Annotated in this window: 104 protein-coding genes and 2 riboswitches (2 of these 106 only partly in view); of the genes, 40 read left to right on the top strand and 64 right to left on the bottom strand. The window is 51.5% G+C overall.

What is annotated here, in order from left to right; all coding sequences use genetic code 11:
* Together BM200_RS26160 and BM200_RS26155 are read right to left on the bottom strand one after the other, a co-directional pair.
* On the bottom strand, positions 1-34 hold the start of the coding sequence (locus BM200_RS26160) for an extracellular solute-binding protein (protein ID WP_091189738.1). The gene continues 1,331 nt to the left of window position 1, outside the view; 34 of the gene's 1,365 nt are visible here — the first part of the coding sequence; its start codon is at positions 32-34; its stop codon lies off the left edge, out of view.
* Positions 35-369: 335 nt separating this feature from the next.
* Positions 370-1,587 (bottom strand): polysaccharide deacetylase family protein, encoded by a 1,218-nt coding sequence (locus BM200_RS26155; protein WP_091189736.1) that lies wholly within the window; start codon positions 1,585-1,587, stop codon positions 370-372.
* 173 nt (positions 1,588-1,760) lie between these two features.
* Here BM200_RS26155 and BM200_RS26150 point away from each other — a divergent pair, with 173 nt between their 5' ends.
* Complete coding sequence (locus BM200_RS26150) at positions 1,761-2,390, top strand: NAD(P)-dependent oxidoreductase (RefSeq protein WP_091189734.1); 630 nt, start codon at positions 1,761-1,763, stop codon at positions 2,388-2,390.
* 64 nt (positions 2,391-2,454) lie between these two features.
* On the opposite strand, the gene BM200_RS26145 is transcribed toward BM200_RS26150, so the two are convergent.
* Positions 2,455-2,937: a glutathione peroxidase gene (locus BM200_RS26145; protein ID WP_091189733.1), complete on the bottom strand. Its 483-nt coding sequence runs from the start codon at positions 2,935-2,937 to the stop codon at positions 2,455-2,457.
* Positions 2,938-3,137: 200 nt separating this feature from the next.
* Here BM200_RS26145 and BM200_RS26140 point away from each other — a divergent pair, with 200 nt between their 5' ends.
* From BM200_RS26140 to pepT, 6 genes are all read left to right on the top strand, one after another.
* Entirely contained in the window at positions 3,138-3,560 is a 423-nt protein-coding gene (locus tag BM200_RS26140) for a MarR family winged helix-turn-helix transcriptional regulator (RefSeq protein WP_217649591.1), read from the top strand.
* A 153-nt stretch (positions 3,561-3,713) separates the two neighbouring features.
* Positions 3,714-4,082: a GntR family transcriptional regulator gene (locus tag BM200_RS26135; protein ID WP_091189730.1), complete on the top strand. Its 369-nt coding sequence runs from the start codon at positions 3,714-3,716 to the stop codon at positions 4,080-4,082.
* Entirely contained in the window at positions 4,079-4,978 is a 900-nt protein-coding gene (locus BM200_RS26130) for an ABC transporter ATP-binding protein (RefSeq protein ID WP_091189728.1), read from the top strand. The genes BM200_RS26135 and BM200_RS26130 overlap by 4 nt, the downstream gene beginning before the upstream one ends.
* Positions 4,975-5,655: a hypothetical protein gene (locus tag BM200_RS26125; protein ID WP_091189727.1), complete on the top strand. Its 681-nt coding sequence runs from the start codon at positions 4,975-4,977 to the stop codon at positions 5,653-5,655. Before BM200_RS26130 ends, BM200_RS26125 begins: the two co-directional genes overlap by 4 nt.
* A gap of 116 nt (positions 5,656-5,771) precedes the next feature.
* A complete protein-coding gene (locus BM200_RS26120; RefSeq protein WP_091189726.1) occupies positions 5,772-6,812 on the top strand; it encodes a Glu/Leu/Phe/Val family dehydrogenase in 1,041 nt (346 codons plus the stop codon).
* Between the two features lie 152 nt (positions 6,813-6,964).
* Complete coding sequence (gene pepT, locus BM200_RS26115) at positions 6,965-8,197, top strand: peptidase T (protein ID WP_091189725.1); 1,233 nt, start codon at positions 6,965-6,967, stop codon at positions 8,195-8,197.
* On the opposite strand, the gene BM200_RS26110 is transcribed toward pepT, so the two are convergent.
* The 5 genes from BM200_RS26110 to BM200_RS26090 form a co-directional block, all read right to left on the bottom strand.
* A complete protein-coding gene (locus tag BM200_RS26110) occupies positions 8,198-8,812 on the bottom strand; it encodes a flavin reductase family protein (RefSeq protein ID WP_091189723.1) in 615 nt (204 codons plus the stop codon).
* 22 nt (positions 8,813-8,834) lie between these two features.
* The gene (locus BM200_RS26105; RefSeq protein WP_175533029.1) at positions 8,835-9,440 is read right to left on the bottom strand and encodes an alpha/beta hydrolase; all 606 of its coding nucleotides are present in this window, start codon (positions 9,438-9,440) and stop codon (positions 8,835-8,837) included.
* Between the two features lie 159 nt (positions 9,441-9,599).
* Positions 9,600-10,553, bottom strand: coding sequence for a VOC family protein (locus BM200_RS26100; RefSeq protein ID WP_091189719.1), 954 nt, complete (start codon positions 10,551-10,553; stop codon positions 9,600-9,602).
* 95 nt (positions 10,554-10,648) lie between these two features.
* Complete coding sequence (locus BM200_RS26095) at positions 10,649-11,092, bottom strand: MarR family winged helix-turn-helix transcriptional regulator (RefSeq protein ID WP_091189718.1); 444 nt, start codon at positions 11,090-11,092, stop codon at positions 10,649-10,651.
* Positions 11,093-11,233: 141 nt separating this feature from the next.
* Positions 11,234-12,160, bottom strand: coding sequence for a peptidoglycan-binding domain-containing protein (locus BM200_RS26090; protein WP_091189717.1), 927 nt, complete (start codon positions 12,158-12,160; stop codon positions 11,234-11,236).
* 209 nt (positions 12,161-12,369) lie between these two features.
* Between BM200_RS26090 and BM200_RS26085 the strand changes: the two genes are divergently transcribed.
* A complete protein-coding gene (locus BM200_RS26085) occupies positions 12,370-15,216 on the top strand; it encodes a glycosyl hydrolase 115 family protein (RefSeq protein WP_091189715.1) in 2,847 nt (948 codons plus the stop codon).
* A gap of 53 nt (positions 15,217-15,269) precedes the next feature.
* Here BM200_RS26085 and BM200_RS26080 read toward each other — a convergent pair whose 3' ends face one another.
* The 3 genes from BM200_RS26080 to BM200_RS30515 all read right to left on the bottom strand — a co-directional run bounded on the left by BM200_RS26080 (position 15,270) and on the right by BM200_RS30515 (position 17,311).
* Positions 15,270-16,088 carry a GNAT family N-acetyltransferase gene (locus BM200_RS26080; RefSeq protein WP_091189713.1) on the bottom strand — a complete coding sequence of 273 codons (819 nt, stop codon included), beginning with the start codon at positions 16,086-16,088 and terminating at the stop codon, positions 15,270-15,272.
* Between the two features lie 120 nt (positions 16,089-16,208).
* Complete coding sequence (locus BM200_RS26075; protein WP_091189711.1) at positions 16,209-16,727, bottom strand: DUF3231 family protein; 519 nt, start codon at positions 16,725-16,727, stop codon at positions 16,209-16,211.
* A 116-nt stretch (positions 16,728-16,843) separates the two neighbouring features.
* Positions 16,844-17,311: a WGxxGxxG family protein gene (locus BM200_RS30515; RefSeq protein WP_091189710.1), complete on the bottom strand. Its 468-nt coding sequence runs from the start codon at positions 17,309-17,311 to the stop codon at positions 16,844-16,846.
* A gap of 171 nt (positions 17,312-17,482) precedes the next feature.
* Here BM200_RS30515 and BM200_RS26065 point away from each other — a divergent pair, with 171 nt between their 5' ends.
* Both BM200_RS26065 and BM200_RS26060 read left to right on the top strand, forming a co-directional pair.
* Positions 17,483-18,190 (top strand): glycosyltransferase, encoded by a 708-nt coding sequence (locus BM200_RS26065; protein ID WP_175533028.1) that lies wholly within the window; start codon positions 17,483-17,485, stop codon positions 18,188-18,190.
* Between the two features lie 75 nt (positions 18,191-18,265).
* Positions 18,266-18,550, top strand: coding sequence for an alpha/beta-type small acid-soluble spore protein (locus BM200_RS26060; protein ID WP_091189707.1), 285 nt, complete (start codon positions 18,266-18,268; stop codon positions 18,548-18,550).
* 14 nt (positions 18,551-18,564) lie between these two features.
* Here the strand turns inward: BM200_RS26060 and BM200_RS26055 are convergent, their stop codons facing one another.
* From BM200_RS26055 to BM200_RS25995, 13 genes are all read right to left on the bottom strand, one after another.
* Complete coding sequence (locus BM200_RS26055; protein WP_091189705.1) at positions 18,565-18,987, bottom strand: DUF1284 domain-containing protein; 423 nt, start codon at positions 18,985-18,987, stop codon at positions 18,565-18,567.
* A 66-nt stretch (positions 18,988-19,053) separates the two neighbouring features.
* Positions 19,054-19,380, bottom strand: coding sequence for an MGMT family protein (locus BM200_RS26050; protein ID WP_091189703.1), 327 nt, complete (start codon positions 19,378-19,380; stop codon positions 19,054-19,056).
* Between the two features lie 160 nt (positions 19,381-19,540).
* On the bottom strand, positions 19,541-21,151 hold the full coding sequence (locus BM200_RS26045) for a beta-galactosidase (protein ID WP_091189701.1): 1,611 nt from the start codon (positions 21,149-21,151) through the stop codon (positions 19,541-19,543).
* Positions 21,148-23,568: an alpha-L-rhamnosidase-related protein gene (locus tag BM200_RS26040; RefSeq protein WP_091189700.1), complete on the bottom strand. Its 2,421-nt coding sequence runs from the start codon at positions 23,566-23,568 to the stop codon at positions 21,148-21,150. Before BM200_RS26040 ends, BM200_RS26045 begins: the two co-directional genes overlap by 4 nt.
* 20 nt (positions 23,569-23,588) lie before the next feature.
* Positions 23,589-25,157 carry a response regulator transcription factor gene (locus tag BM200_RS26035; protein WP_091189698.1) on the bottom strand — a complete coding sequence of 523 codons (1,569 nt, stop codon included), beginning with the start codon at positions 25,155-25,157 and terminating at the stop codon, positions 23,589-23,591.
* Positions 25,132-26,928, bottom strand: coding sequence for a cache domain-containing sensor histidine kinase (locus BM200_RS26030; RefSeq protein ID WP_091189697.1), 1,797 nt, complete (start codon positions 26,926-26,928; stop codon positions 25,132-25,134). Before BM200_RS26030 ends, BM200_RS26035 begins: the two co-directional genes overlap by 26 nt.
* 110 nt (positions 26,929-27,038) lie before the next feature.
* Complete coding sequence (locus tag BM200_RS26025) at positions 27,039-28,772, bottom strand: extracellular solute-binding protein (protein WP_091189695.1); 1,734 nt, start codon at positions 28,770-28,772, stop codon at positions 27,039-27,041.
* A 71-nt stretch (positions 28,773-28,843) separates the two neighbouring features.
* A complete protein-coding gene (locus tag BM200_RS26020; RefSeq protein ID WP_091189694.1) occupies positions 28,844-29,734 on the bottom strand; it encodes a carbohydrate ABC transporter permease in 891 nt (296 codons plus the stop codon).
* 30 nt (positions 29,735-29,764) lie between these two features.
* Positions 29,765-30,733 (bottom strand): ABC transporter permease, encoded by a 969-nt coding sequence (locus tag BM200_RS26015; protein WP_245773161.1) that lies wholly within the window; start codon positions 30,731-30,733, stop codon positions 29,765-29,767.
* A gap of 44 nt (positions 30,734-30,777) precedes the next feature.
* Positions 30,778-32,766, bottom strand: coding sequence for a beta-galactosidase (locus BM200_RS26010; protein WP_175533027.1), 1,989 nt, complete (start codon positions 32,764-32,766; stop codon positions 30,778-30,780).
* A gap of 198 nt (positions 32,767-32,964) precedes the next feature.
* Entirely contained in the window at positions 32,965-33,657 is a 693-nt protein-coding gene (locus tag BM200_RS26005) for a glycosyltransferase (RefSeq protein ID WP_245773160.1), read from the bottom strand.
* Between the two features lie 130 nt (positions 33,658-33,787).
* Positions 33,788-35,338 carry an MDR family MFS transporter gene (locus tag BM200_RS26000; RefSeq protein ID WP_091189691.1) on the bottom strand — a complete coding sequence of 517 codons (1,551 nt, stop codon included), beginning with the start codon at positions 35,336-35,338 and terminating at the stop codon, positions 33,788-33,790.
* Between the two features lie 171 nt (positions 35,339-35,509).
* Positions 35,510-36,877, bottom strand: coding sequence for an aldehyde dehydrogenase (locus tag BM200_RS25995; protein ID WP_091189689.1), 1,368 nt, complete (start codon positions 36,875-36,877; stop codon positions 35,510-35,512).
* A gap of 100 nt (positions 36,878-36,977) precedes the next feature.
* Here BM200_RS25995 and BM200_RS25990 point away from each other — a divergent pair, with 100 nt between their 5' ends.
* Positions 36,978-37,664, top strand: coding sequence for a lysoplasmalogenase (locus BM200_RS25990; protein ID WP_245773171.1), 687 nt, complete (start codon positions 36,978-36,980; stop codon positions 37,662-37,664).
* 83 nt (positions 37,665-37,747) lie between these two features.
* Here the strand turns inward: BM200_RS25990 and rlmN are convergent, their stop codons facing one another.
* Positions 37,748-38,818 (bottom strand): dual-specificity RNA methyltransferase RlmN, encoded by a 1,071-nt coding sequence (gene rlmN / locus BM200_RS25985; protein ID WP_091189686.1) that lies wholly within the window; start codon positions 38,816-38,818, stop codon positions 37,748-37,750.
* 518 nt (positions 38,819-39,336) lie between these two features.
* Positions 39,337-39,534, top strand: a riboswitch (cyclic di-AMP (ydaO/yuaA leader).
* A 116-nt stretch (positions 39,535-39,650) separates the two neighbouring features.
* Positions 39,651-39,832, top strand: a riboswitch (cyclic di-AMP (ydaO/yuaA leader).
* Between the two features lie 116 nt (positions 39,833-39,948).
* Between rlmN and BM200_RS25980 the strand changes: the two genes are divergently transcribed.
* From BM200_RS25980 to BM200_RS25955, 6 genes are all read left to right on the top strand, one after another.
* The gene (locus BM200_RS25980) at positions 39,949-40,368 is read left to right on the top strand and encodes a hypothetical protein (protein ID WP_091189684.1); all 420 of its coding nucleotides are present in this window, start codon (positions 39,949-39,951) and stop codon (positions 40,366-40,368) included.
* A 130-nt stretch (positions 40,369-40,498) separates the two neighbouring features.
* Complete coding sequence (kdpF, locus tag BM200_RS30845) at positions 40,499-40,576, top strand: K(+)-transporting ATPase subunit F (RefSeq protein ID WP_425434628.1); 78 nt, start codon at positions 40,499-40,501, stop codon at positions 40,574-40,576.
* A gap of 27 nt (positions 40,577-40,603) precedes the next feature.
* On the top strand, positions 40,604-42,283 hold the full coding sequence (gene kdpA, locus BM200_RS25970) for a potassium-transporting ATPase subunit KdpA (RefSeq protein ID WP_091189681.1): 1,680 nt from the start codon (positions 40,604-40,606) through the stop codon (positions 42,281-42,283).
* A 30-nt stretch (positions 42,284-42,313) separates the two neighbouring features.
* On the top strand, positions 42,314-44,344 hold the full coding sequence (kdpB, locus tag BM200_RS25965) for a potassium-transporting ATPase subunit KdpB (protein ID WP_281248437.1): 2,031 nt from the start codon (positions 42,314-42,316) through the stop codon (positions 44,342-44,344).
* Positions 44,345-44,375: 31 nt separating this feature from the next.
* A complete protein-coding gene (gene kdpC / locus BM200_RS25960) occupies positions 44,376-44,981 on the top strand; it encodes a potassium-transporting ATPase subunit KdpC (protein WP_091189680.1) in 606 nt (201 codons plus the stop codon).
* Positions 44,982-45,051: 70 nt separating this feature from the next.
* A complete protein-coding gene (locus BM200_RS25955; protein ID WP_091189678.1) occupies positions 45,052-47,373 on the top strand; it encodes a histidine kinase in 2,322 nt (773 codons plus the stop codon).
* On the opposite strand, the gene BM200_RS25950 is transcribed toward BM200_RS25955, so the two are convergent.
* Positions 47,345-48,034 (bottom strand): NAD-dependent epimerase/dehydratase family protein, encoded by a 690-nt coding sequence (locus BM200_RS25950; RefSeq protein WP_091189677.1) that lies wholly within the window; start codon positions 48,032-48,034, stop codon positions 47,345-47,347. The two genes, BM200_RS25955 and BM200_RS25950, sit on opposite strands and share 29 nt — an antisense overlap.
* Before the next feature lie 130 nt (positions 48,035-48,164).
* Positions 48,165-49,217: an NAD(P)/FAD-dependent oxidoreductase gene (locus BM200_RS25945; protein ID WP_091189675.1), complete on the bottom strand. Its 1,053-nt coding sequence runs from the start codon at positions 49,215-49,217 to the stop codon at positions 48,165-48,167.
* 231 nt (positions 49,218-49,448) lie between these two features.
* On the opposite strand from BM200_RS25945, the gene BM200_RS25940 reads away from it, so the two are divergent.
* The 3 genes from BM200_RS25940 to BM200_RS25930 are packed head-to-tail and all read left to right on the top strand — an operon-like array spanning position 49,449 to position 52,451.
* Positions 49,449-50,426 carry an iron-hydroxamate ABC transporter substrate-binding protein gene (locus tag BM200_RS25940; protein ID WP_091189674.1) on the top strand — a complete coding sequence of 326 codons (978 nt, stop codon included), beginning with the start codon at positions 49,449-49,451 and terminating at the stop codon, positions 50,424-50,426.
* A 4-nt stretch (positions 50,427-50,430) separates the two neighbouring features.
* A complete protein-coding gene (locus BM200_RS25935; RefSeq protein WP_425434623.1) occupies positions 50,431-51,447 on the top strand; it encodes a FecCD family ABC transporter permease in 1,017 nt (338 codons plus the stop codon).
* Complete coding sequence (locus BM200_RS25930; RefSeq protein ID WP_091189672.1) at positions 51,444-52,451, top strand: FecCD family ABC transporter permease; 1,008 nt, start codon at positions 51,444-51,446, stop codon at positions 52,449-52,451. The genes BM200_RS25935 and BM200_RS25930 overlap by 4 nt, the downstream gene beginning before the upstream one ends.
* A gap of 141 nt (positions 52,452-52,592) precedes the next feature.
* Here the strand turns inward: BM200_RS25930 and BM200_RS25925 are convergent, their stop codons facing one another.
* The 10 genes from BM200_RS25925 to BM200_RS25880 form a co-directional block, all read right to left on the bottom strand.
* Positions 52,593-54,458: an LTA synthase family protein gene (locus BM200_RS25925; protein WP_245773159.1), complete on the bottom strand. Its 1,866-nt coding sequence runs from the start codon at positions 54,456-54,458 to the stop codon at positions 52,593-52,595.
* A 50-nt stretch (positions 54,459-54,508) separates the two neighbouring features.
* Positions 54,509-55,126: a TetR/AcrR family transcriptional regulator gene (locus tag BM200_RS25920; RefSeq protein WP_091189669.1), complete on the bottom strand. Its 618-nt coding sequence runs from the start codon at positions 55,124-55,126 to the stop codon at positions 54,509-54,511.
* Positions 55,127-55,239: 113 nt separating this feature from the next.
* Positions 55,240-55,974: a hypothetical protein gene (locus BM200_RS25915; protein WP_091189667.1), complete on the bottom strand. Its 735-nt coding sequence runs from the start codon at positions 55,972-55,974 to the stop codon at positions 55,240-55,242.
* Between the two features lie 18 nt (positions 55,975-55,992).
* A complete protein-coding gene (locus tag BM200_RS25910; protein ID WP_091189665.1) occupies positions 55,993-56,664 on the bottom strand; it encodes a polymer-forming cytoskeletal protein in 672 nt (223 codons plus the stop codon).
* A gap of 15 nt (positions 56,665-56,679) precedes the next feature.
* On the bottom strand, positions 56,680-57,309 hold the full coding sequence (locus tag BM200_RS25905) for a YhbD family protein (protein ID WP_091189663.1): 630 nt from the start codon (positions 57,307-57,309) through the stop codon (positions 56,680-56,682).
* Between the two features lie 167 nt (positions 57,310-57,476).
* Positions 57,477-58,361, bottom strand: a complete 885-nt coding sequence (locus BM200_RS25900; RefSeq protein ID WP_091189661.1) for a glucuronyl esterase domain-containing protein — start codon at positions 58,359-58,361, stop codon at positions 57,477-57,479.
* A 43-nt stretch (positions 58,362-58,404) separates the two neighbouring features.
* Positions 58,405-59,646, bottom strand: coding sequence for an MFS transporter (locus BM200_RS25895; protein ID WP_091189659.1), 1,242 nt, complete (start codon positions 59,644-59,646; stop codon positions 58,405-58,407).
* Positions 59,647-59,648: 2 nt separating this feature from the next.
* A complete protein-coding gene (locus BM200_RS25890; RefSeq protein WP_091190114.1) occupies positions 59,649-60,080 on the bottom strand; it encodes a MerR family transcriptional regulator in 432 nt (143 codons plus the stop codon).
* 200 nt (positions 60,081-60,280) lie between these two features.
* The gene (locus BM200_RS25885; RefSeq protein WP_091190111.1) at positions 60,281-61,249 is read right to left on the bottom strand and encodes a quinone oxidoreductase family protein; all 969 of its coding nucleotides are present in this window, start codon (positions 61,247-61,249) and stop codon (positions 60,281-60,283) included.
* Positions 61,250-61,305: 56 nt separating this feature from the next.
* A complete protein-coding gene (locus BM200_RS25880) occupies positions 61,306-61,950 on the bottom strand; it encodes a GntR family transcriptional regulator (RefSeq protein WP_175533025.1) in 645 nt (214 codons plus the stop codon).
* Positions 61,951-62,123: 173 nt separating this feature from the next.
* On the opposite strand from BM200_RS25880, the gene BM200_RS25875 reads away from it, so the two are divergent.
* Genes BM200_RS25875 through BM200_RS25855 form a run of 5 tightly spaced genes read left to right on the top strand, consistent with a single transcriptional unit; the run spans position 62,124 to position 66,250 of the window.
* Positions 62,124-63,023, top strand: a complete 900-nt coding sequence (locus tag BM200_RS25875) for a phosphate/phosphite/phosphonate ABC transporter substrate-binding protein (protein ID WP_091189655.1) — start codon at positions 62,124-62,126, stop codon at positions 63,021-63,023.
* A 33-nt stretch (positions 63,024-63,056) separates the two neighbouring features.
* Positions 63,057-63,839, top strand: coding sequence for a phosphonate ABC transporter, permease protein PhnE (gene phnE, locus BM200_RS25870; protein ID WP_091189653.1), 783 nt, complete (start codon positions 63,057-63,059; stop codon positions 63,837-63,839).
* Positions 63,836-64,633 carry a PhnE/PtxC family ABC transporter permease gene (locus tag BM200_RS25865; protein ID WP_091189652.1) on the top strand — a complete coding sequence of 266 codons (798 nt, stop codon included), beginning with the start codon at positions 63,836-63,838 and terminating at the stop codon, positions 64,631-64,633. Before phnE ends, BM200_RS25865 begins: the two co-directional genes overlap by 4 nt.
* Positions 64,634-64,654: 21 nt before the next feature.
* The gene (gene phnC / locus BM200_RS25860) at positions 64,655-65,446 is read left to right on the top strand and encodes a phosphonate ABC transporter ATP-binding protein (protein WP_091189650.1); all 792 of its coding nucleotides are present in this window, start codon (positions 64,655-64,657) and stop codon (positions 65,444-65,446) included.
* A gap of 30 nt (positions 65,447-65,476) precedes the next feature.
* Positions 65,477-66,250, top strand: a complete 774-nt coding sequence (locus BM200_RS25855) for a tyrosine-protein phosphatase (RefSeq protein ID WP_091189649.1) — start codon at positions 65,477-65,479, stop codon at positions 66,248-66,250.
* 40 nt (positions 66,251-66,290) lie between these two features.
* Here BM200_RS25855 and BM200_RS25850 read toward each other — a convergent pair whose 3' ends face one another.
* Complete coding sequence (locus BM200_RS25850; RefSeq protein WP_139230841.1) at positions 66,291-66,974, bottom strand: hypothetical protein; 684 nt, start codon at positions 66,972-66,974, stop codon at positions 66,291-66,293.
* An 8-nt stretch (positions 66,975-66,982) separates the two neighbouring features.
* Positions 66,983-67,762 carry an RNA ligase family protein gene (locus tag BM200_RS25845; protein WP_091189646.1) on the bottom strand — a complete coding sequence of 260 codons (780 nt, stop codon included), beginning with the start codon at positions 67,760-67,762 and terminating at the stop codon, positions 66,983-66,985.
* A gap of 178 nt (positions 67,763-67,940) precedes the next feature.
* On the opposite strand from BM200_RS25845, the gene BM200_RS25840 reads away from it, so the two are divergent.
* Complete coding sequence (locus tag BM200_RS25840) at positions 67,941-68,798, top strand: pentapeptide repeat-containing protein (protein WP_091189644.1); 858 nt, start codon at positions 67,941-67,943, stop codon at positions 68,796-68,798.
* A gap of 33 nt (positions 68,799-68,831) precedes the next feature.
* Here the strand turns inward: BM200_RS25840 and BM200_RS25835 are convergent, their stop codons facing one another.
* The 6 genes from BM200_RS25835 to BM200_RS25810 form a co-directional block, all read right to left on the bottom strand.
* Positions 68,832-69,650 (bottom strand): SDR family oxidoreductase, encoded by an 819-nt coding sequence (locus BM200_RS25835; protein WP_091189643.1) that lies wholly within the window; start codon positions 69,648-69,650, stop codon positions 68,832-68,834.
* A 112-nt stretch (positions 69,651-69,762) separates the two neighbouring features.
* Positions 69,763-70,344, bottom strand: a complete 582-nt coding sequence (locus BM200_RS25830) for a TetR/AcrR family transcriptional regulator (protein ID WP_091189642.1) — start codon at positions 70,342-70,344, stop codon at positions 69,763-69,765.
* 156 nt (positions 70,345-70,500) lie between these two features.
* Positions 70,501-71,361, bottom strand: a complete 861-nt coding sequence (locus tag BM200_RS25825) for a M15 family metallopeptidase (RefSeq protein ID WP_091189640.1) — start codon at positions 71,359-71,361, stop codon at positions 70,501-70,503.
* Positions 71,362-71,444: 83 nt separating this feature from the next.
* Positions 71,445-72,542 (bottom strand): sensor histidine kinase, encoded by a 1,098-nt coding sequence (locus tag BM200_RS25820; protein WP_091189639.1) that lies wholly within the window; start codon positions 72,540-72,542, stop codon positions 71,445-71,447.
* Positions 72,526-73,230 (bottom strand): response regulator transcription factor, encoded by a 705-nt coding sequence (locus BM200_RS25815; protein ID WP_091190108.1) that lies wholly within the window; start codon positions 73,228-73,230, stop codon positions 72,526-72,528. Before BM200_RS25815 ends, BM200_RS25820 begins: the two co-directional genes overlap by 17 nt.
* A 109-nt stretch (positions 73,231-73,339) precedes the next feature.
* A complete protein-coding gene (locus BM200_RS25810; RefSeq protein WP_091189637.1) occupies positions 73,340-74,512 on the bottom strand; it encodes a YhgE/Pip domain-containing protein in 1,173 nt (390 codons plus the stop codon).
* A gap of 177 nt (positions 74,513-74,689) precedes the next feature.
* Between BM200_RS25810 and BM200_RS25805 the strand changes: the two genes are divergently transcribed.
* Positions 74,690-75,301, top strand: a complete 612-nt coding sequence (locus tag BM200_RS25805) for a TetR/AcrR family transcriptional regulator (RefSeq protein ID WP_091189636.1) — start codon at positions 74,690-74,692, stop codon at positions 75,299-75,301.
* A 55-nt stretch (positions 75,302-75,356) separates the two neighbouring features.
* Here the strand turns inward: BM200_RS25805 and BM200_RS30510 are convergent, their stop codons facing one another.
* A complete protein-coding gene (locus tag BM200_RS30510) occupies positions 75,357-76,808 on the bottom strand; it encodes an aminoglycoside phosphotransferase family protein (RefSeq protein WP_245773158.1) in 1,452 nt (483 codons plus the stop codon).
* A gap of 214 nt (positions 76,809-77,022) precedes the next feature.
* Between BM200_RS30510 and BM200_RS25795 the strand changes: the two genes are divergently transcribed.
* The gene (locus tag BM200_RS25795; RefSeq protein ID WP_091189634.1) at positions 77,023-78,087 is read left to right on the top strand and encodes an LLM class flavin-dependent oxidoreductase; all 1,065 of its coding nucleotides are present in this window, start codon (positions 77,023-77,025) and stop codon (positions 78,085-78,087) included.
* Positions 78,088-78,177: 90 nt separating this feature from the next.
* Here the strand turns inward: BM200_RS25795 and BM200_RS25790 are convergent, their stop codons facing one another.
* Together BM200_RS25790 and BM200_RS30140 are read right to left on the bottom strand one after the other, a co-directional pair.
* Positions 78,178-81,240, bottom strand: a complete 3,063-nt coding sequence (locus BM200_RS25790) for an S-layer homology domain-containing protein (protein ID WP_091189633.1) — start codon at positions 81,238-81,240, stop codon at positions 78,178-78,180.
* A gap of 38 nt (positions 81,241-81,278) precedes the next feature.
* Complete coding sequence (locus BM200_RS30140; RefSeq protein ID WP_175533024.1) at positions 81,279-82,052, bottom strand: hypothetical protein; 774 nt, start codon at positions 82,050-82,052, stop codon at positions 81,279-81,281.
* 334 nt (positions 82,053-82,386) lie between these two features.
* Between BM200_RS30140 and BM200_RS25780 the strand changes: the two genes are divergently transcribed.
* A complete protein-coding gene (locus tag BM200_RS25780) occupies positions 82,387-83,754 on the top strand; it encodes a dicarboxylate/amino acid:cation symporter (RefSeq protein ID WP_175533023.1) in 1,368 nt (455 codons plus the stop codon).
* Between the two features lie 54 nt (positions 83,755-83,808).
* On the opposite strand, the gene BM200_RS25775 is transcribed toward BM200_RS25780, so the two are convergent.
* Positions 83,809-84,603 (bottom strand): phosphotransferase family protein, encoded by a 795-nt coding sequence (locus BM200_RS25775; RefSeq protein ID WP_091189630.1) that lies wholly within the window; start codon positions 84,601-84,603, stop codon positions 83,809-83,811.
* 22 nt (positions 84,604-84,625) lie between these two features.
* The gene (locus BM200_RS25770) at positions 84,626-85,204 is read right to left on the bottom strand and encodes a sterol desaturase family protein (RefSeq protein WP_091190102.1); all 579 of its coding nucleotides are present in this window, start codon (positions 85,202-85,204) and stop codon (positions 84,626-84,628) included.
* Positions 85,205-85,415: 211 nt separating this feature from the next.
* Between BM200_RS25770 and BM200_RS25765 the strand changes: the two genes are divergently transcribed.
* Positions 85,416-86,624, top strand: coding sequence for an MFS transporter (locus tag BM200_RS25765; protein ID WP_091189628.1), 1,209 nt, complete (start codon positions 85,416-85,418; stop codon positions 86,622-86,624).
* 499 nt (positions 86,625-87,123) lie between these two features.
* Here BM200_RS25765 and BM200_RS25760 read toward each other — a convergent pair whose 3' ends face one another.
* Positions 87,124-88,740, bottom strand: coding sequence for a histidine kinase N-terminal 7TM domain-containing diguanylate cyclase (locus BM200_RS25760; protein WP_091189627.1), 1,617 nt, complete (start codon positions 88,738-88,740; stop codon positions 87,124-87,126).
* Positions 88,741-88,827: 87 nt separating this feature from the next.
* Complete coding sequence (locus tag BM200_RS25755) at positions 88,828-89,559, bottom strand: class I SAM-dependent methyltransferase (RefSeq protein WP_091189625.1); 732 nt, start codon at positions 89,557-89,559, stop codon at positions 88,828-88,830.
* Between the two features lie 160 nt (positions 89,560-89,719).
* Here BM200_RS25755 and BM200_RS25750 point away from each other — a divergent pair, with 160 nt between their 5' ends.
* Both BM200_RS25750 and BM200_RS25745 read left to right on the top strand, forming a co-directional pair.
* Positions 89,720-90,391, top strand: a complete 672-nt coding sequence (locus tag BM200_RS25750; RefSeq protein WP_091189623.1) for a response regulator transcription factor — start codon at positions 89,720-89,722, stop codon at positions 90,389-90,391.
* On the top strand, positions 90,388-91,380 hold the full coding sequence (locus BM200_RS25745) for a sensor histidine kinase (protein ID WP_091189621.1): 993 nt from the start codon (positions 90,388-90,390) through the stop codon (positions 91,378-91,380). Before BM200_RS25750 ends, BM200_RS25745 begins: the two co-directional genes overlap by 4 nt.
* Positions 91,381-91,468: 88 nt before the next feature.
* Here BM200_RS25745 and BM200_RS25740 read toward each other — a convergent pair whose 3' ends face one another.
* The 11 genes from BM200_RS25740 to BM200_RS25690 form a co-directional block, all read right to left on the bottom strand.
* Positions 91,469-93,436, bottom strand: a complete 1,968-nt coding sequence (locus BM200_RS25740) for an ABC transporter permease (protein ID WP_091189620.1) — start codon at positions 93,434-93,436, stop codon at positions 91,469-91,471.
* Positions 93,433-94,179: an ABC transporter ATP-binding protein gene (locus BM200_RS25735; RefSeq protein WP_091189619.1), complete on the bottom strand. Its 747-nt coding sequence runs from the start codon at positions 94,177-94,179 to the stop codon at positions 93,433-93,435. The genes BM200_RS25740 and BM200_RS25735 overlap by 4 nt, the downstream gene beginning before the upstream one ends.
* 86 nt (positions 94,180-94,265) lie before the next feature.
* The gene (locus BM200_RS25730) at positions 94,266-94,913 is read right to left on the bottom strand and encodes an SGNH/GDSL hydrolase family protein (protein WP_091189617.1); all 648 of its coding nucleotides are present in this window, start codon (positions 94,911-94,913) and stop codon (positions 94,266-94,268) included.
* Between the two features lie 81 nt (positions 94,914-94,994).
* A complete protein-coding gene (locus BM200_RS25725; RefSeq protein ID WP_091189616.1) occupies positions 94,995-96,701 on the bottom strand; it encodes a type 2 periplasmic-binding domain-containing protein in 1,707 nt (568 codons plus the stop codon).
* An 86-nt stretch (positions 96,702-96,787) separates the two neighbouring features.
* Complete coding sequence (locus BM200_RS25720; protein ID WP_091189614.1) at positions 96,788-97,666, bottom strand: carbohydrate ABC transporter permease; 879 nt, start codon at positions 97,664-97,666, stop codon at positions 96,788-96,790.
* A gap of 13 nt (positions 97,667-97,679) precedes the next feature.
* Positions 97,680-98,645 (bottom strand): ABC transporter permease, encoded by a 966-nt coding sequence (locus tag BM200_RS25715; protein WP_091189613.1) that lies wholly within the window; start codon positions 98,643-98,645, stop codon positions 97,680-97,682.
* A 154-nt stretch (positions 98,646-98,799) separates the two neighbouring features.
* Positions 98,800-100,398 (bottom strand): response regulator, encoded by a 1,599-nt coding sequence (locus tag BM200_RS25710; RefSeq protein ID WP_175533022.1) that lies wholly within the window; start codon positions 100,396-100,398, stop codon positions 98,800-98,802.
* Positions 100,391-102,187, bottom strand: coding sequence for a cache domain-containing sensor histidine kinase (locus BM200_RS25705; RefSeq protein WP_091189610.1), 1,797 nt, complete (start codon positions 102,185-102,187; stop codon positions 100,391-100,393). The genes BM200_RS25710 and BM200_RS25705 overlap by 8 nt, the downstream gene beginning before the upstream one ends.
* 79 nt (positions 102,188-102,266) lie before the next feature.
* A complete protein-coding gene (locus BM200_RS25700; RefSeq protein WP_245773157.1) occupies positions 102,267-103,001 on the bottom strand; it encodes a GDSL-type esterase/lipase family protein in 735 nt (244 codons plus the stop codon).
* 122 nt (positions 103,002-103,123) lie between these two features.
* Entirely contained in the window at positions 103,124-103,981 is an 858-nt protein-coding gene (locus tag BM200_RS25695) for a class II fructose-bisphosphate aldolase (protein ID WP_091189609.1), read from the bottom strand.
* Between the two features lie 398 nt (positions 103,982-104,379).
* Positions 104,380-106,563, bottom strand: a complete 2,184-nt coding sequence (locus BM200_RS25690; protein ID WP_245773156.1) for a YhgE/Pip domain-containing protein — start codon at positions 106,561-106,563, stop codon at positions 104,380-104,382.
* A 136-nt stretch (positions 106,564-106,699) separates the two neighbouring features.
* Here BM200_RS25690 and BM200_RS25685 point away from each other — a divergent pair, with 136 nt between their 5' ends.
* The 8 genes from BM200_RS25685 (at position 106,700) to BM200_RS25650 (ending at position 114,567) form a co-directional block, all read left to right on the top strand.
* Positions 106,700-107,818, top strand: coding sequence for an S-layer homology domain-containing protein (locus BM200_RS25685; protein WP_175533021.1), 1,119 nt, complete (start codon positions 106,700-106,702; stop codon positions 107,816-107,818).
* 60 nt (positions 107,819-107,878) lie between these two features.
* The gene (locus BM200_RS25680; RefSeq protein WP_245773155.1) at positions 107,879-108,532 is read left to right on the top strand and encodes a GntR family transcriptional regulator; all 654 of its coding nucleotides are present in this window, start codon (positions 107,879-107,881) and stop codon (positions 108,530-108,532) included.
* A gap of 147 nt (positions 108,533-108,679) precedes the next feature.
* On the top strand, positions 108,680-109,657 hold the full coding sequence (locus BM200_RS25675; RefSeq protein ID WP_091189605.1) for a metallophosphoesterase family protein: 978 nt from the start codon (positions 108,680-108,682) through the stop codon (positions 109,655-109,657).
* A gap of 39 nt (positions 109,658-109,696) precedes the next feature.
* Complete coding sequence (locus tag BM200_RS25670) at positions 109,697-110,521, top strand: metallophosphoesterase family protein (protein ID WP_091189603.1); 825 nt, start codon at positions 109,697-109,699, stop codon at positions 110,519-110,521.
* 20 nt (positions 110,522-110,541) lie between these two features.
* Positions 110,542-111,327 carry a tyrosine-protein phosphatase gene (locus tag BM200_RS25665; RefSeq protein ID WP_091189602.1) on the top strand — a complete coding sequence of 262 codons (786 nt, stop codon included), beginning with the start codon at positions 110,542-110,544 and terminating at the stop codon, positions 111,325-111,327.
* A gap of 30 nt (positions 111,328-111,357) precedes the next feature.
* Positions 111,358-112,710 (top strand): ABC transporter substrate-binding protein, encoded by a 1,353-nt coding sequence (locus tag BM200_RS25660; RefSeq protein WP_091189600.1) that lies wholly within the window; start codon positions 111,358-111,360, stop codon positions 112,708-112,710.
* A 104-nt stretch (positions 112,711-112,814) separates the two neighbouring features.
* A complete protein-coding gene (locus BM200_RS25655) occupies positions 112,815-113,729 on the top strand; it encodes a carbohydrate ABC transporter permease (protein ID WP_245773154.1) in 915 nt (304 codons plus the stop codon).
* A 19-nt stretch (positions 113,730-113,748) separates the two neighbouring features.
* A complete protein-coding gene (locus BM200_RS25650; RefSeq protein WP_091189597.1) occupies positions 113,749-114,567 on the top strand; it encodes a carbohydrate ABC transporter permease in 819 nt (272 codons plus the stop codon).
* Positions 114,568-114,820: 253 nt separating this feature from the next.
* On the opposite strand, the gene BM200_RS30670 is transcribed toward BM200_RS25650, so the two are convergent.
* A protein-coding gene (locus BM200_RS30670) for a DUF4358 domain-containing protein (RefSeq protein WP_091189596.1) crosses the window boundary here: on the bottom strand, positions 114,821-115,343 show its 3' portion. The gene runs 305 nt beyond the window's last position; 523 of the gene's 828 nt are visible here — the last part of the coding sequence; its start codon lies beyond the right edge, outside the window; its stop codon occupies positions 114,821-114,823.

Raw genomic sequence — 115,343 nt, 5'->3', positions numbered from 1 at the left:
GACCAAGAATGCTCTTCATATTCATTTTAGCCATTTGTTTATCCCCCTTGTTTGTTATGCTCTTATTATCTTGAAATCTGCAAACCCTTACAATGTGTGAACTTAGGATATGAGGTAGGTTTTCTTTAGGTCTTGAGATTCCCCCTTTAAAATCCCCCACTCGAATGCTGTCGAACTATATTTGACTATGCGGTTATTATTTGTTGCTCCAAGAAGCGAATATCCCGGCAGAAAAGGATTCCCAGTGAATCCCGGAGCATTCCAAGCCCTATTTATGAAACAACAATGATAATGCTTAGAAATAAAAAAAGCCGCATCCCTGGACCTAACTGGACCGGGAATACAGCTAATATGTTTATGAGTTCATTATTAAGCCGTGATTTTGTATTGCTTCTTCCACTTGCTAACGTGCAGCTTCATGCCTTTCATCTTGCAGTATTCCTTCAGCGGGATCATGACGCCGTTTGGCCCTTTGTACGGCTGTTCCTTGAATGCCGCTTCCTTGCCGTCCACATGAACCGTAACCGCCGCTTCATTCAGATCCAGCGCCTTCAGCTTCTCGAGCAGCTGCTTCGCGGATTCGCCTGCCCTCGCACCGTTCAAGCGGAAGCCGTTCGTCTGCCCTCGGCCGTTAATCCCTTCTTTCACGGTGAAGGAGATGGAGATGCCCACTTCCTTCAGAATATCCAGCACCTCGGCATTATATGCCCCGTAAGGGAAAGCGATAACGCCTCTTGTGTTGCCCAGCTCTTCTTTGAGACGCTGCTCGGCTTTCTCCAGATCCGTCTTCACGCGGGCATGGTACTCCTCGTCCGTCTCGACGCGCTTCTCTTTCTTCAAATATTGATGACGCGTCAGCACGGGCTTCGTTAAGCCATCGGCACGCATCACGCCGTATTTGTGACTGTCGTATGTATGATTATAGAAAGACATGCCCGACTTCTGCATTTCCCGCATCTGGTCCCACGTCATCTTTGGACGGGCCTTTTGCTTTGGATTGGCCGCATTATCCGCGCCCGAGCCGATAACGAAATTAACGGCAGGGTAACCATGCTCCTTCAGAACCGGAAAAGCTTCCGTATAAAAGCTTTCATAACCGTCGTCAAACGTGAGCAATACCGCATTGTCCGGAACATTGCCTTTATTTTCGATAAAATCAGCATATTGATCGATTGTGATTATATGGAATCCATCTGCCTTAAGCAGCTCCATCTGTTCCTTGAATACATCCATCGGAATGGCGGATTCTGCCTCCGCGCCTTTTATCATTGTTTTCTTTACGGATGTTCCAATTAAATCATGGTACATCAGAACGGCAACTTTATCGGAATAATAAACCCCGCTGCTCCCCGGATCCTTCAGCGTCCATTCCAGCTTCGACTGAAAGGTCGTTTCCAGGAAGGAGGCCGGCACCATCGGTTCCCCGTCGACCATATCCACGGCCGGCGGCTTCTTAACCTTTTCCCCATTGACGTAAAAGCTGACCGGTGTATTGCCTTTCGGAACGGAACATGAAACTGCAATGAGCATTAGACATAAAATGAGTAGAATAAAGTTCGTCCATAGTGTTAAACGGACCTTAAACATGCCTTACTTCCCCCTAAATATCAATCTATTTCATTGTTTTACAAATACTGGACAGCAAACGAAAAAAAAAAGCTGCTGCCTAGTACTCCTACTAAACGCAGTTTATAGCTGGAATGTTGCTCCATTATGATAAAATTTTAATGTAAACTCTATTATATAGGGACGGTGAAGAAATGAACATTGCTATTTTTGGAGCGACAGGAAGGGTCGGACACTTGATTTGCGCCCATTCCCTGGAGGATGGACATACCGTTACAGCTCTTGCGAGAACACCGGAAAAGTTAAAAAACTTGGCCGAAAGGAATGCCTCGTTAAAGATTGTGGAAGGGAATGCGGTTCAGGTGGAGGCCATTCGCAAAACTTTGCAGGGAGCGGATGCCGTCATCAGCGCATTAAGCACTGACGGCGGATCTGTTCTGTCTGACAGCTTGCCTCTAATTCTGGCTTCGATGAAGCAGCTCGGGATCAAACGAATTGTGGCCATTGGCACTGCGGGGGTACTGGACAGCCGGGTTGAACCGGGGCTGCTCCGCTATCAATCCAGCGAATCGAGGCGAACTCTCACGCGGGCTGCCGAGGAGCATCATGCGGCATTTCGTTTATTGGAAGAATCGGGGCTCGATTGGACACTGGTCTGCCCGACTTATCTACCTGACGGCCCGGCTGAAGGAGGCTACCGGGTAGAGCATAACTATTTGCCGGAGAACGGCGCGAGGATAACAACCGGCGATACCGCTGCATTTGCCTATGCCCAGCTGTTCAGCGAGCAATATTCGCGAGCCCGGGCAGGTATAGCCTATTAAAGAGAAAAACAGCCGGGCTGGCGCTTCATGCGCGAGCCTCGGCTTGTTTGATGAAAAGGATGCTTTACGATTCAAGCAGGGCCTGAATCTCTTCGTTGATTTTCTCCGGGGTAATATTAGGACCAAACCGCTTCACGACTTTACCTTCCTTGTTGATCAGGAATTTGGTGAAGTTCCACTTGATCCGCTTCGAGCCAAGCAGCCCGCGCGCATCTCTGGTGAGCTTCTGGAACAGCGGATGCGCCGTGCTGCCGTTTACGTCAACCTTCTCGTAAAGCGGGAAATTCACGCCGAAATTCAGTTCACAGGACTGCGCAATCGCCGCATTATCCTCGAGCTCCTGGTTCATGAACTGACCGCTGGGGAAGCCTAATACGGCAAAGCCCTTCTCTTTATACGTGTCATGGAGATTCTGCAAGCCCTTGAATTGCGGGGCAAACCCGCATTTGGTTGCCGTATTTACGATGAGCAGCACTTGGCCCTTGTATGGAGCCAGCGTTTGTTTCTCGCCTTTGATCGTTTTTACCTCGATATCATATAGGGACATTGTGAATGCATCTCCTTCTAAATAAATTGTTATTAATTAAATTGTATAAAATATATTGTCGGTTGTCAAAGGCTGTTTGTTCCTTTTGACACGTTTTAGAGGCAGTGCTACAATACAATCACCCAATTAATTGCATACAATTTATATAGAGACGGATATCGAACAAGGGGGTTACGACAGCTGTGAACAACGATGAACTGATGAAGCTGGATAACCAGCTATGCTTTGCCTTTTATGCATGCTCCAGAGAGATCACGAAGCTCTACCGTCCTTTACTGGCCGAGCTTGGACTTACGTACACCCAGTATATTACGCTGCTTGCCCTATGGGAGCAGGATAATGTATCGGTGAAGGAGCTGGGCGCCAAGCTGTTGCTGGATTCGGGCACACTGACCCCGCTTCTGAAGAAGCTGGAGTCCATGGGGCTGCTGACAAGAGCACGGGATAAATCCGATGAACGGCACCTCGTGGTCCGCTTGACCATGAAAGGTGAACAGCTTCGGGAGAAGGCCTCCTGTGTACCTGTACGGTTGTTTGAGGGAACAGACGTAGAGCCAGAGGAGCTGTTTGCGCTTCGCAAGCAGGTGCAGACCCTCATGAGTAAAATGAGCGAAGCTACTTAAGTTATAGCATTAGCCAAATAGCAGGCTGTCTGTCTTGTACAGACGGCCTGCTATTTTTTGTGTCCCAGCCTATTGACTCCGTACCACCCCTCCTATATAGTTGGTTACACGAGTAATCAACCACTTAGGTGACCAAGAGGTGATAAATACGATATGACACTAATCATCGATGACAGCCGTCCCATCTTCGTGCAGATTGCCGAACGAATAGAAGACGACATTATTCAAGGACGGCTTCCGGAGGAATCGCAGGTGCCTTCGAAGAACGAGTTCGCCTCCTTTTATCAGATTAACCCCGCAACCGCCGCGAAGGGCGTCAACCTGCTGGTAGACGAAGGAATCTTGTATAAGAAAAGAGGGATTGGAATGTTCGTGGCCACAGGAGCACGTGCTGTGCTGGTAGAGAAACGCAAGGAGCAGTTTTTCGAGCAGTACGTCGTTACCATGCTGAGAGAAGCAGAGAAGCTGGGCATTTCGGCTGATCAATTATCGGATATGATTCGGAGAGGGGATGCAAAATGACAAGCAGCGTTGTAGAAGTAAAAAATCTAACCAAATCGTACGGGAAGGTTACGGCCGTGAATGACGTTACCTTCTCGCTTGAGCCGAATAAAATTTACGGACTGCTTGGACGCAATGGCGCCGGGAAAACAACGATCATGCATATGATTACGGCCCAGCTGTTCGCGACAAGCGGGGAGCTCAAAGTATTCGGAGAAGAGCCTTATGAGAACGAGAGGGTGCTCAGCCAGGTCTGCTTCATTAAAGAGAGCCTGAAATACCCGGATAATTACATGGTCAAGGATGTGCTTGAGCTGTCCGCCTCCCTCTTTCCCAATTGGGATAAGGAATATGCGGACTCTCTGGTGCTCGACTTTCAGCTGCCGCTGAAGCGAAGAATGAAAAAGCTGTCCCGCGGCATGCACTCCTCCGTCGGCATTATCGTCGGGCTTGCCAGCCGCGCTCCGTTAACGATTTTTGACGAGCCATACCTAGGCTTGGACGCTGTTGCGAGAGCCATGTTCTACGACCGGCTCATTGAGGACTACTCCGAATATCCGCGGACCATCGTATTGTCCACTCATCTCATTGATGAAGTAAGCCGTATGCTGGAGCATATTATCGTCATCGACGGCGGTAAGATTCTTATTAACGAAGATGCCGAGGAGCTGCGCGGCTCAGCCTATTCGATTGCCGGTACAGCAAGTGCCGTTGAAAGCTTCATCGCAGGGAAAAAGGTCATTTCGCGCGAGCCGTTTGGCGGATTGCTGACAGCGGGCGTGTTCGAAAGGCTGACGGAAACCGACCGGAAACGGGCGGAATCGCTGGGATTGCAAACAGCCGCTATCTCCCTGCAGCAGCTGATCGTTCAATTAACCAATAAAAAACTTGAAACCAAAGGAGGCTCCCGTCCATGAATCGAATCGCGAACGTGATCAAGCTTCTGAATCGCGACAAGCATACCTGGATGACCGTCCCTGCAGGCATTCTCGGATCCAGCTTTATCGTGAATGTGATTATCGGCTTCGGAAGCGGAATTGCGATCTATACCGGCGGCTTGTCATCCATCTTCATCTATATGCTTGTCCTTGGCATTATCGTGCTGCCGCAAACCTTTCCGTTTGCCATCAGCTTCAGCATCCGGAGAACCGATTATTTTATCGGCACCGTCTTAAATGCCATTCTGTCGAGCGCACTTGTGACCCTGATTCTCATGATCCTGGCAGCTATAGAGGATGCCACTAACGGCTGGGGAGTACAGCTGCACTTCTTCAACCTTCCGTTCCTGACAGACGGTAATTTGGCCCAGGAGTTTCTGACAGAGTTCATCCTGCTGCTGACCATGTTCTTGTTGGGCTTTGCGATCGGAAGTGTTTTCCGAAAATTCAGAGCAATCGGACTATTTGTCACAAGCTTGGCCGCAATGATCGTAACGACTCTCCTTGTCGTTCTAGCAACGCTTAATAACTGGTGGGAGCCGATCTGGAACTGGCTGCAGGAGATCACCGCGTTCGAGCTGTCGCTGTGGCTGCTGCCGATTGCCTTATGCTTCGCCATCCTTTCCTTCCTGCTGATCCGCAGATCCACCGTATAGATTCTTTATCGTAAAATAATCGTCCCCCTTGTCAGACATCCAGTGTCATCGGTTGCTGCTGTTGAATACAACGGTAATACCAATGCTGCTGGACTGCCAGACAAGGGGGATTTTATATGGATTTGCGGAGCTTGATGAACCTTGAGGATTATGAACGGCTGGAGGTTATTCAGGATGTGAAGAGCGGATTAACCGCTGTCATTGCAATCCATAATACGAAGCTTGGCCCTGCTCTTGGGGGCTGCAGAATGTGGAAATACCTGTCCGTCGAGGATGCGATAATAGATGCGTTCAGACTGGCACGTGGGATGACTTATAAATCGGCAATGGCGGAGCTGCCCCTCGGCGGCGGCAAAGCGGTCATTATCGGAGACCCCGGCAAGGATAAAAGCGAGCCCTTGTTCCGTGCTCTCGGACGGTTTATCAACCGGCTGCATGGTGAATATATTACCGGAATGGATGTTGGAACAACCTCGGCGGATATGGACTGGGTATATAAAGAGACGCCGTATGTCACAGACATCACCGGATCGCTTGGCGCTTCCGGCACGTTTACTGCGGATATGACTGCCTATGGCGTGTATCTGGGAATGAAAGCTTCCCTCAAGAAACTTGACGGGTCGGATAGCTTGTCCGGCAAAGTGGTTGCCGTTCAAGGGCTCGGGAAGGTCGGGATGTTCCTCTGCCGCTACCTGGCTCTTGCCGGAGCCAAGCTCATTGTGGCGGACTTGAATGAGGAGCTTGTGCAGAAGGCGGTAATGCATTACGGGGCTAAGGCAACTCCGGTGAAGGATATAGCGCAAGAACTATGTGACATCTACTCTCCTTGCGCGCTTGGGGGCATCATCAACGATACGTCCATCCCGCAGCTTCAATGCCGGATTATTGCCGGGGCCGCCAATAATCAGCTGGCAGAGGAGCGGCATGGCGACGTACTGCATTCGCGGGGCATCCTGTATGCTCCTGACTATGTGGTGAACGCAGGCGGGATCATTGTGACCGCAGCCGAGCTCAACGGCAACTCGCCCTCCTACGCCAGAAGCCGCGTCGAGCGGATCTATGGTACGCTCATGAACGTGTTTGCCTGGTCTGACAAGTTCGGGATATCCGCTGCCAGAGCCGCTAACCAGCTCACCGAGAAGCTGCTTAGCGAGTGAGTCCATAGATAGAACCAACCAAGGGCTGCTCCTGACGGTCATGATGACCGCCGGGAGCAGCCCTCGTTCACTGATCCGTTTATTCGATTTCTGCTTTCCGCTCCTTTATAATGAGGACATAGGCAAGTTACCCGTGAAAGGAGCCGGAATAAATGAAAGAAGAGATTATTAAACGACTGACCTCGTATGTCATCGTAGATACCCAATCCAATGAGGAGAGCGAGACCTGCCCCTCCACTCCCGGCCAGCTTACTCTTGCGAACCAGCTGGTTGAGGAACTGAAAGCAATCGGGATGGATGAGGTAACGATTGATTCGAACGGTTATGTAATGGCCACTCTGCCCGCTAACTCCGATAAACAGGTGCCGATTATCGGCTTTCTGGCACACGTAGACACAGCAACCGATTTTACCGGAAAAAATGTAAAGCCGCAGCTCGTCGAATACGAAGGCGGCGACATTACGCTAAACGAAGGGCTTGGCGTCGTGCTGTCGACAAAAGATTTCCCTGAACTCAGCCAATATAAAGGCCATACGCTGATGACAACAGACGGCACAACACTGCTTGGCGCCGACAATAAAGCCGGCATCGCCGAGATTATGACCGCGATGGCCTATCTGATCGCGAATCCGGACATCAAGCATGGCAAGATCCGCGTCGCTTTCACGCCGGATGAAGAGATTGGCCGCGGGCCTCACCGCTTTGACGTGGCTGCTTTTGGCGCCAAATATGCTTACACCGTTGACGGCGGTCCGCTTGGCGAGCTGGAATACGAGAGCTTTAACGCGGCGTCTGCCAAGATCACCGTTAATGGCACCAACGTCCATCCCGGCACTGCCAAAGGCAAGATGATCAACTCGATGAAAATCGCCATGGACCTTCACAGCCGTCTTCCCGCAGGCGAAGCGCCTGAGTTTACCGAAGGCTATGAAGGCTTCTACCATCTGAACACGCTGCAGGGCGATGTCGAACAGACGAAGATGTCCTACATCATCCGCGACCATAACCGCGAGAAATTCGAAGCCAAGAAAGCGAATATCTCCCGAATCGTCGAGGAATTGAAAGCCGTCCACGGTCCAAACAGTATCGTTCTTGAACTGAAAGACCAGTACTATAACATGCGCGACAAAATCGAGCCGGTTATCCGGATCGTTGAGATCGCCCGCGATGCGATGGAGAGTCTTGATATTAAGCCGATCATCAAGCCGATCCGCGGCGGTACTGACGGTTCGCAGCTGTCCTATATGGGACTGCCGACTCCGAATATTTTCACCGGGGGCGAGAATTATCACGGCAAATTCGAGTATGTTTCCGTTGATAACATGGTCAAATCGGTCCAGGTGATTGTCGAGATTATTAAACGGTTCGAAGCAAGCGGCGAATAATTAGGATGGCCGCTCGACTTCAAACTGCTCTCCTAGCTTCGCATACGATGAACCCGCCAGCCGGCTGACCGGTTGAAGCGCCGCCGCATCAACATGTCTCCGCTCGTCAACTACAGCTTCATCCAAATGATAGCGGACAACGCGGCCAATAAGCAGATCGGCAGCAGGCGCTTCGGCTGTTCCGCCCAGCGGGATCGCTTGCTCGAGCACACATTCCAGCCTAACCTTGGCTTCGGCAATGCCGGGAACGGAAATGTGCTCGCTAGGAACAGCCGTCAGTCCGGCCAGCGCAACCTCGCTCTCCTCCGGCGGCAGGTTGGCTGCCGTCACATTAAGCTTTTCTACATACGCTTCATCCGCAATGTGGACAACAAACTCTCCTCTAGCGATGGCATGACGAGAGGTATCCTTCGGGATACCTTTTTTGCGCTGCACGGAAACGGAGATCAGCGGCGGATCAGCTGTAACGATATTGAAATAACTGAACGGCGCCGCATTCAGCACGCCATCCTCGGAAAGAGTTGTTACCAAGGCAATCGGCCTTGGAATAATGGTGCCCGTCAGCAGCTTGTAATTCTCGCGTTCACTTATTTCTTCCGGATCAATACGAATCATGGTCCTGCCGCCTCCTCTTTTATTAAAATTGTTCGTTGTACCAAGCTGCGGCAGCTGCAACTTCCGAGCGCGTAAGCTGATGGCCGAACCGTTCCCAATGAACGGCTACCGCTGCGCCGGCTCCGCCAAGCAGCTCTTCCAGCTCCTTCGTCTCGTCTGCCGAGCAGATCGGATCATTCACGCCGGCCCCGATAAATACCGGCACCCCGGACAGATCCGGCAGTTCAAGCCCGCGGATTGGAACCATCGGATGATGCAGGATCGCCCCGCGAAGCGAGTCCTTGTAGTGAAACAGCAGGCTTCCGGCGATATTCGCCCCGTTGGAGTAACCGATGGCTACCAAGTTGCGACGGTCGAAGCCATACTCTTCTGCCGCTTGATCAAGAAAGTCATTCAGCTCCTTCGTCCGGAATACCAGATCCTCCAGATCAAATACACCTTCCGCAATACGGCGGAAGTAACGCGCCATCCCGTTCTCCGATACATTACCCCGGATACTCAGTACCGAAGATTCCGGCGACAGACCTGCCGCGAGCGGCAGCAAATCATGCTCCGTCCCGCCTGTGCCATGGAAGAGGACGAGGACTGGCGCCGCCGGGTTTGTTCCCTGTTTGAATATATGTTTCATATTGATTCCTCCTAAACTGAATTGTCACCTTAGTGGCCAAGTTTTGGCCAGTTATGATGATTCATGCTTCATAGCATGCGCTAATGAATTATTACCCTAATGGCCCTACTCCGGGCCATTGTGATGATCCATACTTCGTAAGCATGAGTTAATGAATTATTAACGGTCCAGTTCCATTACGCGTACGTCAAACGGTGTGAGCAGCTGCTCGATTGTCGCGCGGTGTTGTTCATACCATGCAGGGAGCATCAATTGCTCACCCAGATGTTCGGGCTCTTCGTCACGTGCAAAGCCTGGAGGATCTGTAGCGATCTCGAAGAGTATGCCGCCTTGCTCACGGAAGTAGAGTGCATTGAAGTACTGGCGGTCCACAATAGGCGTTGGCTGGAAGCCGTTAGCGGCCACATGCTGCTGCCAAGTGAGATGCTCGGCATCGTCTTTTGCGCGCCATGCGATATGGTGAACGGTACCGTGACCGCCATGACCAGCCGCCATCGGTTCTGTGTTCACGTCGATGATGTTGCCCAGTTCACCAAACGATTGGTAACGGGCCAATCCGTTCTGCTCATCGACTTTCGACAGACCCATCACATGCTCCAGCAATTGTGCAGTAGCTGCCGGATTCGTGCTGTACAGAATCGCGCCGCCAAAGCCTTTGATGGCATGCTCAGCCGATACGCCGCCAAACGACCATGTGCTTCTTGGACCGTCTTCGCGTGCCACCAGCTCAACCAGCAAGCCGTCCGGATCGGCGAATTGCAGATACTGCTCGCCAAACCGCGTTGTTTCTTGGAACTCGATCGAGAATTTCGCCAGGCGCTCTCTCCAGAAGCCCAGTGTGCCTTCGGGTACAACATAAGTGGTGTAACCAACTTGGCCGCCGCCTACAACCCCTTTACGGGAGTTTTCCCAAGGGAAGAAGGTTATAATTGTGCCCGGGCTGCCCGCCTCATCGCCGAAGTACAGATGGTATACTTCCGGTGCGTCGAAGTTGATTGTTTTTTTCACGAGCCGAAGACCAAGCACCCCTGCATAAAAGTCTGTTGTCACCTGAGGATTTTTCACAAATGCTGTAATATGGTGAATCCCTGCTGTACGTTGGTTGGTTGTCATAATTTCCACTCTCCTATTGGGTTTATTTAGAATTTTAAAGAATCTTTAAATTAAGATATATGGTCTGACTTGATGTTTGATCGTTACGACCATCTTTATTTGAAGGTCGTCTGTGCGAACTTGCCTAATTTCTTGAGCAGTGCACTTGCCGTTTGCTTCTCTTCTGCCGTCAGTCCTCCGACCGCCTCATCAATAACGAGTGTATGCTGCGGGAACACTTCTTCAATAAACTGTGTGCCGGCATCGGTAACCTCGGCGTAAATTAACCTCCGGTCCTCGGTAGAAGCTCTGCGGCATACAAAGCCTTTCTTCTCCAGCTTATCGATGACGTAAGTGATATTACCGCTGCTCATTAGTACCTTCTCGCCGATTTGCTGCAGAGGTTGTGGACCCTTATGGTACAGAAGCTCAAGTACCCCGAATTCGGTCCGGTTAAGGCCATGCTTGCGGATATCCCGGTCGGCATGAGCGTTCACCCATTGGCTGGCTCTGGCAAGCGCGATGTAAAGATCAAGTGAATTATCCTTTTCTTTTTCCATTTGCTCGCCTCGCTTTCGTTTATCTTGATTTAAAGATACTTTATTTAGAGGTAATTGTAAAGGGGTTTTTGAAAAAAAGTTTGAAGAGGCTGTCCAACTGATGGACAACCTCCTTGATTACTGCTTGCCTTATGCCGATTCTTAGCGAACGTTAGGCGCAGAGTTCTCGCTTGGCGCTTTGTTTGGCGCCGGATTTGGTGCAGCATTTGGCGCTTGGTTGTTAGGCGCCATGTTGTTGCCTCCGCCAGTGCCGCCACCGCCGATGCCTTTGCCGCCTTTGCCGCCCTCTTGCATTTGGCCGCCACCGCCGCCAAAGCCTTTGCCGCCTTTGCCGCCCTCCTGCATTTGGCCGCCACCGCCGCCAAAGCCTTTGCCGCCTTTACCGCCTTCTTGCATTTGGCCGCCGCCGCCGAAGCCTTTGCCGCCGCCGCCTGTTCCGCCGCCACCGCCAGCTCCTGCGCCGCCTGCTCCGCCGCCGCCACCGATTCCTGCGCCGCCGCCTGCTCCGCCGCCGCCAATTCCTGCACCGCCGCCTGCTCCGCCGCCGCCAATTCCTGCGCCGCCGCCAGCTCCTGCGCCGCCACCTGCTCCTGCGCCACCGCCGCCGCCAGCTCCTGCGCCGCCGCCTGCTCCGCCGCCACCGATTCCTGCGCCGCCACCTGCTCCGCCGCCGTTGCCTACGCCGAGGCCTCTCGCTTTACCAGCGCCTTTGGCGCTTACTTTCTTACCGTATTTAACGGCGTTGTACGAGTAAGTAATCGACTGGAATGTCTTCGCATCAACCGAGCCAGTCACCTTAAGGCCATGCGTTTTTTGATAATGCTTGACTCCTCTTACCGTTGTATTGTCATAGTAACCGTTGATTTTTCCGGAGTAGCTGCCGATTCCCTTCAACATCCCTTGAATAACATAGATGTCCGGGCCTTTAGCTCCTTTGCCAACTGCAAGACTTGTACCAGCCCCGCTAAACATCAAAGCAGCAGACAGAACAACCGCACCAATGATTTTTCCTGCTTTGCTCGGTTTCCCTGTGCTCTCACGGGAAGACAGCATCCAATCCCATTTCATTTCCTAAGACACCTTCCTGTTCATGTTGAAATTGTTTTTCCACGCCTTACTATTCCCCAATTTGGAATTTCATACGGCTCCAATTTCGATTAAAAAATTAAAGAGTTTATCGTGAAAATTAAACATGTTACGCCGATCCCGATTATTCACTAAGACCCGTGTTATATAATAATTCCGCTTTCATTCCATTATTGAACGGGGGTCTCGACATGCTGAACGACAAGTATATCGAATTCAGTTATCACGAAGGCCAATTCCCGCTTTCCTATGACGGGAAAGCGGCAGATATTTACGTCTCTCAAGAGGACTACGCAGGTGTTATACGGGCAGTATCCGATTTGAAGCAGGATATTTACAAAGTCTCTCAGACCGATCCGCGGATTATTCATCTGGCAGAGGAACTCAAGAGCAGCAGTATCATCATCGGTACGGTCGGGAAAAGCCCCCTTGTCGATAAACTGATTGCGGAAGGAAAACTCGCAGCCTCTGAACTGACAGGCAAATGGGAGGCTTTTGTGCTGCAGACCGTGGCCAATCCGCTGCCTGGCGTTGACGAAGCACTCGTTATCGCAGGAAGCGACAAGCGCGGCACCATCTACGGCATTTATGATTTATGCGAGCAGATGGGCATATCACCCTGGTACTACTGGGCGGATGTTCCCGTACGTCAACGTACAGCCATAATGTTCCGTAACGGGACTTACAAGCAAGGCGAACCGTCCGTCAAATATAGAGGTATTTTTCTAAACGACGAAGGACCATCTCTTATGGCGTGGGTTAGAGAGAACTTCGGGGATTTCAAGCACAGCTTTTATGAAAACGTATTCGAGCTTCTGCTGCGCCTGAAGGCGAACTATCTATGGCCGGCGATGTGGGATAATACTTTCTATGAAGATGATAAATTAAACCCGGCTGTGGCCGACATGTACGGTATCGTAATCAGCACTTCGCATCACGAGCCGATGCAGCGTCCGCACGGCGACTGGAAGAAGCATAAGCAAGGGCCATGGGATTACTCCATTAATGAGGAAGTGCTCTACAGGTTCTGGGAGGAGGGCATCCGCAGAAGCGCCGGCTTCGAGAATGTCATCTCGCTTGGCATGCGGGGGGATGGCGATGAGGCGATGGGCGGTCAGTTGTCGTTTCAAGAAAAAATCGAACTTCTCCAACGGATCGTACAGGACCAGCGTCAGATTATCAGCGAGCAGATGAAGGCCGATCCATCCGAAGTGCCTCAGCTATGGGCCTTATATAAGGAAGTTCAGGATTACTATGAGAATGGCATGCGTGTGCCGGATGATATTACCTTGCTGTGGTCCGATGACAATCATGGCAATTTGCGCAGGGTGCCAACCGCTGAAGAGCGGAACCGCTCCGGCGGGGCAGGCATCTATTATCATCTTGATTATGTCGGCGGTCCCCGCTCCTACAAATGGGTGAACACCGTCCCGCTTGAGAAGATCTGGGAGCAGATGCACAAAGCGTACGAATATGGCGCAGACCGGATCTGGGTGCTGAATGTCGGCGACTTGAAGCCGATGGAATGCCAGCTGGAGTTCTTCCTTCGGATCGCCTGGGATATGGATGCCTTCACTAAAGACAACATCAGAGAATACAGCGTACGGTGGGCAGAGCAGCAATTTGGCTCCCGGTATGCAGAAGAAGCGTCCCTTATTATTAACCGTTACTCCAAATGGAACGGACGGCTGAAGCCGGAGCTATTGAATGCCGTGCCTCTCTATAGCTCTGTTCATTATAAAGAAGCAGATGCCGTTCTGACCGAGCTGCACGAGACGGTTGAGCTGGCCGAGCAAATTTATAATGAGCTGCATGAATCGGCAAAAGATGCCTTCTTTCAGCTGGCGCTCTATCCTGCTAAAGCTTCCGCCCAGGTGCTGGAGATGTATATCCATGCAACCAGAAGCAAGCTGTACGCCGCGCAGGGACGAGCTTCTGCCAACGTGGAGGCCGCTCTGGCCGCACAGCTGTTTAAAGACGATGCCGCACTGAGTTACAGGTATAACCACGAGATTGCAAACGGCAAATGGAACCATATGATGGATCAGCTGCATATCGGCTACACCTACTGGAACCAGCCGGAGGAGCATATTATGCCGGAGACCGGATCCGTCAAGCTGACTAGCGAAAGCTCCGGAATGGGTGTCGCGATCGAAGGCTCGGAGCTGGCATGGCCGCGTGATCCCCAGCTTCCTGCACTGCCGTTCGATAATTTCACCCGTGAGAGCCGCTATATCGACCTGTTCAACCAGGGAACAGAAGCGTTCACCTATTGCGCACGGGCCGATCAGCCATGGATCAAGCTAAGCAGCACGGCAGGAAGCATAAAGGTTGAGGAAAGAGTATGGGTAGAGATCGATTGGAACGAAGTGCCTCAAGGTGATAAGCTCTGCGGCAGCATAACGCTGATTGATCTGCTGACCAGCAAAGCCTTTACCGTTATGATTCATGTCAGCAATCCGGTTGCACCAACCCGTGAATCCTTATCCGGCTTTATCGAATCCAACGGATACATAGCGATTGAGGCAGAGCATTACAGCACGAATAAGGAGGCTGCTGGCGCAAGCTGGCAGGTCATCCCCCATTACGGCAGAACCTTGTCATCCATGGCTGTGTTCCCGGTAACCGCCCCTTCAACGCCTATACCCGCAGCAGGCGTATCGCCTTGCCTCGAATATGAAGTGTATCTGCTGACGACGGGCGAGCTGACCGTATCCGCTTTGATTGCTCCAACCATAGACTTTATTCCGGGACAGGGTCTGCGCCTTGGTGTATCGTTTGATGAAGGCCCCGTTCAGGTTGTCAGCGCGATCGGTCTTGCCAAAGACGGCAGCTACTCGGAATTGGACTGGGAGCAAAGCGTTATACTGAATATCCGCGCTGCGGTAACGAAGCATATTCTGCCGGAGGCCGGTTATCACACGTTGAAAATATGGATGGTTGACCCAATCGTTGTCCTGCAAAAAATACTGATCGACACCGGCGGCCTAAAGCCAAGCTACCTTGGACCGCCGGAAAGCTACAGGGGTACCCGATAGCAAGCAGCAAACCCTCTCCTGCCTATGCTGGAGAGGGTTCTTTTGTAAGCACATTAAGGTACAAACTTCACATCGGCCACCTTGCCGCTTTCCACAAATCCAATGTTCTGATAGACCTTATTGGAATCCGGATTGGTCAGATCGGCGTACAGCATCGGTATCCGGTGCTCCTGTTCAATCAGGCCGCAGCAGGCGGCAACTGTTGCACTCGCATATCCCCGCTTGCGCAAAGCCAAGGGCGTATAGACATAATTGATCCGGGCATGACGCGGAGAACGGTGGGCGATATGCGCCATCGATACAGGGGTTCCATCCACGATCCACAAAAATAAGTTGCCCGATGCAACGGTATTTTCCGCTGCTGGTATTTGACTGGCCGGGTGAACTTTATACCCGTACGCACTTTCGGCGAAGCCTGCCATAAAATCCGCAATCAGCGGCACATCTGCGGACTGGGTTGGTCTCAGTGTTCCTGCAACGGCTGACGGGTACAGAATCTCCGGACAATAATAAGCTTCCATCCCCATTTTGTACTCCGGACGAACACGGAAACGAGCGGCGTATAGCTCGGCAAACAGCTTGGCATGTCTCGGCTCTGCTGTAATTCCGCGAAGCATATGACCCGCCAGCTTCACCAATCCCTGCAGGATGGAGAGCCGCTCTTCTTCGCCCAGCCTGTGGTCCACCCACAACCAGGCATTATGACCCGGCGAGCCTGCGAATATCGCTGAGCCGTCTTTATATCTGTACACGACTGACTGGCTCATCTCGCATATCTTATGCAGCAGGTTCATCTTCACTTCATCTGCGATAAATAACGGTGACGTCAGAGCATGTATCGCCTGTTCGCCAGACTGCAGCTTCTCCCACATCACAATCCCCCTTTCGTCATCGGCATGCGAACATAGAAAGTTCCCCCAGTCTATATGTATCTGAAATATTCGTCAATCCTACAAAAAGCCCTGCTCCAGGGAGCAGGGCTTTGCATGAATTTATGCTTTAACAGGCTCCGGACGCTTGAGTTGGAGCGGAGGAGGAATCAACCAGCCTTTGTCCTTCACCATCTCCAGTATGCGGACGCCAAGGGCTGCTTTCGCTATATGATACTTTCCAAATAGCGCACCGATATCTTCCCGTATAGACTGGCCCATGGCCTGACTGCAAGCCATCAGGCCCGCTGATACATCAACTGCTATTCCAGCGGCAATCTCATTGTCGGCAAATCTTGCCCCTGCAGGGATATCTTCAAGCTTGACCGGCGGTCTCTCCGGCATAGTTGGTGCCGGAGTAATCCCGTTATCCGTAAGCAAAGTGTCCAGTTCCTTGATCTCCAGCTTTGCTTGATCAATAAGGGCATCCAGAATCTTTTTAAGGTCTTTGTCACCAGCATGGTTTAAATAAGCCTGATAGCAGGAAACAGCGCCTTTAGCTGCTGTAGAGGCTTGCCATACGGCATAGACCTCGCCATAATGCATCGGTTCGTCTTTCGGATTACCACCTAAAATGCCCATTATAAACGCTCCTTTTTATCCCTGATGTATGAACGGGTTTAGTATGCTGCAGGACAGCTTGTTTTCATAAAATAACCCCCTGCTTATAACAGGGGGCACTTATAATGCCCAATTATTTAGGTGCGTTCACGGTCACGGCTTCTTAAGCCAAATAATCCGGCCAGACCAAGCAGACCAAGCCAGCCCCAATCGAAATCATCATCGTCTGCTGTGTTGGCTAAATTACGGTAATTGCCGGTTGTTGTACCTGTACCATTGGTGCTGTAACCGTTCATTGTTGTGCCGTAGTTGCCTGTACCTCTTGTACCATTTGTACCAAAGGTATTGGAATTCATCCGGTTCGTACCGTTTGTGCCAAACGTGTTCATTCCGTTTGTTGTTGCATTGTAGTTGTTTGTACGGTTCGTCGTATTATTGCCGTAGCCGTCAGTACCATACGTGCCATAAGTCGTTGCACCATAATGAGTCGAGCGGTAGTTGTCTGCAGCCACTTCATCTTTAGCATTTGCAGCAAAAGCAGGAGCAGAAGCGGCGGACAGCAGGATCGTTGCGGCGAATAGCGTCGAGAATACCTTCTTTTTCATTGTCGAAGACCTCCCTTTGATGTTTGGTACACCTTTAAGTGTGCTGCTTGGGAGAAGCGGATATTCTGCCATATTTTTAGCCGGGGAAGAATGCCGCCTATATCCAATCCTTCTCGTCCGAATATATTATCTCAGATGTTAGCGGCAATTCTTTCCGGGAGGGTGGACGAGATGGCAAAAACGATTGTTGTGGAAATCGAGTTTAACAACCGTTCGAACAGGGGCGGTGTCTATAAAATCGGGTTAACCCCGCAATGGATTAAATACCGGATGGCGGTCTTTATGAAATTCACTCTTCAAAGCCTGCTTAAACAAACGAATCAGAATTTCCATGCCTTCATCCGCTATACGGAGCGGACCGAAGCCACTGTCCGGGCCGCATTGGCGAAATATCCGAAGCTGCCGGCCAACATCCGGTTCGTTGCAGAGAATAAGTATCAAGATAAGCTGCGCAAAACCGTTGGCAGCAGCCCTTATCTTTATCTTGTCCGGCTCGATTGTGACGACACTTACCACCGGACCTATATCGACCAGCTTCATAAATATAAGCCAAAAGCCGGAACCCGGGCACTCATTAACCAGGCCGGTTATATTTATGACAGCGTCAGGCACCGGATCGCCACCGTAAGCAAGTCTTCGCCGCCTTTCTATACATGGATATACAAGTCGGAGCAATATTTTAACGGGTTTCGCTACAAAACGGTGGACGGACACAGCGGTGTCATCAAGCATAGCCATGAGATCCTGACGACAGCCGGTAAACGCAACTACATGGTTGTTGTTCATAAACGCAATACGCTGAATCAGCGGCTGCTGAACCGGCATAAGTTTATTGCCAGCAAGATAAAAGTAAATGCCATTCTTAGCAAGTATATTTAGTGTGCGAAGCTTCATAATTACAGGACCCGCTGGGGAAATTAAAACCGTCAAAATACGATGAGGCGGTGCAGCGAAATGGGAAGACGCAGCAGAAGATTACTGGTTCCTGAAGCAGGCGCAGCGATGCAAACTTTAAAAGCTAACGTTATGCGGCAGGAAGGATTCGCGGTTGATGAGAACAGACCTGATGACGTGAAATATGAAGTGGCAAGCGAACTGGGAATTCGGATGAACCGCGGGGGCGACAACGGAGATATGAAGACCGAGGATGCCGGCCATGTTGGCGGAAGAATCGGCGGTGCGATGATTCGGGAGATGATCCGGATGGCGCAAGAGAAGCTTGCAAAGCGGCAGCCATAGGCTGCCGCTTTATTTTACGGGAGCGCCCTCAGAGCTTTCGCCTGCCGGATATGAGCAACCCCTTCCTGACAAAGGCCGTACGGCTCCCAAGGACAATCATAACAAAGACGATGGATATCGCTTGGCTGAATCTCCTCGGCCACAAGGCTGCAAAGCTCTTCCCAGCTAAGGCGGTTACCAACCGCCAGACCAAGCTCGCCCAATATCTCCTTGTCTTTCCGATAGACGCTTGGATTATGGCAATGACACGGCTGATCAGCCGGGAATGCTGCACAGATCCTATCTGGGCCTTCCATGATTTCAATAATGGTCTGCGGCTTCAGCCTCAAGGTTTCGTATATCGAGGTCATATTCGTACAGAAGCCCTCGGAATATCCCTTGCCCCGATATCCAAGCAGACAAAATAAATGATGCCCTCTTAAGGTAATGGTTTGCATTCGGGCCGCCCCTCTCCGTGTATATGTTAACCTGATTTTATCACACCAGTTAACATATGAGGAGTCTTATTTGTCCGGAGGCACGTCCGGTTCATAACGATACTGTTCAAGGTCAATTCGGCCGTTTATCCCCACATACACCTCTTCCGCCTCCAGCAAATGCTGCTGCAGCATCCGCGATTCATCATCCTGAATAGCGATCTCCCCTTTTGCATTCACGACCCGATGCCAGGGCAGCTGGTGGATGCCGCTTAAGGAGTGCAGAATCCGCACGACCTGCCTCGCTCCTCTGCTGCTTCCCGCCAGCCCGGCAATTTGCCCGTAAGTCATCACTTTCCCTTCCGGGATTTGCTTGATAATATCAACTACTCTCTGCGTATAGGGCTGTAACATAAGCGCCAATCCTTTCCCCGCTGACGCGGACCAATCCTTTGTCCTTCTATCATACAATGAATGGATAAAAGTTACCTATCACTACTCAGCGAGCATCGCACAGCACAAAACGCCCGGCACGCAGAGTTGAATCCGCGGCCGGGCGCTTGAACATAAAGACTTATTCTATAATTCCAGCGAGTATATCCTTCCACTGCTCCGCGGTTGAGCTTCGATGAACAAGCCATGTCTCGCCCTTGCTGCTCTTTGGCCTGCGGATCATGACCGTACCTTCAGCAAGCACGCCGCCCGCGAAGTTATTCTCCTGCCAATCCAGCAGCTCAGCGAATAAACGCGGCACGGACCGGAGGTACACATTGTCCTCATTCTTGCGGAACAGGTCGGAGGTAATGATCAGCCTGCCGCCCTCTTGTACAAAGGCGATAAGCCTCTCTTCCAGCGCAGCATCATAAATTTGATGGAGTGGAACAATTAACGTCTTCAGGCCATCGAGCTGCTGTGCGGTATAGACAACCTCTGTTTGAATACCCGCTTCATAGAGATGCCGATAGATGTTATGGACGAGATAATCCGGGTATGCGATTCGGTCGGCAACGGATAGCTGATAGCTCCAGGAGCTGTCGAAATGATAATACAGCCCTACCCCTGCACGCTTCGTTTCCATTAATTCCGCCACATGCCCATACTTTGCCGTATACGATTGGACGACGCCGTAATTCCGGGAAGGCTCCCCGGTTAACGTCACAAGCTCCGGCTGCCCCCCGCCTTGCTCCTGACCCCATGGGAAAGGCTTCATCTTGAACAGATAGAATCGGCTGCAGCCCCGGTCACGGACCAGCTGCATATCCCGCTCCAGCTCTGTTGTTCCCGTCCCGTACTCCATCATCCAGAACGGCTTGCCAAGCACGCCCCGGCATGCATCCGCATAAAAGGCAATCTCATGCGGCTTGTTGCTGTAAATATCCATCCCTACAACGTCCAGATCCGCAAATAAATCAGGCCAGTTCAGGTTATCTCCCCAGCAGAACATGAAGGCGTTGGTTGTAATGGGCCGGTCACCGACGTAAGGACGGAGGGCTGCCGCCTGAAGACCAGCGAAGCGTGCCATACTGTCCGAGGAGAACCGGGCAAAATCCAGCTCCAGACTCGGGTGCTGCCACATGTTCACGTCCGCCCCGATGGGTGCAGGCAGCGGAATCTGATCAAACCGTTCATAACGCTGGGACCAGAAGGTCGTTCCCCATCTCTCATTAAGCGCCTCAACCGTGCCGTAACGCTTGCCCAGCCATTCATGGAAAGCATGCCTTGCCCCGTCGCTGAAATCATATTTGGTTTCCCCGCCGAATTCATTATCCAGCTGCCAGGCAACAACGTTTGGATGATCGCCGTAGCGCTCCGCCATTCTGTTCACGATCCGTAAAGCATGCAGCACATAATGATCCGAGGAATAAGACCGGTGCTGGCGGGCGCCAAAGCCGATCACTCTCCCCTGCTTATTAACGGGAAGAACGTCCGGATGCTTCTCCACGAGCCAGATTGGCGGACAGGCCGTTGGCGTACATAAGACAACATTAATTCCGTGAGCAGCAGCACGCTCAATGGCTGCATCCAGCCAGCCCCATTCAAATTGCCCGTCGCGCGGCTCCAGCACCGCCCAGGCAAATTCGGCTATCCGGACAGAACCGATCCCGGCTGCCGCAAGCTTGCTGTAATCGATATCCCATTGGTCCGGCTGCTCATGCTCCGGATAATATGCAATTCCAAGCTTCATGGTTTAAGCTCCTCTGCAGGGTCTGTTATCGAAATGACACATTCACAAACAATTGGCCCAGCTTCGGCGCGATACAACACTTCTCCACCCGGCAGGGTGATCTGAACAGGAATTGTTCCGGGCCGCTCAATCAGCAGACGGAATCGTCCTTCGTGTATGCTCCAATCAATATGAACCGCCCCATGCGGGGTTATGACGGCTCCCGATGCCGCCTGAAGCTCCCCGATTCTAGGCGCAACCGCAATACTTGCAAAGCCCGGAGTTAACGGCTGGACGCCGAGCAGCTCAGCCGGGAATTCATGCAGCGGCAATGCGCCCCAAGCGTGGCAGTCGCTTCGAACCGAGACCGGATCCTCCACCCAAGAGGTCAAGTGCAGCTCTGCCTGCGTCTTCCAATCCTCCCATAAGGCAAAGGTTCTCGAATACATGCCCGTCTTCGCAAGCACGCGGAACAAATAATAAGCCATCGCGCAGGATACTTTAGCAAGTCCCTCCGTCTCGAGTGTACGCAAAGTTAATTGCCGTGCTTCCTCACCGGTAACCGTATCCGTCAGTACCGCCCAGATCTGCGCATGCTGGCTGAGTGCATCCGGCGAGCCGGGACTATCCATGAACAAGCCTTGCTCCGCCGACCAGCAATGCTGCCGGATAGCTCGCTGCAAAGCTTCTGCCCGCCCGCGGTATTCCAGCGCTGTATCCCTCCGCCCGGTTGCTTCATTCAGCTCGGCCGCCTTAAGAAGCGCATCCACGACCATCAGATTATAAATGGTGTTAGGGCCCGACCTGCCCGAAGGCGGTGCGCCCGCGTTATGGCGCCAGTCCTCCGTCCAATCGACAAAGGACCAATAAGCTTCCGGCATAATGCCGACCAGCCCCGATTCCTTCTCTATCCGCGCTTCGAACCAGTCAAGCACAGCATCCATCGTTGGTCTGTACCGCGCGGCATGCGCCACATCGCCCGTATACCAATAATGATCGTGCACCATCATGATCCAGAACAACGCAAAGCCCGGAATGATCTGACGGTTAACGGATGGATAGCGGCTCTGCAGCATGCCCGTTGGCAGCAGCGAGCTGTGGAAATCATAAATCGCCTTGCGCCCCAGCCGGTCATCCCCGCTTACATAATAGGTGAACAGCGCCTGCAGCCGGCTGTCCAATTCATACTGCATCTGCTCATAATAAGGGGTATCCTCATACGTCTCATGCATACAATTCCGGAGCGTATTTAAGCTGATGCTCCACAAAGGCGATAACGAGGAATCCGAGCTGTCGAAGCTTGCCGTCACATCCAGCGGATAGCCGGTTCGCAGGAAAGTTAAGCGCTCTACAACAACGGGCTCGTCAGCTGCCTCAACGGTAAGACGGATGAATCGAAACGCTCTCCGGTGGAACGGTTCATACTTTTCGCACTCTTCCGCACCCCGTCCAAAGCCTGCTATCCGATATGTATCTTCAAATCCATATAAAGCTTTGCCTTCCGGGTCATCCCGGACACCCTTGTTGCGCTGACCATTTGGAAACGGCTCATACTCATAACATTCCGAGTATAGAATAGCCGCGTTGCCGCCCGCTCCACCGCTAAGCGACAGCTGCGGGAAGCCTGCCACAAGCTCGCCCGCGTGAAGCTCAAGAACCAGCCGCCTCCCCGCTGGCACCTCAATGCCCAGCAGCCCGCCGGATTTCACCGGTTCGTTTGCCCAGACCCGGTCACCGCACTCTCCCCGGACGATCGTCTTAAACTCGCAAGTCTCCTCTCTCATGAAAGGAATAGGACGAGGAGTAAGCAGCCAGCTGCTGAGGCCTCCATACATCTTGTCATGCGTATCCGCCACAACCGCTGCGGCCGACCAATCCGCATCAACAAAGAATGCGTCCCGCCAGCCATGAGGCCAGCCGGCACCGTCTGCGATTTCTCCGCCTCCAATAAAGAGGGTAGCCGTTTCCGGCGCAAGCTTCGCCGAGTCTGGCGGAATCGGGTAACAAAGCCAGCCTTCGCGTCCGGTATCCAGCTTCTCTACTTCACGGCCGGCCTGATCTGCCAAATCGCCTTGAAGCAAAAATACTCCCCGGTCCTTGCGCCAGACAGAGGCTGGCCCTTTATCCCCCTTATAATGAACAACTTGTGCCGCCAGCACATTGGTACCCGGGCGAAGATACGGCGTTAGATTCACGGAATCATAATAATGAACATTAAGATCCCCTTTGCACGGCCCGTAAGCAACCGATTGCCCGTTCACATACAGCCGGAACCGGCTGTCCGCCGATACATGAATCGTAAGCTGCGTGCCGCCATCTGTAGGAAGCTGAAACCTCCTTCGGAAAAGCACGGTCTCCATGCTTCCGTTTGTCGCCAAACCATTCTGATCTGATCCTGCCCAGATCCACTTTGCCGTCCACGCTCTATTCTCGTCCATCTTCTCCTCCTTTTCTCCCGTCAGCGGGCATTGCGGTAATCACCTGTACTTACGCCTGTATACGCCTTGAATCGTTTATAGAACCAGTCGAGCTCGCTGAAGCCTACCTCTTGGGCAATTTCATATACTTTTTTATCCGTGTGAAGAAGCAGCTCCTTCGCCTTCTCCATCCGCACCTGCAGCACATAATCGTTGAAGGACTGCTCGGTGTTCGCCTTAAACAGCTTGCCAAGGTAATTCGGATTCATGTAGATGGTTGCGGCTACTTCCCGCAGACTAATCGGACTGCTGTACTGTTCCTGCACGATCCGCTTAACTTCAGCAACGATCTTATTTGGCCGGACCTCCTTCATCCGCAGCATCGCATCGACGACATCCCCGCATTTGCTCTCCGTAAAACGCAGCAGCTCATCCATCGTCTTGATCCTCATGATCCGCTCATAGTCTCCTAAAGAGGGGTCAAACAGACGGTCATGGCTTGCTCCTTGTTCTTTCATAAGCCGGAACAGCTGGATCAGCAGCTCCAATACGGACATCTTCGCACGGCTTTCCGGCACTTGCTCTACCCGGAAGCACTCCCATAACCGAGCCAACGCCCGAATGGCCTCCGCACGCCGGCAGCTGCGCACCATCTCCAGCACTTCCGACTCCAGCGTCCGGAGCGTATCCCGCTCCCCCTCGCCCTCAGCGGCTTGCCCATGCGGCACAAGAACGGTTCCGGCCCCCGACAAAAACTTCCCGTCGAGCGCTTCTTCCGCCTCGCTCCAGGACTGCTTAATTCCCGTTACCGCACTTACACTTCCGCCAATGCCAATCGTGACAGACGCCTTCGCGTATTTCATTGCCGATGACAGCAGCTTCTCCGCCCACTGCCGGCATTCGTCCAGGCCCATCTCATGGGCGGGGCCGCCTATCAGGATACCGATTCTCTCCTCGGATTCTTCGAATACATATCCACGTCCGCTCGTTAACTCCTCCGCAATGTTGCGGATGGCAAAACGCATCAGATCGGTATCCCGGTCCTGCATCTCCCCGTCTGCAATGAAATCAAGCTCAAGCAAGAGACAGGCATACTTTTCTTCACTCGTTTGAAGTCCAAGCAATCGAAGCTGCTCTTCCAGCTCACGGGCAGCGATCTGCCCATGCACCCAGCGGCGAAGCAGCTGGTCCCGGCCGGCCGACAGGCCAAGGCGCTGCCGTTTCTCCAGCAGCTGCTGCTCGCGCATCCCGGCCGCCAGCTTTTTGAGCAGAGCAATCAGATCCTCTTCATCCACGGGCTTGAGCAAATATTCCTTCACGCCTAGCCGCAGCCCCTCGCGGGCATAAGCAAAATCATCGTAACCGCTTAAGATCACGACCGGTGTATCGGTAAACTCCTGCATCTCTGCGGCCATCTCCAGACCATTAACGACAGGCATCCGAATATCGGTAAGCACCAGGTCATACCGCTGGCTTCGCAGCATATCAAGCGCCTGCCGTCCATCCTGCGCCTCGCCCTTTACGGTAAAACCAAGCTCCTCCCAATCAATCAGATAACGCAGCGATTGCCGCGCAACCGGTTCATCATCCACGATCAACACGTTGTACATCCGGCTTCTCCCCCTGTCCGTCTCTTGGAATGCTCATCGTTACGATTGTCCATGCCCCGACTTCGCTTGATATTTCAAGCCCGTATCGGTCTCCGAACAGATGCCGCAGCCGGTGCTGCACATTTTGAAGGCCTATATGCGCGTCTCCCACCAGACTGTCATCGCTGTTTAACCGCTTCTGAATCTCCGCCAGCCGCTCCGAAGAGATGCCGAGGCCATTGTCTTTGATGATGAGCAGCAGCTCATCCCCTCTGCGTTGTCCACTTATCCGGATGTGAGAAGGGTTTGGACTCAGCTCAATACCATGAGAAATGGCGTTCTCGACAATCGGCTGGATACACAGCTTAGGCACCAGCACATCCATCTCTTCTTCGGCCACATCAATTTCGTAAGTAAATTTGTCACCGAACCGGTATTGCTGGATCTGCAGATAGCTGGATATGAAATCCAGCTCCTCCGACAGGCGGATCGTTGGACCACCCTTCTTGAGCATCATGCGGAAGGACTTGGCAAGCAGGCCAATGACCTTCGCATTCTCCCGGTCACCGGCAATCAGCAGCTTGCCCCGGATCATGTTCAGCGTATTAAACAGAAAATGCGGATTAATCTGGGTCTGCAGGGCGTACAGCTCCACTTCCTTTGTCCGAAGCGCATTCTCCCTCCGGTCCAGCTCCGATTGATAAACCTCGCCAATCAGCTCGCGAAGTCTTCGGACCATCAGGTTAAACATCTCGCCAAGCTGAGCAACTTCGTCGCTGCCTTTGACCTCCACAAAGCTGTCGAACTTATCCCGGTTGAGCCGCTTCATCTTCATCGCCAGATCGCTTAACCGCCGGGTCAAGCTGACCGACATGATCGAGATCAACAGCACGGAAGCGGCCAGCGCCACGGCAAAGAGCAGGACGGCAAGCGAACGGAGCTGCTGGAGCTTCGCGGATAACTCCTGCGTCGGAACAAAGGCGATCACCTTCATCCCTTTGACGATATTACGGGAATTCAGCGTCTGGTACAGAATTTGATAGGATTCCTTGTTCATCATCCGATCAAAGCTTCCATCCGTTCCATTCATCACTTCACTGCCAAACGACAGCTGGCTGATATTCTCTACCGCATTCTCCTTGTCGCTGTCGATCAGCACCGTTCCGTCGGACAACGCGAAGATCACGCGTTTGTTCTTGCTCTCCAGATCAACAAGCTGTGCGAGATTCTTGAGCCTGACCTCCAGCGACACGACGCTTGGCGAATCCCGGTTCACATTGTTCAGCCGTTTGCGGAAGCTGATGACCGGTTCTTTCTTCGGAAAAGTCAGATAAGGATGCGTCCAATAGCCTCCCGTGTTGTTGCTCATAACCTCCTTGTACCAGGCGGAGGAACGGATTTCGTCGTCAATGAGCTGCACGTTGGAAAAGAAAAACGATGGATTGTCCGTGAACACATCCACCTTCATGACATCCCGGGTCGATTGGATGGCGGAAAGAAACGGCTGGAATTGCTCGGAGTAGACTTCATATGCTTCTAATTGATCCGCATAACGGGAATCAAGAATGATATTAAGCGACGGATTGAGGAATAGCGTATTGGCGACATCCTCATAGGAGGCAAGTCGATTGTCGAGGTTTTGGCCGATCTGAGACAGGGATAAGGTAGCATTCTGCACGATGTGCTCATGCACCAGATCACTGCTTCGTTTGGTCAGCGCAAAAGTGACCGAGCCGAGCAGAAATAAGACGATGAACAGGTTGGCTAGAATGAGTTTCGTCCGGATCTTCATGCGTCTTATCCCTCGCCCTCCATGGAGTGTACGGTGAAGCAAAAGAACGTACGCCTTGCACAAGTGTCAAGGCGTACGCGGTATATAGCTTACAGCCTGGCTTAAGTTAGTTACTCCCCGATGGTGGCTTTAAATTTGGCGTTGAAATCTGCCCAGAGCTTCGTATAAGCATCATTCACATCTTTAAGTCCCGCTTTTTCCATAGTAGATTTCATGCCATCCCAGCTGCTGTCAAAGTCGGTCGGACTCTTCGCCATAATGAGCTTCGGCAAATACTTCTTCCAGGCTTCTTCGATTTTCTTCGCTTGCAGGCTGATATTTTCCGGCGGCGATACTTGCCACAGGTAACCAGGTACAACTACGGCCGGCGGCAGGAAGTCTGCCCACACTTCTTTTCCGTATTTCGCCAGTACTTCTTTGGTCATATCATCATACACGCTGAGCTGATAATCCTTGGTCAGCGGAGTCGCATAATCGCCATCACTCAGCTTGGCGCCATCGCCTACGTTAAACCAAGCACCACTACCCGTTCCGTTGCTCGTAAAGCCTTCTTTGGTGCCATGGTCGGGATCGGTTTTGCGCGCTTCCAGCTCGGCTGGCAGCAAGGTGCGTTTGCCGTCCTTCACTTCGTAATGCGTACCCTCAATACCCCATTGTGACAGGATCTGGCCTTCATCCGAGAAAAGGTAGTCTACGAACTGGATGAACCGCTCCGGATTTTTCGCCGAATTGGTCACTACCCACTGCAAGCTGCCGGCAAAAGTCGGAACGACAGTATTGGTCTGATCCACGGTATCCTCCGAGAAGAACAGCGGCAGGTAAGCATATTGACGTTCCGGATGTCCGTCTTGGCGGAATTGCGTTTCCACGTTGCCGACCATCCATTTTGGTGCATAGGCAGCTAATACGCGGCCTTGTGCCAGCTTCTTCGATAAATCATCCTGGGAGAAAGCTTCTTTATCATATAGTCCGTTCTGGTAAAGCTTGTTCAGGAAGGAATAATATTTTTTCGCATCTTCAGTTACTGGGTTGTACTGCACATTGCCGCTCTCATCAATCCGGAAATTGCCGTGGTCAGGAAGCCCTGATGCGCTGATAATCGGATTGTTGTACTCAATGTTGACCTGCCAGCCGGCCATAGCGCCGGAGAAGCCGATCGTATCTTTGCCGTCAATCTGCGGATGCTTCTCTTTGTAGGCTTTAAGAATTTCATACAGCTGATCCAGCGTCTTGATCTGCGGATAACCCGCTTCCTTCAGTACATCGTATTGAACGATAAAGTTGGCGGAAGCATCGGCTTTGGCTTCGCGGCTCTTGTTCACGCCGTAGATGGACCAAATTTTGCCGTCTTCATCCTTGAGAAGGTTGAAGTATTCGCCAAACTTTTCTTTAATGTTCGGACCGTATTGATCGATCAGATCATTCAGCGGAATCAGAGCACCGCCGTCCTTATATTTCTGGATTTCCTGCGGTCCCATCGCCATAATATCCGGATAGTCGCCGGAAGCAAGCCACAGATCCTGCTTCTGCGTTTCCTCGCCTACGATCAGATCGTATTTGAAGGAAACGCCTGTTTTTTCAGTAAACAGTTTTGTAATTGGTGTATCCCAGGTCAACTTCTCGTCTGCCGTATTCATGGTGTAAGTAATCGGCTCCAGCGGTGCCTTTGTCGGTTCTGTGGAAGCGCCTTCATTTGTAGCATTAGCAGCCTGCGAATTACCGCCATTGTTCGAGGCTTCCGAATTGCTGCCTCCGTTGTTATTGGAGGAGCAGCCTGCCATTACTCCTGTGAGCATAACGGAAGCAGCCATCAGTGTTAACCCTTTTTTCCATGTCTTAGACATATGGACACCCTCTCATCTTGTCATGATAATATCACCGGATTCGATGATCCGACAACACCAATCTTAGCTGCCTATTCCTTCATGGCAGCGAAGGTCATGCCTTTTACGAAATACTTTTGCAGGAACGGATAAACCAGCAGAATAGGCAGGGTTACGATAATCGTCATAGCCGCCCGGATTGTCTCCGGGTTCGTCCTTCTGGCATCCGTTGCATCGATGTGGGTATTGGCGCTCATGACCTGGTTTACGGAGCTGATCAGAATTTTCTGCAGCTCATATTGCAGCAGGTTCAGGTTCTCGTTGCGGCTCGCGTACAGGTAGTTATCGAACCAGGAGTTCCAATGTGAAACAGCGATATACAAGGTAATTGTCGATATGACGGGCAAGCTGATCTGGAGCACAATACGGAACAGGATCTGGAAATCCGTTGCGCCGTCGATTCTGGCCGACTCGACAATACCTTCGGGCAGCTGCTCGAAATAACTTCTCATAATGATGACGTTGAATACTCCAATTAGCGTGGGCAGGATATATACGGCAGCATGATTCATAAGTCCGATATTTTTGACCAGCAGATAAAACGGAATTAGCCCGCCGTTCACATACATCGTAATGATCAGAATGATGTTATACGTCTTGCGGAGGAAGAATTCCCTCCTGCTCAGCGCATAAGCGAGCATCGCGGTACAGATGACGCCAAGCGCAGTACCCACAACTGTCCGGATGACTGAACGAACCGCTGCCGACGCCAAACCTTCATTGGCGAAAATCGTGCTGTAGTTCTCCAGAGTGAAGACCCGGGGCCATACGTAGATGGTGCCCTTCAGCGTATCGCCCGCATCGTTCAAGGAGATGGCAGCCAGATTGAGGAACGGGAACAGCGTTCCGATTCCAAGCGCCAGCAGCAGAATGTAATTGCATGTACTAAAGATGACATCTCCAATGGACCGCCTGACTAACATTTCTCTCACCTCCTTGGAGCTCCGGCCCCGTTAGAACAATCGGCTGCCGGATGTTTTCTTGGCCGTATAATTGACCAGCAGAACAAGCACAAGACTCACAATTGATTTGAACATACTGACCGCTACGCCGTACGAATAATCGCCTATGCTGGTCGAATAGTTCAGGGCATAGAGATCGAGCACCTCAGAGCGGTTGATGACAACCGGATTACCCAGCAGGAACTGCGATTCATATCCGCTTTGCACGATCCATCCAACGCTCAGAATGAGCAGCAGGACGGCTGTTGGCATGATGCCCGGAATGGAGATATAACGCATCTTCTGAAATCGCGTCGCCCCGTCAACTTCCGCGGCTTCATAGTGCTCCGGATTAAGGCCTACCAGCACCGCGAGGTAGATAATCGTGTTCCAGCCAAGCTCCTTCCAGAAGCTCGCCGCCGTGTGGATCCACCAGAACCATTTTTCCTCCCCGAGAAAATAGAGCGGTTCCTGAATAAAGCCCAGCTTCATCAGAATAGCGTTCACGACACCGGCGTCCGGGGACAGCAGCGTAGCGAAGATGTTGGCAATGACGACCCAGGATACGAAATGCGGGATATACGTCAACGTCTGAATGACCCGTTTGAAGAATACGAACCGGATCTCGTTCAGGAATAACGCGAGACCAATCGCCCCGACAAATCCCGTCACCAGGTTCAGCACCCCCATGACGACGGTATTGCGCAGCGCGTTAAAGAACTGGGGATCCTGGAAGAGCAGCTTGAAGTTATCGAAGCCGGCCCACGGCGATTGCCACAGTCCAAGCGCTACCTTGTAATGCTGGAAAGCCATGATCCAGCCCCACAGAGGACCGAAGGAAAACAGCATAACGAGAAGCACGAAAGGCGTTGACATCAAAAGCAGCTGATACTGTCTTCGCATGACGAGGCTTTTGCCCGCCTTCTTCCCGGCCGTTTGAACAATCTCTTGATTCGTTAGTGTTTTGGCGGGTTTGGCCATATTAGTCTCCTTTCTTGACAGCAAGTTTGTAGTTATCGGCTCATCTAGGCAAATACGTACACGCCATAGGCAGGAATAACGGCTTTGCCTTCCAGTACGCGATCCGAGATCAGCTCCCGCATCGGTGCAGCAAGCTGAAGGCTCTGTTCCTCTCCCGCATGATTAATCGCAAAGATAAACCGCTGCGCGCTGTCAGCCCTTCTCGCCAGCTCCACCTCCTCTGGCGCCGATACCTCGGCAATCGGGCTGATGCCCGCCGATTCGCACACTAGGCCCATAAGGCTCAGCATACAGTCGGGGTCAGCTCCCGTGCCAAAGTAATAAGCGGTACCCTTGCCTACGGCATTACGCGTGGCCGCTGGTGTTCCGGCCATGTAATCCTCGGCATACCAAGCGATCGGCTCAGCCTTCACGCAATTGATGACATCGTACCAGACCGTTCCTTGCCCGATATGCTTGCCATCAGCAGCTTCGATCCGGCGCGACTCCCCCTTCCGAAGCGTGCCGTAGTCGGTGATGCGGATGCCAAGCAGTTCCCGGAATGCTCCCGGCAGCGTTGTATCATCCATCCGGTTGTTCCAAAGCTTCGTTCCGGAGCGGATATCGAGTACCACCGTGCCGCCTGCGGCCGTATAACGCTCGAGCTTCTCGGCAACACCAGGCTTCGCCATCATATAATGCGGCAGAACAACCAGCTTATAGGTTTCGAAATCGCAATCATCCGATACCACGTCAACCGGAATCCGGTTGTTATAGAAATACCGGTAATAAGCCTTCAGCTGCCGCTCATAGTAGTGCTCGAAGGTCTGCGGCTGAATCTCCATTATCCATTCGTTCTCGTAGGACCGGATAATCGCCACTTCAGCTCCGCTGCCGATTCCCTCCATAAGAGGCAGCAGCCGGTGCAGCTCTTCTCCCGTACGCGCCGCTTCTTCATAACGCCGGCCTGGAATGCCGTCATGCGGCAGCAGGCCGTGCCAGAACTGCTCCGCCCCGAATAGGCAGGTTCTCCAGCGGAAATACAGAATCGCATCCGCTCCATGGGCAACCGATTGGTAGGTCCATTTGCGGAGCTCGCCCGGCCTTGGAGTCGGGAACAGGATGTTGCCGCCCGGCGGGCCGCTTTGATGCTCCATCACCCAGAAGTTCGATTGCTTGAAGCCGCGGGTCGCATCAAGGGCAAGTGCCGCATTCCGAGGGTCCGGCTTATCGGCAAACATCAGGTTCGGATAACTGTCCAGCGAGGTGAAATCCAGCTCCTTCGACAAGTCAAAGTCATTGATCTCATTAAACATGCCCATCATGTTGTGCGTAATCGGCTGCCCTGGCGCAATGGAACGGATAATGTCCAGCTGCAGCTTCTGGAATCGAACAGCGGAATCCGATGAGAACCTCCGGAAATCAAGCTCCATCCCGGGATTATGAAGCGGAAACACCGTGTAGGCAGGCAGCTCAATTTCGCTAAACGCGTTATAAATCTGGCTCCAGAACACCGTTCCCCACTGCTCGTTCAAGTTATCAATGTCCGTATACTTGTCCTCCAGCCATTGCTGGAATGCGCTGCTGCAATTAGGGCAGTAGCAGCGGGTTGTATCAGTGCAGCCAAACTCATTATCAATCTGCCAGGCTATCACGCTCTCGTTGCTGCCGTACCGCTCCGCCATCTTTGTCACGATAGAACGGACATACACATGGTAGTCCGGATTGTTATAACAATAATGCCTCCGGTGGCCAAAGCCCCGGACAATCCCTTTATTGTCCCGCATGTATATTTCAGGATGGCGGTCCATAATCCACTTGGGCGGAGTAGCCGTCGGCGTGCCAAGCACAACCCGAATGCCTTCGGATGCCAGGATAGACAAGCTTCTGTCCAACCATTCAAAGCTGTACTCCCCTTCTCTTCGCTCCAGCTTGGACCAGGAGAATTCTCCGATCCGCACGGTCGTTATGCCGGCCTGCCTCATCAGCTTGGCATCGAGCGGCCAACGTTCTTCCGGCCAATGTTCCGGATAATAACAAACGCCAAAATTCATAGCTCGCAACATCTCCGTTCTGTTATAGGGCTGCATAGGTCTTAAGATGTATCAGCTCCTGCTATGACTCTATTATCTAATGAGACTGCCAGCGGCAAAACCGGAGAAGTGAGAGATGAACACCTGACAAATAAGTCTGTTTCGACGAAAAAAAGACTGTCCCAGGCTAATGGACAGTCTCATGTTCGTGCTGTTAAGTTATCTGCTTTGCGCAGACGGACCGCCAAACTTCTCGGGGAACTGCTTCACGATGCCTGCAGCAAGCGTATCGGACAGCATCATCAGATGCATCTGCCCTTCGTCATAAGCGGCAATATCCTTCTCCCAATCCTTCGCCAGCCTTGAAGTCAGGTTAAGCGCCAGCAGATCCAGATGCTTATCGAACATCTGCTTCAAGTCTGCGTAAGCCCAGTTCGGATTTGCACCGCTAAGAAATTTCACGATATCGTCGCCGTTCCGGAACCATTCCTTATTGTACTTCTCGAAATCCGTCTTGTTGCCGGCCTTCGCCGCCGTAATCACTTTGCCAGCCAGCTCAATGTGCTCTTTGAGCAGCCCCGCCAGCTTATTGCCGGCTTCTTCGCCGTAATAAGGCTTAATCGCATTGCCAATATCCTGCTGATTTCTCAGGAGCCGTTGTAACACCGGATTGGCGTCCTCCAGCCCTGCCAGCATGCTGATCATCGTATTACGGGTCCATACCGCATGATCAATCCACAGCAGCCGCAGATCATCCTTCAGCTTCTCGGCAGCCGGATTGATACACACCTGCTGCGACACCCGCTCGCTTGCCCGATTAGCTGCCCAGCCCTGCGCCGGCGCAAGGCTTAAGCTGAGCGCCATCGAAGCGGCAAGGATGGTCATTTTCCACCGATTGTTCTGTACTCTCATGATGAATGTTTGCTCCTTCAAGCATAAATTTGGTGAATGGGAACTCGTTATATTGTGATCGTTTCCAGCTATTTCATACCCGTTCAAAGAGAAAAAGCACCCGGCTGATGAAAGCCGAGTGCTTATCGATTTACCCCATATGAAGCCCTTCCAGTACCGCTTCCGGTTTCTCTGCCGATGCGCTTTCGCCGGAGGTTTTCTTGCCTCTGCGGAGAAGCAAGCCTAACACAGCACCGGTTATAGCCACAAACAGCATTATGCCAAACGTATAATCGAAGGCATCTACCGCAAGCGCGAGAAGCTGCTGCATCTGTTCCGGATCAGCCTGCGCTGCATTACCCGAGGTTTGGCTGGCCAGCACTTCCGGCGGAACATTCGCTTCCGTCATCAGCTTTGCAATCCGTTTCGTCAGAATGGTCACAAGCAGGGCTACCGCAAGGGAGCTGATAACCTGCTGCATCGCACTGGTAAGTGAAGTGACCCGGCTGACCAGCTCGCGAGGCGTCTTATTAATCAGATGAGAATTAAGCGGCATCATCATCAGTCCCATACCCGAGCCTGCCATGATGAGCGGCAGCAGCAGATCTTCCCTGCCGGTATGAATATCGAGATTCGAATACTGGAAGATCGCGCCCGATACAAGGCTGAGCCCGATGACGACCAGCCAACGGACTCCGATCCGGTCGAACAAATAGCCGCCGATCGGCATCATGCAGGCCGAAGCCAGTGCTTGCGGGAATAAGGTAAGTCCGGTATCGAAGGCACCGTATCCGCGGCCCTGCTGCAGAAACTGCGGCAAGAGGAAAATCGCGCCAAACAGCGAGAATTGAACAATCCACTGCACGACGATGCCAAACGAGAAGTCAACCGAGCGGAACACCCGAAGATCCAGCAGCGGATGCTTCGCGCGCAGCTCTACGAAGATAAAGATGATAAGCGCGACGCCGCCAACGATCAGACCGCCTAACGTCTTATCCGATGTCCAGCTCTCTGCTCCCTGGTTGACGCCATAGGACAAAGCGGCAAAGGCGAGCGGCCCCAGAATCATGCCCGGTATATCAAATCCGGCAAGCTTCTTGGTCGACAGCTTTGGCAGGCTCCACAGCCCGAACAATACGCTGATAATCCCAACCGGCAGATTGATCAGGAAGATCCAGCGCCAGGAATGGTACTCCACCAGCCATCCGGAGAGGATTGGGCCAATTGCCGGAGCGAGCAGGATCGGCACGCCAAGCAGGCCCATAACCTGCCCGACCTTATTAGGCGGGCTCAGCCGGTAGACATAAGCCATCGCAACCGGAAGCACAAAGCCGCCGCCGAGCCCTTGAATAACGCGGAACGTAATAAGCGTCTGCGGGTCATTCGGCAGGGCACATAGAAGCGAACCAAGCGTGAAGAGAACAACCGAGGTCAGAAAGACCGTCTTGGCGCCGAACCGGTCGGACAGCCAGCCTGCAAGCGGGATAACAGCGGCCTGCGCAAGCATATAGCCCGTCACTGTCCACTGCAGGGTAGGAAGCTGCGTATGGAAATCCTCTACGAGCTTCGATAAGGCAACGTTCATGGCCGTTGTATCGAGAATAACCATAAAACAGCCGAGAATAATCGCAACAAGCGGAAGCAGAATGCTTTTCAGACTGAATTCCTGCTCCTGCGGGTTATCATTTAACCGTTGTTCCATCTGATTGACCTCCTACATGGAATACACTCGAATACACCATTACGCCAAGGGATGTGGGGAACAACGGCTGTCAAGTAATGGTTCTCGCTCTCCCATGTTACTGAGCAACCCGGGCATAAGTCAATCGAAATTTTGGTAAAAAATAGATAATCCGTGTTCGGCCTTTACCTGCTATTTCATCAGCCTCCGGATGATCGCAAGGCCGCCTTTCGCCGAGGGATACCGGAACGCAAAATCAAATTTGGTCGTTTGCTTCAATACGCTCTTCATATGGGAGAAGGTCTTGAAGCTGTACTCGCCATGATAAGCCCCGGTCCCGCTCTCGCCTACCCCGCCAAACGGCAGATAAGGTGTCGCCAAATGCATAAGGGTATCGTTAATGCAACCGCCGCCAAACGGTACCGCCTCTATCACCCGCTTCTGAATAGCCGGATTCTCGCTGAACAAGTAAAGGGCAAGAGGCTTCGGCCGCTCATTAATCCGATCAATCGCTTCCTGCAGCTCATCGTAGACAAGTACAGGCAGGATTGGACCAAAGATCTCCTCCTGCATGACCGGCATGCTCCAATCGACCTTGGTGAGAACCGTTGGCTCCATTTGATTCGACAGCTCATCGGCACGGCCGCCCATTACAATCTCTCCATCCTTAAGGAATCCGGCAAGCCGGCTGAAATGCCGCTCCGAGATGATTCTGCCGTAATCCGGATGGGCAAGCGGCTCCGCACCGTAAAACTTCGCAACCGCCTTGCGAAGCTGCTCAATAAACTCATCTTGTACGCTGTGGTGCACAAGCACGTAGTCGGGAGCAATGCAGGTCTGTCCCGCATTGATGAACTTGCCGAAGGCAAGGCGTTTCGCGGCCAGCTTGAGATTGGCGTCATGATGAACAATAGCCGGACTTTTGCCGCCAAGCTCCAAAGTAACGGGCGTCAGATGCTTGGCCGCTGCGGCCATCACCTGCTTGCCGACATTTACACTGCCGGTGAAAAAGATTTTATCAAACGGAAGATCGAGCAGCTCTCTGCTGACCTCCACGCCGCCTTCCATGACAGCGACGTACGAAGGATCGAAGGTATCCTGAATGAGCGAGGATAACACTTCAGATACCGCCGGCGACAGCTCCGATGGCTTCAGCACAGCCGTGTTCCCCGCTGCAATCGCGCCAACAAGCGGGGCCGCCGCCAGCTGGAACGGATAGTTCCATGGAGCGATAATAAGCGCGGTTCCGAGCGGTTCGGGCACAATATACCCTTTGCTGAAGGTATGGGTTAGCGCCGTCTTGACTTTGGCGGGCTTCATCCACCGCTTCAGACGCTTCTGCACAAACGAGATTTCCTTCAGGACAAGCCCAATCTCGAGCATAAAGGATTCCTGCTCGCTTCGGTTCAGATCTTCCCGAAGCGCCTGCATGATGGCGTCCTCCCGCTCCACAATAGCCTGACGCAGCTTAGCCAGCTGCGCCAGGCGAAATTCGAGGCTTCTGGTCGCGCCGGTTCGGTAATAAACCTGCTGTTTCTCGAGCAATAATGATCCGTTCATTGTATCTCCCGCCTTTTCGATTATGTCTATGTATTTCTCCCTAGTAAGAGTAAAAATCTGTGCTATAGTTGGACAAAAGGAGCGATGTTGATTGAATAAAATGCTGCCTACACTCATCCTGATTATGGGCGTGCTTTACATTTTTATCATTCCTGCTGAACCGCATGCCGTCAAGCTAATTTTCAAAGCTATCCCGATGATCCTTGTCATCGCCTATGCTTGCTTGCAGTCTGCAGGGAATAGTAAGCGGTTTCAACGCATTCTGCTTACAGGTCTTGTTTTCTGCGTCATCGGAGACGTTACCCTCGACAATTTTATCGTGGGGCTGTCCGCCTTCTTGATCGGACATCTATTTTATTTGAGCGGATTCTTCAGCCAGTGGACCTTTTCCGCATGGCGGCTCGTTACCGTTATTCCTATTGGGGCCTATGCCGTCTATATGGGCTACGAGCTGCTGGAGGCACTTACGAAGTCGGGAGACGGAGGCCTGAAAGTTCCGGTGCTCATCTATGTAACGGCGATATCCCTGATGGGCTGGTCGGCCATCATGTCCGGCAACGCCTGGGCGATTGCGGGTGCCTTGCTGTTCATGGCATCCGACTCCATTCTCGCCTGGAACAAGTTCATCTCGGAGGTCGCCTACTCCGACGTGCTCATTATGACCACCTATTACGCCGCTCAGTTCTGCATCGCGGCCTGCATCGGCCATCCCTCGCGCATCGCTCGCAATAAGCGAAAACGGCGGCGCCGTCTAACGGAGGAGCAGCAGCATGAGCTTCGCGGGTGAGAATATAAGCCACGTATAGCGAAACCAATACTCTCTTCTAGTTGAAAAAGCCATGATCCCGTGATCATGGCTTTTGTTCATCTTCATCCCGCTTTTTCCTTGTTCATCTGCTTGCTTCGCAGCTGGCCGCAAGCCGCGTCGATATCGGCGCCATGCTCGAGGCGGACGCTGACGCTGACGCCCTGCTTTTTGAGCGTATCGTAGAAGCCTTTGATCGAATCATTCTCGCTTCGCTGATATTGGCTATGCTCGTCAACCGGATTATAAGGAATCAAATTCACGTTCACGAGCGAACGGCGGCGGTCGCCCACCAGCTCGGCAAGCTCTAGGGCATGCTCACGCTGGTCGTTAACATCCTTCAGCAGAATATATTCCAGCGTAATCCGGCGGTTCGTCCGCTCCAGGTAATAGTCGATAGCATCCATCAGCTTCTCGATCGGGATCGCGCGGTTGATCTTCATAATGCGGGTCCGCAGCTCATTATTGGGTGCATGCAGCGAGACAGCGAGGTTAACCCCCTGATCCTTGTCGGCAAATTCCCTGATTTTGTCCGCAAGGCCGCTCGTTGATACGGTAATATGACGCGGTCCAATCGCCAGCCCTTTATGATCCTTCACGGTTGTCAGGAAGTCGTTGAGATGAATGAAGTTATCAAACGGTTCACCGATGCCCATCACGACAATATGGCTGACCTTCTCGCCTTGACCCGCTTCATCAAGATGAAGCTGAATCTTCATAATCTGCTCCGTAATCTCGCCGCTGGTCAGATCCCGGCTCTTCTTAAGCAGACCGCTTGCGCAGAAGCTGCAACCGATGTTGCACCCAACCTGCGTCGTTACGCAGACGGATAAGCCGAACTTATGCCGCATCATGACCGTCTCGATCAAGTTGCCGTCATCAAGCTTCAGCAGCAGCTTAACCGTGCCGTCCTTCGAAACCTGCTTCGTATGCTCAGCCAGCGTCTGGATGGCGAAGTTCTCCTCCAGCAGCTTCACGCAGTCCGCATGAAGGTCCGCCATATCGGCAAAGCTCGTAACCCGTTTCCGGTATAAAAAATCCCACACCAGCGCCGCGCGGGATTTTTTATGTCCGCGCTCGCCCAGCCAGGCAATTAATTGATCTAAAGTAAATCCATAAATGGATGGTGTACTCATCGTTTATCCTCTTTTCAAAACAGTTACTTGTATTGTCCCAAAATTGGCGGTCGAAAACAAGGGGAGATTGCCGCCAATTACGGGAGGACGCTGCAGCGTCGATCCGATAAGACCTCCGCAGGGTCTTATTGCTATTCTCTTATCCTCCGTTTATCGCTTCATCCGCCACGTTAAGATCCTTTAGGGACCTTATACTCGCCGTTTGACCGTCCATTGCACTAATTAGAGTCCCTAAGGGACCTTAACCTCTCTACTTAAAGGAATGTCTCATGCCTGGTTTTGATGAAAAATGCTGGAAACCCCATTTTCTTCCTTCCGGATTCTTTTTCTAATCCAAATTTCAGTGTGCATTTATCGCAATTAAGAGATACAGAGACCAAGAAAGAGCATTGTAGAGTTCGTTCAAAATGTAAACGCTCTAACCCCTTTCTTTGTCACAATAAGGCAATATGCCGCCTTCATGCTTCATTTACTTTCACTCTAGTCAGGCGTAATATACGACTCAGCAATTGAAATGCATGCTTTATTCGCTGAGTTTCCGTAATGGGAAACGGGGGAACCAAACGATAAGCGGGAGCGGCATCGGTGTGAGAGCCGATGTGTCTTGCTGCTTGTCAGGGGTGAATCCGGGTCCGGCTGCTCGCAGCCGGACCCGGTAGGGCGACTCTCACCGTCCGAATCCGTCAGCTAACCTCGTAAGCGAAGAGGATGTCAGCCTACAGCAAGCTATAAGCTGCGGAGGCATTCTCCAGGTAGAGAGGATGATGTGTTCTTGTGACCTTTAAGGGCCGCGGGGGACTTTCCTCTGCGGTCTTTTTCTATTGTATTCGCAATGTCTTTATCGCTTAATCCCCTTAACCGGGGAACGGGGGAACCAATCGGACGGCCCGGCAGCAACTGCCGCATGTCCACGGGGTGAATCGCCGCAGCAGCCTGAACAGGCCGCCATGGCGTAGGGCGACTCTTACGCCCGAATCCGTCAGCTAACCTCGTAAGCGTATCAAGAGAGGCAACGATGATCGTGAATGTAGGCACGGTTTATTTTCTGCTGCGCCTATCAGCCGCGTGAAGAGTCCCTCTTCCGCGGTTTTTTGTCGTTGGTTCCTCTAACGAAAAGAGGAGAGAGTTTCATGGACGATTATATACTCGTCTCTGCACCCAACGTGCAGGGTGAGGACTTTATTAAACAGCTGCAGCGCCGGCATATTCCATTTGCGGCAATCGTGAATAATAAGACGGAGTATGAGCGAATGCTAGTGTTACATGTAAATACAATTATTGTCATCAATACGAACGATGAAGCCACATGGCGCGTGCCGGAGCTTCCGATTGGACGGATCTTTTTGTTCGAGAGAAGCTTGAACCTCTGCTGCCGTTATATTCAGATCTGCCGCAGCTGGACGTCGAAATCGATCTGCGTCATTACAGACAGCACGAATCCGAGGCTGATCTATAAGGGAATGGGCGCGAACTATGTGATCCATTCCGGCAGCGGAGAGACTTCTTTTCTGATATCAAACGACTTCATGACAGAGAGCCAAAACCGGTAAGGACTATTAATTCAGGAGGTTTCGGTGTTATGCAGGATATCTATATGGTGCTGCTTTTGGCAGCTGTGTTTGTACTCTTCGCCGGATTTATGCATTGGTGCGACCGCTCCATTCAAGAGGAGGAGAAACGATGATTGTTACGCTGGGTCTTGCCCTGTTCGTCTTTCTCTATTTGGTTTACGCCCTTATTAATCCGGAAAAATTCTAATCCCTTACTCGATCGCGGGAGGTCAAAATGGATATTTTACAGTTTCTTATCGTGATTGGCGTGCTTGTTCTGCTCGTAAAACCGCTTGGCTCGTACGTGTATCACGTATACTCGAATGAGCCGAACCGGACAGACCGGATATTCGGCTGGGCTGATCGAATCATCTACAGGGTGATCGGCTTGAAAAACCGGTCCGGCATGACCTGGAAAAAGTACGCCTTAAGCTTTCTCCTGACCAATATCGTTCTGGTTGCCCTCAGCTACTTGATCTTGCGCCTTCAGGGCGGGCTTCCGGGCAATCCGAATAACATCGGCGGCATGGAACAGACCTTGTCCTTCAATACCGTCATCAGCTTTATCACGAACACGAATCTGCAGCACTACAGCGGGGAGACCGGGCTGTCCTACTTCTCGCAAATGGCCGTCATTATGATGATGATGTTCACGTCAGCGGCTACCGGATTTTCGGTCGCTATTGCCTTCATTCGCGGCTTGACGAGCAAAGGAACAACCATCGGCAACTTCTTCGAGGACTTTGTGAAGTCGCATACCCGGATTTTCCTGCCGCTGGCCGTGCTGGTTACGCTGGTGCTGGTCGCGCTGAATGTGCCGCAGACGTTTGATCCGAACATTACCGCAACAACGCTTGAAGGGGCAACGCAAAGCATCGCCATCGGTCCGGTTGCTTCCCTTGAATCCATTAAACATTTGGGCACCAACGGCGGCGGTTTCTTTGGGGTGAACTCGGCGCATCCATTCGAGAATCCAAATCCGCTTACCAATGTGATTGAGATTTTGTCAATGTGGGCGCTGCCCGCTGCATTGCCGTATGCGTATGGCCGTTTTGCAAAAAACCGGAAGCAAGGCTGGGTTGTATTTTCCGCGATGATGACCTTATTCCTTGTCTTTCTCGCAACCGTCTATACGGCGGAGCTTAATGGCAATCCCGCTCTGAACAACCTTGGCGTTGATGCTTCGCAAGGCAGCATGGAGGGCAAAGAGGTACGCTTTGGCATCGCACAGTCCGCGCTGTTCACGGCCGTTACAACGGCTGCGACAACCGGTACGGTGAACAACATGCATGATACGCTGACGCCGATCGGCGGCTTAGTCCCTCTCGCGGAAATGATGCTGAATGTCGTGTTTGGCGGCAAGGGTGTTGGCCTCGTCAACATGCTGATGTACGCCATACTTGGTGTATTTATCGCCGGACTTATGGTTGGACGCACGCCGGAGTTTCTTGGACGGAAGATTGAGCCGCGCGAGATGAGGCTCATCGCGATCGCCATACTTGCGCATCCCTTTATTATCTTGGTGCCGACGGCCATTGCTTTCCTTACCGACCTGGGTCAAGGCGCCATTACGAACCCGGGCTTCCATGGCATTTCGCAGGTGCTGTATGAATACACCTCATCGGCAGCGAATAACGGCTCCGGCTTTGAGGGATTGGCCGATAATACGCCTTTCTGGAATATAACGACCGGGCTGGTCATGCTGTTTGGCCGATACATCTCGATGATTGCCATGCTTGCCGTAGCCGGTTCGCTGGTCCGTAAGCAGCCTGTACCGGAGACATCGGGTACATTCCGGACGGATAACGTGCTGTTTACAGGGATACTTGTAGGAACCGTATTAATTATTGGAGCGCTGACGTTCCTGCCTGCCGTTGTCCTTGGACCAATCGCAGAGCATCTGACGCTTCGCTAACGGAACGGATAAGGATGAGGTGAATAAAAGGTGACTACGAAACGTAAATCGATGCTGGACTCCGCCATTATAGGCCGGGCGGTGAAGGACAGCTTTATCAAATTAAATCCGCTGATGATGATGAAAAATCCCGTTATGTTTGTTGTTGAGGTCGGCACGCTGGTTGTATTGCTTATGACCGTAATACCTGGATACTTCGGAACAGAAGACCGGGTAGGCTTTAATCTGACGGTATTCCTCATTCTGCTGTTCACCGTGCTCTTCGCGAATTTCGCGGAAGCACTGGCCGAAGGACGCGGCAAAGCGCAGGCCGATTCGCTTAAAAAAAGCAAGCAGGATATTACCGCGAACAAAATCGTCGGGGGCGGCGTGAAGCAAGTCGTATCTACCGAGCTTCGCAAAGGCGATATCGTTGTTGTCTCGCAAGGCGAAATGATCCCGGGTGACGGCGAAGTCATTGAAGGATTGGCATCCGTTGATGAATCCGCGATTACGGGTGAATCGGCGCCGGTTATTAAGGAAGCAGGCGGCGACTTCAGCTCCGTTACAGGCGGTACCCGTGTCGTCAGCGACCAGATCAAGGTTCGCATTATGAGCGATCCCGGCGAATCGTTTATCGATCGCATGATCTCGCTTGTTGAGGGTGCCAAGCGGCAAAAGACGCCAAACGAGCTGGCCCTGAACACCCTGCTTACAAGCTTGACGCTTATCTTCCTGATCGTCGTCGTTACCCTTGCTCCTATCGCCAAATATGTCGGCGTAGAGCTGGATGTGCCCGTGCTTATCGCCCTGCTCGTCTGTCTGATCCCAACAACGATTGGCGGTTTGCTGTCTGCTATCGGGATCGCGGGCATGGACCGCGTAACGCAGTTTAACGTTCTGGCCATGTCGGGGAAAGCCGTTGAAGCAGCCGGAGATATTAATACGATGATTCTGGACAAGACAGGCACGATCACGTACGGGAACCGGATGGCCAGCGAATTCCTTCCTGTTAAGGGCGCGACCGTTCAAGAGCTTGGCGAATGGGCGGCGCTCAGCTCTGCCAAAGACGAGACGCCGGAAGGACGTTCCGTGCTTGAGCTGATGAAAACGAAACAGCTGTCCTATCCTGCCGAGCTGGTTGAGAATGCTTCATTTATTCCCTTTACGGCAGAAACACGCATGAGCGGCACCGATTTGCCGGATGGAAGAAAAGTTCGCAAAGGCGCCGTTGATGCCGTCAAGAAATGGGTCTTGTCTCAAAACGGCTCGGTCCCTGCCGATCTCGACTCCACCGGCGAAAGCGTTGCTGTGCTGGGCGGCACACCGCTTGCCGTATCTGTTGATAACCGGATCCTGGGTATTATTTATTTGAAAGACACGGTTAAGCCGGGCATGCAGGAAAGGTTCGCGGAGCTGCGCCGGATGGGCATTAAGACCATTATGTGTACAGGCGATAATCCTCTGACGGCAGCAACCATTGCCCGCGAAGCAGGGGTTGATGACTTTGTGGCGGAGAGCCGCCCTGAGGACAAAATCGCATTGATCAAGAGAGAACAAGCTGCGGGCAGCCTTGTTGCCATGACGGGCGACGGCACGAATGACGCCCCTGCTCTTGCCCAGGCCGATGTCGGGCTTGCGATGAACAGCGGTACGATCGCAGCGAAGGAAGCTGCAAATATGATCGACCTGGATTCCGACCCGTCCAAGATTATCGAGGTTGTCGCCATCGGCAAGCAGCTGCTGATGACTCGCGGAGCCTTAACAACGTTCAGTATTGCGAACGATATCGCCAAATATTTTGCCATTATCCCTGCCATGTTCATGCTAGCGATCCCGCAGATGGACGCCCTGAACATCATGAAGCTGGGCTCGCCCTCATCGGCGATCCTCTCGGCGCTTATCTTCAACGCCGTTATTATTCCGCTTCTGATCCCGCTTGCGATGCGCGGGGTTGCTTATAAGCCGATGAGCGCATCCAAGCTGTTAAGCAAGAACCTGCTGATATACGGTCTTGGCGGCGTCCTTGCACCGTTCGTTGGTATCAAACTGCTCGATCTCATTGTGCATATCTGGATCTAAACCGGTTGACCTATCGAAAGGAAGGGATCTTATGAATCAATCCGCTTCATCATCCGCATCGGGCGGCGGCTCAATCCTGATGATTGCGATCAGGGCGAGCATCGCGTTTATTCTATTGTGCGGCATTATTTATCCGCTGGTGTCTACGGGGCTAGCTCAGCTGCTCTTCCCCCATCAGGCGAATGGCAGCTTGATCAAAAATGCGGAAGGCCAGATTGTCGGCTCTTCCCTTATCGGGCAAAGCTTCACCGATCCGGCGTATTTCCAAGGCCGTGTATCCAGCATTGATTACAAAGCGGAGGCGTCCGGCTCGAACAACTATGCGCCCTCCAATCCGGATATGCTGAAACGCACGCAGGACTCGATTGCCGCCTGGCAGGCCGCTAATCCGGATGTTCCAATCAGCCAGCTTCCTATTGCTCTGATTACCAACTCCGGCTCCGGCCTGGATCCGCATATCACGCCGGACTCGGCGAAGGTTCAAATCCCTCGGATCAGCAAGCTGACCGGTCTGCCGGCCGATACTTTGGAGCAGCTTGTCCATAAGCATACCGAAGGACGCGATCTTGGGGTATTCGGCGAGCCGCGCGTCAACGTACTGGAGTTAAATATCGAGCTGAGCCAGCTTAGAAAATAAAGCAGAACGCCCCGCTTGCACATGCAGGCGGGGCATTCATACGCTATGCGGAAAGGAGGAATAATCGGTCATGGACAACGGTTATCGGCGAAAGTCGCCCGAAGAGCTCCTGCAGGCTATAACAAAGCTCCATCATGGAAAGCTCAAAATTTATATAGGCGCCGTAAGCGGGACCGGCAAAACCTATCATATGCTGCGCGATGGCCGGCAGCTTAAGAAACAAGGCATTGATGTCGTCGCCTGTGCCGTCTCGACGATGCAAAGACCCGAAACGATGGAACAGCTTACCGAGATCGAACGAATTCCCAGTATCCATTGGCTTAAGGAAGGAATCGAATATAAGGATCTTGATTTGCGGGCCATAAAAGCGCGCAATCCCGAAGTTCTGCTTGTAGACAGGCTTGCCCATCGCAATCGTCCCGAGGCAGATTATCCTTCCCGGCTTGATGATATCAAGCATCTGCTGGAATGCGGCATCAGCGTCATGACGACCATCAATGTGTATGAACTGGATGGTGTATGTGATCTTGCTTTTCAGTTAACGGGTATTGAAGCCGAGCATACCGTACCGGACGATATTCTGGAGTTTGCCGATGAAGTGCGTCTTATAGACGTTACGCCGGAGACCCTTCTGACGCGGTTAAACGAAGGACATTTACGCAATGCCAAGTCTCCCCACCTGCTGCGCAGAGACAATCTTGGCAAGCTGCGCGAGCTCGCTCTGCGCCTGATGGCCGAGGATGTTAACGAATCGCTCGAGCATCACCGGAGGAATCAGGGTCTTATTGGCCCATCCGGTGCATCCGAACGGGTTCTTGTCACCGTCCAATATCACTGGAACGGCTCTATCCATATCCGGCGCGGCCAGCAAGTGGCGAAACGACTGAACGGCGAGCTGCTTGTCGTCTCGTTTGTACGGGATAACGATGCCTTATCGAAAGAAGCGGCTGCCTTTAAGCGTTCTATCGTGAAGCTCACCCAGAAGATCGGAGCAGACTTTGAGGAGCTCGCTGTGCCTCGCCTCCATCGGCGTCTGTTGTCCCAGCATATCACCGAGTATGCTATGTCTCATGGCGTCACCCGCATTGTTCTGGGCCACTCCAAGCATACCTGGCTGCAGGAGCTGCTTCATGGCTCCATTGCTAATGGCATCTTGCGTCTTGCCAAGCCCATTGACCTGTTCTTTGTCGCGGATCGGACTGATCTGGAAGGCGAACGCATTTTGCCCGCCAGGCATCACGCGGAGTCCCAATCTACTTATAAAAGGCTAAGCCCTGACGAGAAAAAACAAACGACCGAGCGAATGAAGCGCGGCACCTTCAAAGTATACATTGGGGCGGCGCCCGGAGTAGGCAAAACGTACACCATGCTGCGAGAGGGCAACGTCCTCCTTCGCAAAGGTATTGATGTCGTCATCGGCCTCCTTGAAACACATGGCCGAAAGGATACGATCGACCAGGTAGGAGATCTGACCTCCATTCCCAAAGCAAAGATTGCCTATAAAGACACGCTGCTGGAGGAAATGGATGTCCCCGCCATTATTGAACGATTCCCTGAAGTCGTCCTTATTGATGAGCTTGCCCATTCGAATGTACCCGGCAGCTTGAACAAGAAGAGATACGAGGATGTCCGTTCCATTCTTGAGGCGGGTATTTCGGTTATTTCCACCGTCAATGTCCAGCATCTCGAAAGCTTGAATGACGCTGTCGAGCAAATTACCGGCGTGCGGGTCAGAGAGACGGTTCCGGACAGCATGCTTCGCCTTGCCGATGAAGTAGAGCTTATCGATGTATCGCCCAGAGCCTTGCAGGAGCGTATGCGCGAAGGAAAAATCTATGCAATGGGCAAGGTTGAGCAGGCGCTTGGCGCTTTCTTTCAGCTTGGCAATCTGATTGCGCTGCGCGAGCTGGCCTTGCGGGAAATTGCCGATGACGTGGATGAACGGCTGGAATCCTGGGAGCGGACCGACACGCTGCGCGGACCTTGGCGGAGACAGGAGGTCATATTCGTAGCCATAACCGACCTTTCGCAAGCGGATCGGCTTATCCGCAGAGGCTTCCGCATCGCCTTCCGGCTGAAAGCACAGTGGCATGTCATGGCTGTGCATAGCGGCAAGGATGCAGCTATAGAACGCCGCATGAAGGAACTCCTTCAATTAACGGAGCAACTGGGAGGATCGTTTGTAGTGAAACAGATGAAGCACAATCAGTATCTTCCGGCTTTTCTGCTTACGCATGCCAATGCACTTAAGAGCACGCAGTTCATCATTGGTCAGGAGAAACAAAGCTGGCTTGCGAGAATATTCCGGCCATCCATCGTGAAGAGAATATTGCAAAGCGGCCGGAACATGGATGTAATGGCTGTCAGCTGCCTTCCTTCGCAAGAGCAATAATATCTTTCGGATCAAGGATAGAACGCTCATATTGGGTATAAGAGGTTTGAATCATGGCGAGGCCAACCTGCCGCAGTGTAATGAGGTGGTTCGGGAAAATCGGCCGCAGGACCGGAAACAGCCATGTCAATGCTCGAGCCCACTTCGGAATTCTAACCTGACCCTTCGTCGGTTGCATAAAACCCGGTCGGAACATAAAAGCACGGCGGAACGGCAGATCAAGCAGATGGTTCTCCGTTCTGCCCTTCACTCTCGCCCACATGACGCGTCCCTTCTCCGTGCTGTCCGTCCCTCCTCCGGTCACATAACAGAACACCATATCCGGGTTGAGACTGGAGAGAAGACGGGCAACATGCATGGTCAAGTCATAAGTGACGCGGGTATAATCTGCTTCCGCCATGCCAATCGAAGATACGCCAAGACAGAAATAGCAGGCATTATATCCTTTTAGCTCATCTTGAATCGGGGTTAAATCATAAAAATCCTTATGTATGATTTCCTTCAGCTTCGGATGCGTGACGCCGCTAGGCCGGCGGGTAATGATCAGCACCTGTTCAACATCCGGGTGTAGCAGGCATTCCATCAGGACGCCCTCCCCCACCATGCCTGTCGCTCCGGTAATAATCGCTTTAATTTTCTCTTTCTTTGAACGGACTCCCATACTCGCATCTCTCCCTTATTAAAAGGCACTACAGTCATTATGGCATAGGCTTCCAGACACTCTCAACTGCGCCCGCCGGCAACAAAAAAGGACGAAGCAGCTGATTGTCTGCTTCGTCCTTCTTCTATTATTAAACCATCATTTGTTTCACAAGCTCACGGTTTCGTTCCTTGAATACTTCATTATGGGATGAGACCATTCCGTATTTATTAGCGTCAGGTTGAATGTAGGACTTCGCTCTGTTCACTGCATTGGCGGCATCCTGGAAAGCACCCGCAATGAGGTGAAGCTTGCCTTCATGCATGAGAATATCGCCTGCTGCATAAAGCCCCGGAACGGACGATTCTCCGCTCGGACTGCCTTTTACATACCAATCCTCTACCATCTCAATATTAAGCTTGCTGTTCTTAAGCAGAGAGGAGTCCATTTCATACCCGTGATTAATAACAACTTCATCAATAGCCAGCTGCGATACTGTACCTGTCTTACTGTTGGTAAGCTCAACGTGTTCAACAACCTCATCGCCGGAGCTCGCAAGCAGCTTCGTAATTTCGGTATGGAACAAGCACTCGACTTTCGAGCTGTTCATAAGTAGCGTTACATTCGCTTCGTGCCCGGACAAGGCCTCTTTGCGGTATGTAATGTAGATCTTCTTCGCGAATGGCAGCAGCTCCATCGCCCAGTCGACTGCTGTGTTGCCCCCGCCAGAGATGATCACGTTCTTATCCTTAAATCTCTTCAAGGATTTCACTGTATAATGAAGGTTTGTCACTTCAAACTTCTCCGCGCCCTCAATTGCGATCTTCTTCGGATTCAGAATGCCGCCGCCAACTGCGATGATGACCGTCTTCGAATAATGGATACGTCCCGAGGAACCTTGCAGCTCGAAAATATGATCAGCGCTGCGCGTAATCGATTCAATCTTCTCATTCAAGACGACTTCCGGATCGAAGGTCAGTCCTTGCTTAACGATCTGCTCTATTAACTGCGCTCCCGGAGTGGGAGTTAAACCGCCGATGTCCCAAATCATTTTCTCCGGATATACATGCACCTTGCCGCCCAAGAACGGCTGGAATTCAATCAGCTTTGTTTTCATTTCTCTAAGTCCGCTATAGAAAGTCGAGTATAGTCCCGCAGGACCTCCCCCAATGACGGTGACATCAAACAATTCTTCTTGCAGCATGAACATCCTCCTCGGAAACCCACTAGCTTTAGTTAGCACTGATTATCATTATCAATAGTATACGGCCTTTGAGAACATTTTTCAATAAGCGGTTGACAATCCGCCCAAATCACTATAATTTAGTAAATGGCACTAGGTAATGATAATCATTATCAATATCTGCTGGATTATTTATATTATCTTCATCATTTATGTATTCCACTAATTTAATTATAAGGAGATTAAACACCCATGAAAAAAACTCTCGTCTCCCTCATGATGCTCCTCGTCATAATTCTGAGCGCATGCGGAAACAACAACTCGGGCAATAACGCCGGAGCAGAGAACACGGCCGCAGCAAACAATGCAGGGGCAGCCAATGCTTCGCCATCTGCAGACACAGCTGCTGAAGCAACCGGAACCATCACGTTCCAATCAGAAAGCGGTCCTATGGAAGTACCTGCTAATCCGCAGCGTATTGTTGATCTTTCTTCTTATACGGGCAGCTTGATCTCCCTGGGCATTACTCCCATTGGCGTCACCTCCTGGGCGAAAGACAATCCTAACTTCGCTGAGCAGCTGAAGGATGTAACCGAAGTATCCGAAGAAGATATTGAGAAAATTCTCGAGCTGGAGCCGGATCTGATCATTGGCACAGAAACAACAAAGAATGTGGATAAACTGAAGGAAATCGCTCCAACCGTTATTTTCACTTACAATAAAGTCGATTACCTGCAGCAGCATATCGAGGTCGGCAAAGCCGTTAACAAGGAAAAAGAAGCAACGGCTTGGGTGGAAGACTTCAAAGCACGTGCTACACAAATCGGCAAAGATATTAAAGCGAAAATCGGTGAAAACTCCACGGTTACGGTCATTGAGAACTACGACAAGGAGCTGTACGTATTCGGCAATGCCTGGGGCCGCGGCACCGAAATTCTGTATCAGGCAATGGGCCTGAAGATGCCGGAAAAAGTAAAAGAAATGGCAATGAAAGACGGCTGGTATGCATTATCGCTGGAGGTGCTTCCCGAATTCGCTGGCGACTACATCGTCTTCAGCCAAAGCAAAGATACAGCAAGTGCCATTACAGAAACGGAGACTTACAAGAACATCCCGGCTGTCAAAAACAATCATGTGATTACGGCGGATGCTCAAGGCTTCTACTTCAATGACGCGTATACGCTGGATTATCAGCTGAACTTCTTTAAAGAGCAGTTCCTGGGTAAGTAAGCCGATGGTGACAAAGGAAACGAAACGCCCCATCCCATTTGCTGTCAAACTGTGTGTAGGGATCGTGCTCTTTATCGCAATCTTCTTCATGGCCATGGTGTTCGGCGCTGCCGACACCACGGTCCATGAAACATGGCTCGCGCTGACGTCACCTCAAGATACAAGTGAGAAGGTGACGCTTTTGCGCGAAATCAGGCTGCCGCGCGAGCTCGCGGCAATCTTTGTTGGCGCGGCACTAGCCGTATCCGGCGCCATTATGCAAGGCGTGACCCGGAACGCGCTGGCAGATCCGGGGCTTCTCGGCTTATCTGCCGGAGCAAATGCCGCCCTTGCAGTATCGGTTGCGTTATTCCCTGGCATTAATTACTTCGGCATTATGATCGCATGCTTTATCGGCGCTGCCTTTGGTTCGATTCTCGTTATCGGAATTGGCGCAGCCAAACGAGGCGGCTTCTCCCCTATTCGCATCGTATTGGCGGGAGCGGCTGTTTCTACGTTTTTATTTGCCGTTGCGGAAGGCATAGGCCTTACTTTCAAAGTATCAAAAGACGTCAACATGTGGACATCCGGCGGTCTGATCGGTACGTCCTGGGGACAGCTTCAAGCGATTGTTCCGGTTATCGTCGTTGGCATTCTTATTGCGATCGCGATGTCGAAGCAGTTGACCGTACTTAGCCTAAGTGAAGATGTAGCGACAAGCCTTGGGCAGAAGACCGGTCTTATCAAAGGAATCCTGTTCACCGTTACCATATTGCTCGCTGGCGCTTCCGTTGCGCTGGTCGGCAATCTGGCTTTCCTTGGCCTGATGATCCCGCATATGGTTCGCGCTATTGTAGGGCAGGACTATCGTTATTCCATTCCGATGTCGGCGATAGTTGGCGCTTCCTTCATGCTGCTCGCGGATTTGATCGGCCGGACGATCAATGCGCCTTATGAAACGCCGGTAGCGGCGATTATCGCGGTTGTGGGTCTGCCCTTCTTCCTCATTATCGTTAGAAGAGGAGGCAAAGCACTGAAATGATGTTATCTCACTTGGTTCGAAAACAACGCATTATCCTTGTCATCCTGCTGCTGCTTATTATCGCAACCATCATTACTAGCCTTAGCCTTGGTTATTCCACCTTGACCTTTAAAAGGTTAATACCCGTTCTGTTTGGCGACGGTTCGAAAAAAGAAAACTTCATCCTGTTCGACATACGGATGCCGCGCGTCATCATTACCTTGCTGGCCGGCATGGCGCTTGCCTTATCCGGTTCCATCCTGCAGGGCGTATCCCGCAATGATCTCGCGGATCCCGGCATTATCGGCATCAACTCTGGCGCAGGCGTTGCCATTACGATCTTCTTCCTGTTCTTCCCGACGGAAGCTGGCCCATTTGTCTACGCCCTGCCGGTTGTCGCCTTTATCGGGGCCCTGGCAACCGCTTGCCTTATTGTTCTATTCTCCTGGAAGCGGCATGCCGGCATCCAGCCGGTCAGCATGGTGCTGACGGGCATCGGCTTCCAGATGGCTCTGAGCGGCGTTATGATCGTGCTGATTTCCTCGGCTGACCGCGAGAAGGTTGATTTTATCGCCAAATGGATCGCCGGCGGCATTTGGGGAACGGACTGGGTGTTTATCCATGCCTTGTGGCCATGGCTCGCCGTCTTCATTCCGTTTACGCTGTACAAGGCGAACCGCCTCAACATCCTTTCCTTGAACGAGCATGTGGCGGTTGGCGTCGGTATTTCCCTGACGAAGGAGCGTGTAGTGCTGCTCTTCTCGGCGGTTGCTCTAGCCGCAACCGCCGTGTCCGTCACAGGCGGGATTGCCTTCATCGGGCTGCTCGCTCCGCATATTGCGAAAGCCTTGGTTGGCCCGCGTAACCAATTGTTTATCCCGATCTCCATCCTGTTTGGCGGGTGGCTGCTCGTGCTTGCCGATACCATCGGCCGTCAGATCGACATTGCCGGCGGCTTGCCGGCCGGGATCGTCGTATCCCTTATCGGAGCGCCGTACTTCCTGTTCCTGCTGCTGAAAAAATAACCTTAATAAGCCCCGAAGCAGACATTCTGCTTCGGGGCTTGCTTCGTTAGCGGCGGAATTTCATCAATAAAGCCAATTCGATCATCACTTTTACAAGAAAAAGGCTCCCCTTCATAAGGGGAGCCCTGGTTCTACAGCTATTTATTTAAGCGGAAGCTGCTGCACGTAGCTGTCCGAGAGATGGAGCAATTCCAGCGCTCTGTTGTACTCATCCTCCGTTACGCCGCCTTCAGTCGTCTCCGAACCGTCAACTACTTTATGGTTCGTACCGTCTTCGTAATCAATACCCGGTACATAAAGGTTCTCGTTGTTGATAACCGAACCGCTCGGCAGGAAGTGACGCATCGGAATCAGCTCCGAGCTTTGGTTCAGAAGATCTTCGCCAAAGTGGATTTGGTTCTTAAGCGATGCACCAACCAGATTCGCAACGGTAGGCAGGATGTCGATTTGTCCGCCAACTTTATCATTTACTAACGGTTGATTTACGCCCGGAACGTGCATAATAAGCGGGATGTTGAACATTTCGGTATGACCGTATTCTGTACCAAGCATTTCTTTCATCAATGCTTTTTCTTCATCATCCAGCGAGTACAGCGGCAGACCTTGGTGGTCACCGTACATGAGGACGATGCTGTCATCCCACAGACCGCTCGATTTCAGACCGTCGATAAATTGGCCGAGCGCATAGTCTGCATAGTTTTGCGCTTTGAGATAACGGGTTACAAGGCTGTCAGCCTTAAATTCAGCAGGAAGCTCAATCCGGTCCTTAGAAGACGGAAGATTGTACGGATGATGCGCACTCATCGAAATCACTTGCGCGTAGAACGGCTTATCTGCCTGATCCATCTTCACAAGCTCAGGAAGCGTCTTCGCATACAATACTTCGTCCGAAGAGCCAAATGCGAGATGGTCTTCATCGCCGTAGAACTTCTGATCGTAATATTTATCCCAGCCAAGGGATGAGTAAAGCTCCGTACGGTTCCAGAACTCAACGGAGTTCGTATGGAACGTTGCCGTCGAGTAGCCACTTTCTTTCATTACCTTCGGCAAGCTTGGCAGTACCTTGTCTACGTTCACATCTGTTGCCGCTTTATGTTTCGGAACATACAGCGAAGTATTTACAACATACTCGGCATCAGAAGTTGTGCCTTGGCCAGCCATCGCATAGAAATGAGTGAAATGCGTTGCCTCTTGAATCAGTTTGTTCATGTTTGGCGTAATTTCCACGCCGCCTACTTTAAGGCCGATCAGGAAATCCTGATAAGATTCCATTTGAAGAATAATAACGTTCTTGCCTTTGGCCGCGCCAAAGTAATTCGGCGATGCAGGCTCTGCAATGCCTTTGATCTCGTCAATCTTCGCCTGCGTAATTTGATCGATCGGCGTAATGGGTTCGTTTTCCATCATTTTATCAATGATGTTGTACACTTCGTAATCAAGCAATCCCATTTCTTCGGCCTGTTTGTTCTCGTTCATGCTGGCACGGTTTGGCCATACGTTCACGAGACATACGACTACGGACAATGCGAATGCGGCCATCCAGACCTTGCTTCTTCTTGGACGCAAATCCGCGGATAAGCGGGCTTTCTTGAATTTCGGCAGAAGCAGTACAACCGCAATAACAATAATATCAAGGAAAATCAGCAAATAATAAGGATCCATCAGCGAGTAGGTGCTTTCCCCTACCTCCGTTACTTTGTCGGCTTGGCTTAAAGCATCGGTCGTAACGATAATACCGTAATACTTGTAATACATGAGTATAGAGAAATATAAGGCCGTAAACAGCACATTGACGATTAAATAATACAGCATCTTACGCTTGCCGGCGAAAAATTCAATCAGACAGAATACAGCAACAATGAACGGAATTTCCGTCAGCAGCGTAAGCCAGGAGAAGCCATTGCCAAACACGACATCACGAGCAACAATGCTTTTAATCAGCAAGATAATAAGGAAATAGTAGAAACGTCTATTTAAGAATCTGGTTATTAAAGACACCCTTGTCATCACCCTTCTTTTTAATCAGGCAAAAGAACCTTCAGCCTTCTATTTGTAGCTCAAGGATTTTTCCATAGATCTATTGTGAAATCCACATTCTCTTCCATGTATTTATAAACATCCGGTTCATTAAGCAGTTGAATGCCAACCGATTTGCTCATAATCGCATGCAAGCTTGTGGACAAGAATTGTCTGGACGCTATCCGGAAATCAAGATCGCGAATCTCGCCTTTCTCATGCCGGTCCTTCAGAAACTCTTCGAAGATGGCGCTCTGCTCGCGGAGCAACGCCGTTAACTGCTCGGCTTCTTCAAAGCCAAGCAAATCATTCTCACGGAACAAAATCCGTGTCAAATCCATATCCGCCGTAAACAGCTCGTAAATCCGGCGTTTTATCGTCATCATCGCGTCTCTCAGATCCATCTCTTCGATGACGCGGTTAATCTGCTGTATTTCTTTTCTACGGTGCTCGAAGCTTTCACGTAGCAACACCGACATAATTTCGCGCTTGCCGCCCGGAAAATAATGATAAAGGATACCGTCGCCCATCCCGATCTTCCTCGTGATTTCTCGTACTGGGGTGCCATGGTATCCTTTTTCCGCAAATAATGATTTTGCAGCTTCTAGTATTTTCTCACGCGTTTCGGCCGCTTGCTCTTTTCGGATGTTGCGAGACATCGTCGCCACCTCCTTAAAAGAATTGCATAGTTTTCACTGAACGATCGCACAGCGAAAGTTTAGCGCATGGCCGATGCGATGTCAATCGATATGCCAAAACATCACAAAATCGCCTAAACTTTTCTGTTATCTCTTACGACGGCATCTTTTCTTTGTTCGAAATGTTCCTTATATTCGACAAGTCCAATCTCGCAGCCTAGCCCGATCACAACCTTGTTCCCTCTTACTATATCAGCAATCGTGTTTTCCAAATAGATATGATCTCCTTCCATAACTGACACTGAAAGCCTTGCGCTGGAAGAAGGTTTGAAAAACAAGCTGAGCGGATGCAGCAAGCTCGCTTTCTTGATATTGATCTGTCCGCCGCCTATCTCATGCGCTTTGCAATCGCGGTACAGCTTGATATCAAGCTTTCCGGCATTCAGCAGGCCTCCAATCTCAAAGATGCCTTTTGCCGTAAATGCTTCCGCCTCGCAATCACCAAGCGTCTGCAGACTTCCCCTGAGATGTACTCTCTCACTATATATATGATCTTTCGAATCAATTGTCCCCGATATACCCAGTTCGCGAAGCCGGGTGATCCCTCCAACGGTTAAGGTACCGGAAGTTTTAAGCGTCCCGCCCTGCAATCCGCCCTTGACGTCGCATGTGCCAACTATGCTCATCTTGTCGGCCGAGATTGAGCCGTTCACTTCCAGCGTACCGACGCACTTCAGCTTATTGCAGTCTGTATCGCCCTCAATACCGCCTTCTCCCACAATCTTGACGCTGTCATACAGTCCTCCCATCACACTGGAACTGCCAGTAATCGTTAAATTTCCTCTGCTGATCTTTTTATTCTGGTTCATACGATCGCCTCCATTCTCTTATACTTGAGCTTGTTTAATGATCTTGGAGCTGCTGTGTACATCAAGACTTTGCTTGTATTCCACACTGCCAATCGTGCAGCCTTGACCAATGGTTACTTTCCCGCCCCTTACAATATCAGCCGTTGTATACTCAAGGTAAATGCGGTCGCCTTCAATAACCCCTGCATTTAGTTTATTGCTGAATGGCCCCTTTACGGTTTGCAGCCACTTGCCGAAGCCCTTGCTGGACTGCTCACGGATTTGAATATCTTCGCCGCCCATCTCTTCAATTCGGCTTGCGCCCTGCAAGGTCAGCTTAATCTGTCCTGCGTTAAGCATCTCGATATGCAATCGCCCATTCGCTTCAAAGGTTTCCGTCTCGCAGCTGCCCTTCACCGTCACCATGCCGTTCATCCGGATATGCTCACTGATCATGGAGCCATCCACCGTCATCTTGCCCTCAAGGTTAAACGTATTGGCATGCAGACTGCCATGTATATGAACGATTCCATTAATCGCCGCTGTCGCAGCTTTCAAACTGCCTTGAAGATCTCCCGTGCCATCCACTCGAAACTCCGCGCAATTGACATCCCCATCAATTTTGCCTACTCCTTCGATCTTCGCCAAATGAACATCGCCGCCATTCGACTTGCCAATTCCGGTTATAATAAGCTTCCGTTTATCTACCATATGTTTTGCCTCCCGTCATATCGCCATTAACTTCAATTTTAATTGCTCGATCATAACCGGCACATCCACTCGGAGGATGATCTTTACTCCGCTTTCGAAATGAATTTCGCCGCCGGCAGGGAGAAGTAAAAACACGGATACGCCCATCTTGCGGAGCAGGATCAGATCACATTGCTGTTCCTTGAATTTCTTATAGTGCTCAAGGAAGGTAGGAATCAACGTCTTGCCTTCTTCAAGGCTGATCTCGCCCGTCTGCAGACAATAATCGAGAATGTAGACACATAATGTCTGCTCAAAGGTATATAGCTCCGACTGCCCGATATAGGCCTCTGCTGTTTTTGCCGCATTTGTTGAAACAATGTTTCGTTCTATTAATTGCTTCATTGGGATTGAAATCGCCTTGGATGCCGGCGAGAACATATCTGCAAGCTCATCTAAGGAAAGATCATCCTTCATATGAACAATTTTATCGATTCTGTCTAAAATTTTCTGCTTTGGGAAAAAGGTCTCTTGCCCGGTAAAAGCCGATTTGCGGATAAACCATTCCTCCGGCAGCAGGTTTTTACGCTTCCAGCGGTATAGCTGTCCGTACGAAATGCCCGTAAGCTCCAGCAAATCCTTCTTGGATATCAGTTCTTCCTCCATATGACGGCCTCCTCTTCTTTCAATATAACATAACATTGTTACGTTGTTTAAGCAAGCGTAAACGGCTGCTCCATCCCTTTCGAGGAGGAGCAAACGTTTTTATACTTTCTTCTATTTTCATAAAGAAAAGCCGCTCACAGAATGAGGCTTCTGCAAGCGGCTTACTCTTAGTCTATGCCCTGTCTCCATGGCTCATACAAGCTTGACTTAAAATCCGTAGTTTTCGGCTGAATGCCTCTCAAACGCCAGTCACAATAATCAAGCAGATGGCTGATATCCTCTTGCGTCCGGTTATGCCCGCCCGAACGGTAAGCAATGCCGATCTGATTCTCAGCGCCGAGAAACTTGTAAACCCGTTCCGCCTCTGCATAAGAAACATACATCCCTTCGGGATTCACCCAGTCATCCTCGTAACCGCCCGTTAAGAGCAGCGCTCTTGGCGCCATAAGCGCGGCCAGCTCATGCTGGTCGAACGGCAGCGCCGCCGGATCCTTGAACGCCAGGAACACCGAGTTGAACCAGTGCGCCAAGCTTTCGCTGTGCAGCGCATCAAGCGGCTCGCTCCGCCCGGCTGTCCCCCAAGGATAGACCTTTCCTTCGAGCGAATAACGGAAAGAGGCCATACCTCCTGCTCCCGATGCATGCGGATTGATTAAGGCAAACCGCTTATCCATCATCCCGATCACCAGGCTTGCCTTCCCCCATCTGGAGAACCCGGTCACGACAGCGCGGGTTGCATCGATGTCAGAATAGAGCTCCCGGGTTACTTGAACCTGAAGGCCTTGCTCTGTTTTCTCATAAGATACCTGTTCCCCCGACGTATCGGGTTTATAGCCATACATATAATAATGATACATATCCTGTAATTCTTCCGAACGTTCTTCCCAGTCCGAAACCGTCAGCACGCGGCGGCCGTCTTCAAACGTGAATGGATCCGGCAGCTCCTGCTTAAGCGGCAAATCAGCCGGGCTGATATAAGTTCCCTTGCGAATCGACAAGACCAGCACATCCTTTTCCATGGATAAATAGAAGTCCTGAGCATCATGATACATCTATTTGCCACGGGCAGTGCAAATCCCTTTCTTCTGCTCCCGATTAATGACCGCCAGCAAGATCGACATGCTTCACATGCTTATGATTCGCCAGGATGAACAGCACGGACAGGATAACGAAGCCTGCCCCCACATAGAAAGGCACATGCGGGTTAAACCATTCGGCAAGCTTGCCGGCGAAATACGGCGCAACGGCACCGCCGATAAAACGAAGGAAGCTGTATGCCGCAGAAGCTGTCGAACGTTCAACCGGCGCTGCATTCATAACCCCTGTCGTAATCAAGGTATTATTGTTACCCAGCAAAGCACCGGCGAAGATTACGCTGGCGATAATGACCCACTGGGTATCCGTCCAGATTGCCATCGCAAGCAAGGTAAGACCAAACAGCGACAGCATTACCGCCATTGATTTGACCGTACCGAACTTGCGCTGCAGCCATGGAGCCATAAAGACCGAAGTAACGGCGAGCAGAATACCCCAGCCGAGGAACACATAACCCAGGCCGTGGATGCCGAGGCCCATAACGAATGGCGCATAAGCCATCAACGTGAAGAAGCCGAAGTTATAAAAGCACGCCGTCAGGCCAAAGACAACTAGCGGACGATGTCTGAGTGCTCGGAACGGATCAAGCAGTGACGTTTTTCTGGCATTAGGAGCCGCCGCCTTGGGCGCCCCCGCCGCTTTTGGCATCATAAAGATAATCGCCAGGAACGCGATAACCATAAGTCCGGCAACGCCGATAAAAGGGCCTCTCCAGGAGATCGACCCCAGCTCGCCGCCAAGCAGCGGACCTACCGAAATCCCGATACCAATCGCGGCCTCATATAAGATGATGGCTTTAGTCACGCCGCTTTTGGACAAGGATACGATAGCGGTTAACGCCGTTGCAACAAAGAAGGCATTGCCAAGGCCCCAGCCGGCCCGATAGCCGACCAGTGCCCAAATATCATTCGATAACCCGCCAAGCAGCGAGAAAACCGCAATAATAACGACGCCAAGAAGAAGCGTCCATTTGATCCCCAGCCGCGAGGTAACAACGCCTGTAATCAGCATTGCTACCGCCATAACCGCGTTATAGCTGGTGAACAATAAGCTTACTTCACTGGCTGAAGCATGCATTTCTTCCGCAATGGCTTTCAGAATCGGGTCAACCAGGCCAATCCCCATGAAGGCGATTATGCCGGCGAAGAAGACAGCCCAGACCGCGCGGGGCTGGCTGAAAAATCCGCTTTTCTCATTAGATAATGAATCTGATGTAGTTTGAGATGAATTTGCCACGCTCATTCTCACTCCTGTTTATATTTCTTTTTGGCCTCAATGATTTTGTCCTTGAGCAGATGGATCTCCGACCTCATGCTCTTCATCTTCTCAAGCTTCTGATCAATCAGCTCCAGCTGCTTGTCGACCGTCTGCTCGAGCTCATCAATCTTCCGCAGACGCTGCTCCAAATCTTCGGTCTGCTTGATCTCATCACGCTGATTGATGAACTCCTCGCTCATCGATACATATTGCTGAAGCTCCTGCAGAGAGAAGCCAAGCACATCACGTGCATTAATCAGCTTCTTCAACCGCTCCACATGACTGTCTGTATATAAGCGGAAGCCGCCTTCACTGCGCTCCGGGGGAGTCAGCAGCCCTATCTCCTCATAATAGCGAAGCGTTCGTTTCGTCAAGCCAACCATCTTGGCAACATCCTCGATCTTGTAAAAAATGTTCATCGCCTCTTTCTCTTGCTTTCTGATATCTACGATACTCCAAGTTAATGTTAACGTCAACGTTAACTTTGGGAAATGGACCATGCAGGTGTCTTCTTTCTCCTGAAATAAGATGTCCTTTCCGGGACTAAAACATTCGACAGAAAAAAGCCGGGGGTTCGCTCCTGTGCAAGAATTGCCCCCGGCTTAGCCGCTTGAAACGATTATGGAATAAGAATGATTTTGCCCGTGCTCAGACGGCTTTCGAGCATCCGGTGGGCCTCCGCTCCCTCCGAAAGCGAGAAAGCTCCTGGAGTCTCCAGCCTCAGACTGCCGTCCCGCAGCCAGCTGAATAATTCATTCGCCCGTCGCAAACGATCATCACGGGATGTGACATGATTCCATAGATCACCGCCGGTTAGTGTCTTCGACGTATCCATCAGCATCCGAGGATCAACAAAAGCTGGATCTCCTCCTGCCATGCCGTAGAAGACAACCGTTCCCTTCGTCCGTACGGCTGCAAAACTGTCCATCAGCGTTGAACCGACCGAATCATAGGCAACCGTCACCCCATTACCGCTGATGGACCAATGCTTCACGGCCTCCACCCAGCTGCTGCTGTAGAGCAGCACTTCATCGGCTCCCGCGGCCCGAGCGGCATCCCGCTTCGCCTCCGATGAGACAAGCCCCAGCACACGTACTCCTTGCCGCTTCGCCAGCTGTACCAATAGCTGCCCGACACCTCCGGCAGCCGCATGGACAAGCACCTCGTCGCCTGCCTGCACCTTATAGCTGTCACGCGTCAAATAATGCGCGGTCATGCCTTGCAGCAATATTGCTGCTGCCGTCTCGAACGGGATATCCTCCGGAAGCGGAATGGCCTTCTCCAGCGGGACCTGCACCAGCTCCGCATTCGCATGAGGAACATCGCAGAACGCGATCCGGTCGCCCGGCTTCAATTCTGCCGCATCGGCTGCTGCTGCCTCAACGATGCCCGCTCCTTCATAGCCTAATATATAAGGCGGATTCCCCGCCAAATGATAGTTGCCCCGCCTGCGGTAAATATCGGCATAGTTCAGGCCGGCGGCCTTCATCCGCACCAATACGGTTCCCGGCTTAAGCTCCGGCGCGGGAATCTCCTTATAAGCCAATACCTCCGGCCCGCCGAACTGTTCAAACACTAATGCCTTCATCTTGCTGCTCATCCTGCTGCCTCCGCATCGATCTTTAAGGTTATCTCTTTATAGCTTTATAGCTTCATCAAATTCAGTTCAATCATTCGCTTCTTGCCGTGAATCAGCATATGGTCCATAATCTCCCCGATTTCATCATACTCGCCGGCAATCAGATGATCCAGAATACTCCGGCTGATCTTGCTGGCTGAGAAATGCGGAATATGCGGGGTCTTCTTATAGCCTACAATAGAGAACCGCAGCATCTTGTCCTGCAGCATATCAAACATCTGGAGCGCAACGGAATTGCGCGAAGCTTCAATCAGGCACCGGTTAAATTTAAAGAAATGCTGCAAATAGCTGAAATAATCGACCCGTTCCGTTGCCTCAATCTGTCCATCCAGATACGCCTGCATCGCGGCAAGATCAGGCTTATCTCCCGTCTCGACGATCACCCTCAGGCTCATCCGCTGAAAAGCATGCTGAACCTCCATCATATCGAGTATTTCCTTTAAAGAGACTTCTTTAACGAAGATCCCCCGATTTTGTATCGCGTTCACATAACCCTGCGACTCCAGCTGCGACATCGCGGATCGCACCGGAGTCCGGCTCATATTAAGCTGCTCGGCCAGTTCTACCTCGGAGAGCAGCGTGCCAGGCATAAATTCCCCCTGTAAAATCTGTTCTCTTATATACGCATAGGCCTTCTGTATAAGTGACATAGGAAGCATCCTCTCTTGTTCTGTCCCTATTTTAGGCTACCGATTTGCCGTCTACAATAGCTCAACAATTTTTTAACACAACGATGCACGATCGCTAACGATCCCCTAACAAAACACACGTATTATACAACCTGTATACAGGATATTGTCCATTATAGGGAGGAAAGAGAAAAATGAAAAAAGCTTTACTGATCATGACTTTGTTTGTAGTGGCACTCACGATGCTGGCCGGTTGTTCAAGCAATAAAGGCGGCGCGCCGAAAAAATTCGTCATCGCATACCTGCCGGGTGAGAACAGTGACACCGCGATTAAGCTGAATAAGGACTTCGAAACCAAATTGTCCGAGAAGCTGGGCGTTCCCGTTGAATCGTACAAAGCAACCAGCTACAACGCTGCAATCGAAGCCATGAAGAACGGTAAAGCCGACTATGCTCTATTTGGTCCCTTCTCCTATATCGTAGCCGTTGACCGCGCGAACGTAGAGCCGGTTGCGGAGATTTCCATCCCCGCGATGGCAAATGCTCCTGCTTCCGTCATTCTTGTAAAGAAAGATTCCCCGATTCAGACGCTGGCTGACTTGAAAGGCAAAACATTCGGCTTCGTGGATCCGGTATCGACAACTGGCCATCTGCTGCCGAAATCCATTCTTGCCGAGCAGCTTGATCTAACTCCTGAGGAAATCGAACAAGGATTCTTCAAGGATGTTCAATTCGCAGGCGGCCACGACAAAGCCGTTCTCGGCTTGCTTCGCGGACAATATGACGCAATCGGCACAGCTTCCATGATGCCGGCTATGCTTGAGGCAAAAGGCATTATCGAGAAGGACTCCTATCGCACAATTGGTGAGTCGCAGCCGCTTCCTGGCACAGCGATTGGTATCCGCAAAGACCTGCCGGAAGATTTCAAAGCATCCGTGAAAGAGTTCTTGCTCTCTTATGACAATCCGGAATACCTCGAAGGCATCGTAGGATCAAAAGACGCGAAGTTTATTGAAGCTAAAGACAGCGACTTTGACGGTCTGCGCGATATTGCGAAAAAACTGAACCTTAGCCCTGATGATCTGTTGAAATAACCCGCACGGTATTATTGAAGGAGGCTTGTCTTCATGCAAACTGCAGCTGCGGTCACGCAAAAAAAGCTTAAGCGAAATGTTTCGCTTGCTTTTTTTGCAGCCGCTGTCGTGTTCTCGCTTTGGTATATCAACTTCAGCTTTTCGGAGTTTATTGGCGGCATTCCGATCTTCATGAACTTCTTGTTCACCGACTTCCTGCCGCCTAAGGCCTCGGACTTACCGACTTACTTTGGACCTGTGCTGGATACGCTCGCTTACGGTGTAGTGGCAACGGTGCTGGCATCGGTCATCGGACTGGTGTTTGGCTTCCTGATGGCTCGTCAAACGACGCCTCACCCTGTTATTCGGACGGTTATGCGCGGCTTCATCTCCTTGCTTCGCAATATTCCGTTCCTTGTATGGGCATCGATTCTTGTCGTAATATTTGGAGTCGGCAGCATGCCGGGCATTTTCTCCCTGATCCTGTTCGGCAGCGGCTTCCTTGCCCGCGTCTATGCGGAAGCGATAGAGGAGATCGACAGTCATGCGACCGAAGCTCTGGATGCGATGGGGGCAGGCTACCTGCAAAAAATCAAACACGCTATTATTCCGCAATTCGTTCCCGGGTACATCTCCTGGACACTGTTTATGTTCGAGCTCAGCATCCGGGCCTCCGCGATCCTTGGCCTTGTTGGCGCCGGCGGCATCGGTTCCCAAATCAAATTGACGATGGACTTGTTCCAATACAACCGGACCTCAACCGTGATTTGTATTCTGATCGTCATGATTCTGGTCATAGAGTTTATGACGAAACGGATAAGGGAGAGATTAATTTGAAGAAAATCCGGATTGGCCATGCGTCGACTCAGCGCCAGCAGCGCTGGTTCATCGGCATCATGGCATTGCTGTTCATACCCTGCTTCTTCTATTTAAAGCTTGACCTGAGTCAATTTACGGAAGGACTGCATCAGATTCCGCATATGGCAAGCATGATGGCGCAAATGTCCTTTACAGAATTCCCGGCGTTAATGGATGGCTTGCTCACTTCCCTAATTATTGCATTCTTAACCGTAGTCATTAGTGTTGTCATCTCGTTCTTCCTTGCTTTTGTGATTGCCACCAACACGGCGCCTGTCCCGATCCTTGCCAAGCTCATTCGCGCGATCATCGTCATTATTCGGACGATTCCCATTACGATCTGGGTCCTGCTGGCGGTAGCGAGCATTGGCTTCGGCTCCATGGCCGGCGTACTTGGACTGATTTTCCCGACCATCGCTTTTCTGACCCGAGTCTTCTCCGACCAGATCGACGAGTCCGGCAAAGACATCATCGAAGCCGTTAAGGCTGTCGGCGGCGGCTGGTGGAACCTTGTATTCAATGGCGTAACGCCCCAGCTGATGACCGCATTCCTTGCCAGTGTTGCCTTCAACTTCGAGATTACCGTTGCCGAAACGGTCATACTGGGGATCGTGGGTGCCGGCGGTATTGGGGTCCTGCTCCAGGAATACATCAGCTTCTATGACTTCAAGCCGCTGTCGCTTGGTATTCTCATCGTCTTCTTTACGCTGTTCCTGCTGGAGATGACAACCAACATCATTCGCTTGCGCCTGTCGGGACGCAATCACAAATAAGTTTAAGGGAGGCCTTCTCATATGAAACCCATGCTTCAAATTCATGGTCTGAAGAAACAATACGGCACCAGTACAGTGGCTTTGAACGGTATTGATCTTGAGGTTCACCCGAATGAATTCATTGCCGTCATCGGCCCAAGCGGCGCCGGCAAATCAACGCTGCTCCGCTGCATCAACCGCCTGATCGATCCAACAGCTGGCTCGATTGCGTTCCTTGATCAAGAGATTGTGGGGGCAAACAAAAAACAGCTTCGCCAAATCCGATCGCAAATTGGCATGATCTTTCAGCACTACAATCTGGTAGACCGCTTAAGCGTGCTTGAAAATGTGCTGCATGGACGTCTTGGCCAAATGAGCGCTTTTAACGGGGTGTTCAGCCGCTATTCCGAAGCAGACAAGCTGCAGGCCATTGCTCTCTTGCAAAAGCTTGGGCTGGAGGAGCAGGTGTACAAACGGGCTGATGAGCTGTCCGGCGGGCAAAAGCAGCGGGTTGGCATCTGCCGTGCGCTGGCCCAAAAGCCTGAGCTTATTCTCGCGGATGAGCCTATCGCTTCCCTTGACCCTAATTCCTCAAAGGTTGTTATGGACTCCCTTTATGCCAACTGCAAAGAACAGGGCATTGCCTGCCTCGTGAACCTGCATCAGGTGGATGTTGCTAAGCGATATGCTACCCGCATTGTTGGTATCAAGAGCGGCAGAGTGGTCTTCGACGGCAGCCCGGAAGAGCTGACGGAGCGCATGACGCAGCACATCTATGAGGGCAAAGAGCATCAAATGTTCCAAAACGGCTCTGCCATTGAACAAGCTGTTTAATCTAATCCCAAATCGAAAGGCGAGACTCTAATGACAACTCAACAATTTGAGCGTATTATCCCGATGGAGAAGGTCCTTAACTTCCGCGATATGGGCGGCTACAAAACGGCAGACGGCCGTGAAGTAAAGCCTGGCTTGATCTTCCGATCCGCGGATCTGTCGGCAATGACGGAAAAGGATATCTCGTTACTGCAATCGCTGGGCATCACGGCAATCTTCGATTACCGCGATGATCACGAAGCGGAGAAGCAGCCTGACCCGGTAATCCCGTCTGTTCGCAACATCCGCGTTCCGGCTATTAATAATCCGGCTGTGACTTCCGCTGATTTCGAGAAGGAAATGTTGAAGCAGCTGGAACAAATGCCGCTTGAAATCATGACAGAAATGTATGGGAAAATGGCGCTTAATAACACGTCGTTTAAAGCTCTGATGCAGCTGTTTGAAAATCAGGAGGGTACGGCATTCCTTCACCACTGCATGGGCGGACGTGACCGTACCGGCGTTGGCGGCGCTTTGATTCTGCTGACCCTTGGCGTGGACAAGGAGACGATCATTGCAGACTATCTGATCTCCAACGAAACGCTGGCTCCGATGAACGAACAAATGAAGGAGCGCCTGAGGCCGCATCTTTCTGCAGAAAAGCTAGAGGAAATAATGGAAAATATGCGTCTTCGCGCAGAGTTCCTTGAGGCGGTATTTAACGCAATTGAATCCGGCTACGGTACCTTCGAGGCTTACCTCGAGCAGGAATTCGGCATTGATGCTGAGCGTCGCGCGAAGCTTCAGAACTATTATCTGGCGTGAAACGCCGAAAGGCGCCTGCAAAGATGCAGGCGCCTTTCGGTTATTTAGATACAAGAATGCTTCCGGAATCAAACGAATCGTCAATGGTTTTGCTGGCCACGACTGAACTTCTACTATTTAGGGCCTCGATTTGGTAAGGAGTATCGGCTGAGGAAGGCAGTTCAACATACCAGATCGGCTCCAAAACCCCTTCATTAATAATCTTGGCGCGATAAGCATCGCCGCCGAGTATAACCTGGATGTCGGTAATGGATTTATCCGCAATTTGACCATACACAATGGGGAAAGGTCCGTGTATGCCTTTGAACTTTGGCATACTCATATAGTTAACCGCCTCATCCGCGACCGACGATAATCCGTAGGATCCACCCGTAACCCATTTCCAGCCCAGCCATGTTTTACGCACAAATTCTATCCCTAGATCGGTCCCGTCTGTTTGATCGTTACGTTTCGTAAAGACCAGGACGCCTCCGTCAATCGCTTCCTTATAGATCACTTGTTCATCAGTAGTTTGTCTAAACTTCTGCACCGCTTGCTCCGGCGTGTCTCCAAGCGGAATATTTATGATTCCCGGGTACCCCGCTGCTCGAGAATATCTCCAGTCCGCGATCCCGCCAGGCTTGTCATAAGCATAGACAAAGCCGACAAGCAACAGCAAACAGGCGAGTATCATGCAGCTCCACTTGACCCATAACAGACTTGATCTTTTCCCTGTGTACATCATTATGCTCCTTATTTTCTGAAGGTTCTTTCGTAGTCCTCGAAACGAATTTTTCTGATCTGCTTTCGATGGGCAGAACGGACAATAATCCCTTCCGATTTCCCCGAAGCATCAATCCCGACCCTGGTTTGTTCGAAGCTCTTCAAATAACGAAACGTATTCTCAAGCGAGGTTGGGAACTCCGCGCCGCTGACCTCATGTAACAAAGGAGCATATGCAAGCTCATTGGCTTCTATAAATTTGTTTTTTTCTAATTCGCTATAAAAAGGCTGATTCCCGTGCTCCCGCCACTCCGCAATCTTCTCACTCGGTAATAGAAGGAGACTGTCCAGTTCACTTCTGGTCAATGAAAAGACGTCAAACACTCTATAGGCCTGGGTCTTATTCTCGGTATAGTTTTTGGCAGCTTTCGTTTTACCGCCATACGACTCCTGATACACAACGGTTAAAGCCCAATCGCCTTGAAGAAAGTCATTTGCAGTCAATTGTTCCGCAAGAGGCTTAAGAAATTCGGAGATATTCCCGTACGGATTCCCGATGCGATCTCCCTTGGCGTATAACAGCTCTTCTCTGGAGCCGATCAAATAATCGATCTCGCCCGATGGATTCTTTAAGAAAATGATTCTTGCGTTCTCTCCGTCTACTTTCTCGTAAATATAGATGGTATCGGAATCGTTCAGATATCCCCGCTCTTCGTTTAACTCCTCCGTTAATTTCCCCCGCTCGCCCAGCTTATGATAGGTAAGAATACTCGGATACTTGGTTAACGAGTTGATTTTCCTCAGATCCATATATATTTCCACTCCTTATTAAGTAATCTTACTTAATCTCCCTCGCCGAAGTCGAGTGCCGCTGCCCTCTCTCTATCATAATCGAGCACAACTTCCACATAAAGGGATTTAATTGTTTTTTCCATTTCTCTCAATATCCCTTTCGTTTAGAATAGAGAGAATAAAAGGAGGGAATAAGATGGCCCTAGAACGCAGACATCTTAGAGGGGATTGTGAAAACTGCTTTGGCTTATGCTGTGTCGCACTTCCTTTTGCCGCATCTGCGGACTTTGCTATAGATAAAAACAGCGGACAGCCGTGCCGCAATCTGCAGGAGGATTTCCGGTGCGGCATCCACAATAATCTTCGGCAGCAGGGCTTCCGGGGCTGTACCGTATACGACTGCTTTGGAGCCGGACAGAAGCTTTCGCAGTTCACCTTCGGCGGCCGCAGCTGGCGGCATGAGCCACACAAGGCGAAGCAAATATTTGAGGTATTCCCCGCCATGTGGCATCTTCACGAGCTGCTCTGGTATTTGACCGGAGCGGCAGAGCATCAAGCAGCCCGGCCGATCCGCCAAGAGCTTCAAGCGCAGCTTGAGGAGACGGAACGCCTCACCTGCCTGGACGCCGATGCCCTGCTGGAGCTGGATGTCGCCGCCCACCGCGCCAAAGTGAACGCTCTGCTGCTGCAGACAAGCGAGCTTGTGCGGGCTGAAGCCCCTCCGCTTAAGGGGGATTCCCGCAGCCGCAAGAAGAAAGTCATCGGACGTGGGGCCGATCTAATGGGAGCCAAGCTGCAAGGCGCGGACCTTCGGGGAGCTAATCTGCGTGGGGCTTTCCTCATTGCCGCCGATCTCCGGGGATCCGACCTCCGCTATGCGGATCTGATTGGAGCCGATATGCGGGATACCGACCTGTCTGGAGCCGACTTAAGCGAGAGTCTCTTCCTGACCCAAGTCCAGCTGCAAGCCGCAAAAGGCAATGCGGACACCAAGCTTCCGCCGGCACTTAACCGGCCAGAGCATTGGAACAGCAAAAAGCCGGCCACGTCTTAGGATGGTGACCGGCCTTCGCCTTAGATCGTATTATTATTGATACGGCGCTGCGATCCGTTCCAAATAGTCCTCAATCGGCAGCGATTTTCTCATATCCATCAACTGATGAGCAGCTTCGCCCACCAGCGTGCGAAACTGATTGCTCTCGCCAATGGCAAGCCGGGCAATAGCATCTACAATCGTTTGCGGATCATCCACCCCGCCTTCGGCGGCTTTGGACATCATCGCTTTTACCTTTGCGGTAATCTCATCATAATCGGTAATCTCCTCGCTATTACCCCAGACAATTTTATCCACAAAGTTATTGCCCGACGAACCGCCCTGCTCCACCAGCCTCAGCTCGATGCCAAGCGGCTTCAGCTCGTAATACAATCCTTCGATTAATCCTTCCAAAGCAAATTTGGACATATTATATAAGGAGCCGGTAGGCACGGCCGTGGTGACGCCCATAAACGAGCTGATTGTAATGAACATGCCGGATTTATTCGCCCGGAAATGCGGCAGCATTGCACGAATCACATTGATAGGACCGCGTACGTTTACGCCAAGCTGCCAGTCAATGGTCTCCTCCTTTGCCAGCTCCAATGCTCCATAAGCTCCAACTCCTGCATTGTTCACGACAACATCAATCCGCCCGAAAGCTTCAATCGCATCGGCCACGGCTGCCTGGACCTGCTCCACATCCGTTACATCGAGCTTAAACAGCTTAATATTGCCGTACTGCGTCAGCTCTGTTTCATTCTCCGGTGTCCGCATCGTTGCCGCAACATTCCAGCCCAGCTTGGCAAAATGAATCGCCGTCAGCTTACCTAGTCCGCTGCTTGTTCCTGTAATAAAGATCGTTTTGCTCATTATGATTCTCTCCTCTACCTCAATTTTAGATCGAACGTTCATTCTAACTGTCTTAAAAACCGGCCCAACAGACCGGACTGCAGAGGAAGCATGCTCAAACGCTCGCGTCCCTTTATTCTCTGCATGCTCCCTGCCAGCACACCTCTATCGCCTGCTGAATCCCGGCATCGGTTAACTCCGTGTTGCCTTGCAAATAGCTCTTCATCATGTAGACAATAGATCCATAATGCATCTGAACAAGCAGCTTGGGATCCATCTCCTTGAACAGCTTCTGCTCCATCGCCTCCGCATAAAGCCCGTTCATCGGCGCGCACCATCCGCCGTTATAGGCTTTCTGCTTAACCTCTTCATAGATGTATGGCGAGAAGGAGTACTGCTCAATAAACTGGAAGCCCTCCGGATATTGCCGGCTGATCTCGATTACTTTCTCCCAGCCCCAAGTAAATCGTTCGCGGATCGTGCCCTCCCGGTTCAGCCCTTCCTGCACGAACTGGCCGTTATACGTAACGATGGCCGTGTACAGCTCATTGATAATCTCTTCTTTGCTGCTGAAATAATGATAAATACTGCCCGTCGACACCTTGGACTCCTTGGCGATCAGCGCCATAGAAGTAGCCTGAAGCTCTTTGCGGATAATAATCGAAAGTGTCGTTTCGAGCACAGCCTTCTGCACTTTATTATATTGCTCAAACATGAGATGCTTCCTCCAGACTGTCCAGACCCATTAGATAGAACGTTCATTCTAGCGTTTATTATGCTTCTTGTTGCTTCCGTTGTCAACTGGCAAGGAGCAGTATACCCAACAGCCAACGAAAAAGCGCATCTCCAGCGATACGCTTCATTAACTCCTCTATGCATACGCCGTTACAATAACCCCGTCGTAATTGTTGCCGGAGATATCGTAATGCTCGCCCTTTGGTACCCGAACGGTTACGCTGTCTCCGACCATCGGGTAGTAGGTAACGGTATACTTTTGATTATCTAATGTGATGGAGAGTCCCTTTGTCTTTTTCAGCTCGTCCAAATATTGCTCAAGCGTCAGGTCCTGCTGATACATGATGGCGCTGTGTGCACGCCCGACATAACGGAAATGCCACGGCTCAAACTTAATGCCCGTAATCTCTTCTTTACCCTTCGGATAGCGTAAAATAAAACCATACTCCCAGGCATGCTGCTCCAGCCATTTGCCTTCCTTTGCATCTTCCATCTTCGCCTCTGTTGAACCGATATCCAGCGATACTCCAAGATTATGCTCGCTATGGTAAGCCGGAAGCGCATAGTCATGTCCCATATCGCGGTATAGCTGGTCCTGCTTATCCGCGTCGCGATACCCGCTGTTGATGAGAAAATGATTCACGCCGTCTTTTGCCGCACCTGCTACCATCTTGCCAAATGATTTAACAATCGACTGTGACAGCTGAATGGACGGATCGAGCAAGCCGAAGCCCTTCACCAGATCCGAACGATCGGACAGCGAGACGACATCCGAACGTATTCCTTCCTGATGCAAGGCATAGTCCGCATTCACAAGGAGCAAATCCCCCTGATACATCTGCTCCTTGCTTACGGTAATCATCTGGCTGTCTTTCGACGGCAGCGACCCGTTCTCTATATTAACCTTGCCTTCCCCGCCGCTTTTCACATTAAGCTGCGGGATTCCGTAACTAAGCAGAATAACAAGGATAAACGCAAAAACAACCCACTTCTTCATGCTCCATTCCCCTTTGCTTGTTCATGCAATTAAGAATACGGCATACTTTTTAAGAAGAAGTGGGGAAAAAGTTAAAGTTTTTCTTAAATTGGCAATCTGACCGTGAAAATGGTGCGAATCGTGCTGCTCTCCGCGGTAATGGTGCCTTCGTGCTGCTCCACGATGTTTTTGACGATAAACAGCCCCAAGCCCGTGCTTCCTTCCGGAGAGCGGGCACGGTCGCCGGTGTAGAACATGTCGAACAGATGCGGCAGATCCTCCGGCTTGATCGAATCGCCATAATTGATAACCTCCAGGATGGCTTCGCCGTTCTCTATCCGTCCTCTCACGTCGACATATTCTCCATCCTGACCGTAACGGGCGGCGTTGGTCAGCAAGTTCTCGAACACCCTTGCCAGCAGCTCGCCGTCCGCAACCATCATGAGATGGGGAGGAAGGTCCATTCTTGCGGTCAGCCGGCTTTTCTTAAACAGCGGATACAGCTCTTCGCTCATCTGCATCAGCAGTTCGGACAGATCGATCTCCCGCTTTTCTAGGGTCAGCATGCCGTAGTTCATCCGGGTCAACTCAAACAGCTCATCAACGAGCCGCTCCAGGCGCTGAGACTTATTAAACGCTATAGCCGCAAAATGCTTGACCTGCTCCGGTGTCAGCTGCTCGTCACGAAGAATAAAATCCAGGTAGCCGAGCACCGAGGTGAGAGGCGTCCGCAGATCATGCGCGAGATTCAGCACCAGCTGATCCTTGCTCGTCTCGGCGAAATCTCCCCGTTCCACCGCTTTCTGAAGCATTTCGCCGGCCAGATTAAGGTCGCTCGCGATTACTCCAAACTCATCATCCGAGGAGACCTGCACCTGCCCGTTGAAATCGCCGTTGGCCAGCCGGTGAATGCCGTTCGAGATTTCCTTGAAATAGGTAACGTATGGCTTGGTGAACATATAGAAGAAGAAGAACGATAACGGCAGAAAGAAGATCAGGAAAAAATTCAAATCGCCGATGTCGTAGATCCAGCCCCGTGCCTGGGCGATCGGATCATCCGCATAGCGGACTCTCTGATTATAGTAAGACTGCAGCAGCCGATACAGCAAATAAGTGACGGCACCGGAGACAAGCAGACTCATGACGAACAGCTCAATCATCCGGGTCCGGAAGCTGCGCGTTTTTTTAACCTTGGAAAGCATAGCCGACCCCCCATACGGTCTTGATCCATTGCTGCTGCTTCTTGTCCTCGCCAAGCTTCTTGCGCAGCGTCCGGATATGAACCATCACCGTATTGCCGCCGCTCTCATAATAAGCCTCGCCCCATACCTGCTGAAAAATATGCTCTGCGCTGAACACCTTCTTCGGGTGGCTTGCCAGCAGATACAGGATATCGAATTCCTTCGGCGTCAGCTCGATCCGTTCATTGTACAAGGTAACCGTCCGCTGCTCCTGATCAATCGTCAGTCCTCCCGCGATGAGAGCGGACTGATGCACCGAGGATACCGGCTGATTCAGCTGCTTGAAGCGCCTCAGCTGGGCATTGACTCTCGCCAGAAGCTCCATCGGATTAAACGGCTTGGTCATATAATCGTCGGCTCCCATGACGAGGCCGGTTATTTTATCAAAGTCGGACGTCTTGGCACTCAGGAAAATAATCGGCATCCGGTGCTGCTGCTCCCGAATAACCCGGATTACTTCATAACCGTCCATATGCGGCATCATGATGTCGAGAATAACCAGATCGATCGTATTCGTCTGAACGAGACGGACGGCTTCTCTCCCGTCAGCGGCCTTCAGCAGCTGGTAGCCCTCTTTGCCCAGATGAAGTGCGATCAGCTCGGCAATGTCCGGATCATCCTCCGCAATCAAGATCGTTGTTCGCTGCATCCCCATTGTCAATCATTCCTTGTCATTTCTTATTTATTCCATCTCTTATTGTAACCCCTTGGCCGGGCCATAATCAAAAAAAGGCCGTCCCAAGGGGACAGCCTTTACCTTACGCTGCGGAGGAATACTCCGAAGCGGCTTTTTCTTTTTTCACGCCTGCTGCAAGCAGCAGGACCAGACAGCCTCCCGCGATGCTCCACAGTACAGCCGCATTCGTGCTCACTGCATTCAGCCCGCCGAAGTACATAATCTCGCGCAGACCGCCGGTTACGAAACGAAGCGGCGTCCACGAGTACAGCAGGTCATGCGTAGTCGAAGACAGGAACTCCACCGGCATATTTAGAATCGGCATGGAGAAGAACATAAGCAAGACGAGAATCGCCATGGCCGGGAAGCCGATCCAGTTCAGCAGCATCGACTGCAGCAGGTAGAACATGGATCCGCCAAGCCAGAGGAACAGCCATGTATCTAAGGCTGCCGTCATCTCCATGCCGTACCAGGCATTGGCCATCCAGACCAGGAAGCCGGATGCGCCGCCAACCAGAACAATGCCGAGAATGGGCTGCAGCAGGTGAACTTCCCATTTGCGGCCAGTCGCTTTCTTCGCGCCGTTACTTGCCAGGAACAGCATCATAGCGGTTACCAGACTGCCCATCCACATGATTTGCGTCATGAGTCCCGGTGCATTGCCGCTCGCATTATTAGCGCCAACCGGGTGAACGGTCTCATCCGTCACTTGAATCGGAGCCAGCAAGGCCGATGCCGTAGCAACAGGGATCTGCTCCGAACGCTGGGACAGCTGCTCGAGCGCTGATTTGGACAGCTCGAGGGATACCATCTTCATCACTTGACCGAGACCTTGCTTCACAAGGGTGGCCGCCTGTGTGTTCATGCCTTCATTGCTAATAATCTGCACGGTTGCGGGTGACGGTGACGGTCCCATCATCGACGCTACACCTGCGCTCAGGTCCTTCGGCAGCACCAGCGCGCCGTAATAGTCACGCGAATTCAGCCCCTCGCGGGCTTCTTCTTCCGAGCTGACAATCTTCCAGCTGATCGGCAGCTGTTGATTGCCGGTTAGCTGCTTCTTGATCATCTCGCCCACGGCCAGCTTATCGCCGGTCGGCAGATCAACTGGCGCATCAAGCACGACCAGTGCCACAGGCACATGACTTGGTTTCGTCCCCAGTACGGAGCCCATCATGGCAAGACCAAACACCGTAAGTACCAGTGTAATGATCAGAACTCCAATCCATAACATTTTCTGTCTAAAAATAGCCATTTCCACTCTCATCTCCTATTTATATAAATGAACAGCATGTTGATTAGTGATCACGTTGTTAATTATAATGAGAGATGAAGGAAATACAATAATCATTCCTCGCCAACCTGTTCAGTACTCATCACATCGCTCACGCGGTGTTCATTAACGCAGCAAAATTGTGGAGGAGACGCCGTTATGTCCGAGAAGATCGACCGGAGAAAAGCAAAGACCAAACAGCAGATCTATGAATCGTTCATGAGTCTGATCGCGGAAAAAGGCGTGGAAAACGTAACCGTTACGGATATTACAAATCATGCTAATTTAAACCGGGGAACCTTCTATTTGCATTACCGCGATGTTCCCGATCTGCTGCAGCAGCTCAAGGATTATGTGTTCAAGAGCATTGAGCAGTATGTGATGAAGCTCGACTTCCGCAAAGCCATGGAGTATGGGAATCTGCAGGAGCCATACCCGCTTGGTGTCCAAATTTTCGAGGAGTTTGCGAGGCATGCGGATTTCCTGAAGGTCATGTTTGGACCCAAAGGCGATCTTTCCTACGCCATTCAATTCCGCAAGCTGATGACCAGGCATATTTACGAGAAGATCAACATTCCTGAAGCCGCTAATCTGAATATAAGGCGGGACTACGTCGTCGCTTATATGACCTCGGCGCATTTCGGCATGCTGATGCATTGGATTGAATGCGACATGGATCAGACGCCAACGCAGATGGCTTTCATTATGATGAATATCGTCAATTTCGGTCCCCTGGTATCCTTTGGATTGAAAGAAAAACCTCTTGCCTAGAATAGACAAAGAGCCCTCTCTAAGCGTGAAGGCTCTTCTTTCTCTTCATTATTCATTATCTCCGGAATTCGGAATACCACTTCGGCACAAGCCGTTCAAAGCCGTCATGGTCCTCCCATACCCTGTTTATTCTGACCAGCATATCATCCAGCTCCTCCGGGCGTACGCGAAGAATCCAGACCACCGACGACAGAATCGTCAGCGCAATATAGAGCGAGTATAAGGCCCAGAAGGAATCATCCGCCGTCTCGTCCCCGTAATAGCCGTCGATTTGACCCACCGCAAACGGAATACTGACCTCCGCGCTGAAGAAGCCCGCCTTCAGAAACTCATGCACAGGATCTCCCCAGTCAAACCGGTTCACATCAATAACGCCCGACAGCCGTTTATCCTTCACGATCAGATTGCCGACATGAAAGTCATCATGCTGCAGGATGTTCGGGCGGCCCTTCATTCGGCCAAGATTCGCTTCGATAAAAGAAATCAGCTTGTCCTCATAAGGAATGGTTACCCCGCTTTGCTCGTAGCCCTCCCGGTATCGTCTATATTTCGCAACGACCCGGCTCTCCCACGGCTCAACATCGTCCGGTGCATGGATTTGATGGATTTTGCGAAGCTCGGCTCCGGCTTGAAGACCAATCTCATACTGCTCGCCAAGGCTTAAGAGCGGAAGCTCGTCTGTCGCATCGCCGCCATCAATATAAGATAGCAGCATATAGCCGAGCGCGTAATCCTCCAGCCTGCCAACAGCAATGGGCTTCGAGCACATCACAGCCTGCTCCCGCAGCTGCTCGAGCACGCGGAATTCCTGCCGTTTCCTTGTATCCTCTTCGAGCGCATAAGTGCGAAGCAGATACTGCGGCTGGCCGTCACGGCTATACGCGATATATTTGCTGTCGCTGGAGTATCCTTTATGAATCAGCTCCAGCCTCTCGCAATCCTGCAGCTCAGGTATTCCAGAGAGTAAATCATTCATGTCCATCCCTCCTTCCGGTAAAAAGATAATAAAGCGCTCCGTATGAGCACGGATATATCGGGCAAGCCGGTGCAGGCTGCCAGGCACCTCTAACTGAAAACGTCTGTAGCAGTCCTCCACCTGCTCCCGCAGGTCATCATGCAGCTCCAGATCTTTAAACGTCACTTCGCTTAACGTACTTTCTTGCTGCAAGACATGAGCTTCAAGCATAGCCTGAAGCTCCTTCAGGATAGAGGACATCGCTTCATCTCCGAAGAACCTCACTGCCTTCGTCACGCCTTCCCAATAGCCGCGCTGACCGAGCACATGAGCCGTCCAGCAGAACAGCTCCATCGGCGATTGCTTCGCATGATCGTACCAGGCCGCATACAGGAACAAGGCCTGCTGCTGGCGGTTCAGCTTCGCAAGCACCTTTGACTTCACGGCAAAGCTCTTCCCTCGAATCTGTTCGGCAATGGGCTTTACGCACGCACGCCTTAACTCGTCGTCTCCCAGCTCCTCGAATTGCTTCCTGCTTATCGTAATAAACAACGAAACACCCCTTTTCCCTACAAAAGATACGCCAAAAACAGGAAATTGTTGCACGCCTCTAACATCATCCGCCTGTTTGTGTTGAAATTCCCTCTTTGTATGTTTACCGCCCTATCTTCTAATCCTAAAAATACTTTCCTGAGAATCAGCTTACTATAATTGAGAAACTTATAAAAATTGAGTAAACTAGAAGAAATAAAGGAGGCGGACTTATATGACCGAATCGGCAACACATTTTGAACTTGGCATTAGCACCTTTCTGGAAGCAAAACCTTATCCGGGCATGGGGAATGCCTACAGCCATGCAGAACGGATCCGCAACAGCGTGGAAGAGATGATTCTGGCCGACCAGGTTGGCCTTGACGTATATGGAATCGGCGAGCATCACCGCGCGGATTATGCAGCCAGCGCACCGCATGTCATTTTGGCGGCTGCAGCCGCGCAGACAAAGCATCTTCGTCTGACAAGCGCCGTGACGGTACTGTCCTCGGATGATCCGGTCCGTGTCTACCAGGGCTTCTCTACCGTGGATGCGATCTCGAACGGCCGCGCTGAAATTATGGCGGGCAGAGGCTCGTTTATCGAATCGTTCCCGCTCTTTGGCTACAGCCTGGAAGACTATGATGAGCTGTTCGACGAGAAGCTGGAGCTGCTGCTCCAAATTACGAAGGAAGAGAAAGTGACCTGGCAGGGCAATCACCGTGCTGCCCTCGACAATCTGGCGGTTTATCCGCGTGCGGTTCAGGACCCGCTTCCCGTCTGGATCGCAACAGGCGGCAACCCGCAGTCGGCGATTCGCGCGGGCGTGCTTGGTCTTCCTGTATGCTTTGCCATTATAGGCGGTATGCCGGAGCGGTTCGCTCCCCTTGTTGAATTGTACAAAGAAGCCTACACCCGTGCCGGGCATGATCCGAAAAAAATGCAAATCGGCACGCATTCGCATGGCTTCATCAGCGATACGGAAGCAAGAGCGGCTGAGCTCTTCTACCCGGCTCAGCAGGCGATGATGAATGTCATCGGCCGTGAACGCGGATGGCCTCCGTACACGTTTGAAGCTTTCGACGCGGCACGCAGCCTGCGCGGAGCGCTTTATGTCGGCGAAGCGGAATATGTAGCGGAGAAAATTATTTTGCTGCACAAGAACCTGGGCCTGACCCGCTTCTTCCTGCATGTCGACACCAGCTCAATTCCCCACAAGGATATGATGCGTGCGATTGAGCTTCTTGGCACCAAGGTTGCGCCTATTGTCCGCAAGGAAATTACCGCAGCTTCGAAATAAGAATACAAACGCAAAAAGTGCGGGCCGGCTGACGGCTCGCACTTTTGTTCTAAGTAGGAGAAGGGGCGGCCACTCTCCACCCCTTCCTTCTTATTGGGATAACAGGTTATACAGCACTTGAGCCGCTTCCGCTCTTGTGGACACGCCTTCCGGATTCAGCTTATTGCCGCTTCCTTTAATAACGCCAGTCTCAACAAGGGCTGCAAACGCCGTTTGCGCATAGCCTGCGATGTCCGCAGCATCCGAATAAGAAGCTGCAGCCGCGCCTGTTTTTGCCGTTGGCAGCTCGCCTAATTGCTCCAGCGAACGGTACAGCAAGGTAAACAGCTCTTGGCGTGTAATCTTGTTATTCGGATTAAACTTGTTCTCGCCCGAACCTGTTGCGATGCCAAGGCGTTTGGCAGCAGCCAGATAGTTCGTGTAATACGTCTTGCCTGCATCGGCGAAGTTCGCCGCGCCGTCTGCTTCAGGCGTTATGCCGTAAGCATTCAGCAGCAGAACGATGAACTGACCTCTTGTCAGCTCCGCATTTGGGCTGAAGTGAGCTTCATCCGTGCCGCCGGTAATTTCACGGGCAGCCAGGAAGCTGACAGCATGATGGAACCAGGCCGTTGTTGGTACGTCCAAAAAGCTTACTTTATTGAAGCCGATAATGTATTGCGAGAAGTGAGTCGTTGTGAAGTTGACCGTTCCTGCTGCTGCATTGAAGCGGCCGCGGATCGTCTGCGGATCACCAGAGTCCGCTACATGGTATACAACAATGGATTCCGGATCTTCTCCTGCCTTCAGGGTGTACGGTATGCTCACTTGCACCTTGCCGCCGCCGAAGCTCGAGATTTGTTTGTCGCCTGCAAAGACAGACAGATCATAGACAGGACGGTCGCCTAGTACTTCCTTGCCTTCAGCCGTCAGCTCGAATTGGGAGACAATAAGGCTGATATCGCCGGACTCCGAATTAGCACTGATGCTTTCTACCGCTTTCGAATCAAACGTTACGGTCCCAATCGACAGATCCGCCTTCACCGCTGCATTAGTACCCGAAGCAATCGAGTTGAAGGAATTTCTGGGAACCGTTAATTGCGAAGAAGTTGTATCCGCCGTTGCAGGAACTTGGAAGCCGATAACGGCCGCTTTGCCTGCTGCTTCTGCTTTGGAAGCTTTCGTAATCAGGCTGGTTACATCGCTAGCCGATACCGCGGCTACCGTCTCGCCCGTTGCCGGATCGGTTGTACCCGTTACGGTTACCGAATTCACCGCATTAACCTCTTCAATTGGTGTTGTTGGAGTGGTAGGATTTGTCGGCGTTGTTGGGGTAGTTGGCGTGGTTGGTCCGTCAAAAGCCGGAACAATCACATCAACCGCTTGGCCTGCTGCATATGGCACGGCTGTTGGTCCGTTCTGTGCATTTGTTGGACCGTTATAACCGTTTTTCGCTGCATATCTTACCGAATACGTTCCAGCTGCAAGACCCGTAATGGCATTGCCGGATACGGCTGTGTAAGCCGAATCAGCCGCGCCTTTCAGCTTGTATTCCAATGCTTTGTTTGTTATACCTGTAATTTGGCCATTGTTGTTCGCGCTCGTGGTTGGCGCAACGCCCGTCAGTCCGGTTGGTGTTGCTTCCAGACGCGTGAGCAATTTATCCAGCGCGCTTGTGTAGTTCGCATGATTGCGGATAACGCCGTCAGCTACGGCATAATCCGGCTGAATGTTCTTCCACGTATACATCAATTCCACATGACCAAGAATCGGCGCTTTGCTGCCATCCGCGCTCACGTTGTCCTTGTTGTAAGCAAACAGGTAAGGAACCTGCAGCTTGTTGGCAACTACATTAGTGCCATTTTCCACATAATTGACGTTGTTCGAAGCCGGTAAGTATTGGGTCTTAATGTTGGTCAGGTACTTGTTCACCAGATCAACATACAGCTTGGCCAGCGGGTGATTCGTGTCGCGCACTTGCAGGAACGTGCTGTTATGCGGATCAGCGCTTGGATCAAGCACCGAGATGCCCGCATCCAGCTTCGTATCCCAGAAGTAGACCTTATCGACGTTATACTTCTTCGCATATTCATCAATGAAACGGATTGCCGCTTGCGTATTCGGGCACCACGAACCGCCGAACAGGATTACGTAGTTGCCTTCGCTATCAAGCAAGTGATTCAATTCGTCATAAGTGACATGCACAAAGACAAGCTCGCCGTCATTGCCGACTACTTCGCCATTCTCCTCATGTGTCGGGAAAATGTCGCGTCCTACCGTTTGATCTTCATGCTTGTTAAACGCCGGAGCGATGAAATCCCAGCTCGTCAGGCTGTCGTAGTCAGCAGCCGGCACTTTATTAAATACATTCAATACCTGTTCCTTGTAGCTGTCGACTTTAGCTGTATCCAGCGCATCGCCGTCGTTCGGATCAGCTGTCAGGAAGTCGTTCCAGGTGTAATCCGCGGAAGAACCGTGCTTCTCAAGCGAGGCGATGATGGGTGCAGCATTCCCTTCGCCATCCTTGTGGTCCTTGTCATAAATAAACAGGAACGGGGACTCGATTTTCTTCGCTTCACCGCTTGCAATCACCGTCGAAGCAGCGGTAACCGTACCGGTAGTTGTTACTTTATCCGGCGACTTCTTGCTGTATGTGATCGCAGCATCGGTATTGGGATTAAGGTTCGTCAAATACTTGTCTGCCAGCTCAACGTACAGCTCGTTGAAATCATAATAGTTGGTCGTGTTTGTAGTTACACCTTGCGAAGTGGAAGTTACCACTTTGGTGTAAGGGTTCTCCTGCTGCTCGGCAATATCAACTGCAGCGCCGTCCAGCTTCGTATCGAAATTATAGACGGTATCTACGCCATACTGCTTGGCCACCTGGTTAATAAAGCCGATATCCGCCTGCGTCTCCTCGCTCCATGCCCCGCCGACCAAAACGGCATATGTACCTTCGCTGTCCAGCAGCGTGACCAGATCCTCATAAGTAACGGTCTTCAAGACATGGCTTGTATCATTCAAATGCGGATAGACATCGTTAAAATAATCATAATGGCTGACTGCGCTATTAAAGCTGCTCACTTCTGCGGCACGCGCCGTGCCGGTCTGGAAGACCGGCAGCACCAGCGCGGTAGCAAGCAGAAGAGATAATGTGCGATTGAATCGTTTCATGTGTATATACTCCTCTCCTATTTGAACCGTGCGTCTAATTAGCAGATCTCTTCGCCGTCAGCCGTGGAATTCCCGGAATCCGAAGGCGACGTAGAAGGAGAAGAGGAAGATCCGCCGGAAGCAGGTGTGCCCGAAGAGCTCGAAGAGGACAAGCTGCTGGACGGAGCAGTCACGGCCGGTGCTTTAGGCAGCGATTCTTCTTTCTTAACAAACGTTACTTTTTTATCCGAATCATTCGATTTGCTCTCAGCAGGTGCAGATGCTGCCGGTTTGCTTGCTTCAGGTGTAGACTGTGCCGGTTTTGCGGCCGGTGCCGGAGTGGCTGCTGGCGCAGACGCTGCCGGCTTTGTTGTTGCCGCCGGCTCGGATGCTTTTACAGCAGGCTTTGTTGTCGTTTTATTTGCGGCAGGAGCAGGGCTCGAAACATGTTGACCGGCTTCCGCGGAGCTTGCTTTCGCTGCTTTTACTTCCGACTGCTTTTCTGGAGCTGCAGCGGACGGTTGCGTTTGAACCTGAGCTGCTTCTGCAGCCGGCTCTTGAACTTGGGTTTGAACTTCAGCCGATTCGGCTGCTGTTGTTACTTCCGTTGTTACTTCTGTTGTTGCTTGCGGCTCAGCAACTACCGCTGTGTTTGTTGTATCCTCTTGCGGCTTCTGCTCAGCCGTTACCGCAGGCGCCCCGGGCTCAGCTGCAGCGGGCTCAGCGCCGGCAACCTCCTTATTCGCGTAAACAGCAGCATATGTCAGTGATGAGAAGACGACAGCTGCGGCTACGAAAGTAACTGTTAATTTGGAGCTAAACCATTTTTTCATGATGAAACTCATCCTTTCTCCTTCGATTTTTGGCGGCTCATTCTGTAATTAGGCATAAAAAAAGATTCAATGCCCGCATCAGTTGATGCTGGAACATTGAATCTCTGGAGGTCCAGTCGATTAATTTCTTATCCAATTACGATATGAAAATCCGATTTCTAACACCTATCTTAGGATGTCAGGGAATAGATGTCAATAACTATTTTCATATTTCCCATAGTTTTAGTCGGAATTATTTTATCGCCAAAAAAGGATTGACATTTGCTTCAGAGGTTTGTAAATTATTGAAGTATAAATCCTATCAAACAACTTGGATTAAGGGGGTATTTTTAAGATGGATAAAATAGATAACAACCTGCTGCTGGCCATCGAGACGAACTGGTACAGCTTTGTTACCGCAATCTTTGTATTCGCCTTACTTTATTACTTGGCACGCAAACGTGTCGGCTTCGGCACGAGGGTGCTGATCGGCCTGGGACTGGGACTTGTCGTCGGGATCCTGTTCCAGAACCTCGTTAACTTGGAGATCAAGGGGATCACAACCTTCGGCAGCATTTATATCAGCTTGATCCGGATGCTCGTTATTCCGCTCGTCTTCATTCTGGTATTAAATAGTATTGCATCACTCACAAGCCTGGACTACCTTCGCAAAATCGGCTTTAAAACCTTTGCCTGGTTCCTCGGCACAACCGGTATTGCTTCTATTATTGGTCTCTTGACCGCTCTTGTATTTAGCCCTGGTCAAGGCATTCAACAACCGGCTGCAAGTGATGCAGAGCCGCGTGAGATTCCGACTTTCTCAGACGTTATTCTGAGTCTCGTTCCATCCAACCCGGTAAGTGAAGCAGCGGACGGCAAGGTTGTCCCTATCCTTATCTTCGCGATCTTCCTCGCCGTTGCGATCATTAAGGTTGGTTCGAAAAACGAAGAGGCCGTTAAGCCCGTGCGCGACCTCATTCAATCGGCTACTCAAGTTTTGCACCAAGTCGTTAAATTCGTTATTCGCCTTACGCCTTACGGCGTATTTGCCCTGATTGCCGGTGTTGCGGCCAAATATGGCTGGGATACCCTGCAGGAGCTCGGCAGCGTTATCGTAACTTCGTATGTCGCTCTTATCATTCATTTTGTCCTTGTATTTGGCGGCCTTGTGCTCCTTGTAGCAAAAGTGAATCCGATTAAGTTCTTCAAAAAAGCTTATCCGACCATTGCGGTTGCCTTCACAACGCGAAGCAGCTATGCAACCTTGCCTATTAATCTCGAGGTAATTACGAAACGTCTGCATGTCTCGCCGAGAATCGCCAGCTTCGTAGCTCCGCTTGGCGCATCCGTTAACTTTAACGGCTGCGGCGGAGTATGGCCTGCCATTGTTGCTGTCTTTACATCGCAAGCATTTGGCATCGAGCTTGGCTTAACCGACTACATCGTACTCGTACTTGTTAGCATCATTTCTTCGATTGGTGTCGCAGGTGTCCCTGGACCGGCTGTTATCTCGACAACGGTTGTTCTTACCGCACTTGGCCTGCCGCTTGAAGCACTCGCGATTGTCGCGGGCGTAGAAGCTCTGATTGACATGGCGCGTACCGCTGTTAATGCAACCGGCACGACGGTTACCGCTCTTCTTGTGGCAAATTCCGAAGGCGAATTTGACCGCGAAGCATTCAACAAAGATGAGGATGAAGAGCTTGCATTAAACGCTGTTTAATACGTAAACGAAAAAAGGGTCCCTTTCCTGCATTTTGCGGAAAGGGACCCTTTTTCATTTGCGGTATTTAAGCTGCCGGTCAATATACGCCAGCAGCCACTCTTGCTCACCCGGCACCTGCTCACGGAGGCGTGCCGCTGCGACCGGGAGACGCCAAAGGTCGATTGCCGACTTTTCGGCACCTGTCAGCCGGCAATATTCGGACAGATAAGCCTCGTTTAACTGATGGCAAATGACCGGACTGATAGACAACGGAGGCATTGAAACAAACGGCGACAGAAATATCATGGATGTCCTGGCCACATCGCATAACGGATCTCCTGTATGAGCATCCATCCAGTCTATTGCCGTCAGTCTGCCATCTGAATGGAGAACGTTATCCGGATGCAGATCGCCATGACAGACGGATTCACCCTCAGGCAGAAGCTCCAAATCATCCAGTACGGGCTGAACCCGTTCACCGAGGAATGCGGCGGATTGCCGTATGAACATCGCCAGCCGCTCCTTCTGCTTCGGCAGCCGGGACGCCCTGCGGCGATGAATATCCGCATGCAGCCGCGCCAGGACCGTACCGTATGGCTCCGCCTGATCCGGATTCCGCATCATCATGGCCAGCAAGGAGCTGCCGGCAATCCTCTCATAGAGAAGCCCGCTTCTTCCCTCTACCTCAACTTGACCCCAGACCTCGGGCGCAGGCACGCCCGCCTGATGTACCGCTGTGCCGACCTCCGACTCGTATTGAATCCAATCTTTTGGAATGTTCTCATAATAAAGCTTTAGGGCCTGCCCTTCGCCCCATTCATACACTTCAGCGGTCATGCCTTTGCCGATTAACGCCCCTCTTGTCATAACTGTCCTCCGTTTTTCATGATCAGGATGATAGCGTCTGTCCGCGCTTCTCCAGATTTTTCACCGTTTCGCTGGTTGGCACATCCTTCTCATCCTTGAGCGTTCCGAAGATCGCATCGACGAGCGGCGTCGACACGCCAAACCAGTAGTTCTCGTTCTTGAAATGATGCAGCAGATGCATCCGCTTATTCCATTTCCAAAATTTCGTCGTCGGCTGAATCGGCCGGTGTGCGACGTAATGCTTCCACTCATAGACGAGAAGCATCGTAACAAGACCTGCGCCAAAAGCGAGAGCAGCGCCAAGCATGCCCGTTGCCAAATAAAATAGGATGGCGAGTACTCCGAGGTTAGGCAGACTGTACCAGACCGGCAGAAATAGCAGCTTCAAGTCATGCGGATCGGTATGATGATCATAATGCAGACGCTTCAGAAATTTAAGGAACAACTTATTTTGGGGCGCCTTCAGATGGAAGAAGAACCGATGGGTCAAATATTCGCTGAACATAAACCCGATAAGCCCAATAACGAAGAATAACAGGCTGAACAACGTAAGTGTCTCCACGGCAGCCCACGCCCCTAATCCGATCAGAACCACTGTCATAATAAGAATATCAGCATGCAAAAAATAGTCGCGATAAAGCCCTTTTTTGCTCACTTTTAACCCCGTCCTCTTCCCGAATATAATGTAAGCCCTTACTTCTATCTTACCAGTAATTTAACAAAAAATGTTCTTGCTTATATGCTTCTGAAGCGAAATAATAGGGGGTATTATTCAGCATGATCATGTGTAGCAGAAAGGTTGGCTTTATTACATGGAAGTCTCGCAACAATTAAACAGCAAGCCAGTAATGAAAGGAAAAGCCTCCAAGGAGCCTTTCCCGATCTCTGTCCTGTCACTTACCGTCGGTGCCTTTGCAATCGGTATGACCGAATTTGTTATTATGGGCATTCTCCCGAATGTCGCAGGCGATCTGAACGTCAGCATCTCGGCAGCTGGCCAGCTGATTACGATGTATGCCCTCGGCGTAGCCATTGGCGCTCCAATCATGACCATTCTGACAAGCCGTATTCCGCAGAAAAAGCTGCTTTGTATTCTGATGCTTCTCTTCATTCTCGGCAACGGACTATCGGTTATTGCGCCGAATTACGCCGTTCTGATGATCGCCCGGATGATTACCGCCTTGACCCACGGTACATTCTTTGGGGTTGGTGCCGTTATTGCGTCTAATCTGGTACGGGCCGATAAGCAAGCAGGCGCCGTGTCCATTATGATGGCCGGTCTGACCATCGCTAATATAATCGGGGTGCCGATCGGTACGTATATCGGCCAGAACTGGGGCTGGCGCGCTTCCTTTGGCGCAATTGCGATCATGGGCATACTCGCCTTCATCGGTATTGTTGTCTTTATTCCGAAGCTCAAGCTCAGCAAGCAGGTCAGCATCATTCAGCAAATATCCGCAATCGCCAGACCCAAGCTGCTCGTCTATCTGCTGATCGCGGCACTTGGCAACGCCGGCCTGTTCGCGGTATTTACGTACATTACGCCGCTCTTGACGGACATTACCGGCTTTGCCGAGCATAATGTCACCTGGATTCTGATTCTGTTCGGAGTTGGCGTAACGGTCGGTAATATTGTCGGCGGCAAGCTGGCAGACTGGAAGCTGATGCCTTCCATTCTTGGCCTGTATCTGACGATTGCCGTTGTCCTGACGATCTTCACCTTCACCATTCATAACGAAATCACCGCAGTCATTACGATCTTCTTGTGGGGGGCGGCATCCTTCGCTGTCTTCCCGGGGCTTCAAGTCCGCATCATGAGCCTGGCGCAGGCAGCGCCTGCACTTGCCTCGACATCCAGCCATTCGGCGGGCAACCTTGGCAATGCAACCGGCGCTTTTATCGGCGGCTGGGTCATAACCCATCTTTCGCTTGGCGCGCTGCCTTGGGTTGGCGCCATTCTGGTTGGTCTCGCTTTAGTGCTTGGCCTGCTCAGCTACCGTACGGATGTTAAGACCCCGTAAGCGTTCAGCTAACTTTCAGGCTATGTTCCGTCGGTAACAATATCGATAGCCGAATCTAGCAGGCATGACTAATCCCCTGGACAATCATTGGTGAGCCAATGAACGGCCAGGGGATTTTTGAATGAATGACGGCGAGTGCAGCCGTCTAAGCCGGAAGCCTGATCGTAGCCGTCGTCCCAACATTTGGTTCGCTGCTGATGGACAAAGTACCGCCATGAGACTGTAACGTTGCTGACGGCCACCCCGGTAAATGACTCTCTGCGAAGAAGTATAAGCCAAACGGCACAAACCAGTAATAAAGTCATCCCTATATGAAACGAAAAGCTTCTGCCACGAAACAATCATGGCCCTCCTCCCGTTTTTACCTATAATTTGCGATTTTCCTTTATTTCCTATAATACCATCTCGGCTATTAAAATCCTCCTTATTCCTCATTTCAGACAGGACTTCTATAATTCCGCTATTTTTCGACACCATGCACAAAAACAAGCACCTCTCCTTATGGGAGAAGTGCTTGTTTGGTTGTCTCCATATCTGCCAGTCGAACCGTGTTCCGTCCGCTGTTCTTTGCTTCATACAGGGCATTATCCGCTGCCTTCAGCAGCTTGTTAATGCCTCCGCCTTCTTTCTTGCAGCCCGCTCCGGCCATAGCAACGCCAAAGCTGGCCGTTACGGAGAGAGGACGCTCGGAGGCGGCCGCCACCATCGACTGCGCCGCAATCTCGCTGCGAATCCGATGTGCCGCGGCTTCCGCCTCTTCACGGGTTATTCCCGGCATCGCGACAACGAATTCCTCGCCGCCGTAACGGCCGAACACATCCTCGGGACGGAGCAGCTGCCGGCATGCCTCTACGACATGCAGCAAGGCACGGTCCCCGACATCATGACCAAAGGCATCATTAATTTGCTTGAAATGATCGATATCAAACAGCATCAAGGCAAGAGGCTCGTCCTGCATGGCCGATTGATGAAGAAGTGCCTCACTTAATTGAATAAAATGAATCCGGTTAAAGATACCGGTCAAGCCGTCATGATAAGCCATCACGCGAAGCTGCTCCTGAAGCCTTACCCGCTCTGTCACATCAATCATAACGATCAGCTTGCTTGTCTCCGGACCGTTTTTCTTCCGGATAAAAGAAGAACGGATTTGATAATAGTAGGATTGCTCGCCTACCGTCCATTTGATCTCATCATAGATGCGGGGTTCATCCTCATCTGCTTCTGCGTTGAAATCCAGCATAGACAGATCCGTATGCAGCTTCAGCAGCGGCTCAATGGGCTGCCCGAGAGTGAAGGAAGTCAGCTCTGGCAGAACAGCCGCGGCAGCAGGATTAAAGTCCACCAGCCGGTTATTGCGGTCAAGCACCAATACAGCGTCGCTCATGCTCTCAAACAGCGTATCCCTCGCAACTGGCGCCACATTCAGCATTCCCTTCGATACAAGCCCCCACATATACAAGGCAGCGGTAACCGCCATTATAACGGGAATAGGATCCATGCCAGCCGGCGTCATATTCCCCAGATAGAGAAAGTCGCCAATGATCGGCAGCAGTAATCCAATAAGCATCGTAATATGCTGGAGACGGTAAGAGGACCGCATCCGGTTCCAATACAAGAGCAGCAGCGCTACACCGCCAATCATGCAGCCGAATGTGTATCCGCCTTGGATAATATACCAAGGTCCTGCATTTAATTCGACCTTATGAATGGCAGCGGAAGTATGCAGCTCAATCGAACGGTAATAGAAATGATGCAGGTCATTGGTGATGACAAGCACCAGCGTAATAAGCGGCATCAGGTACATCAACAAGCGCATGCGCTTTTTCAAAAAGCGGTCCATCCCGAGGAAATGCATAATCAGCATCAGACTGACCGGCGGCAGAAACGGCATTCCGAAATACTCCACCGCAATCCAGAATTTCACCTCCGCAAGCGTACCGGCCGACAGCTCCAGCGCAGAACCAAATATATAGACGGCTGACAAAAAGCACAACGCAATAAACGTCTTGGCCATTGCCTGCTTGGAACGGTTCGACACGACATAGATGCCCATTATGATATTAATAACACCGGCTGTAACCATCAGGGTCAAGACAGCGGAATAAGGTGTTCCCATACGTGGTACAACACTCCGTTTTGTAAGTTTCGCTCTGCAACTGATCGTAACATAAATAACAACAAATGTGGGACGTTCCTTTAATTTCTATTTCAGCGCAGCCAGCAGCAGAAAAATCGGACGGCGTGTCTCATCGATCATGTCCGGGTATTGGGTCAACGCGTCTTGTGAAGGACCCGGCTCCGCTACTTCCGTAATACGGAATCCGGCGCGAATAAGGGCGTTCATAATGGTCGCAACTGTACGGTGATACTTGACGACATCCGCATCAAGGAACCGGGCTACGCGAGATCCTTCGTCCTGATAGTTGTCAACCGGCCAGTGCAGCCTCTCCCCTGCCGCATCGTAATGCCAATCCTGCGCAGCTCTTGCCGTAAAGACAGGATGCTCCATGGACAAAACAAAGCGGCCCCCCGGGGTCAAGCTGTCGTAGATTTTCCGGCACGCGCCTTCGAAATCCTCCACGTAATGAAGAGCCAAGGAGCTGATCGCGACATCAAACTGTCCCGGCTCAAAGGCAATATCCTCAATAGCTGCTTGGCGGTATACAATCGCAGCATCCTCATTAAACGATTTGGCGCGTTCGATCATTTTCTCCGAGATATCAATTCCGAGCACCGAACGGGCTCCCTGCTCCCGGGCATAACGGCAATGCCATCCGTAGCCGCAGCCAAGATCAAGCACATTCTTATCCTTCAGGCTTGGGAGCATAGTGCGAAGAACATGCCATTCCCCTGCAGCATCCAGACCGCCAATCGAGCGCGCCATCTGGCTGTATTTTTCGAAAAATTCGGGATCATCGTATTTGTTTTGTTTCATGTCTAATAACCTCCTGATCTATATAACGGATATATTCATCATAGCTGATCATTTCTCTACTGCACAAACCTAACTGCTGCGAGCCTAGCGTCGCCGTCTAAAAATGATATAATTTACCTGTTACTGGCTGTAGCTTGTTATAGAGCAGGAGGTAAGGCAATTGTTTCGAGTTATGATTATCGAAGACGACGAGAAGATTCGCAGAATCGTCGCCGACGCTTTGCGCAAATGGCAGTATGAGGTATTGGAGTTAACCTCCTTCGAGAATATACGGGGTGAATTCGAGGCGATGCAGCCTCATCTCGTGCTGCTCGATGTCAATTTGCCCGTGTTTGACGGGTTTTACTGGTGCCAGCAAATCCGCTCGGTCTCGAAAGTACCTATTATCTTTATCTCATCCCGCAATCAGAATATGGATGTCATTATGGCCATTAATATGGGCGGGGACGACTTCGTGCAGAAGCCGTTTGACCTGGGGGTACTGGTTGCGAAGGTCAGCGCGCTGCTCCGCCGCAATTATACGTATCAGGATGACAGCCTGCAGATGTCGCACCGGCAGCTCATCTTCCACCTGTCGAACTCCTCTGTCCAGTACGGAGAGCGCACGGCCGAGCTGTCGCGCAATGAATTTATTATTTTGCAGACGATGATGCGCAGCATCGGGAAAATTGTCTCGCGTGATGACCTGATGCAGGTGCTGTGGAATGACGAGCAGTTCATCGATGACAACACCCTGACCGTTAACGTCAACCGGCTGCGGCGCAAAATCGCGGTGCTTGGTCTGGAAGACTTTATCGCCACCCGCAAAGGAATGGGGTACATTATCGAATGAGCTTTTGGCGATTCCTGAAATACGAACGGCCTTATTTTCTACTGTACGGCGTTGCCTTCCTGCTCACCGCTGCCATATTCGCCACCGATCCGCAGTCTTCCTGGCATTGGCCGACCTTCTTCTATGCATTGGTGCTTGTTCTGCTCTGGCTGGCCGCCTTCGCCGCCTATCGTTATACGCGGAACCTGCAGGCAGTCCGCCAGATGCGGAGCGAGAACGCGGAGCCTCTGTCGCTTGAAGCGGAGGCATATCGGGATACGCTGGAAGAATCGGGCATCGCCCACATCCGTTCGTTAAACGAAGTGCATGCGCGGCAGAAGGAATATTATGATTTCATCATCTCCTGGTTCCATGAGATCAAGACGCCTATCTCCGTTCTCCGCTTAATGCAGCAGACGGAGGTAGATCCGCAAAGCCTGAACGAGGAACTGTCGCGTATCGAGCATTTTGTCGACCAGGCCCTGTATTATGCGAAGCTCGACAGCTTCAATCAGGATTACGAGATCGTGAACTGCGATCTGGAGCCGCTTGTAAAGGATGTTATCAAAGCCCATTCCAAGGTATTCATCTCAAAAAGAATCCGCGTTCAACTGGAGCTTCCGTACACGGTCGTCCAAAGCGATTCCAAATGGCTGCTGTTCATCATTAATCAGATCATCACAAACAGCCTGCAGTATACCGGCGAATATGGAGTCATTACCGTTCAGGCTGCTGCTGTTTCCGAGGAGAAGGTGCTGATCCTCCGCGATAACGGCATTGGCATCGATGCGAAGGATCTGCCCCGCATTTTCAACCGGGGATTCACCGGGATGAACGGGCGGACGCATGCGAAATCAACCGGGATGGGCTTATACCTGGCCCAGGAGCTGTCGAAGAAGCTGGGGCATTACATCACTTGCGAGTCCGCGCCGGGGGAAGGCACGACGTTTACGATCCATTTTCCCAAGCATCATGATCCTTATCTGGACACGCTGCAGCGGAGGGAATAGACGGGGCTGGCCGAGCATTCAAAGTGAAATCCTAAAACAGAACAAGGCCCGTCCTGAAGGACGGGCCTTGTTCTGTTTTAGAATTGGCTTAAGGATTCTTGTTGATAATCCGGTAGTACAGATTCGCCGAAGAAGCGTAGAACACCAGATAAATAAGGAAGAATACCCCCATAATGCTCCATACGATACCCGGAAGCTCCGGGAAATCCTTAACCGATTCAAGAATGTAATACTTGATGATCGTCCAGCTGTACAGCAGCCCCAGCACGATGGGCGGCAGAAAGACGAACAGCAGCTGCTTGCGGATGACGCTTCGGAACTGGCGGTTCTCGGCGCCTATCTTGCGCAGGATTGCATATTGCTGCCTCTCCTCGGTCGCCTCGCGAAGCTGTTTGAAGTAGATTACGCTCGCCAGCGCAAAGGTAGCGATTAGAGCAAGGAAGCCGGCAGCAAACAGCAGCAGCGAAGAGCTCTCGATCTGCTTGGAGTACACATCAGCGAAGGAAGAATAGTACGTCCCTTTCGTCTTCGAGACAATCCCACTCACCTGCTTCGACAGCTCTTCCGCATTCTTGGCGTCCGTCAGCCCGTAAATCTCGAAGCTCTTCTTCTCCGCCAGTCCGCTTAATTCGGCATAAGCTTCATCGGAGATGACAAACATCGGAGGTTTCTTACCCATCGCGAGGACCGGATCGGTAGCCCAGCCCAGGTAAGCATAGTCTTTTTTCTCCGCGATCTTAAAGGTCTTCTCTTCCCCCGCTGCCTTTACCGCAAAGTCCGGTGACTCACCGGCTGCAAAGTGTTTCGGAAAGTCCGAGCCTTGGGAAAGAGTAACAGCCTCCATCCCTTGCAGCTCTACCTGCTGCATGTCGCCCCGCAATTGAATTAATTCGTTGTAGCTTTTCTCCGAAACCAGCCAAAGCCCCGGGATATAATATTCCGGATTATCGAAAGCTATACCCCGGTCGGTAACCGGCTCCACCACCAAGGCCTCCGGCTTCAGATGATAGCGGATGTCGTGCTTCGAGCTCTTGATAACCCCATCAATCTGCTGATTGGTTGCCGGATCAAGCGATTCATAAGCGATAGCATTTGGCACATTCCTGCCCACCGCTTCGAACTGCACCTTATAGTTAATCGTTACAAAACAGAGCAGCATCATAATAACGGCGCTGAATAAGGAAATGAACGTCAGATTCAGTGTATTGCCCCGAATTTGAAACCGAAGCGAGGACGTCCACAGCACCGTATTGCCTTCGTGGTACTTTTTCCCGCGGCTGATCAGCTGCAGAAGCCACCCCGCGAACTGGCGGAAGAACAGATATGTCCCGCCAACGATTCCAATCGCCGTGGCGATCAGGCTGTACGTCCCGTAATCCTGCCATACGGCCGACTGTTGACCGCTGCAGATGAGAGAGAATGCAACGCCAATCAGGAGAACAGCCAGAATCGCCATAGCAGTCGATATGCGGACAGGCTTCTCCGCCTTTTGCTTGGCATGGAACAGCTCCGTCAGCTGTACCCGGTTGACCAGAATGTAGCTTTGCACGCTTACGATCAACGCAATAAGAAGGATGACCGCAGCTGCCGTAGCTATCGATCCAATCGGGAACGACAGTGAAATCACCTGGTCATACTGCATCAGATTCATGAGCAGCATGCCGAACAGCTTGGACAGCAGCCCGCCGAGCAGAATACCGACAACAAGCGAGATCAATCCCATGATAAGCGTCTCGTAAAAGACCATCCGTACAATCTGCCGCTCGTTTAGGCCATACAGAAGATACATGCCGAACTCTTTTTTCCGCTGACGCATGAAGAACGAATTCGCATAGAGAATGAAGAAAATAATAAATAGAAAGATAACGACGGAAGCGATCGCAATCCCTGTCTGGAACAGCTCGCGGTTCTGCAGCGCATCGACAATGTCCTGGTTGTACATCAGCGACGAGAACGTATATTGAATAATAACGCCAATAATCATGGACAGCAGATAGATCGAATACAGACGGAAGTTGCGTTTTACATTCCGGATCGTAAGGTCAAACAGGCTCATCGCAGCTTGCCCCCTATAAGGCTTTGCGTCTCCAGAATGCGCTCATAGAAATCCTTCTGGCTCTGCTCGCCCGCGTAAATCTCACTTACGATTGCACCATCCCTTAAGAAAACAACCCGCTTGCAATAGCTCGCCGCATAGCTGTCATGCGTAACCATCATAATCGTCGTATTAAATGTCGTGTTTAGCGATACCAGCTGCTCGAGCAGCTGAGTTGCCGAACGGGAATCAAGCGCGCCCGTTGGTTCATCGGCAAAGACGATTGCAGGTTCCGTAATGATCGCCCGTGCCGACGCTACCCGCTGCTTTTGCCCGCCGGAAATTTCATTCGGGTACTTGGCCAGCAAGCCTTCAATATGAAGAGCTTTAATAATTGGCGCGAGCCGTGCCTCCATCTCCGCCGCCTTGAACTGGCGCAGCGAAAGCGGCAGCAGAATGTTCTCCTTCACGGTCAGCGTATCGAGCAGATTATAATCCTGGAAGATGAACCCCATTCGCTCCTGCCTGAATTGTCTGAGCGACTTCTTCTTCATATCGAGCAGCGATTTACCCTCGATCCATACTTCGCCGCCGCTCAGCTGATCAATCGTGGATAATACATTCATCAGCGTTGATTTCCCCGAGCCCGAAGGACCCATAATCGCCGTAAGCTCACCTGGCTGAATCGCAAGATCGATGTTTTTCAGAACGGGATTTGACCCGTAGCTCTTTGATAAGTTTTTCGTTTGGATAACCGTTTCCATGGTATGCCCTCCTCTTTATACTCTTAATATAGACCTATCGAGAGCGGGCATCCATCGAAGTAAGATGCTCTGAAGTGACGTTTTTGTCACGATGGGGAGACAACGTCCATCCATTGGCGAGCAATCAGCTCATGACCGGCGGCCGTCGGATGGATGCCGTCCCAGAGCCAGTGCTCCGCGGGAGCCTTCCCACGGGCATCATCAAGCAGCTGTTGGAGCGGTACGAATGTACAAGCATAACATTCGGCCAGTTCCCTGACTGTATGCCGGTACTGCTCCAGCTTCGCTTCCCATAACGGCCATTTCTCCACTAGAGCTCCAACCGGCAGAAGGAATGGCTCCAGCAGCACGATCCGCGTCTCCGGCAAAATCTCCCGTGTCTCTTCTAATAAATGCGTATACGACCGCTTATAACGGTCGGATGCACCGCGGGCATCTCCATGAATGAGATGGAAGGCATCGTTCACGCCAACCAGGATACTCAATACATCCGGCCGTACACTGATAACGTCCTCGTTCCAGCGGGCATACAGATCGGAGGCTCTGTCTCCGCTGATCCCGCGGTTCACTACATGCGGAGCCCCGGCGCCAAGCTCAAGGCCCAGCCGTCCGGCAATCTGAAAAACATAACCGTGACCCAGAATATGATTCGGGTCGTCGGTACGGCCGCGGTTACCGTCGGTAATGGAATCTCCGATAAATAAAATCGTTCTTTTCTCCGTTGTCCCTGTCATTTCGCTCTCTCCTATCCGCAAGCACGCAACGGGCCGCCGGCAGATTCCGGCGGCCCGTCAGGCACTTGCTCTATTAATCGCTTATTGAATGCCTTTTTTCTTCAGGTCATCCAGATGACGCTGATACATCACTTTTTCTACTTTTTGCGCGCCAACCTGATCCATTTGTTTCAGGAAGCTGTTGTAAGCGGAGTCGAACTCTTCGTCTGTCTTGGACAAGACCAGCTTCGGAATCGTTTTGTTCCACAGATCCTTGATCTTCGAGTTAATTGTACCTTCCGGTGTAGACCCGTCCGGTTCAAGGTTTTCCATGCCAAGCGCATAGTTGTCGAAGTTGTATTTCTCGAGCAGCTTGCTTGCTTCGTATTGTTCCGGCTGGCTTTCTTTCAGATCACGTGCCGAAGCATCATCCCACAGCTTGCCCGCTCTGAAGAGAAGCGTCGAGTCATTAAAGCCGTATTGGGCATTAAAGGCTGCGTTATCCTTGATCGACAGATCCAGAATGTCCTGCTTGTATTTCGGAAGACCGTCTACCATATCGTAAGTTTCGCCTTCTTTGCCGTAACGCATATCCAGCTGGCCTTCTTCAGACCAAGCATATTCCGCCCAGCGGATAATGCGCTCAGGATCCTTCGCTTTTTTCGTAATGAAGAAGCCCTGCCAGCCCATCAGACGGGAAGCCGGATAACGCGGCTCCTGGCCGTTCGCTTTTAATCCGTCCAGAACGGTATATTTCTGATCCGCGCCAACGGTGCTTTCAATCTTCGGATTGTACATCGTATACATGTTGTTGATGTATTGGGAAGCCACCGCGTATTGCGCGCCGTACAGCTTCTCTTCATACTGCTCTTGCTTGTAGATCAGCAGCTGCGGATCAAGCAGACCGTTGCGGCTGAGCTGGCTCATATAACGGAAGGCATCAATAAATCCTTTGTTGCGCATCGGGTACTCCACGATTTGCTGGTCATCCTTGACGCGCTCTTCAAGCAGATGAGGAGAGAAGGAATAAATCAGGTAGTCCATGGAGTTGCTGCCGCCAAAGCCGTTCTTGGCTACATCGAAGAACTCGACGCCAACCGGGCTTACTGTCGGGAACTTCTCTTTGGCAAGCTTAAGGGCATTCATCAGATCATCCGTTGTTTCCATCTTAGGGCTTCCGATTGCCTTGTAAATATCCGAACGGATGAACCAAGGACGCACCGCAACGATTGGAACGCCGCTCGTCAGACGGTCGCTTGTCTCATACAGGTTCGGCAGATACCAAAGCTTGCCGTCGATGGAGTGATATTTCACCATATCCGGATCCAGCTGCGATTTGAGCTCAGGGGCGTATTTCTCGATCAGCTCGTCGATCGAATACACCATGTCGTTCTGAATCAGCTTGCTGACAGCCGGGTTGTTCCAATCGAGCATGATGGTGTCAGGCAGATCGCCGGATGCAATCATCGTATTCAGATAGTCATCATCGCTGCCGGTCGCAAGCTTTCGGTCTACGGTTACGCCGGTTTTCTCCGTTGCCAGCTTCATCGCATATTGATCTTTCCACAAGTAGTTGGAAGCCCAGTTCCCGTAGAAATACTGCGTGAACGTAAACGGCGACGTATCCTGCTTCCACGATGGTCCTCCTGCATTCTGCTCTTCGCCGCTGTTTGCCGCATTCGTAGCTGCATTATTGGAAGCCGCCGCATTGCTTGCCGCATTCTCCGCATTATTGTTCGAACCGCAACCTGCGAGCACCGTCATTACAAGCGCTGCCGCAGCTATTGCCTGGATGCCTTTCCCCTTCATCTTAAATGACCTCCTCTAGTTTATAGACTGCCCTCTTCAACTCTCTATACTTTAAACGGCCGAAGCCCTTAAAGCCAAAGCCATAATTACCCTTTTACCGAACCGATCATGACGCCCTGCACAAAATATTTCTGAACGAACGGATACGTAAACACGATCGGAAGTGTCGTAATAACCATTGTCGCGAGCTTTAGAGAAGCGGCGGATACGGCTCCGAATCCAAGCTGGCTGGCCAGCTGGCTGACATTGCTGTTCGAGCTGATAATTTGCATCAGAATCTGCTGCAGCGTCGGAAGCTTATCCCCGCCGAAGAGCATGGCATCATACCAAGCGTTCCAGTGAAATACCGCGTTATACAGCGCGATGGTCGCCAGAACCGGCTTTGATACCGGCAGCACCAGCTGGAAAAAGATCCTCAGGTCGTTAGCGCCGTCGATCTTCGCCGACTCTTCAATCTCCTTCGGCAGAGCACGGAAGAAGGTCAGCATGATGATGGCGTTAAACACATTGAACAGATTCGGAATGATATAGACGAGGAAATCTTCCTTCAGGTGAAGATACTTCGCGACCACCAGATAGTAAGGGATAATGCCGCCGCTGAAGTACATCGTAACGATCGCCATCATAAGGAAGAAGCGGCGTCCGATCAATTCCGATTTCGAAATGCCGTAAGCGAATGCCCCGGTGAACAGGACGGCGGTTGCCGTTCCGAGAATCGTGCGGGCGAACGTAACGACGAAGGCATGGAGCATGTTCTCGTCCCGGAAGACGATCCGGTAGTTATCGACCGAGAAAACGCGCGGCCACAGCGTGATTCCGCCGCGGGCGGCATCCGTAGGATCATTAAAGGATGTAATGAAGATATTGTAGAACGGGTATAGCGTGATGATGCAAAGACCAAGCATTAGTATGACGTTTAACAGGTCAAAGCTTCTTCCGCCCCAGCTTCGTGATGCTTTTATCATGCGTTGTCTCCTCCTAGAACAAGCTTTCTTTCGTAAGCCTGCGCGACGAATAGTTGGCGGCATACATAAGCATGAATGCCACGAGCGACTGGAATAGTCCGATTGCCGTACCATATGAGAATCTTCCGGATACAAGGCCCATTTTATAGGAGTAGACAGCTAGTACGTTGGCCGCATCCTGCGTCATCGAGTTCTGCATCAGGAACATCTGGTCAAAGTTCGAGTTCACTAGCCCGCCGATCGATAGAATGAGCAAAATAATAATCGTTGGCTTCAGGGAAGGAAGCGTAATATGCCACACCCTCTTGAAGCGGTTCGCTCCGTCTACCACGGCAGCCTCATACAGCTGCGGATCAATACCGGCGATTGCCGCCAGATAGATAATGGAGTTCCAACCGATGTTCTTCCAAATCTCCGTAATAACAACAAGGGACAGGAACGAATGGGCATCCCCCATCAGCATGACATCGCTTCCAACAATGCCAAGCTTAACAAGGAGTTTGCTGATGACGCCGGTATCCGGATCGAGCAGCGTATACATGAAGCCAACGACCAATACCCAGGATACGAAATAAGGCAGATACGTGAGCGACTGTACAATCCGCTTGAACCGTTTGAACACCAGCTCGTTAAGCAGCAGGGAGAGCACGATCGGCGCCGGAAAACCAAACACCAGCTTCGCAATGCTGATCTTGAACGTATTCGTCAGCGATTCCCGGAACGTCGGATCATTGAACAGCTCCTTGAAGTTGTCGAAGCCAAGCCAAGGACTGTGTATAAATCCTTTGAACGGCGTGTATTCCTGAAATGCGATGATGACGCCATACATCGGAATATAGTTGAAAATAATCATCCACAGGACGGCTGGCAGAGTGAGTATGAGCAGATACCGCTGCAGCCAGATCCTTTTCGATAAATTTCGTTTCAGGTTCATAGTCGACTTCCTTTCGTTATGCTTCGTTCCGCGACCTAACTCCATTATAGAAACAGCCCCTCCAGCCGGATATGCAAAAAACGAACGCGGGTATCAAAATTCAACGAATTTTGAAAGCGCTATCTTTCTAAAGCCGCTTTACTCCCCCTTCAGTCACAAAAATGCCCCAGCTGCCGGTCCGGCACTGGGGCATTGCTATTTAGCGTTGTGTCATCTCCTGATAATCGCCTGGCGTCATCCCGTACGCCTGCTTGAATAACGTCCCGAAATACGACGTATTCGGAATTCCGACCTGCTCCGCAATGACGGATACGCGCTGCTTGGTTGTCCGGAGCAGCTCTTCCGCCCGGGCAAGCCGGTATTCCTGGATATAGACCAGCGGAGTCTTGCCCATCTTTTTCTTGAACAGCATGCCCAGATGATTCGGCGATACAAATACTTCGGCCGCCAAATAAGGGAGATTCATGTCCGTTAGTCCATACCGCTCCTCTACCAGCTGCAGAACCCGGTTCACGATATAGTCATCCTTATTGTCCCGCTTCTCGTTTAATTGAGCAGACATCCGCCCAATGACAGCAAGCATATGCTGCTTCATCTGTATTTGGCTGTCGCAGGCAAGCAGCCCTTCCAGTTCCTGAGCGCTTCCTGCTAAAGCACCCGCTCCACCGGGCGAAGCAAGTGTTCGCAAGCTGTCGATCAAGCCCGCAAGAAGACTCCCTATATATGCCCGTCCGGCGCCGGGATAAGCATCCGCAAGCTCGAACAGCCGATTCAGCTCAGCTGACGCTTCCTCGCTCCGGCCGCTGCCAAGCGAGCTGCGAATCTGCTTGCTAATCTCTTTTTGCTGCCGGGTGAACTCATCGATATACAACGCAAACCGCTGCTTCGCTGCTTCTTCCTCCTCCGCCTCGCATACGCCATGCTGCCCCGCCCACACCGCATATTTCAGACTTTGACTAGCCTGCCGGTAAGAGGACTCCGCCTGAACCAACAGCTTGGCAGCTGTCCCTTGGCCAATCCTCCAACCGCTCTCTTCCGTCATAGCGGTGAGCTGCTTCAGCAATTGCTCAGCCAGCTCCCGCTGCTTGTCCTTCTCTTCCATTCGCAGAATGAGAGCATACTCGCAGCCATGCGGCTCGCCTGCCGCGCATGCAATAACCGGCCTGCCGAGCGCATCTTCGGCCCAATCCTCAAGCATATCTATCCCTGGCAGGTACCCTTCTCCTTCCGGTGCCCTTACAGTCCAGACGGCATAGCCGTCAGGAATAAAGTCGGCAGCGGAACCGGCAAGAGCTTGCCGAAGCTCTTGTTCGCCTCCCGTTCTTCCGGCGATCAACTCGCCAAATGCTTGTTGGAGCGCGACACGACGTCCTGCCTCATCCCCTTGCTGCCGCCGTTCTTCTTCCAGCCTGGTACGCCTTGTATCTTCACAGTGCTGAACGACCTTTTGCATCGTGCGCTTAATCTCTTCTTCCTCCACCGGCTTCAGAAGATAATCTACCGCACTGAATCTCAGGGCATCGCGCACGAATTGAAAATCATCATAGCCGGTCAGGACAACAATATGCGTATCGGGAAGTCTCTCCCGGATTTGCTTGGCCATCTCAATCCCGTTCATGCCGGGCATCTGAATATCGGTAATGATAATATCCGGTTCCCGTTCAATCGCTTTCTCAAGCCCTTCGATACCGTCACAGGCCGTATCGATGGTGCCTATTCCGAGTGCCGGCCAGTCCAGAAACTCGACCAGCCCCTCCCGCTCCCAACGTTCGTCCTCCACGATCAGCATCTTAAACATGATCCGTTCTCCTCCTTGCCGCAAAAGAAATCGTAATGACCGTGCCGATCCCCGGCCTGCTGAACAGCTCCAGCTTATGGCTTGCTCCGTAATAAGCCTGCAGACGCTTCGTAATATTAGCGATGGCATAACCGCTGCCGTGCGAATTCACCGGTTTTCCTTCCACCACATCCCGCATCCGGTCTACTTCCATCCCGACGCCGTCGTCGATAATCCGGAGTACGATCTGTTCGTCCTCAAGGTAAGCCTTTATAATAATCGTGCCGTGGAACCGTTTTGGTTCGATGCCATGCACAAGCGCATTCTCGATTAGCGGCTGCAAAATATTTTTGACCGTCACATAGTCTCTAACTTGCTCATCCACCTCAAAGACAGCGTCGAATCGGTCCTCGAAACGGAACTTCTGAATCGCCAAATACGCCTTCACCATATCCAGTTCATTCGCGATCAGCGTCTCCGAGCTGCCCTTATTGAGCACCAGCCGGTAAAACTTCGCAAGCGAATCGGAGATCCGGGCGACCTCCGGCGCCTTTGCTTTACGGGATACCCATGAGATCGTAGCCAGCGTGTTATACAGAAAATGCGGGTTGATCTGAGACTCCAGCGCCTTAAGCTCCGCTTCCTTCTCAAGCAGCTCGGACTTGTACACCTTCTCGACCAGATCATGAATCCGACCCGTCATATGATTAAAGCTAAGCGCCATCTGCGAGAATTCATCATTCCATACGACCGGCACGGAGACGTCCAGCGAACCTTCCCGCACCTGCTTCATTGCTTTCAGCAGCGGCTTCATCCGGGACAGCAGCTTCACCGTTACATAGTAGACGAGCAGGCTGAGCAAGAGAAGCGCTGCGGTCAGGATCACCAGCATCGTGCGGATCGAATGGCTGACCTTCTCCACTACATGACTGACCGGGAACACGCCTACCACGCGCAGGTCCGGACCGGCTACCGGAATAGAAATAACAATGGATTTTGTCCCTTGAACCACAGCGATTTTATTCATCCGGCCGTTATCCAGAATGCCGGCAAGACCTACGCTGTCTATGCTTTGTCCAATGGTATCGGCGATGTTATCGGAGACGATCCGGTTCCCGCCATCCACGATGAAAACGCTTCCTAAATGGCCTGAAATGGAATCCTTCAAAGCCTTGAACAGCTCGTTCTGCGTAATTTCGATCTCAACCAGACCGGAGATGCCATAATCACGGATCGAGAAAATTTTCCGGTTATAAGAAAGTACATCGGCTTTGGCCGTAATGCCCGGTTTCATGAGCAGCAGCTTTTCCTTATGCAGACTATGCCATTCGGATTGCTTGCCTGCATTCTCCAGAATCGATTGATACATGGAATCGCCGGTAATCCGGTTCATGGCATAGAAGCCGTCATACCCTCCGTAAAGCTCCGGGATTGTGGGATTGCTCATATACACGTGAATCGAATGGATATTCGTATTCTGTCTCATAATGTTATCGATAATCGGCATAATGTTGTCGCGGTAATCCTGCAGCTGGAAGCTCTCGTTAATAAAGTCACTGTCCAGGAACGTCTGAATCCGGGAGTCAAAAGCAATAATCTGCGACAGATTCTCCGTCAGCTTCACTTTCTCTTCCACGCTTGCTTTTGTCTGCAGCAGATTCTGCTCCATCACCGTCTGCGCCTGGGCAATCGCCGATTGGAAAGCCTGCCGGTACAACATGAAGCCCGTTACGGAAAGGGATACCAGCAAGATCGACACGTAGATGGCAACAAACTTCGAAGTAACGCTCCAATTCTGAAAAAACCGCATAAAGTCCCATCCCTTCCGCGCTTGCAACGCTCCAAAAAAAGAATTTGCCGCCCTTGTGACCGGACGGCAACCTCTAGGTCTATTTCGAGTCCTGATTCAGAACCTCACGAAGCGCATCCGCCCACAGCTGATATCCCTTCTCCGTCAGATGGCAGGTATCAAAGGCGATCTCCCTTGGCAGCGTGCCGTCCTCGGCAAGCATCGATGGCCCGATATCCAGGAACGTCAGCCCAAGCTCTGACGCTAACGCCGCATACAGCTCATTCATCCGCCCGATCAGCTTGCGGCGCGAATCCTCCGGCGACTCCTCGCGCGGGAACACCGCCATCAGAACGATACGCGCGGAAGGAGCATGCGTCCGAACCCGCTCCACAATGGCCCTTACTCCATCGCGAGCTTCTTCTGCCGAGCTGGCACGCGCGTTGTCCGTGCCGCTCGTATTATTGGTGCCGATATTAATAACGACCCACTCTGGCGAGAGACCTTCCAGCTGGCCATGATCCAGTCTCCACAATACATTCTGGGTCCGGTCCCAGCCAAAGCCCAGATTAAGGACGCGGCGCCCGCCAAAGACAGATTCCCAGGCTTGTCCGCTGCCATGCTGACTCGTCGATACCGGCAGCCCTCCCCAGAAATGCGTGATGGAATCGCCAATCAGCACAATTTCGGGATTAATTTCACTCTTAATCTGCAGCACCTGGTCATGCCGCTCCCACCAGTCGTAGCTGTCATCTTCCAGCTTGGTCGCCGGAATAACGGCCGTATTCACCGTATCCGCTTTCATAAGCTTGTTGCCCTCAGCCGTCTTATTCACTTAAGCATCCCCTTGCCTCGATGATTTGACTCTATTATAGCGGAGAAGAGGAGACTTTCAACCATAAAAAAAAGGCCGAGCAGCTGCGAGAGGCAGCCGTTCAGCCTTTTCATATACGTTTCTTACGCTTTGTTCGAGGAACCGAACTCGCGGATTTTACCCATAACGGTTTGTTTGATCGCTTCGCGGCCTGGAGCCAGGAATTTACGCGGATCGTATACATCGGAGTCTTTCGTCAAGATCTCGCGAGCAACTTTAGTGAACGCGATTTGGTTCTCCGTGTTTACGTTGATTTTCGCAGTACCCAGGGATACAGCACGTTTGATGTGCTCAGTAGGGATACCAGTACCGCCATGCAATACGAGTGGAAGCTTGATTGTTTGACAAATCTCTTCCATTTCTTTGAAGCCCAATTTAGGCTCGCCTTTGTAAGGGCCATGAACGGAACCGAGGGCTGGAGCCAGGCAGTCGATACCTGTGCGTTGAACCAGCTCTTGACACTCTTTAGGATCAGCGTAGATTACGCCTTCAGCAACAACGTCGTCTTCTTGGCCGCCAACTGTACCCAGTTCAGCCTCAACAGAAACGCCGCGCTCGTGAGCGTAAGCAACAACTTCGCTAGTGATACGAACGTTTTCTTCGAATGGATCATGCGAAGCGTCGATCATAACGGAAGTGAAGCCAGCGTCGATCGCTGCTTTACATTTTTCAAAGCTGGAGCCATGGTCCAGGTGAATTGCAACTGGAACCGTGATTTTCATTTCTTCGATCAAAGCCGATACGATGTTCGTAACAACTTTGAAGCCGCCCATATAACGAGCTGCGCCTTCAGATACGCCCAAGATTACTGGCGATTGCTCTGTTTGTGCAGCGTCAAGGATCGCTTGCGTCCATTCCAGGTTATTGATGTTGAATTGACCAACAGCGTAACCGCCTTGCAAAGCTTTGTTCAGCATGTCTTTCATTGATTCCAATGCCATTGTTAAATCCTCCTCAGATAAATGACTAGACCTTTCAATCATACCCAATTCAACTGCTGTTATGCGGTTCCAACCGGCAGATCAATCGGCCCGAACGGAATGGGCGTATGTACTCGTTCACGTTCTCTTTAAGTCAATATGTTATCACAAAATTCGGCATAAGACTACCTATTGGAGGCCAAGCCCCTTTTGCGGAGAGCGAATCAGATTGTTTCAAAAATTGTAAGCGCTATAATAGAAGCGATAAAAATGAGCAACAGCAAAACAATAAGAGACTGACTTAACCGCCCCGCCACAGCGTTGATTTAACGTTCATCTGCAGCCCTCCCGCCAGCACCTTTTCCCTGTGAAGTATAAGGCAAAAAGCCGTCTGTCCTTTGCGAACGGCAGCTTTGCTACTACATCTTCGCCGGCATAAGCTGTTCTTCTCTCTGTCTCTTCTTCGTCACTACAAAATACAGCGCCGTCAGAATCACGAAGATGACAATGTAAATGGCAAGCCGCCCTACCTGCGCCCACATATGATCGAAATCGCCGCTTGAGATGACGTCCCTGTAGCCGCGGATGCTGTAGGTCATCGGCAGCCACGGATTCATCGCCTGCGCCCAGCCCGGCAGAAGCTCATAAGGGAACGTGCCCGCGCTGGAGACAAGCTGGAAGATCATGAGCAGCAGCACGACGAACCGCCCGGGATTATCGAGCCAGGTGACAAAGGCCTGGACGACAAACATAAACGTAAAGCCGGTTATTATGGTGTACAGATAGAACAGCGGCACGCTCTGCACCTTCAAACCAAGCACGTACAGAATAACCGTACTAAGAATGAGGGACTGGGCTAGACTCATAAGCCCAAAGGTGAGGAGCTTGCTCAGGAACAAGGGATAGCCGTCCGCTCCGTCTGCCGAGGATTGTCTCGCCGAGAACATCGTCGTAAAGACGAGTGAACCTGCGAACAAGGCCATGGATAGAAAATATGGCGCGATGCCATTGGCGTACAGACGTACCTTCCGGTCGTCATTGGCCACAATGGTAACCGGTTCGGCGATCATCTGAATCGTCTTCTCATCTGCCTTAAGGCTGGCCGTCTGCTCCGCGGCATCGGCAAGCTTGTCTGCTAATTCCTGCGAGCCGGATGCCAGCTTATCCGCTCCTGTTTTCAGCTCTCCGGCACCCGATGCCAGCTGGGAGGAACCACTGGAGAGACTCGCGCTTCCCGCCTCGAATTGGCCGATGCCATTCTTCAGCTTCTCCGCGCCTTGCGCCAGCTGCGCCGCACCTTGTCCAAGCTGCTTGCTGCCCGATATAAAGGCCGGGAATTCCCCTGCCATCTGCGAGAGGCCATCACGCAGCTGATCCTGAGCCGAGGCAAGCTGCGAAGTGCTTTGCAGCAGCTTGCTCTGGCCATCGCTCAGCTGTTTGCTGCCGGTAAGCAGCTTCTGCTGCCCGGCGTTTAAGGTGCGGCTGCCGGCGAGCAGCTTCTGCTGGCCTTTGCTTAGCTCGCGCGCTCCCGCTTCAACCGCCTGGCTTGCCGCCAGCAGCTGCTGAACAGCCGGATCCGACGCCAGCTCGGCGTTGCTGTCCACCAGCTGCTGCAGGCCATCGGCTACCTGGGCGCTCCCGTCTGCGAGAGTTGCGCTGGCAGCAGAAGAGGCCGTCAGCCCCGTCTCCAGCTGCTTGCTGCCGGCCGCCGTCTGTTTACTGCCGGCATACAGCTCATCCGCGCCATTCTTGGCGGATTGAATACCAGCCTTCAGCTTGGCGGACCCGTCCGCCAGCTTATCTGCCCCCTGCATCAGCTGCGTCGAAGCTTCACCCAGCTGCGAGGCGCCGCTGGATAAAGTCCCTGCGCTGCTGCTCAGCTTCGACAGCCCCGCATTCAGCTGCGAAGCACCCGACTCAAGCTGGCTAATGCTGGCATGCAGCTTGGCCGCGCCGCTCGACAGCTCCTGCAGCTTGGAACTGAGCGTCCCCGCCCCATCCTTTAATTGCACGGCGCCAGTATACAGATCCGTCGCCCCTATGGCCAGCCGGGAAAGACCGCTGGACAGGGTCGAGAATTGGGACAGCATGCTTCGCGAATAGGCTTCCGTCAGATTTTGCGACAGCTTGTTTCGCAGCTCCTTTGTCGCATTTTCGCTAATCTGTCCGGAAATAAAGTTATAAAAGCTGTTAGACTCAAAGATAATATCCGCCTTCTGCGGCGTTTCGCTCGTTAGAGATGCCGCATCCTCGGAAAACTCCTCCGGAATCGTAATCGTCGCATAATACCGGTTGCTGACCATCCCCTCCTGGGCTGCCCGCTCGCTGACGAACCGCCAATCGAAGGTCTCGTTTTCCTTCAGCTCATTCACAAAGTCCTCGCCGACATTCATTGGCTTCCCTTGATACTCCGCGCCTTTATCGAGGTTGACGACGGCAACGGGCAAATCCTGAAGCTGGCCGTACGGGTCCCAATTCCCTTTAATCAGAAATCCGCCGTACAACATGGGAACAATCGAAACGCCAAGAAAAGTAATGATAAGCATTCTGTTTTTCAGAAAATAGCCTACGTCCTTTTTAAACACACGAAACGGATTAGCCACCTATGATCCATCCTTTATCTGTCATTCATCGTGCCCCTATTGTTTCCTTGGCCTTCCACTTCCATTCGACAGCTATTGCATTTGCGATCTCTTACACTTTAATAGAGGAACCACATTTTGAAGGGATGTGATGCTGATGAGGCGAAGAAAACCACTGCTTGCTCTGCTAATCGGATGTTGTCTCCTGACCTTTGCGGTAACAGGCTATGCGGCCACCAAAGCGGCATACGAAGAAGCGGACCAGTCCTGGGCTGCTCCGGCATTAAAGGCATGGCTCGACCTCGGATGGCTTCAGGGCTATCTCGACGGCACGATAAAGCCCGAACAGCCCGTTACGCGGGCAGAGATGATATCGCTCATGAACAGAGCCTTCGAACTGACGGATTCGGCTCCTCTCTCCTTTCAAGATGTAACGACAAACGACTGGTTCTATACCGATATCGCCAAAGCTGTAGAAGAAGGCTACATATCCGGCGAAGACGGTGCGTTAAAGCCTGAGCAGTTCATCACCCGCGAGGAAGCGGCTCTCATGCTTGCATCCATTGTTCATCTGGAGCTTCCGAGAGAAAAAGCGCCACCGTTCCAGGATAAAGATTTGATCCTCGAAGCAAACCGGGGAGCCATTGCAACCTTGGCGGAGAAGGGGATTATTAAAGGCTACCCGGACGGCACCTTCCGGCCAACCGAGCCGGTTACTCGTGCAAGCGCTGTCGTAATGATTGATACGCTGCTGAGATCCGGCATCGTGAACCGGACCTATTCGGCACCGGGTACTTACGGACTGGAATCCGTTGTTGAAACCGCTTACGGGAACGTCACCTTAAAGGCAGCCGATATTACTTTGCGATACATGCATATCAAAGGAAATTTGATAATAGAGGGTGGAAGCGGCGATTATCATCTCATCCATGTTATTGTAGACGGCCATACGATAATCCAAGGTGATGGTTCGCCGGCCGTTCATCTGTCAAACGCTTCGCTTCATGAGGCTCTGGTTCAGACTGAAGAAGGTGCCGCCATGAACGTGGATGGGGAAACTGCCGTCGGGCAGCTGACAGCTGACAGCCCTTTAACCTTGAACCTAAGCGATGAGGCCGTAATCAAGCATCTGGAGCTGAATGCCAAGGCTGACGTGAATGGACATGGCACAATAGAGCATGCTACGCTAAATGACGGTGCCCAGTGGTCGACCTTTGAGACAATGCCGGATCTGATAGATGGTCCGTACAACAGCGCCTGGATCTGGACGCAGTGATTCCATGTCATCGGGATATTTGGTAGTATTAGTCTAAAAAACAGATAAAGGAAAATTCACATGATGTCCTCAGATTCATTAGAAGCCATTGCATACCGGGAAATACGGGAACGGATTATGCATGCCGAATATATGCCAGGCTCCATGCTGTCGGAGAATGAGCTTGCCGGATTGCTTGGCATGAGCCGGACGCCGATCCGCGCTGCCATCTCCTTGCTCGAACGAGAAGGACTTGTGGGTTCCTTCCGGGGACGGGGCGTAATGGTGAAGGAAGTATCTGCCCATGAATTCAGCGAGATGTACGAGGTTCTCGTCTCCATGCAGCTCTTCGTTCTAGATACGGCCGTTAAACGCCAGCTGGCCTTTGATCTGGAAGCGATGAGCCGGATACTCGAGCAGCAGCAAGTGTCCATGGAGCAAAAGGATTATTACGGCTACTACAACAGCAGCCTGCTGTTTACCGAGACAATCCTGCGAACCATCCACAATGAGAGCATGCTGCAAATCATGGAGCTTTATCGCGGCCGTTATGTCTTCAGTACCGTGTCCTATCGCAAAAAATATCCCCAATACCAGCCAAGCCGCTCCGTTCAAACGAACCGCAGGATCTTCGAAGCCATCAAGCTCGGTGATATCGCAGCAGCCAAAGCCGCTGTTTCCGATCAATACTCGGATACTCACGAACACTTTATCCTCCACGGCTTGATGAAATAAGTCCATATGACGTACAAACCGGAAGCTTTCACAGCTTCCGGTTTTCTTTTTGTCTTTTACAAATATTCAATCCCGCGATTACACACAACTTACATACAACCTGCATACTAAGTGAGAAGATTAGAGCAATAAGGAGGCAACAACAAAATGTCAACGATTCAATTAGGCAAACAAACCAAGGGGATCTGGTTCGATGAAAAGCATTTCTCAACAGACAAGCGTCCATGGTTCGGCGAGCTGCCGCAGCTGCCGGCAGGAGACTTCTCCTTCGCCGTCGTAGGCGACCGCTGCGGCCTGGCAACACCTGGCGTTTTCGAGAAAGCGCTTGACCTGTTGACTGACCTTAAGCCCAGCTTTATTCTCTCCGTCGGAGACTTGATTGAGGGCTATTGGCGCGACCCGGCTAACGTTCACGAGGAATGGGATGAGATTGATGCGAAAATCGCAGCAACCGGCGTTCCTTTCTTCCAGGTTGTCGGCAACCATGATTATGGCAATCCCATGATGGCTGATGTATGGAGAGCGCGCAAAGGCTTCGAATACTACGCATTCCGCATGAATGATGTCCTGTACTTGATCATAAACACCGAGAATCCGCCTCATGAGTTCCCTGAAGTCTTCCTCGACACGATTAAGCAGGCAACGGAACTGTTCAAACAAAACCCTGCAACACCACTGGAGCAATTGTTTAGCGGCATGGCAACCATGTCTCCTGAAGAAGCCGCCGCACTCAGCAGGCTCGATATCGGCATCGGCGAAGAACAGCTTGCCTTCTTCCAGGAAATATTGGAGAACAACCGGGACGTGAAGCACACGTTCGTAACCATGCACAAGCCGGGCTGGAAATCGGACAATGCGGATTTTGCAGAGCTGGAACGGATGCTTGAAGGCCGCTCCCACACCGTATTTGCCGGCCACTTCCACTCTCTTGAATACACGAATCATTCGGAATCCTCCAAGCAATATATCCAGCTCGGCCGTACCGGCGGCTTGACGCATGGTGCCAACCGTTCGGACGAGAACCTGATCCTGTGGGTAACGATGAAAAGCGGTGTTCCATCCTACCGGGTTATTCATCTAGGCGGCGTTGACGCCATTGAGAATTACGAACCGCAAGATCACTAATAGGACAGGCAGCAGCCTGACAATCGGGAGGTTCTTATTATGGAAAAGCTGAAATTCATTCACCTGACAGACACGCACATGAATGCTCCACACGCCCAAAATCATTTCTCCAAGCTCAAACTGGCTGACAAAGTGTCCCGCGTGTTTGCACATATCCATGCCAATGCCATCTCCCCTGCTTTCGTTGTGATTACGGGAGATTTGTCGCATGAAGGCGACGTTCAGGATTATGAATACATTCGTACGATTGTTGACGAAGGCTCCGCACGGCTTGGAGTACCGGTCTATGTCGTTCTTGGCAACCATGACCACCGCGCTCCGTTCCGCGAAGGCTTCCTTCAGGAAGAGCCTTCCGAGCAGCCGTATTACTACTCCCACACGATTCAAGGCGTTCGTCTGATCGGCCTGAACTCTCAAATCAAAGGCCATCACCACGGCGAGATTGACGCCGAGCAATTGGCTTGGCTTGAAGAAACGCTCCGAACGCCAGCTGAGAACGGCACGATCGTAGCCCTTCATCATCCGCTGCTTACTATTAACGGCATGCCTTCGGAACATCTGCTCGCAAACCGCGAACAGCTTGGCACTGTACTTGAAGGTACGGACGTTATTGGCGTCGTGGCCGGCCACGTTCATACCAACAATGTAGGCACATATAAAGGGATCTGCAGCGTAGCGGCAACGGGAACAGCCTTTGCCGGCGAAGCGGCTGAGGACAATCAATTCAAGATGGTCGACTTCTGCGGGTACAATGTGATCTCCGTATTTGAGGAAGGTATTACCGTACAATCGATCGTTCTGCCTGGCATGCAGGAAGAGTTTTTCCGCTTCTCGATGGAAGCTGCAGCTGCCCATAACGAATAGAAAGAAGGTTAACTTTCATCATGACAAATCAACTTATGCCTGCGAGCTTGCTTCCCCTTCAAGGGGCGTTTAATTTCCGCGATATGGGCGGTCAACAGGCGGCGGACGGCCGTTCGGTCAAGAAAGGCTTGTTATTTCGCGCAGCGGAATTAACCGGACTTACGCCAGGCGACCACCTATTGCTTGAAGCTTACAACCTAAAGCATGTATTCGACTACCGCAATCGCGGCGAAGCCGAGCAAAAGCCCGATCCGCAGATCGGACAAGCGGTCAACATCCGTATTCCCGCGAACGTTGCAGCAGAGGATGCGCCAAGCCTTGATCTCGAGAAAGTATTCGCCAGCGGACTTCACAATCAATTTTCGAAAAACATGCTGGTTGACCTGTACGCTGAGCTTCCGCTTCGAAACGCTTCCTACAAGCAGTTGATGGAGCTTCTCAAAAATCCGGAAGCGAATCTGCCGCTTGTTCATCATTGCGCAGCCGGGCGTGACCGTACCGGTGTTGGCAGCATGCTGATCCTGCTGACGCTTGGCGTGCCTTACGAAACGGTGCTCGAGGATTACCTGCTGTCGAATGTCACGCTCGAGCACTACCATCAGCAGATGTTTGACATGGCAGCCAAATATGTCAGCACCGAAGAGCTGAAGACGATCGAAGAAACGATGAAGCTGCAGGAAGTGTATCTGAAAGCAACGCTGGACAGCATTATTCGCGAGTATGAAACCTTTGACCGTTACTTGCTGGAGGAATTCGGCATTGACGAAAGCATGAGGAAACAGATCCAGGACTATTGCCTGGAATAGATCAAATCCAATTCATTAGCGGAGGTAAATATGAAACGTTTGGCAAAAGGCGCCATCGCTCTTATGACGGCAGGCTCGCTTATCCTGACCAGTGCTTGCGGAGCGAATAGCGAATCAAGCAACACATCCGGCAATGCGAATGCGTCGGCAAAGGCTAGTCAAGTTGAACTCGGAACGCTTGACCCGGCGAACCCAACGAAAGTTACGTTCTACTCCTACAGCCTTGCTTATCCAACGATGAAGGCTGGCATGGAGCAGCTGATCCAAGAGTTTAACGATACGGTCGGCAAAGAAAAAGGCGTTATAGTTGAAGGCGTGCCCGATGCAACCTTCCAACAATACAAAGCGGACATATCGGCGGGCAAAGAAGTCGATGTCGTACAGCATACGTTCAACCTGCTTGACAGCTCCCGTCTTGGTCTGGGCTTCAAGGCGTACGAAGACGTATTCCCGCAAGCCGAGCTTGATGAGCATTTGAAGGGCATCTCGCCCAACGCGCTTGAACTTGGCAAGATCGACGGCAAAATGTACGGACTTGCCTTCACGTTCAGTACGCCAATCGTCTTCATTAACGGCAAGCTGTTCGAAGAAGCTGGTCTTGATCCGGCTAATCCGCCGAAGACTTGGGATGACATTAAAAAAGCGTCGCTTCAAATTAAAGAAAAAACAGGCAAAGATGGCTTTGGTCTCTCTCCTCAGAACGGTTGGGTAACGGAAGGACTGATCTTAAGCAACGGCGGCCGCGTATTGTCCGAAGACCACAAACAAGCAGAGTTTGCGAACAAGGAAAGTGTAGACGCTATCTCGATGTGGAAAGACCTGTATATGAACGGCGCATCGGCAAAAGGTACGGACGCTGAGGTTTCCGAGCAATTCATGGCTGGAAACCTCGGTATGTATGTTTCTTCTACATCGCTGTACAGCGGCATTAAGAAAGCTTCTGAAGCAGGCGGCTGGAAGGTATACGGAGGAGCGCTTCCTCAATTCGGAGAGAAGGAGTCTATTCCTGTCAACTCCGGTTCTGTACTCGCTGTCCGCCCGGATTCCCCGGAAAAAAATGCAGCGGTATGGGAGTTTATCAAGTTTGTGACAGGTGATAGAGGCTATACGATCATCACGTCCCAAATCGGTTACCTCCCGCTTCGCACCGGTCTTGCCGATGACCCGAACGGACTTAAAGAATTCGTTGAGCAAAACCCGCTGTACAGAATCAACCTTGAGCAGCTGTCCCGCATTCAACCGGTTGCGATCTGGCCTGGCGAAAGCGCAACGGAGATGGTTACCGCCTTCACGGATGCGATTGTGAAATCGGTCAGCACGGACGCAGATGTAGAACAAACCCTTAAGCAGGCACAAGATCAAATCAACGGCATGATGCCTTAATAGCAGCCATAACACTGGAGAGATTGTTCCTCCATAAGAAAGGAATCGTTATGAGCCAAACTATCGAAAACTCGTATGCCCCCCCTTTAAAGGGGAGTACCGCAATGGCAAGAAGAAGTCTGAATAAGACCAAGCTGTGGCGGCGCATTAAACCGTTCCTCTACTTGGCTCCTGCTCTTATTTTGCTCAGCGTCTGGATGTATAAGCCACTGATTACGACCTTCTATCTGGCCTTTCATAAGTGGAACATGGTTCCCGGGACAGACAAGAAGTTTGTTGGCCTCGATAATTTCGATCGCCTGTTCCATAATCCGGCCTTTATCGATTCCATTGGCAACACCGTCTTCTATACGGCAGGGCTTCTGCCGTTCTCGATTCTCATTCCGCTTGTCCTTGCCGTCGTCACGAACAATATGAACGGCAAGATGAAAAACTTTTACCGCGGTATCTTCTTTATCCCGATGATTCTGGCCCCTGTGTCGGTCAGCGCCATCTGGCGGTGGTTATTCCATCCGTCGAACGGTGTAGTTAACCACATTCTGCTCAAGCTGGATCTGATTCAACAGCCCGTTGCCTTTTTCTCCGACGCGAACTTTGCCAAGTGGATTATCTTGCTCATTACCGGCTGGAAGATGATCGGCTTCAGCGTCATTATGTTCTCGGCTGCCTTGACCGGTATTAACCGCGAATACTACGAGGCTGCTGCCATTGACGGAGCCACAAGCCTGCGCCAATTCATTAACGTCACCGTACCACTCATGTCGCCAATGATTATGTTCATGCTGATGATGAGTATCCTGTTCTCCAGTCAATGGACATTTGCTTATATCGATATTCTAACAACGGGCGGTCCATACGGCACTTCAACAAACATCTATTACGAAATGTTCCGCTACGCATTCTCGAACTTGAATGTTGGCTTCAGCTCGGCAGCTGCGCTTGTTTTCTTCTTCATTTTTGGCGCTATCGCGCTGCTGCTCAATGCAGTATCCCGCAAGCTGTCGTTCTACGACAATTAATGGTGAAGGAGAATTATCGATGAACAAACGATCCCCGGTAGCGGCAATCCTGCGGCATGGGGTACTGGCTCTGATGTGCATCATTGCGGTTATTCCGCTGTACTGGATGGTCAATTCCTCGCTGAAGAACGAGTCCGAGATTTTTACGTCCAGCTTTTTCCCTAATGCGCCGACCTTTAGCAACTATTCGTATGCCTTTTCCCAGATGCCGATTGTCCGAATGATCTTCAATTCGTTTGGCATCTCGATTCTCATGACGCTTCTCCAGCTGGCAACAAGCCTGCTTGCGGCTTACGCTCTCGTCCGCTGGAGATTCCGCGGCAAGGGACTGATCTTCTCGATCCTGAGCCTGACCTGGCTGATTCCGTTCCAGGCTATCATGATTCCGAACTACGTACTCGTTAATAACATGGGACTTAATGATTCCATGCTTGGTATCGTGCTTCCGTTCTGCGTGTCAACGTTTGCCATTCTATCGCTGTACCAATCCTTTCAATCGTTCCCCGGCGTTCTTATTGAAGCAGCCTGCATCGACGGCATGAACGATTGGGACATCCTGGTGCGGCTTATTATTCCTAACATCCGTTCAGGGATTGCTTCGCTTGGCATCATCTCGTTCATTAATGCCTGGAATGAATATTTGTGGCCGATGCTCATTACGAAGAAAATGGAAAACTCGCCGATTCAGATTGGCTTGAAGCTGTTCGTCAACTCGGACACGAATATGTGGGGCTCCTTAATGTCCGCCACTACCGTGTCTTGCCTGCCGGTTCTGATCATCTATCTGCTTCTCCGCCGGCATATTGTAGATTCGTTTATCAAGTTCGGCATCAAGTAGGGCACGCTCAATCAAAAAGCCATGAGCTCCCAGGCGGAGATTCATGGCTTTTTTGTTTATCTTATTTTCCGCTTCCTCCGATGGTACACGTACCATCCCAACCAAACGAGCCCAAGCCCCAGCAGCCCGCCGAGCAGAATGATATATAACAGATGGACCATTTCTTCACTCATTCGGGTAACCTCCTTACACCAACTCTTACCCAAATAGGATGAAGCTACGGCGCCAAATTATGCAGAGGTGGTGGTTTTCATTACTTCTTCACAGCTGCTTTGAACGCTTTCACCAGATCGTCGGCGCTTTCCGAGATAACGAACAGGACATAGTTACCCTCTACAACAATTTTGTAGTTCTTTGCATTCTCGTATTGGTCCTGCAAATACTGCTCGAATTGCTTTTGAACCGCTTCAGCGCGTTTGACCATGCCTTTTTTCACCGCGTCGATATCTTTTTCTTTCCTTACTTTGAACACAGCAATCTCATTAGTCTGCACGTTCATAAGCGGCATACGTGCCGAGAAGTCCGCGAGCGTTGAGGCATCGATGCCGTACATATTCTTCACATCATCGGCAGTCATTTCCATCAGACGAGGCTGCTCTACCGCCTTAAGCATCGCTTCGACTACATCATCCGCAGCCTTATCCGCAGCCGGGCTCGGGCTCGGCTTAACCGTTGGCTTTGGCGCAGGTTTCGGCGTTGGCTTTGGTGTGGCGGACGGCTTCGCGCTTGGCGCCGGTGTTGGAGCAGGCTTCTTCGCCGGTTCAGACGGCTTCGCG

The organism is Paenibacillus catalpae (assembly GCF_900112695.1).
Classification (GTDB): domain Bacteria; phylum Bacillota; class Bacilli; order Paenibacillales; family Paenibacillaceae; genus Pristimantibacillus; species Pristimantibacillus catalpae.
This window is presented reverse-complemented; position numbering and strand designations above follow the sequence as displayed.

Coding starts and splice junctions, on each gene's coding strand:
- BM200_RS26155 (WP_091189736.1), bottom strand. CDS start 1,587: ATGTTTAAGGTCCGTTTAACACTATGGACGAACTTTATTCTACTCATT.
- BM200_RS26150 (WP_091189734.1), top strand. CDS start 1,761: ATGAACATTGCTATTTTTGGAGCGACAGGAAGGGTCGGACACTTGATT.
- BM200_RS26145 (WP_091189733.1), bottom strand. CDS start 2,937: ATGTCCCTATATGATATCGAGGTAAAAACGATCAAAGGCGAGAAACAA.
- BM200_RS26140 (WP_217649591.1), top strand. CDS start 3,138: ATGAAGCTGGATAACCAGCTATGCTTTGCCTTTTATGCATGCTCCAGA.
- BM200_RS26135 (WP_091189730.1), top strand. CDS start 3,714: ATGACACTAATCATCGATGACAGCCGTCCCATCTTCGTGCAGATTGCC.
- BM200_RS26130 (WP_091189728.1), top strand. CDS start 4,079: ATGACAAGCAGCGTTGTAGAAGTAAAAAATCTAACCAAATCGTACGGG.
- BM200_RS26125 (WP_091189727.1), top strand. CDS start 4,975: ATGAATCGAATCGCGAACGTGATCAAGCTTCTGAATCGCGACAAGCAT.
- BM200_RS26120 (WP_091189726.1), top strand. CDS start 5,772: ATGGATTTGCGGAGCTTGATGAACCTTGAGGATTATGAACGGCTGGAG.
- pepT (WP_091189725.1), top strand. CDS start 6,965: ATGAAAGAAGAGATTATTAAACGACTGACCTCGTATGTCATCGTAGAT.
- BM200_RS26110 (WP_091189723.1), bottom strand. CDS start 8,812: ATGATTCGTATTGATCCGGAAGAAATAAGTGAACGCGAGAATTACAAG.
- BM200_RS26105 (WP_175533029.1), bottom strand. CDS start 9,440: ATGAAACATATATTCAAACAGGGAACAAACCCGGCGGCGCCAGTCCTC.
- BM200_RS26100 (WP_091189719.1), bottom strand. CDS start 10,553: ATGACAACCAACCAACGTACAGCAGGGATTCACCATATTACAGCATTT.
- BM200_RS26095 (WP_091189718.1), bottom strand. CDS start 11,092: ATGGAAAAAGAAAAGGATAATTCACTTGATCTTTACATCGCGCTTGCC.
- BM200_RS26090 (WP_091189717.1), bottom strand. CDS start 12,160: ATGAAATGGGATTGGATGCTGTCTTCCCGTGAGAGCACAGGGAAACCG.
- BM200_RS26085 (WP_091189715.1), top strand. CDS start 12,370: ATGCTGAACGACAAGTATATCGAATTCAGTTATCACGAAGGCCAATTC.
- BM200_RS26080 (WP_091189713.1), bottom strand. CDS start 16,088: ATGTGGGAGAAGCTGCAGTCTGGCGAACAGGCGATACATGCTCTGACG.
- BM200_RS26075 (WP_091189711.1), bottom strand. CDS start 16,727: ATGGGCATTTTAGGTGGTAATCCGAAAGACGAACCGATGCATTATGGC.
- BM200_RS30515 (WP_091189710.1), bottom strand. CDS start 17,311: ATGAAAAAGAAGGTATTCTCGACGCTATTCGCCGCAACGATCCTGCTG.
- BM200_RS26065 (WP_175533028.1), top strand. CDS start 17,483: ATGGCAAAAACGATTGTTGTGGAAATCGAGTTTAACAACCGTTCGAAC.
- BM200_RS26060 (WP_091189707.1), top strand. CDS start 18,266: ATGGGAAGACGCAGCAGAAGATTACTGGTTCCTGAAGCAGGCGCAGCG.
- BM200_RS26055 (WP_091189705.1), bottom strand. CDS start 18,987: ATGCAAACCATTACCTTAAGAGGGCATCATTTATTTTGTCTGCTTGGA.
- BM200_RS26050 (WP_091189703.1), bottom strand. CDS start 19,380: ATGTTACAGCCCTATACGCAGAGAGTAGTTGATATTATCAAGCAAATC.
- BM200_RS26045 (WP_091189701.1), bottom strand. CDS start 21,151: ATGAAGCTTGGAATTGCATATTATCCGGAGCATGAGCAGCCGGACCAA.
- BM200_RS26040 (WP_091189700.1), bottom strand. CDS start 23,568: ATGGACGAGAATAGAGCGTGGACGGCAAAGTGGATCTGGGCAGGATCA.
- BM200_RS26035 (WP_091189698.1), bottom strand. CDS start 25,157: ATGTACAACGTGTTGATCGTGGATGATGAACCGGTTGCGCGGCAATCG.
- BM200_RS26030 (WP_091189697.1), bottom strand. CDS start 26,928: ATGAAGATCCGGACGAAACTCATTCTAGCCAACCTGTTCATCGTCTTA.
- BM200_RS26025 (WP_091189695.1), bottom strand. CDS start 28,772: ATGTCTAAGACATGGAAAAAAGGGTTAACACTGATGGCTGCTTCCGTT.
- BM200_RS26020 (WP_091189694.1), bottom strand. CDS start 29,734: ATGTTAGTCAGGCGGTCCATTGGAGATGTCATCTTTAGTACATGCAAT.
- BM200_RS26015 (WP_245773161.1), bottom strand. CDS start 30,733: ATGGCCAAACCCGCCAAAACACTAACGAATCAAGAGATTGTTCAAACG.
- BM200_RS26010 (WP_175533027.1), bottom strand. CDS start 32,766: ATGAATTTTGGCGTTTGTTATTATCCGGAACATTGGCCGGAAGAACGT.
- BM200_RS26005 (WP_245773160.1), bottom strand. CDS start 33,657: ATGAGAGTACAGAACAATCGGTGGAAAATGACCATCCTTGCCGCTTCG.
- BM200_RS26000 (WP_091189691.1), bottom strand. CDS start 35,338: ATGGAACAACGGTTAAATGATAACCCGCAGGAGCAGGAATTCAGTCTG.
- BM200_RS25995 (WP_091189689.1), bottom strand. CDS start 36,877: ATGAACGGATCATTATTGCTCGAGAAACAGCAGGTTTATTACCGAACC.
- BM200_RS25990 (WP_245773171.1), top strand. CDS start 36,978: ATGCTGCCTACACTCATCCTGATTATGGGCGTGCTTTACATTTTTATC.
- rlmN (WP_091189686.1), bottom strand. CDS start 38,818: ATGAGTACACCATCCATTTATGGATTTACTTTAGATCAATTAATTGCC.
- BM200_RS25980 (WP_091189684.1), top strand. CDS start 39,949: ATGGACGATTATATACTCGTCTCTGCACCCAACGTGCAGGGTGAGGAC.
- kdpF (WP_425434628.1), top strand. CDS start 40,499: ATGATTGTTACGCTGGGTCTTGCCCTGTTCGTCTTTCTCTATTTGGTT.
- kdpA (WP_091189681.1), top strand. CDS start 40,604: ATGGATATTTTACAGTTTCTTATCGTGATTGGCGTGCTTGTTCTGCTC.
- kdpC (WP_091189680.1), top strand. CDS start 44,376: ATGAATCAATCCGCTTCATCATCCGCATCGGGCGGCGGCTCAATCCTG.
- BM200_RS25955 (WP_091189678.1), top strand. CDS start 45,052: ATGGACAACGGTTATCGGCGAAAGTCGCCCGAAGAGCTCCTGCAGGCT.
- BM200_RS25950 (WP_091189677.1), bottom strand. CDS start 48,034: ATGGGAGTCCGTTCAAAGAAAGAGAAAATTAAAGCGATTATTACCGGA.
- BM200_RS25945 (WP_091189675.1), bottom strand. CDS start 49,217: ATGCTGCAAGAAGAATTGTTTGATGTCACCGTCATTGGGGGAGGTCCT.
- BM200_RS25940 (WP_091189674.1), top strand. CDS start 49,449: ATGAAAAAAACTCTCGTCTCCCTCATGATGCTCCTCGTCATAATTCTG.
- BM200_RS25935 (WP_425434623.1), top strand. CDS start 50,431: ATGGTGACAAAGGAAACGAAACGCCCCATCCCATTTGCTGTCAAACTG.
- BM200_RS25930 (WP_091189672.1), top strand. CDS start 51,444: ATGATGTTATCTCACTTGGTTCGAAAACAACGCATTATCCTTGTCATC.
- BM200_RS25925 (WP_245773159.1), bottom strand. CDS start 54,458: ATGACAAGGGTGTCTTTAATAACCAGATTCTTAAATAGACGTTTCTAC.
- BM200_RS25920 (WP_091189669.1), bottom strand. CDS start 55,126: ATGTCTCGCAACATCCGAAAAGAGCAAGCGGCCGAAACGCGTGAGAAA.
- BM200_RS25915 (WP_091189667.1), bottom strand. CDS start 55,974: ATGAACCAGAATAAAAAGATCAGCAGAGGAAATTTAACGATTACTGGC.
- BM200_RS25910 (WP_091189665.1), bottom strand. CDS start 56,664: ATGGTAGATAAACGGAAGCTTATTATAACCGGAATTGGCAAGTCGAAT.
- BM200_RS25905 (WP_091189663.1), bottom strand. CDS start 57,309: ATGGAGGAAGAACTGATATCCAAGAAGGATTTGCTGGAGCTTACGGGC.
- BM200_RS25900 (WP_091189661.1), bottom strand. CDS start 58,361: ATGTATCATGATGCTCAGGACTTCTATTTATCCATGGAAAAGGATGTG.
- BM200_RS25895 (WP_091189659.1), bottom strand. CDS start 59,646: ATGAGCGTGGCAAATTCATCTCAAACTACATCAGATTCATTATCTAAT.
- BM200_RS25890 (WP_091190114.1), bottom strand. CDS start 60,080: ATGAACATTTTTTACAAGATCGAGGATGTTGCCAAGATGGTTGGCTTG.
- BM200_RS25885 (WP_091190111.1), bottom strand. CDS start 61,249: ATGAAGGCATTAGTGTTTGAACAGTTCGGCGGGCCGGAGGTATTGGCT.
- BM200_RS25880 (WP_175533025.1), bottom strand. CDS start 61,950: ATGTCACTTATACAGAAGGCCTATGCGTATATAAGAGAACAGATTTTA.
- BM200_RS25875 (WP_091189655.1), top strand. CDS start 62,124: ATGAAAAAAGCTTTACTGATCATGACTTTGTTTGTAGTGGCACTCACG.
- phnE (WP_091189653.1), top strand. CDS start 63,057: ATGCAAACTGCAGCTGCGGTCACGCAAAAAAAGCTTAAGCGAAATGTT.
- phnC (WP_091189650.1), top strand. CDS start 64,655: ATGAAACCCATGCTTCAAATTCATGGTCTGAAGAAACAATACGGCACC.
- BM200_RS25855 (WP_091189649.1), top strand. CDS start 65,477: ATGACAACTCAACAATTTGAGCGTATTATCCCGATGGAGAAGGTCCTT.
- BM200_RS25850 (WP_139230841.1), bottom strand. CDS start 66,974: ATGATGTACACAGGGAAAAGATCAAGTCTGTTATGGGTCAAGTGGAGC.
- BM200_RS25845 (WP_091189646.1), bottom strand. CDS start 67,762: ATGGATCTGAGGAAAATCAACTCGTTAACCAAGTATCCGAGTATTCTT.
- BM200_RS25840 (WP_091189644.1), top strand. CDS start 67,941: ATGGCCCTAGAACGCAGACATCTTAGAGGGGATTGTGAAAACTGCTTT.
- BM200_RS25835 (WP_091189643.1), bottom strand. CDS start 69,650: ATGAGCAAAACGATCTTTATTACAGGAACAAGCAGCGGACTAGGTAAG.
- BM200_RS25830 (WP_091189642.1), bottom strand. CDS start 70,344: ATGTTTGAGCAATATAATAAAGTGCAGAAGGCTGTGCTCGAAACGACA.
- BM200_RS25825 (WP_091189640.1), bottom strand. CDS start 71,361: ATGAAGAAGTGGGTTGTTTTTGCGTTTATCCTTGTTATTCTGCTTAGT.
- BM200_RS25820 (WP_091189639.1), bottom strand. CDS start 72,542: ATGCTTTCCAAGGTTAAAAAAACGCGCAGCTTCCGGACCCGGATGATT.
- BM200_RS25815 (WP_091190108.1), bottom strand. CDS start 73,230: ATGCAGCGAACAACGATCTTGATTGCGGAGGATGATCCGGACATTGCC.
- BM200_RS25810 (WP_091189637.1), bottom strand. CDS start 74,512: ATGGCTATTTTTAGACAGAAAATGTTATGGATTGGAGTTCTGATCATT.
- BM200_RS25805 (WP_091189636.1), top strand. CDS start 74,690: ATGTCCGAGAAGATCGACCGGAGAAAAGCAAAGACCAAACAGCAGATC.
- BM200_RS25795 (WP_091189634.1), top strand. CDS start 77,023: ATGACCGAATCGGCAACACATTTTGAACTTGGCATTAGCACCTTTCTG.
- BM200_RS25790 (WP_091189633.1), bottom strand. CDS start 81,240: ATGAAACGATTCAATCGCACATTATCTCTTCTGCTTGCTACCGCGCTG.
- BM200_RS30140 (WP_175533024.1), bottom strand. CDS start 82,052: ATGAAAAAATGGTTTAGCTCCAAATTAACAGTTACTTTCGTAGCCGCA.
- BM200_RS25780 (WP_175533023.1), top strand. CDS start 82,387: ATGGATAAAATAGATAACAACCTGCTGCTGGCCATCGAGACGAACTGG.
- BM200_RS25775 (WP_091189630.1), bottom strand. CDS start 84,603: ATGACAAGAGGGGCGTTAATCGGCAAAGGCATGACCGCTGAAGTGTAT.
- BM200_RS25770 (WP_091190102.1), bottom strand. CDS start 85,204: ATGACAGTGGTTCTGATCGGATTAGGGGCGTGGGCTGCCGTGGAGACA.
- BM200_RS25765 (WP_091189628.1), top strand. CDS start 85,416: ATGGAAGTCTCGCAACAATTAAACAGCAAGCCAGTAATGAAAGGAAAA.
- BM200_RS25760 (WP_091189627.1), bottom strand. CDS start 88,740: ATGGGAACACCTTATTCCGCTGTCTTGACCCTGATGGTTACAGCCGGT.
- BM200_RS25755 (WP_091189625.1), bottom strand. CDS start 89,559: ATGAAACAAAACAAATACGATGATCCCGAATTTTTCGAAAAATACAGC.
- BM200_RS25745 (WP_091189621.1), top strand. CDS start 90,388: ATGAGCTTTTGGCGATTCCTGAAATACGAACGGCCTTATTTTCTACTG.
- BM200_RS25740 (WP_091189620.1), bottom strand. CDS start 93,436: ATGAGCCTGTTTGACCTTACGATCCGGAATGTAAAACGCAACTTCCGT.
- BM200_RS25735 (WP_091189619.1), bottom strand. CDS start 94,179: ATGGAAACGGTTATCCAAACGAAAAACTTATCAAAGAGCTACGGGTCA.
- BM200_RS25730 (WP_091189617.1), bottom strand. CDS start 94,913: ATGACAGGGACAACGGAGAAAAGAACGATTTTATTTATCGGAGATTCC.
- BM200_RS25725 (WP_091189616.1), bottom strand. CDS start 96,701: ATGAAGGGGAAAGGCATCCAGGCAATAGCTGCGGCAGCGCTTGTAATG.
- BM200_RS25720 (WP_091189614.1), bottom strand. CDS start 97,666: ATGATAAAAGCATCACGAAGCTGGGGCGGAAGAAGCTTTGACCTGTTA.
- BM200_RS25715 (WP_091189613.1), bottom strand. CDS start 98,645: ATGGAGTTAGGTCGCGGAACGAAGCATAACGAAAGGAAGTCGACTATG.
- BM200_RS25710 (WP_175533022.1), bottom strand. CDS start 100,398: ATGTTTAAGATGCTGATCGTGGAGGACGAACGTTGGGAGCGGGAGGGG.
- BM200_RS25705 (WP_091189610.1), bottom strand. CDS start 102,187: ATGCGGTTTTTTCAGAATTGGAGCGTTACTTCGAAGTTTGTTGCCATC.
- BM200_RS25695 (WP_091189609.1), bottom strand. CDS start 103,981: ATGGCATTGGAATCAATGAAAGACATGCTGAACAAAGCTTTGCAAGGC.
- BM200_RS25685 (WP_175533021.1), top strand. CDS start 106,700: ATGAGGCGAAGAAAACCACTGCTTGCTCTGCTAATCGGATGTTGTCTC.
- BM200_RS25680 (WP_245773155.1), top strand. CDS start 107,879: ATGATGTCCTCAGATTCATTAGAAGCCATTGCATACCGGGAAATACGG.
- BM200_RS25675 (WP_091189605.1), top strand. CDS start 108,680: ATGTCAACGATTCAATTAGGCAAACAAACCAAGGGGATCTGGTTCGAT.
- BM200_RS25670 (WP_091189603.1), top strand. CDS start 109,697: ATGGAAAAGCTGAAATTCATTCACCTGACAGACACGCACATGAATGCT.
- BM200_RS25665 (WP_091189602.1), top strand. CDS start 110,542: ATGACAAATCAACTTATGCCTGCGAGCTTGCTTCCCCTTCAAGGGGCG.
- BM200_RS25660 (WP_091189600.1), top strand. CDS start 111,358: ATGAAACGTTTGGCAAAAGGCGCCATCGCTCTTATGACGGCAGGCTCG.
- BM200_RS25655 (WP_245773154.1), top strand. CDS start 112,815: ATGGCAAGAAGAAGTCTGAATAAGACCAAGCTGTGGCGGCGCATTAAA.
- BM200_RS25650 (WP_091189597.1), top strand. CDS start 113,749: ATGAACAAACGATCCCCGGTAGCGGCAATCCTGCGGCATGGGGTACTG.